We start from the raw sequence: 95,095 nt of genomic DNA on the forward strand, positions 1-95,095 counted from the left end.
CGTTTTTGCGGAGCGGAAGGACTGGAAAACGTAATGACCTTGTCTGATTTCCGGGAAAGAGATTTCGGAAAAAGCTACGGGGTGGAATTTGCAGACGGTCCCCTGGCCGGACTGCTTTCCAGGTCGGTAGTCGTCATTGACGAAGACGGTAAGGTTGTCTATACCCAGCAGGTTGCGGAAACCGCAGACGAGCCGGATTACGAAGCTGCCCTTAAGGCCCTGAAATGATCAGACTGTAATATAAAACGGCAGCAGACAGCTTTGTTATTTCTGTCTGCTACTGTTTTAGCTGTTTACCAACGCCAGGAACATGAGCTCTTTCTTCAAAAACAGGATGAAAAGTATCCGGTATGCCGCTAAAGGGGCTTTACTTCTGTTTCTTACGGAAGCCAGTATACAGGTACAATTTGCCATAGCATGTATAGTGACCGTCGCCGGTTTTTACTTTAAAATTTCCTCTACGGAATGGATACTGCAAATACTCACCATAGCTGTTATTATGAGTGTAGAAGGGATAAACACGGCCATAGAGAAAATGGCCGATTTCGTACACCCGGACCATCATCGTAAAATAGGTGCCATAAAGGACATTGCCGCGGGAGCCGTTTTTATAGCTGCGGTTACAGCCATTCTCATAGGCTGCATAATCTATATTCCAAAAATATTTTAAAAATATATTTTGATCCTGTACGTTTGTAATTTGTATTTTTGCTTTTAAACTTGCTGGGCAAGTACCATAAACCGAACGTATATAATGGCTAAAAAAAGGAACAGAAAAAAAGCTACCTCAACACAGCCCAAAACCTCAAGATTTACTTTTTCAAAACAAAATAAGATCATTCTCGGGAGTCTGGTCATGTTGTTGAGCGTTGCCCTGTGTATTGCTTTTGTCTCTTTCTTTTTCACCTGGCAGCAAGACCAGAGCCTCCTGTCCGAATTTAGCGACAGGAATGCCCTGGCAAAAAACTGGCTGAACAAGTTCGGAGCTTCCGTAAGTTACCTGTTTATCTATAAGGGCTTCGGAATCGCAGCATTTATATTCATCTACCTCTTTTTTCTTACCGGACTGCACTGGTTTATAGGCCTTGACAGGAAAAAGCTTGTCAGTCGCTGGGTCTGGGGACTACTGGCTATCATGTGGTTTTCTGTATTCTTCGGTTTTTTCGCCGCAAAAGCACCTCTCCTCGGTGGTGTTGTCGGTTATGAAATGAACGATTTCTTACAGGATTATATAGGTAAAGCCGGGGTTATCTTATTACTGATCTTCGGTTTTATCGTATTTGCCGTAAAAAAGCTGAAAGTCACCCCGGAGAAAGTAGGTGCCCAATTCGCAGGAATGCGTGAAGGCATGCGAAGAGACCTTCACAGGATGCAACGCGAAAATCCTGCCGGCAAAAACAAAGACGAACCCGTTATACGTACTACGGGTAACGAATCCCCGTCACCTTTTGAAGTTGCCCTGGAAAACAAGGAAAAAGGAATTAGCAGTTCCGGTTATTCCCGTATAGACAAGACATCGGATGTGGATATCGAAAACTCTTTTGAGATAAAAATAGCAGGACAGGACGAAAGCGAAATACGCACTACGTCTTCTACAACCTCCCACCCCCCTGCCAAAGAAGAGAAACACGACGATATCCGGATGGAAATAAAAAAAATAGAAGAAGAAAAAGAAGAAACGGATATTCTTTCGGATAAACTGGTGCAGGATTTCGGCGAATTCGACCCTAAACTCGAACTCGGGAATTACCAGTTCCCTCCCCTCGATCTCCTCGTCGAACACGGCGGACAAAGCGGTATTACCATCAACCAGGAAGAACTGGAAGAAAATAAGAACAAGATTGTAGAGACCCTGAAACAGTATAAGATAGATATATCCCAGATCAAGGCTACTATCGGGCCAACCGTAACCCTGTACGAAATTGTTCCTGCAGCCGGTGTAAGGATCTCCAAGATAAAAAACCTGGAAGACGATATCGCACTCTCCCTCGCCGCTTTAGGTATACGTATTATTGCTCCTATTCCGGGTAAAGGGACCATAGGTATTGAGGTACCCAACAAAAATCCCACTACCGTTTCCATGCGATCCGTTATTGCATCCACCCGTTTTCACAATGCAGAAATGGAGCTTCCCATTGCCCTGGGAAAAAATATCAGCAACGAGACTTTTGTGGTAGACCTGGCCAAGATGCCCCACCTGCTCATGGCAGGAGCTACAGGGCAGGGTAAATCAGTGGGGCTTAACGCCATACTCACCTCCTTGCTGTACAAAAAACACCCGGCCGAAGTGAAGTTTGTGCTGGTAGACCCCAAAAAAGTAGAACTCACGCTCTTTAATAAAATAGAAAGACACTACCTGGCCAAACTTCCCGATACGGAAGAAGCTATCATTACGGACAATAACAAGGTGATCAATACCCTGAATTCCCTTTGTATTGAGATGGACAACCGTTATGAACTGCTGAAAGACGCCATGGTACGTAATATCAAAGAATACAATACCAAGTTCAAAGCGCGTAAACTAAACCCCAGCAACGGGCACAAGTTCCTCCCTTATATCGTACTGGTCGTAGACGAGTTCGCCGACCTGATCATGACAGCGGGGAAAGAGGTAGAAACGCCTATTGCCAGATTGGCACAGCTTGCGCGGGCTATCGGTATACACCTTATCATAGCCACGCAAAGACCTTCTGTAAACGTTATTACAGGTATTATTAAAGCGAACTTCCCGGCGCGGATAGCTTTCCGGGTAACGTCCAAGATAGACTCCAGGACCATTCTTGACAGTCAGGGTGCGGACCAGCTCATCGGCCGGGGAGATATGCTCTATACCCAGGGTAATGATCTCGTTCGCCTGCAATGTGCTTTTGTCGACACCCCGGAAGTCAGTAAAATAACCGATTTTATAGGATCCCAGAAGGCCTATCCGGACGCACATCTGCTCCCGGAATATGTCGGGGAAGAATCTGGCACGAGTCTTGATGTAGATCCGGGGGAGAGAGACGCCCTTTTTAAAGAGGCGGCAGAAGTTATTGTCATTGCCCAACAGGGATCGGCATCTCTCCTGCAACGAAAACTGAAACTCGGGTACAACAGGGCGGGACGTATTATCGATCAGCTCGAAGCCGCAGGTATCGTAGGCCCGTTCGAAGGCAGCAAAGCCCGGCAGGTGCTCATACCCGACACCTATGCCCTGGAACAGTTTTTAAACAATGAGCAAGGAAACAACGGGGCCTGAACATAAAATATGTTATACGAGAAGAGGCCCGATAATAGAATTGAAATTGAATTTACAGGTATGAAGACAATATGTGAAATAAGAAAGATTGTTATCGTTATCGCTTTAATGATGTTCGGACTGGGATATGCGCAAAGTTCCGACAAAGCAAAAACCCTGCTTGACGAGGTGTACAAAAAAGTGAAAAGCTACGATAATATCTATGTGGACTTTAAATACGTCCTGGAAAACAAAGCGGAAAATATTAAGCAGGAAACCCGGGGAGATGTCACCATAAAAGGGGAAAAATATCTTTTTAACTACCTGGGAGCCACTAAAATATTTGATGGCAGCAAAGTGGTCACCATTATCCCGGAAAACGAGGAAGTAGTCATCGAAAGCCCGGATGTGGAAGACGAGAACACCATTACCCCCTCCAAAATGCTCACCTTTTACAGGCAAGGTTATAACTACAACTGGGATATTTTGCAGAATGTAAGGGGAAGGCAGATTCAGTACATAAAACTCATCCCTATCGATACCGAAGCGGAAGCTAAAGAAATACTTCTGGGTGTCGATGCACAGACGAAACATATATACAACCTGATACAGACGGGGCAAAATGATACGAAGACCACTATAACGGTAAATTCGTTTAAAACCGATCAGCCCCTGTCCGGAAACCTGTTCAAATTCAACGCTAAAAAGTACGAAGACGAAGGGTATTACATTATAGAGCAATAACTCAGAGACTAACACCGGTTCCGGAAGTCCATAAAACTTCAACACCGGACATGGAATTTCCGTACATTGAAGATTTTAGACCGATATATCTTATCCCGATTCCTGTTCAACTTCATCAGTTGTTTTACCATACTGATGATTATCTTTATTTTCCAGGCTATCTGGCTCTTTATTGATGACCTGGCCGGGAAAGGGCTCGATCTTTGGGTGATCGGAAAATTCCTGTTGTATTATTCCCCCAGCCTCGTCCCCACGGTATTACCGTTCACCGTTTTACTGGCTTCCCTGATGACATTCGGTAGTTTTGCGGAGAATTATGAGTTTGCCGCTATGAAATCTTCCGGGATCTCCCTGTACCGGGCCATGCGAAGCCTTATCGTATTTATGATTGCCCTGGGGGCATTTACCTTCTACTTTGCCAACAGCATTATTCCGAGGGCAGAGTTCAAAGCCTATAACCTCAGGCAGAACATTGCCAAGGTAAAACCCGCTATGGCCATATCCGAAGGTATGTTTAACGACATACAGGACATGAACATCAAAGTAGAGAAAAAACACGGAGAGGACGACAGGCTTCTCGACAATGTTATCTTACATCAGAAAAACTCCAAAGGAGAGAACAAAACGGTTATTAAAGCCAAGAAGGGAGAACTCATCAGCAATGAGAAATCCGATATACTGAAACTCAAACTGATAGACGGGTACTATTATGAGGACCAGACACCTTCTAACCCGAAAAACCTGGACAATTATCCGCATGCCAAGGCAGAGTTCGAAGTATATACGATAAATGTAGACCTGTCGGAGATGAACGACATGAACCTGGAAGACGAGAGTCACAATACATACAAAATGTACAACGTAACCGAGCTCGCTTATCTTATCGATTCCATGGAACAGAACAATAGTACTACCGTACGTAACTTTAGCGACAACATTTATAAGCGTACGGGAATCACTTCAATGAACCGTTCTTACGAGAACAAGACCCGACAGGACAGCACGGAAAATAAAAACAATACAGTTAAAGCCGTTGAAGAAAAAACTCCCGTTTCGAAAAACCCGAAGGATATCCTGAGCCTTTTTGAAGGGAGGAAAAAAGAACAGGTAGTAGAAACTGCGCTCAGCAATATAACCAACATTGTCAATACCATAGACAGCAGAAAGACGGAACTGCAACGAAAAGACATGGTACTGAACTATTATATCATGGCCATGCACAGTAAATACGCTCTGGCTTTTGCCTGTGTTATCCTATTCTTTGTGGGGGCTCCGCTTGGGGCCATTATCCGCAAGGGAGGGCTCGGGCTTCCTATGGTAGTAGGTATCGGACTGTTCCTTACCTATCACTTTCTGGGCATGTTTGCCAGGAATTATGCAAAGGATGCCAGCATTCCCCCTATTCTCGGATCGTGGCTGTCCACCATTATCATGCTTCCCCTGGGCATATTCCTCACCCGAAGGGCTACGGCAGACAAAGGCCTGCTGAACATAGACAGCATCATAGACCCTCTCAGAAACCTCATCGGCAGGTTTCGGAAAAAAGAAGAATAAGAAGTCATTCATATATGCCCCTACGGCTTGAAAAGCTATGCCATTACCATGATAACAACCCATAAAAATTAGGTATCTTTGTACCTTAAAATTTCGTAAAGATGAATCCCATAACAATGGAAGAACCCGAAATAAAACTGAATACTATCGAAGAGGCCATTGCAGATATACGCAACGGTAAGATCGTCATTGTAGTTGATGATGAAGACAGGGAAAATGAAGGAGATTTTGTTGCCGCCGCAGAAATGGTTTCCCCGGAAATGATCAATTTCATGGCCACTCACGGACGCGGCCTGATATGTGCCCCGCTTACGGAAAAGCGATGCAAGGAACTCGGACTCACTGCCATGGTACACAACAATACGGACCCTATGGAAACAGCCTTTACCGTATCGGTAGATCTGAGAGGTAACGGCGTTACCACGGGAATATCCGCAGGGGACAGGGCCAAAACCGTAAAGGCCCTTATAGACCCGGACACCAAACCTTTTGAACTCGCACGGCCCGGACATATATTTCCCCTTATCGCAAAAGAAGGCGGAGTACTGCGCAGAACAGGACATACGGAAGCGGCAATAGACCTGGCCCGGCTGGCCGGACTGGCGCCCGCAGGCGTTATCGTGGAAGTGATGAACGAAGACGGTTCTATGGCCCGGTTACCGCAACTGCTGGAGATCGCGAAAAAGATGGACCTCAAAATAGTGTCTATCGAAGACCTTATCGCATACAGAATGCAGCACGACAGCCTCATAGAAAAAAAGGAAGACTTCGATATTCAGACACGTTTCGGAGATTTTCGCCTGAGGGCTTATGTGCAAACGACAAACAAACAGGTCCACATAGCATTGACCAAAGGGAGCTGGAAACTCGGTGATCCCATCCTTACCCGGATCAATTCCACACTGGTGAATAACGATATACTGGGAACGCTTACCAATAACCTGGATAAAAAGCTGGATGGTATGTTCCGCGTCATCAATGAACAGGGCCGTGGTGCCATCGTTTTTATCAATCAGCAAAACCAATCCCTGAACCTGCTTCAGCGACTGGGCCGCTTAAAAGAATTACAAAAAGAAGGGATTGTAAAGGCTCCAAAGGTCGTTCTGGACCAGAAAGATTTCGGTATCGGTGCCCAGATACTCCATGACCTGGACATTTCTAAAATCCGCCTGGTGTCCAATTCGGAACAAACCAAGCGCGTAGGGATCATCGGTTATGGGCTGGAGATCGTGGAATATGTAAATTATTAGAAAAATCCATAAACAAAAAACTGTCATCCCGGACAAGATGAAAATTTTATCAGGAATGACAGTTTTATTTTTCGCGTAAAACGGGCTTTACCTCATATTGTTTTTAATCACCCGCACCATCTTTTCGGCTCTTTCCTTCGTTTGTTCTTCGGTCCAGCCAAGTTTAATAAGCACGGAAATTGTACGCCCGATTATCGCGTCGGAAGCAGAAAAATCACTTTTATCGTAATCCTGCATCCCGTCAATAATCTCCTGTGGTATTTTCCCGAGCGATTCCAATTGTTTTAAATGCTCCCATTTTTTGATATAATGCCAGTTGTTATCATACCAGTAGAAACAACCGTCTACTCCTGCTTCCCCCAGGGCTTTGTGCACTTTACGCGTTGCGGGCTCATCCGGCAGGAAGAAACTTAGAAAAGAGTAGTTCTCCTCCGCTCCTTCCGGCACTTTACGAAATGTTACTTCAGGAATGGCTTCCAGGGCCTGCCGCAAAACCGTGTAGTTCTTTTTCTGTACTTTCAGGAAATCATCCAGCCTGGAGAGCTGTGCCAGTCCCACTGCCGCGTGAAGTTCGGAGATACGGTAATTGTATCCGAGAAAAGGATGTTGTTCCGCACCGCGATCGTTGCCTGTATGATCGTGCCCGTGATCGGAATAATGATCGGCATGTTTTGCATAGTCGGGGTTATTCGTAATGACAGCGCCACCTTCGCCGCAGGTTATCGTCTTCACATAATCAAAAGAAAAACATCCCATATCTCCATAGCTTCCCAACGGTTTCCCATCGTATGTCCCTCCTATGGCCTGGCAGGCGTCTTCCAGCAAGAGTAAATCGTGCTTGTCGCATATAGCCTTCAGTTCGCGCAATTGTGCCGAAGAGCCACACATATGTACAGGCATGACCACCCTGGTACGGGGGGTGATGGCTTTTTCCACCGCAACCGGGTCCAGTGTCAAGGTTTCATCTATATCCACCAACACCGGAACAGCTCCTATGGCCATAAGCGATTCGAAGCTGGCTACAAAAGTAAAAACAGGCATAATCACTTCATCCCCCGCTCCTATGCCCGCGCTGACCAGGGCTACCGTAAGGGCTGCCGTTCCGCTGCTTACCAGTTGGGTATGTTGCACCTGCATGCGCTCACATAAGGCCGCCTCCAGTTCTTTTGCTTTCCAGTGACCTTTACGCATACCGTCAAAACCATATCGCATCAGGACACCATTGTCCAGCACATCGTTCACATGTTTTCGTTCAATATCTCCGAAGAGTTCAAATCCGGGCATAAATCGTATAATTATAAAGTTATCTTGCTTTTTGTATTCAATAGGATATATGAAAAAGCGGCTGAAACGGTGGTGTTTATTTTATTTCGATAACACTTTCGCTTATTTCTTTACGCACTTTTTCCATCGTAGAAAAAATATCGTCTTCCGCACGATAGCCCACAGGCATAATAAGGACTGATCTCAATCCTTCGTGGCCCAATCCGAGTACCTTGTCAAACTCACCCGGAAGGAAACCTTCCATCGGGCAGGCATCTATTTTTTCCATGGCACATACGGTGAGCAGGTTGCCCAGGGCGAGATAAGCCTGGTTTTTGGCCCAGGATTCGATTTCCTCGCTGGTTTTTTTATTAAAATCGGCTATGAGAAAATCCCGGTAAGGCTTTAATACCTCTTCCGAAGTATTGCGAACCGCCTTTACTTTGTCAAAATAACTGCGGATAAATTCCTCGTCAATGACGGTTTCTATACAGAATATCAACAGGTGAGAAGCATCGGTTACCTGTTTCTGATCAAATGCATGAGGGAGCAGTTCCTTTTTCTTCTCCGGATCACTTACTATAACAAGTTTTACAGGCTGCAGACCAAAAGAAAGTGCCGTAAGGTTAAAGGCTTCTTTCAGCACCTCCACCTGGTCCTCTCCTAATTGACGTGCGGCATCAAATTTTTTGGTAGCATAGCGCCATCGTAGCTGTTCTATTGTATTCATCTTATATCATTTTGGATAAAACTGAGGTCCGATAAGATTTCTTTATCCACATTCTCTGACAGGGACCTCATTCGGATAAATGCATAACAAATGTAAGAATAATGGGTAAAGAAATAGTATTTTTGAACTTCAAATTAACAATATTATACGAATGAACGACCACATACAAGAACGTATTAACAAAGCGGAAACCCATATATTTAAAGCCGTTTTTCCCAATACTACCAACCATTACGACACTCTTTTCGGAGGTACTGCCCTGCAACTCATGGATGAGGCTTCTTTTATATGTGCCACCCGGTTCAGCCGTAAAAAAGTGGTCACCGTATCTACAGATAAAATAGATTTTACCAAACCCATTCCACAGGGGACATTGGTAGAACTGATAGCTCATATTACCAAAGTAGGCCGGACAAGTTGTGTAGTACAGGTAGATATCTTTATGGAAAACATGTATGAAGACATACGCGAAAAAGCCGTTTCAGGCAAATTTACTTTTGTTGCCGTAGACGATGATAAAAACCCCACGCCGATCATAGACGAATAAAACCAACAGAAAACGTTCCTGTCTTTTTTATGATATGGGAAGAAGAATTCCTTCCATACGGTTAACTTTTTATTAATGACTACAATACGATTATTTCAAATAAAAGAAATAACTTACAGGTCAATTATTAAATTTAACACGTATGAAAAATTTGGTTTTACTATCGGTTCTCTTTTTGACCATGTCTTTTACAAGCCATGACCACACCGCAACGGAAAAAATTTCCGGGGATGATGTTGCACAGGTACAAACCCACGACATCCGTCTGGGCCTTGTAACAACATCCGGCACCCCTACACTGTCCGGAAGTTATGATCTGGGAGGGTTTTACGCTATGAATGTTGAAACCGGCGATTATTATTACTCCTATCCGAACAGGGTAAACGGTTTTCTAAAGCTGCCCGCTTTTATCTACGACCTCCCCGAAGGCACTTATGAATTCGGCGCATTTCAGGGACAGGGCGGTTGGATGGCTGTTAGCTCCAAAATAGTTACTATCGGTTCCGGTATGGATGATGAGTCCGGTTATATTACCCTATACCTGGATATTGCATGGGAAGAATAATTAGAAAAGCAAGCATCCCTTGCCCCTGATTTTCCCGGATAGGAATAAAAATTAGAAGCCTGGTATTCTATTTTTGTACCGGGCTTTTTTATGAACTCATTTAAACTTTTTTGATTGAAGCAAAAAATAGAGATTTTTGTCCCAAATACAGTCTTTTTTGCGCTGCATACCCATAGTTATGGAGCAAGAAAAGACAAAATATGGGGTAAAAAGATCATTTTGCGGCCTCCCGATAATTATCGGGATGGAAAAAGTTTAAACGAGTTCTATTAGAAGTCTTTACTCGCATGTACTCTTTAAATGAAATTTCCCCTCCTTATCCGTTTCCATAGTATATCCGTTTTCCAGCATATATTTAAAATCAGATCTGCCATGTAAGTACCATAATAAATACCCGTACTCACATCTGCTTTTCCAGTTTCCGTTTTTAAATTCCCTCTCAATTACGGGGATTAATTTATCCGCCATGGTGAATGGCGTATGTAAAAGAATTACTATCGGATTAAATAATGGGGTTCGGAATTGGCATAGTAGAAGTTTAATTGAAATTAATATAAAGTTTGGGGTAAGAAAAAACAGAAGTTTCTTGATTTCCATTATGCGATTCGGCATCGGTCATCAAAAGTTAAAAAATAAAGCCCTTACAAATATCATATCTATAAGGGCTTTTTGCGGAGAAAGAGGGATTCGAACCCCCGGAGGTGTGACCCTCAACGGTTTTCAAGACCGCCGCATTCGACCACTCTGCCATTTCTCCTTAGCGGATGCAAATATAGAAAGCTTTTTTTGTTCTGACAAAAGATTTTTTTTGCTTTTTTTCGCTCCCTGCATATTAATTTAAAACTGAGAATTTCCCGGTAAAATATACAGGAGATCCCCGCATCCGCCTTTTCCGTTAAATTTACAATTCGGATTACAGGCACCGGCAGGTTCTGTAATCTCCTTTACATTATAATAGCCGGTTCAAACAAGCAAGCCTTAGTTCATTCCGATACAGATTATCCGGAAACAAGGCTCATTTGAAGAGATTTAATACAGCTTTTTCAGGCTGGAAGCATCAAAAGTCTGTATTTCCTCAAATTGACGTTCTTTAACCTTGAGTACCCAGTTGGGGTCCTGCAATATAGAACGGCCTACGGCTACCAGGTCAAAATCTCCCCGTTCGTGCCTTCTCACCAGCTCTTCGATTCCGGTAGCAGATGCCCCTTCTCCATTCCATACGCCCATAAAATCACCGGAAAGCCCTACAGAACCCACAGTGATGGTGGGTTGCCCGGATACTTTTTTCAACCATCCGGCAAAATTAAGGTCCGAACCTTCGAATTCCGGTTCCCAGTACCTTCGTTGTGACCCGTGAAAGATATCTACCCCGGCTTCAGCAAGAGGAACAATCCAGCTTTCCAGTTCCTTGGGTGTATATGCCAGCTTTGCCGTATAATCCTGCTGTTTCCATTGCGAAATACGAAGAATAATTACCATATCCGGACCTACTGCCTTACGAACGGCTTTGACTACTTCTATGGCAAACCTGCTGCGATCTTTTATACTTTTCCCTCCGAAATCGTCCGTTCTGTGGTTCATACCTTCCCAGAAGAACTGGTCTATCAGGTAGCCATGAGCTCCGTGAAGTTCCAGGGCGTCGAAACCGAGATCTTTAGCATACCCGGCAGATTCGGCAAAAGCCTTGATCGTATTTTCTATATCTTCAACAGACATGGTGTCCGGGCTTTCCAAAGGAGCATCCGGCCGCCATTCTCCGGCAGTAGTGTTTCCAACATGCCATATCTGGGGCGCTATTTTGCCTCCTGCAGCATGTACTCCATCAACAACATTTTTCCATCCTTCCAGGGCACGATCTCCGTAAAAATCCGGAATATCTTTCAAATTCTTAGAAGCCCGACGATTGATTACGGTCCCCTCTGTTAAAATCAGCCCGACTTCTCCCAATGCCCTTCTTTTATAATAATCGGCAACATCTTCGGCTGGTACGCCATCTATGGCGAAAACCCTGGTCATAGGGGCCATAACAAACCTGTTATTTAAAGATAATCCTTTATATACAAAAGGTTTAAAAAGTGTATCTACATTCATTGCTGTTTTCTTTTTTTATTTCCAACTAAAATACTGTACAAAATTAAGGTTAACAGTTTATTTTTGTAACCTATATTAGTCTATAGTGGTCACCACAAAGTAACCAGTTATGAAATGTCCATAACCAAATTTTTCAGAAACCTCCCGATGATCCCGATGTTATCGGGAGATTTCTGAAAACAAATAAATATTAGAGTTTATGAAAAAAGAAATATTTAAATATAGCGATTGCCCGATGCACCGTTCTATGGCCATCCTGGGTTCTAAATGGAAACCTATTATTATTTATGCACTCAGAGACCGGAAAGCACGTTTCGGTCAGTTACACGCCGCCATAGGTACTATTTCCAAAAAAGTGCTTACGGATATGCTGAAAGAACTGGAAGAGGACCATATACTGCTGCGACAGGAATTCAAGGAATTACCGCCACGGGTAGAGTACAGTCTTACGGAAAAGGGAAAAGCGCTGATCCCCATAATGATGGAACTTATAAAGTGGGACAACAGCCATTATGAATACGATAAATCCGGGCACGGAGTAAAAACAATAGCGGTATGAGAAACCCGGGCATATCAGACACCCATATTTCCTTCTCCGTCCTTGTCTCCGGATACCGGACTTCAAATATGTAAAAAATACCTGAAATACGGGATATAAGAAAAATGATTTGTACCGTATCTTCGTACACATATTACAGGTAAACAGACAGATACTTTCCCTAACACGGAAAGTTTAAAAAAACAGAAATGATACAAGTATATATCACAGATGATCATCCCATTGTTCAGGAAGGCCTTAAAAACCTCCTGGCTACTAGGAATGAGATTTCCCTTAAAGGAGTTTTTCAGAATGGTAAAGACACTGTAGATGCCCTTGCAAAGGAAGAACCGGACGTGCTGTTACTGGACATTAATCTTCCTGATATCAGTGGCATTGAGCTGAGCAAACAGATACGCGATACTTATCCGGAGCTGAAAATTATCGTGCTTAGCGTACATAATGAAAAGGCCGTAATAAGCAGTGTACTGCAAAACGGGGTCAACGGATATGTCCTTAAAAATTCGATAGGAGATGAAATCATCCAGGCTATCCACAAGGTTATGGACGGCGAATTGTATATGTGCAGGCAAACGAAGGATATTTATGAAAACCAGGATAACACCGGTCCGGATTTTATACCCAAAATAACCCGTAGGGAAAAGGAGATCCTGCAACTGGTAACCGAAGGACTCACCTCCTCACAGATTGCCGAAAAACTGTTTATCAGTCCTTACACGGTAGAAACCCATCGCAAAAACCTGATGGAGAAATTCGATGTCAGCAATATGACAGCCATTATCAAATACGCTACCGAATTCAAATTGCTTTGATTGACCAACAACCCGGAATTCCCGTATTTCATATCCCCAATCCCAAGGACCTGTATCTTTTCTCCGGGGTATAACGCACGCGGATAGTATCGGTTTCAACTACAATATCGACACTGAGCCTGCTGCTTTTATCGACCCGTAAAGGAATTTATAAACCGGATCCTGGAGACAGGCCGGTAAAAAGCAAAACCGAAAGAAAGAGAAAAGACTTCAATATAAAAATTATTAAAATCCGGGGATATGATTGATGGTTTCAGCTTATTCTGCTATTTTCAAGGGTATGACAATAGTATCATCCGGCTTCCTTCCCGATCTCCACACCACCTCTTCCGGCTGATACCCCTCTTTTCCAATATGAAATTTCAGGCGTGGACGGCAGGTAAATCCGTTACTGATACGATGCCCATAGAAATACCCGGTACTATCGGTCACCGAAGCATATTTCGGATCGTTTTCATAGTACGTTACATTTCGCATAGGCCTTCCCGTTTCGGCATCAATTACCATACATTGCAGGCTTTGCATACAATCACAGGAAAAAAGGCATAATGTTGCAACAGTCCCCAAACACAGGTTTCTCCACATTTTCTTTCATTTTTGTTATTCTGTAAACCGTTAAATCCACCTACCCCTTCATTATAACCATGAAAATCAGTTAGATATAAATACAACAAAAACTCAAAGATCATCCGGATAGATTATCCCGGAATAATATTTCCTTATTTTTTGCTTTCTTTTTTTATCTTCAATATACCCGTTCAAAGCAAGGGGTATGTGTATAAGCAGCAGTATTCCTCCGGAAATTATCAGGAACGAAGGAGCCATATATTCCCAGGCCTGTGCAAATGAATCGGCCGAAGCCCCCTGTATCCACCATTTACTTTCTTGTATATTTTCTGATATCCCGGAACTGAAAACCAGGGTCAGGACGATAGTAACTGCTCCCACTATAGCTGCAGCCACATGTCGAAACCATCGGACGGACGGAAACTTTTTCTCTTCTTCACCTAAGGACAGGTGCGGACCGAAACGCATCAGCCAGCCATCTTTTGTCACTTCGGCATTTACCGGGTTTTCGCTATAAGCCAGCATAAAAGGCAACCAATCCCGGTTATACTTCAGTTCGAAGCTTCCCATACGGGCTACCATACCTTCTATCTGAGAGGAAGCATTGCTCAGTTGGGCAAGGAATGTAGGAACACCATGTAAAACCCGTACCGGGGCAGGCGAAGGCCACCTCGGGGCCCGCCAGATCCTCCAGAGACAATACAAAAGAAAGGATATGCCCGAAATAACTCCCCAATGGGCATATTGTCCTAATACCACACTAAGTCCCAGCAGAAAAAAAGCGACCGAAAGCAATAAGACCCCGCCCATCCCAGCTGCTGCTTTTTCCACAGCTTCTATTTCCATGAGCGTTTGGTTACGATTGGAAATAAGCCTTACTTCGGTACCTTCTTCATTTCCTCCCGGCAGTTTTCCGGTCTCACCCTTCTCCATCTGTTCTTTGGTGTGAATACTGTGCGACAGGGAATACCTGCCATTCAAGGTAAGTACCAACGGATTCTTCTCCGTTTTAACCACCTCCGCCATATTAATTTCCTGCACGTAATTAAGCCCTTCATCCTCAAGGGTCACTTCGAGTCCGCCTAACATATTATGCCATTCCGTATTATACCGCGTGGTAATTCCGTGGCGGTCAAACAATCCTTTTATAACATAAACATCATCCCCCGTTCGCTTATAAATTTTTTTTCCGGGGCCTTTCTGTTTTTGTAAGCGGTCGAGAAGTTCACATTCTTCCGGGGTGAGTTTACGGTGAAGCTCCATATCCTTTTCCGCTTCACGCGATATGGAACGGTCTCTCGAACGACGAGATAAATAAGTAATAGCATTGACCAGGGAATAGATCAATACCCCGAATAGCAACACGTAATATAAAACATCCATAATTTTTATTCCTTAACGTACATTACAAACTTCAAAGTTTCCATGAACTTCTGCAATCCCAGAAAACAGGGATTTTCAGAAAGCTAAATACTCCGCTGCTACGAGGCTTATTTTTATATATTTACAAACAGGTGCCGGCATATTCCCGAAAAATCCTGGTTTTCTGGGATTCTATGCCATGGAGAGACATTGTATTTTTGTATCATATGCCGGAAAAAATAATCATATGGAGTTTTGAAACATGGTATCATACGGTTATCAGCATGTTCCTGTTCTTTAATCTCCTTTACTGGGGTAGTGCTTTGGGAGGACAATTACTCCTGAAGTTTTTCCACCGGAAAGCTGTAATAAGTACGGTAGACAACGACAACATACGCCCGGGACAGGTAAAACGGGAAATATCAAAATCGATGATGTCCATTACGGTCTTTAGTCTCCAGGGTATTATTTTCCAGCAGGGAATACAGCATGGCTGGCTGCAACTTTCTTATGCATTCAACTGGATGTGCCTTATAGAAATACCTGTGCTGTTCTTTTGGAATGAGGTCCACTTTTACCTGTGTCACGCCCTGATGCACCGAAAATGGTTTATGCGCCACGTTCACGCCGAACATCACCGTTCCAAAGAACCTACGGTATTTTCTACCTACAGCTTTCACTGGTTTGAAGCTTTTCTGCTGGGCACGGTCATTATTCCCCCGCTTATAGTGTATCCGTTCCAGGTGGTATCTGCCCTTTCTCTGCCAGTGATGAGCATCCTCATCAATATGCTGGGTCACAGTAATTACGAGTTGTACCGGGGCGCCAATAATAATCACCTGCTTAAATTCTCCTATCGGCATAGCATGCATCACAAAACAGGCAGGGGAAATTTCGGATTTATGCTACCCTGGTTCGACCGGTTGTTTCACACCACATATAAACCAAAAGAAAAATGAGCAAAGTATATATTACTTCCGCCGGGGCTTTTTTGCCTAATACTGCGGTAACGAACGAGGAAATGGAAGATTTCCTAGGCACTATAAACGGAACTCCTTCCCGTAAAAAGGCGGTTTTCCTGCGTAAAAACGGTATCAAGACCCGTTTTTATGCTATAGATAAATCACAGAAAACCACGCATAAAGCCTATGAGATGGCAGCGCTGGCCATTGAAAACTGTCTTTCCGGTGCGGGGGTCCCGAAATCGGATATCGATTTTCTCAGTGCCGGCACTACACAAAGCGACCTCCCCGTCCCGGGATTTGCCAGTATGGTTCACGGGGAAAGCGGACTGGATCGTTGTGGCATTTCTTCTCACCAGAGTGTATGCGCCTCCGGGCTTATGGCCATTAAAAACGCCTATATGCACGTACAGTCCGGCGAAATGAAGAATGCCGTATGCTGTGCCGCGGAGCTGTCGAGCAGGATGTTCAAGTCCAAACGGTTCAAATACCAGTCTTCCATACTTCAACAGGAAGAAATTCCCCTGGAGACCGAGTTCCTGAGATGGATGCTGAGCGATGGCGCAGGGGCTTTATTACTGCAGGACAAACCCGCGGCAAACGGATTATCGCTGGAAGTGAATTGGGTGGATTTACAGTCGCACGCCAATGCCTATGATGTTTGTATGTATACAGGTACGCAGAAAAACAAAGATGGTTCCGTATCCGCAACCTGGCTCGACTACGATTCCGTATCCGATGCCGATCGTGATGGTATGATAAACCTTCGCCAGGATATGGGACTGGTGGAAAATATCGTAAAACTCGGGGTAAACCGCTTTTTTGAACTCATCGACCTTCAAAAGATAGACCCGAAAAACATCGACTGGTTGCTGTGCCATTATTCGTCTCATCACTTCAAACCTCAGATCGTGGACCTCCTACACAAAGGAGGACTCGATATCGCCGATGAAAAATGGTACACCACCCTGTATGACAAGGGCAATATGGGATCGGCCTCCATTTTCGTAACCATAAAAGAACTGATGGATAGCGGCAGGCTACGGAAAGGACAAAATATACTGTGCATGGTCCCGGAAAGCGGCCGTTTTATAACAGGTTTTATGTCGCTGAAAGTAGTATCCGGGGAAAAACAAATGCCTTCGGACGAACTCAAGAGGGAAATACTGGCCCCGGAGATCCATACGGACGGAAAGCCGGTGCAGGAATGGCTGGTACGGCAACTTACCAACACCTGGTTTGATTTCGAACGTTCTTTGCAGGAAGTGCCGATGGTACAAAAGATATACAACGGAACGCTTACCCTGGACGAATACAAGCGTTTGCTGGTAAACCTGCGGCAGCAGGTTATCGACGGTTCGCAATGGATTGCCCGGGCGGCATCTAACGTAAGTATGGAACATTTTCCCGTACGTTCGTCCTTTATCCGTCATTCTTCGGACGAACATCGGGATTATCAGCTCCTGGAAAAAAATTATCTCCGGTGTGGCGGTAAGGAAGAAGATATCCTCACCGGCAATAAAAATATCGGTAGCGAAGCCCTGAGTGCCTTTATGTTTCACCGGGCCAGTCAACCCGATCCTTTCGATCTGCTGGGCGGCATGTTTATCATAGAAGGACTCGGAAACCGGGTGGCCGGGAAATGGGGACGTGCCATAAAACAACAACTGGGACTGAATGATGACCAGGTATCGTTTTTGATCTATCACGAAAGCAGTGACAGTAACGAAAATCACTTTGAACGTTTTGAAAAGGCCATCCAAAGTGACTTGTTGACTAAGGAAGTTGCCGAAAAGATCGTCAAAACGGCCAAAGTAGTGGCCAGGCTATACAAAATGCAACTCGAAGAAATAGATAATTTTTAAAATACAACACCCGGTTTCCTTAAAGCTCAGGAATGACAGGATTACTCATATACTGTACCATATATTACCTCGCTGCCGGGGTGGCTATTGTTATCGGGTACCATCGTCATTTATCCCACCGTGCCTTAAAACTTAAAAAGTGGTTTGCCTATCTCATAATTACTGCCGGGTTGCCGGCCGGAACGCCAGTACAATGGGTAGGTAATCACAGGTATCACCATGCACATACCGATGTGGAAAACGACCCGCATTCTCCGGTTATACAGGGTTTTTGGTATGCCCATAATGGCTGGTATATCCAATCCGCGAACCGGCTGCTTTGCTTTTTCTATGCTATTGCGGGCCCGTTCAGGTTCCTTGTGGATGCCTGGAACCGTCCCAGGACCAACCAGCAATACAATGACCTGACACAGGATGTGGCGGATGATCCTTATTACAACTTTATCAGCAAACCGTGGCCTTACTTTGTTGCTCTCTGGCTGCATGCCGTCATCGCCTTCGGACTGGCCTTTTATTTCTGGGGGGTAACCGGTTTTTTCGCCTTGTGGATCACACTCATTATCATTTTCAATTTCGGAGATGCCATAGACAGTGTAGCCCATTTGTACGGCGAACAGCCTTACAGAAAGAAGGATCACGCCCGTAACAACCTTATAATGGCTATATTTACTCTCGGGGATGGCTGGCATGCCGATCACCATCAGTTTCCCGGCAGTGCGAAGGTAGGATTCAAAAAAGGGAGGGTCGATATATCCTGGCACTTTATCCGGTTGCTGAGATTTTTAAAGATAGCTTATGATATACGGGTAGCTTCTTCGGAAACCGTAAAAAAACAATTGAGATGAAAAATTATTCCGAATATTTCGAATCCCTGGAAAACAACCCGAGGGATCCCAGCCACTGGCATGCCTTGTACCTGGATCACAGTATACCGTTTAGCCGGGATGCCAAAGCGGCTTTTTTATACGATGCAAACAGCAAGACCCGTCAGTTCCTGAACCCGGTAGTACGTGTACTCGCACGCCTTTCCATTCACATCATGCAGGTCCTGAAAATATTTATCCCCAACCTGGTCAATGCTCCCAAAGCATTGCACTGGAGCCTGTATATGGGTATGAAGTACTTTATTACCCCGGAAGCCAATTTCCTTATTCTCCGTCATTTTTACCTGGGATCGGAAGTACTTCGTTTTATAAAAGACAATGTGGACGGGGCTGAAGAAATTCCCATGAACCCGCTGAAACCCGTTTCGGTAAATGAAGTGAAGGACAATCTTTTCCTGGAACACGACCTCAACCTCTACAATTTCATCATCAATCTGAACAAGGCCCTGGAACAAAGCGGCAAAATGGTAGTGAAAAAAGAAAATCCCGATTTCAGTGCCATTTCCACGGAGCCTATACCCTTTGAAGAGTTCCGTAACGGGTGGACCAATTTTCTCGACCTGAGTACGGCTATCGAGATTTTCACTCCCGTCTACCAGTTTTTCCTGACGGACAACGATTTCTGGCGTGCCACCAATTCCCTGCAACTGGATGAAGTCATAGGGTTATATGCCGCTACCATCATGGATTGCCCCGAGAAACTGGTAGCTTTGAACAATAAGCATCCCATGATACCGCTCCCTACGGCCGGGGCTGCTTTCCGGTTGTTGTTACACGGTTTTTCTACCGAAGTATTGCATGCCCTGCTCGTGGAAGCCAAATTAAAACAACAGGCACAAAGCCCGCATTCCTGATATGCTCACCTACCTGGAGCAATCTTCTGACGCTCATGTATGGTTGATACTGTTGCTTATCAACACGGCCATATATACCGGCACACTGGCTACGGGATGGCTGTTATTGCGTTTTTTCGGGAAAAGGCAGGCCTTCCGGATCACCAGGGAGTCTTTTAAAAAAACAGGGATATCGCTCCTTACCGTGGGGATCAATACCGTCATAACCTATGTGGGATACCTGTTATGGCAAAACGGATGGATGACCATTACCACAGACCGCACAGTCTATATTATTGCGGATTTCCTGGTACTTTTTCTGGGGATGGATCTTCTGATGTATGTCTTTCACCTGTTTATCCATCGTACTTTCCTGTACCGGGCGATACACGGATTGCACCACACATCGGAAAACCCGGTGCCACTCGATCTTTTTGTATTACATCCGCTGGAAACTATCGGTTTCGGACTTATGTGGCTGTCTTTGCTTATGCTGTATCCGCCAAATTTGTATGCCGTAATCCTGTATCTTACGGCAAATGTTATTTTCGGGCTGGTGGGACATCTGGGAATGGACCCCCTGCCGGGAAGAATCCGTAATTGGCCATTAGTAAAGTATATCGGTACTTCTTCATTCCACCACAATCATCACCTGGACATCCGTTATAATTTCGGGTTTTATACCAATATCTGGGACCGGCTGTTCGGTACCTGGAAGAAAGAACCTGTCCCTGTCAAAGACCAGGAATAAACAGATAGTATTATTTTTACACACGCCCGTCCGGGTTCATAAGGCATTCTATGGTGATCGTTGTACCCGAACCTTTTTCGGAGAGGATATCCATAGAGCCGTGAAGAAACTCCACCCGCGCACGGATATTGGTCCACCCGGCACTGTTTTTGCCCGTATCGGTTATCTTATCTTTATCAAAACCAACACCATCATCTTCCACCGTCAGGAATATCTTGTCCTCAACCTGTTGTAATTGTACATAGATAAGAGAAGCCTCCGCATGTTTTATAGCATTGTTTACCAGCTCCTGCATAATGCGGTATAATACCATTTGCCGGGAATGGTCCATTTCATTGGTATAATTAAATACCCTGCATTCTATTCGAACCCCGGAAGTCCTGAACCTTTGGCAGTATTCCTTCACCGCTTCTCCCAGTCCGTACCGGATCAGTATTTCCGGCATCATGCTGTGGGCTATACGGCGTAGTTCGTTCACGGCATCGTCCAGGTGTTCCATGGTCTTATCCATAAGCCCCTGCCCTTCCGGATTGGCAAATATGGTTTTTATTGCGGACATTTCTATTTTTATTCCCGAAAGCAGTCCGCCGAGCCCGTCATGCAGGTCCCTCGCCAGGCGGCTCCGCTCCTGTTCCTGTCCTTCGAGCATGGCCGACAGAAGGGAAATGCGGTTTTTCTGTTCTATTTTATAGACCTCCATTTGGTGCAACTGCTTCTGTTGCTTCATTGCCCTGGTCCTTTGTTTATTGGCATAGATGAGGATAATAACGGCGATGAGCCCCACAAGAGCAAGCCCTATATAAAGGCGGTTAAGCTTTTTACTATAGGTTATTTTTTCTTGTAAGACGGCCAGTTCCCTTTCCTTCCTGTTCGCTTCATATTGCGCTTCCAGTTTTTGGCCGAGCGCCATTTTTTCCATATCAAAGCGGTTGGTATACTCGCGGATATACTGCTTGTAATATCGTAAGGCTTCCCCGAGATCTCCCTGTTTTTCCCGTATGACCGAAAAATACCAGGGTATACTGGGAAGTACTCTTTGGTTCAGCACAGGTTCTTCATGTGTTGCAAGAGCCGCGTTACCGATCAGAAATTCCGCCCTGGTGTAGTTCTCTTCCATAATAGCGTATTCCGTCAGCATAATATAGCTCTGTGCCAGAACGGAATATTCATTTGTTTTTTGTGCTTCCTTCACGGCAAGGTCCAGGTAATAACGAACCTTCTCTTCATAAGAGGACGGCATATACCTGGAATACAGTTCTGCTATATTATATGCCGCTACGGGCAACCGGGTAAGGTGGACCACACGGTCCCTGTTTTTTTCCAGAAAGGAAACGGAATGCTTGTAATAATAAAGGGCCGAGTCAAGTAGTGCCCGGCGGGTGGTATCTTTTTTAAATCTGTCGGCAAAACTGTTACCTATGGATAGGTTCGCATAGGACCATATATCGGGATCACTGGTTTTCAATGCCTCTTTATGGCATAAAACAGCATATTTCTGTTGATTGTGCGTATCGCTCCACTGTCCGTATGCGTCCGACATTTCACCGTAAATCGCACTCTTTAATTCATGTGCTTCTTCCCGCTCCACCAGGTGCAACCCTTCAAGGAGCCCGGCTATGGCTTCCCTGGGTTTATTCTGCCGCAGCCGGAGCCATCCCCTGGTGTACTGTACATATCCCCGGGTTTCACTATTATGGGTCTTATCGCTGTAGTACAAAGCACTGTCCAGGCTTTCATTCGCCTGTAGGAACTGATTGTCTTCTACATACCACCTGGCCAGAACAGCATATAACCTCGCTTTATATTTTCTGTCTTCCAGTTGTCCGGAAAGTTTAATGGCTTTGTGCAATGCGGCAAAACCTTCTTTGTGCCCCCTGCGATAGAATGTTATTTCCGCAAGCTTATTCATGGTTTCCACCCTTTCCGGAACAGAGAGGTCTTTTCGGGACAATACCAGTTTCAGGGAATCTTCCGTAATATGCGCATGTACCGGGCTTACCGTTGCCAGGCAGCTCCCGGCAATGAGAAGCAGCAAAAAAAGGGTTTTCCCGTGTGATCGGAAACTGGTATATACAGAAATAAAAAGCATGCTATTTTATTAAAACTTTACAGCGGGGCACAATACAAAAGTAGCTATAACGGACAACAGCCCGCAATACCGAAAAACTGGGATTTTAGAGGCTAACAGAAAAACGCTCCGGAATACGGATCAGGGAGCGAAAAGTACTTCTCCCGGAATAGCAAAAGTTTCGAAGTCTACGGGAATTCCAACAGTAAACGTATTGGTTTTCAGCCTTAAAATATAGCCTTCTTTCTTTTGTTCTTTTTGCAATACCATACTACCCGGAACTGCAAATATATTTTCCGAAGGCATTTCACTGAATCCCCATGCCCTGCCACCGGCCCAGAGGGTCTCGGTTTTGCCTTCCGGGTGTACCCATTCCACCGCAGGCTGCCCCTTAAATTGCCTTCGGGTGAAGCTAGCCCCCGAAACATCCTGTTCCTCACCGTTTTCGGAAAGCGCCTGAAAAGGCAGGTCAAAAGCTTCCGGGATCCCCTGCTCTTCCCGGGTAAGGGTGTTTTCTTTCAGGTCGTAAACGATAGTGCGCCCCGGGATCTTAACAGTCAGATCTCCCTGATGCACGAGAACAAAACGGCATTCTCCCGGGTTTATATGATGTCCTGTCATCCGAAAACCCCAGGACTCCTGCCGTATCACCATTTTCTCGGGAGTAATGGCAAGCTGGTATCGCTTCGTTCCCAGCTTTTCCATATCCTCTTCAGATAATCCCCGGATTTCTTTGTCCGAAGATCCGCATATCTCTATGGCATTTGCGTATTGTTCTTTTATCATATTCGCTCCCTCTTCATTCAGGGTTTCCAGAACCTGGTCCACATAAATATCCGGGACTTTTTTCTGCTGTTGACAGGCAAAAAATAACAACAACACTACCGGCCAGCCCCGACGCAGTGAAAAAGGAGAACGCATAACAACTGTCCGTTGTATGACACTATTTAAAAAAAGGCTTTTGTTATCACTCGTAAACACGGCCTAAAATTATTTGTTTTTCAGGGAATATACAACCGCAATATAGCGGTAGCCGGAAATATCCTTTTTATGATTACGAAAGGTTGAACCGGATTCTATGAAGGCCTTTATACCTCTTTACTAGTTAGTTTTTTTAACATTATTTTAACATAAATTATAAAACCGCCCTCCGGATAACTACGTAAGTCTCGCCGTAACTAAAATACGGAATTATGAAAAAAATACCTGTTAAAGTAAATCATCAGGAATCTGTAAACGGGAAATCGAGTTCCCGCAGACAATTCCTGAAAATAGGAAGCCTTGCTGTTGTAGGCACCGGCTTGTTACTGTCCTGTAATAATGACGATGACAATGGCATGACAGATCCCGATGACGTTTTTGATCTCGGAAGCGGGGATCTCGGCATCCTGAATTACGCATATGCCCTGGAACAACTGGAAGCGGCTTTCTACACCAGCGTTCTGGACGGTTCTTACTGGATGAGCGCTAACGCCGAAGAAAAACTTATCCTGGAAGACCTCTATAAACACGAGGTCATTCACCGCGAATTCTTCAAAGCGGCGATTACTGCCGCCGTTAACGGGGATAGCAGCAAAGTCTTACCTGAATTGGAATTTGATTTTTCCTCCGTCAACTTCGGTGACAGAAATTCTGTTCTCGCTACGGCAAGAGTGCTGGAAGATACCGGGGTAGCAGCTTATAACGGTGCCGGAGCGTATATTCAGACACCCGATTACCTTGTTATAGCCGGGAAAATCGTTTCTGTCGAAGCCAGGCATGCAGCAGCAATAAGATCTATCTATATGGATGATCCGATAGCATTTGCAGGGAATGATATTATAGATGCGAACGGACTGGACCTGGCAAAGCCGCCTTCCGAAATTCTGGATGCCGTCGGCCAGACAGGTTTTATCAAAACCGAATTCACCGCCAACCAGTTGCCCGAAGAATAGTTCGCCTTATCATTAACTTAAAACAGAAAAATTATGGAAATCATAAAATTTTTAGAAGCTTTTACTTCCGATAACCTTCTGGCTAAAACTTCTTCCAGGAGAGCCGTTTTCGGTACTTTGGGTGCACTGGGTAAAAAAGCGGCCCTGGCAGCCATTCCTTTCGGATTAGCTACAGCACCGAAGAGGACTTTTGCTTTTCAGGACCAGAATGCAGCCATAGGGGCACTTCAACTTGCTCTTACTCTCGAATATCTCGAAGCCGAATTTTATATCAAGGCGCTGGAATCAGGAGTACTTCCCTCCGGAAGCAAAGCAGAAGCCGTTTATGAGCAAATCTCAAAACACGAAACCGCGCATGTGGATTTCCTTATGGCCGGGCTTGGTGATGATGCCGTAGACTCTCCTGTTTTCGATTTTACAGTCGGAGGGATGTTCGACCCTTTTAACGAAAACGGTACAGGTCAGGAAGTCGCCTATGCCCAGCTACTTGCTCTTGCCCAGGCATTCGAAGATACCGGTGTCCGTGCTTATAAAGGACAGGCCGGAAACCTGATGGGTACCCCTTTCCTCACCCCCGCACTTCAGATTCACTCCGTAGAAGCGCGTCACGCCTCGGAAATAAGAAGGCTTCGGGCGCATGTCATGGATATGGACCTGGACCAGAATGCACTCGGATGGATTACATTAAATGAAAGAGGAGCCGGAATGCCAGAAGCTACACAGGCAGTTTATGACGGAGAAGAAAATGTGACTCAGGGTGGTGTAAACCTCGTTGACGCAACAGGTTTTGACAATGTCGCAGTATCTCAGTCTTATGACGAACCCATGGACGGGGATACTGCTTCCGCTATTGCAGGTTTGTTCATAGTTTCGTGAAATTCACGATAGTTTCTAAGTTAGTTGTACGCGAAGGAAATAGTCTGAAGCTTAGCTTCAGGCTGTTTTCTTTTTCGCTTTTTAATGTTCTTTTACTTGGCACTTTGTCATTTAACACTTAAATTTAAATTGTAATGCCTCATTTATGCAACAAGATCTTTTGATTTCCCGCCTCCGGGACGGTAACGAGCAAGCCTTTGAACGTATCTACGAACTATACTCCAGAAGCCTCTACGGAATTATTTACAGCATTATTCGTGACGAAGCGGTCTCCGAAGAGATCCTCCAGGATGTCTTTTTGAAAATATGGAACGAAGCTCCCTCCTACGATCCGGAGAAGGGACGCTTTTTTACCTGGATACTGAACATTGCGAGAAATGCATCGATTGACCGGCTACGGTCCAAAGAGTATAAAAACAGCCGGATGAATGTCCATGAAGAATATTTTTCAGATATCATCGAATCCGGGAACCCGGCTTCCGGAAAAATAGACGCCATCGGACTGCAAAAATATATTGACATCCTCGGCCCTATGTGCAAAAAATTGATAGACCTGCTTTTCTTTAAAGGCTTTACCCAAAAAGAGAGTGCCAAAAAGTTACAGATCCCGCTGGGAACCGTAAAGACAAGAAACAGGATGTGTATTAATAAACTACGTGCTAACGTCATCAGATAATGAACACAGAAGAATTTATAGCCTCCGGAATTCTCGAATTGTATGTGTACGGTGCCCTGCCCGAAACGGAAAACAGGGTAATTACCCGCCATTTGAAACAATATCCCGAAATCCGGACCGAGGTAGAGGAAATCGAACAGGCGTTAATGGAGTTGTCGGGAGCCGTTGCACCTGAAAATCCGGAACACCTGTTACAGTCCATAAAAGAAAAGTTATCCGCACGGGCCCTGGCAGAACCACCGATACGGAAACGCAGCAACTGGTTTGCCTATACCGGCTGGGCAGCAAGTATTATCCTGCTTGTCGGACTCTTTTTCCTCTTTAATCAGAATAGAAAACTGGAGGAGTCACTGCAAGAGACCCGAAACAGGAATATGCAGTTGGAGATCCGGATTGCAGACGCCAGGAATGATGTGGAGAAAACCAGGAAGCTCCTTGATGTTTTAAGAGACAGGAACATCCTGAAAGTTCCGCTGGAAGGACAGCAGGCCGCCCCGGAAGCTTATGCAGCAGCCTACTGGGACAAGGAAAAAAACGTAACTTATATAGATGCCCTGGGCCTCCCCGATCCGCCGAAAGGCATGGTATACCAGATATGGTCCCTGAAAATGGATCCGCTAACGCCCACCAGTATGGGATTGCTTGACGATTTTGAAACGGACGAGAATAAAATATTCGAATTGAGCAATGCCAATGTATCCGAAGGTTTCGGTATTACCCTGGAACCCGAGGGAGGCAGTGAAACACCTACGCTGGAAAGGTTATATACCCTGGGAGTAGTCTCTTCCTGAGAAAAACCTTACGTCCGTGCCATGCTAACGCCCTGTACTGAAAACTACAGAGGTCCTTTATAAGCAAAGCCCATCACCAACAATAAAAAACCGTCATACCACTTTTACCGAATAAAGGAAAAGGATATGACGGTTGGTGATCTGCCGGGTACTAGGTACTATGCTTCTTGCTTTTGTTCAAAAACCATATAACTTTTTATTTCTTTTACTTTTCCGTCCTGCAATTCGTAAACATCACAGAAAAAACTCTTTTTAAGCGATCCGTCTTCTCCTTTGGAAGTAACGGTCCCGGTACCGGCCACTTTATTTCCCTCCTCAATGAAATCGCCTATGGTGCTGGACACCATTTCGGGGATATTGGCAAAAAACTCCCGTATGGCATCTTTTCCCGGGGCCAGGTCAAAAAAACCGGGCCATCCCATTTTTACATCAGCTGTCATATAAGACAAGGCTTTTTCTACGTCACTGTCCAGGAATGCCTGTATAACCTGTTGTACTACTTCTTTGTTTTTCATGATATATTGATTTTAAAAATGTTATGTTTCTCTTTAGAAGCTGTTTTGATCTTATTCCCAGGATTTGTCTATCCTGTAACCCTAATGTAAAATTGCAGATTCCTGTTCACCCGGAAAGGGTGATATAAGGACATTAAGGAGTGTATTTTGTGCCAATTACGGAGAAAAGCCGCTGAAAGTAAATAAATTCCATGAGCAGACCTGACGAATACCGGATCAGATCGCGATGAAATACCGTAAAATGAAGAATATAAAAATTGGCCTGAGTTGTTGCTATCGACTTATACGGTTATATATAAGCGATACATCTTAAGGATATAGGATATGATAATAATACTTCCGGTAAGGAAAAGAAGTGTTTTCAGAATGATGCCCTTTCCTTCCGGGACGAACTTTTTGTGCCAGAAGGCTAAGGCAAAAAGAATAAGAAGAGGAACGGTGGCGGGATATAGTTCCACACTTTTTTGTATATCTCCCTGCAGAAGAGCCATAAACGAACGCTGAAAACCGCACCCGGGACAATCTATACCCGTCAGCCATTTAAACGGGCAGGGGATCAGATGATGTTGCAGCCAATGCCAGAAACTTCCCTGCATATATACTTTATTTTACCATAAACCCGGATACCTTGCGGTCCCGGGTTTACAATATATTGCTTTTTAAGGAAATATTAAATTACCTGAGTATTGGCTTCCGCTGCCGAAGGTCCTTCGTATTTCGCATCTCCGAAACCTAACATCGGATAAAATACAAAGGGTAAGAATATAAGTCCTATTGTAAATCCTTCGCTCTTACCGAAGCTTTTGCTAAGCAGATTGGTTAGCCAAATATTAGCCACTATGTTTACACATGGTACAAACAACAATGCTATCCACCACATCGGTTTTCCCACAATTTCTACAAGTATAACAATGTTATAAATAGGTACAATTGCAGCCCAGCCCGGTTTTCCGGCTTTTTCGAATGTTTTCCACATTCCGGCAATGGTAAGGACTATTAAGGCAAGATAAAACAACGTAGCTATCAGCCCCACTCCTGCTCCGATTTGATCGTTTGTGTTCATTTAAATTTCTGTTTATTGGTTTTAAATTAACAACTACTTTTTGTAGTTTGCACGGCAAAAGTAGTAAAAAGATAGTGTCCGATACCATCCCCGAAAACCGGGATTTTAAATAAAAGCCCCTTATAAAAATCATTTGCCGGCCAGGGGTGGAAGAAAAAAAACAGTTCAAAATTTCTCCTACAGACACCCATGCCATATAATCTGTGGCGGATATAAATAAAAATCATCTATAGCCTTATAAAATCACTTCCGGAAGTGATTTTTTAAAACAAGACCCCGGTGAAGCGTAGTGCCGCCGGGGTTTGAAACAAAAATATAATAACAGGAATCAGTGTACGGAAGAAGCATCTACTTTTCCCGAACCTTTTTTAATAAACAGTACAAAAGGCACACATACCAGGAACAGTATTCCCAGGTAAAGAAAAATATCCATATACGAGAGTACCGTACTCTGCCTGGTTATTGCCCCTTCGAGCATCTGGTATGCTTTGTCCAGGGATTCATTGATACTGAACCCCTTATCTATAAACATTTGCTGATAAGCATTCAAACGTTCCTGCACCTGGAAATCGGCCCCATTGAGATTCGGGACCAGGTTAACCCGGTGTTGCTGTCCCAGGCGGGTAACAAAGGTGGTAATAATGGCAATACCGAACGATCCGCCCAACTGCCGCATCATTCCCGTAAAGGCCGCCCCTTCTCCTATATCCTTTCCCTGAAGCGTGGAAAGTGAAAGGGTGGTGATGGGAACGAAAAGCAACCCGAGACCTACTCCCCTGGTGACCAGGGGCCAGAAAAAGTGTTCGGAACCGGTGTCTGGTGTCATTACCGCATACATCCAGTAGCTGTATATAAAAAATATGGCAAACCCTCCCGCAGCCAGGTACTTTTGTGAGACCCCGCGTTCCAGTAATTTCCCGATAACGGGCATCATCAGTCCCGTGGTTATGGAACTCGGAATGAGTAATAATCCGGCATCCGTGGCTGTCCAACCGAGGATGGACTGGGTATATATGGGAATGACAAAGGTAGACCCGTATAAGCCGAAACCGAGAATAAAGGTAAGCATGGTACCTATTCGCAGGTTGTAATTCCGCAATACGCGCAGGTTGACTATGGGGTGTTCATAGACCAGTTCCCGCCATATAAAAAGAATCAACCCGAATACGGACACCACACTCAAAACCAGTATAGTACTATCCGCGAACCAGTCGTCCTGTTGTCCGTGTTCCAGTACGAATTGCAGCGATCCTATAAAGGAGGCCAGGAACACGATCCCCCACCAGTCTACCTGGCTGGCCCTGAGTTTCTCCCCATATTTGGGGCTCTTTACATACAAAAGTGTAAGGAAAGTGGCGATAATACCTATGGGTACGTTGATATAGAAAATATAGGGCCATGAGAAATTATCTACCAGGTATCCTCCCAGCGGAGGTCCCAATGTAGGGCCTACAATAACCCCCATGCCATAAATGGCCTGTGCCATTCCCCTTTTTTCGAGAGGATAACTTTCGGTAATAATAGTCTGTGCCGTTACCAGGAGGGCTCCGCCTCCCATTCCCTGGATAAACCGGAAAGCTACCAATTCCCAGATATTGGTGGCATTACCGCACAAAAAGGAAGTTACGGTAAATATAATGATCGATGCCGCAAAATAATTACGCCTGCCGAACTGTTTGGACAACCAGCTCGTCATAGGAATAATGATTACATTGGCGATGGCATAGGCCGTGATCACCCACGCGATATCATTGAGGGAGGCACCCAGGCTTCCCCGCATATCGTTGAGAGCTACGTTGACAATGGTAGTATCTATGATTTCCAGAAGGGCGCACAAGATGGCAGTTACTGTGATAATCACCCTCCGGAAACCATATTCTACCAGACTGTTTTCGTCCTGAATTTGTACTTCAGCCATAACTTATTTTAAATGTACATCTACGAATACGTTCATCCCGGAACGCAATCGACTCAGTTTTTCGGTATCGTTATTTGCTTTGAAATTGATCTTCACCGGGAGGCGTTGTACGGTTTTTACAAAGTTCCCGGTGGCATTATCAGGGGGCAGTAAGGAAAACCTCGCCCCGGTCGCAGGGGAAAATGCAGTAACTTCCCCTTCAAAATCCTCTCCCGGGTAAGCATCTACTTCTATACTCACTTTCTGGCCGATGCGCATCTTGTTGAGCTGTGTTTCCTTAAAGTTGGCCACCACCCATTTGTCATGCGTATTTACCAGGTAAAAGAGAGATTGCCCCGGACGTACAAACTGGCCGATCTGTATGTCTACCGCCGACAGTTGCCCGTCAATAGGCGCTGTTACCACGGTATATCCCACATTCAGCAATGCCGCATCCAGGTTCGCCCGGGCACTTTGTACATTGGCTTCGGCGACAGTGACCTGTTTTTCCGAAATTTCGGTTTGTGAAATCGCGGCACTGTGCTGGCTGCTGCTGGCCTTTTGCTGGTTTTGTAGTATTTTGAGTTGTTGTTCCGCTTCTTCTTTGGCTGCCTGGGCCTGCTCATATTGCTGTGCGGTGATGGAATGGTTCGCGTACAGGTTTTTATACCGTTCGTAATCGTTGGTGGCTCTCCACAATTTGGTTTTGGCCGTTTCTATATTGCCCCTGGCCGACTGCACCTGCGAACCGGAAGCTGCTGCATTGGCTTGATACGAACCTATACTTGCCTGTGCCACCGCGAGCTGGCTTTCTGCTGCTGCAAGACCGGCCCTGGCTTCTTCCAGCTTTACCCGGTAATCCTGGTCTTCGATAACGAAAAGGGTATCTCCTTTTTGCACTACCTCGTTGTCAGTTACATAAACCTTTTTAATATACCCTTCCACTCTAGGTATAACAGGGTTCATATTGGCCGCTACCTGGGCATCGTCCGTGGTTTCGTGAGAAAAGGAATGGATGATCTTATACCCGCCATATAGAAGGCCTATACCCACCAGAACCGAAATAATGATCACGAACTTTTTGTTGGTCTTTTTCTTTTGTTCCATTTTTATAAAAAATGATTAGTTTACTTATTTATATAGTTTGTAAGGGTTCCCTGTGCCGTAAGGAATTCATAATATTTTCGGGTGATATCTGCCCTGGAATAAGCGAGGTTTATCCTTGCCTGTAACTGCTCCACATCGGCTTCCAGCAGGTCGTTGGTATCTACCAGGCCGTTGTCGTATTTATCTTTGACAATCCGGTAGTTCTCAATGGCCTGTTCCCGGGATTCGGTATATACTTCATATTTCTTCAGTGCCAGGCGATAATCTTCCAGTGCGTTTTTTACCTGTATGTTCACCTGGTCGGAATACTTGTTCAGGGTGTACTGTAATTCGGTGGCCTTACTCCGGGCCAGTTTAACATCGCTTTTGGACTTGAAAATATCAGACAGGTTATACGAAAGCCCTACTCCGAAATTCATGGCGTTGGTCACAGTCAGGGCATTGGGGACATCCAGCGCTACATATCCTCCGAGAAGATTTACGGAAGGAAAAAACTTGCTCTGGGCTACTTTGATCTCATCTTCGGCAGCTTTTTCCTGGTATCGCAATGCTTCCAGGTCGCTCCTGGAAATAGCCACGGTATCTTCACCCGACACGGGTATGATCTCCAGTTCATCATCACCGGTTTCAACCAGCGTCCCTTCCGGCAATTTTAATAAGGTGGTAAGCCTGTAATTGAGGATACGCTCGTTTTTCATGGCTTCTTCCAGCGTGACACGTACGTTGGATTCCTGGAGTTTCGCTTTTAAAAGATCGTTACGGGCCAAAAGGCCATTTTCTTCCATCGCAGAAAAATCTTTAACCCTTTGCTGCGCACTTTTAAGATTTTCCTCCACCAGGGCAACTGTTTGCCTGGCTTTATACAGATTGACGTAATCCGTAACCGTTTGCAAAGCCACCTGCTCTTTGTCGCTTACAGCATTCAGCCTGGCAGCCTCAAGGCGGTTTTCTCCGGCATTGACAAGGTTTTTAAGGCGAAACCCGGAAAATACGGGAACGGAAGCACTCACCTGCCCCAAAAGAAGCTGGTTGACATCCGGAAATCCGCCCGATCCTTCTTCTCCGTCAGCCGATCCACCTCCCAAAAGTCCGGACTGAACATTGGGTTCGGTTAAGTACTGGTATTGACCGGAAAGTCCCAGTTCCGGGTACTGAGCATTTTTGGTTACATGGAGTTCGCTCTCGGCCGTATTGACTTTTTCATCGGCTATTTTGGCATCATCTCCATTGGTAAGCGCCAGTTGTATGGCTTCTTTAAGGCCCAGAGGCTTTTCTTCCTGTGCCGCCAGGTTGCCCGACAGGACTACAGACAGCATAAAAAGCAATAAAACTTTAATTTTCATCTGATGTTTTTTGTTTGTTTTTAACAGGAGAGATGGACATCGAAGATTCACGAAATCCATCATATAATTAACTTGATTGTGAGTAATCCCTTTAAGAACATTATCATCCCGATGACCCCGATGAGTATCAGGATCGGGAGGTTTCTCATTTACCAACCGGCATTTCATAGGTGAGCAATGCTTTTATTGTTTGTTGAATATGTGCAGTTAAGGTGGTGTATACGTAATCGTCTATGGTCATTTCCTCGTTGAAACCATGCAGGGCCTGGAAAAACTTCTTGTTGTAGTAGAAATGGAAGTAAGTTCCCAGGATGGTCGGCACGATAAGCGGTATATTCACATGCTTCGAAAAAACACCTTCTTTCTGACCGTTGCGGATAAGTCCTTCGATCATACTGTAGTTTTCCCGTTTCTGGCGGACGTAGTTGTCAAAACTGACCTGGCGTACCGGATTGGAATATTCGAAATTCACCACTTTATATGCCCGCCGGTTGTCATGTATGCGCCTCACCATAAGAGCGACCATATTATCTACTTTGATCATATATCCCCCTTCTCCTGCTATGACCTTTTCCATCTCTTTCCGGAAACCGGAAAAACGGTGGAACAACAAGGCGTCCAGCAGCTTTTCCTTGGAACCGAAATAATAAGAGATCATGGCAATATTAATATCGGCCTCCCTGGCTATCTGACGTACGGAAGTACCGTCAAAACCGTTTTCCGCAAACAGTTTTTCGGCTACCTCCAGGATACGCGACTGTTTTTCGTTCAACTCCATGCTTCTTCCGTGTTAAATTTGAAGGAGCAAAATTAAACAATCGTTTAAATTAAACAATTGTTTAACTTCTGTTTTTTATGTGTTTTTAACACTAAAACGTTATCGCTTTAACATGTAAGTCCATAGGGTACGGGACATCGGCATGTGTTTTTTAGTGTACAGGAGTTTGCAGGAATAATCCGGGTATGCCGCAGCACCTCTCAATCTGTCCCGATAATTCCGGTACGCTTTTTAAGACCGTCGGGCAGCCGGTAAAGCAGTATCGATACTATTCCGAGACAAATCATATTGATTATGAGACCATATTCAATACCTAAAGTATATTCCTGTGCGCTTTTCCCTTCTATAACCGAATAAAAAACACCTCCTATAATACTTATCCCCAATGCGGATGCGGTTTGCTGAAAAGTAGAAAATATCCCTGAGGCAATTCCCGCGTGTTTTTGCGGGACATTATTCAGTACAATATTCAACAGGAAAGGCAATACCATACCGTTACCCAGTCCGTATAACCCGATCAGCGCTATGGAAACGAACGGGGGAGTTTCCGCAGTAAAAAAAAGTGATTGTAAAACAAAGGAAAGAAATATGATAAAAAGCCCTGTAAGCAGGACATTCTTCCCGTATTTCACCAGTTGCTTCGACGCTACTAATGAAGAGATCATAAACAGCAGGGCATGAAGCAGAAAATACATTCCACATTCCAGGGCAGAAATTCCCAGTCCGCTTTGCAGGTATACCGCGCTCATCAGCAGGTAGGCCGTATGAAGCATAAAATGAAACAGTACCACTCCGAGGCCAATATTAAATTCCCTGTTCCGGAACAGGCCCATATCCATAAGCGGGTGCCTGTTCTCCCACTGTTTTTTTCTCTGGTCCCTGACAAAAAAGACCAACACCAGTATGCCTGAAATGATCAGGCCAATACTCCATAAGGGCCAGTGTTGCTCCCTTCCTTCGGTAATTGCATATATGAGAGCGCCCAGGCCCAGCGTCAAAATAACGGAGCCTGAATAGTCAAAACCTATGCCTTTCTCCTTTTCTGTTTCGTCCAGATACCGGTCTATGGCCCACAAGGCTGCCAGGCCAACGGGAAGGTTTATAAAAAAGATCAAACGCCAGCCTTCTATTAAAAATCGGGTTTCCACCAGGTACCCGCCTAATATCTGTCCTATGATCGCCGCAATACTCAGGGTTATCCCATACCACCCGATAGCTTTCGCCCTTTCCTCCGGTTCGGGAAACAGCACCTGTATGAAGGCTATGGATTGAGGCACCATAAAAGCCGAGCTCATCCCCTGAAAAAACCGGGCCGCATTCAATTGCAAAATCGTCTGGGCCATACCGCAAATACATGAGGTCAATGTAAACCAGAACATCCCCCAGAAAAACACCTTTTTTTTCCCGAGGTAATCCCCCGCCCTGCCACCGGTAATGAGAAAAGCGGCACTGCCCAAAAGGTAACCGGCTATAACCAGCTGTGTTTCCCCGTCCGAAGCACTTAAACCCGTTTGTATGGCAGGGATGGCCATATTAATGATAAAAATGTCTATAACGTATAACAACGGCGCTGTCAGAACAACGGCTAATGCCGATATCCCGGGTCTGTTTTTTAGTTGCATAAGATGATCGGTTTAGGATTTTACATGTTCATACCAGGATCCTGTTTCGTCCGGATCCTGAACAGAGGCAAAATTATACCCGGGGTCTGCTACGGGCAACCGAAAATTGAACGTGTATTTTTTTGTGGAGATATATTTCAGAATAATTTTGAGCGGAACCAGTTTCCACCCGGCCAAAAAAAGGGTTTCCTCGCCGGAAAATTAACCGGTAAAATGTGTAAATCAGCTTAAAAAATAAGACTGGTTATTGTTCCCTCTCCTTCTACACTGCGTATCTGTATCCTCCCCTCGTGCAAGAGCATGATCTGCTTACACAGGCTCAACCCTATCCCGCTGCCTTTCTTTTTGGTGCTGAAGAACGGAACAAATACGTTATCGATCACCTCATCAGGGATACCTTTTCCGTTATCGGTGACCTGGATCACTACGTTGCCGTTCAGGTGGCGGTCGGCAGAAATTATGATCCGGGCATCATCTTTTCCTTCACAGGCATCCACCGAATTCAAAATCAGGTTAATGAGCACCTGCTCTATCAGGTAGGTATCTATAAGTACTTCCAGGTCGTGGGGTTCCGTCCTGTAATCGACTTTTATTTTTTTTGCCTGCAGGGAAGGCGACATCAGTTTGTCTATATTGCGGAAGAGTTCGTATAATGTGACCCGGGTTTTGTTAAGACTGGTCACTTTGTTCAGGCTCCGGTAAGTTTTGGCAAACTTCATCAGCCCTTCACTTCGTTTTTTTATGCTTTCTATTCCCATCCGCATATCTTCCATTTCCAGCGGATATTCATCCGGATGGTCTATAGCCATTTGCATATTGGATTTCAGTGTTTCGGCCAGGGACGATATGGGGGCTATGGAATTCATAATTTCGTGCGTCATGACGCTGAGCAGTTTTTTCCAGGCTTCGGACTCATTCTGGTTGAGCGTATCTTCGATATTCTGAAGGACAACCAGTTTAAAGGTATTTTCACCCACATGAAAAACGGCATTGGATACCAGCATCTTGTTTTTCTGCTGGCCTGCCTCTACGGTTACGGATGTTTCCCTGGAATGGTCTTTTTCGAATATATCCCGGAACAGGGCGGGTTTCCTGCTGGATATGAAGCGGACATTTTTTACGGAGGGTATGTCCAGATGTTTTCGTAAAGATTCGTTATCCCACAATACTTTTCCGGTTTCCCGGTCATAGGCCATGATGCCCACATCTACCATTTCCAGTATTTTTTGCAGGTAGAGGTATTGCCGTTCCTTTTCGCTGTTCATTTCCTTTACGGTACGGTTTACTTCGTTAAAGCCCGTATGCAGGGTGCGGATATCCCCGGTACCGTTCTTCTCCGGGTACCAGCGGGAAAAGTCCCTGTATTTTACGGCTTCAAAAAAATCGTCTATCGCATTAAACCGCTTTACACAAAATGTGTAGAGGTAATTGCAGGACCAGGCGCTTAACAGGCAGGCCGGAATAATATAATACACATTGCCTTTGCTTATGGCAAAAGCGAGCATGACGAGAAAAGCAAGCAGGATGCTTATTCGTAACAGGAGGGCCTTTTTATAGGATCTAAAGGTCATATTTGTGCAATCTACGGTACAGGGCAGCCCTGGTGATACCGAGTTCTTTGGCAGATTTGGAAATATTGCCGTTGTTTTTCTCCACCACTTTAAGGATGGTATTTTTTTCAATGGTTTCCAGCTTCAGATCGCGGGGGCTTTCGGGTTGCTGGTACTTTTCTATGGGAGAGAACACCAGGTCATCCGCGAACAGGGTTTCGCTTTCGGCCATAATCACCGCGCGTTCCAGGGCGTACTGTAACTCCCGTACATTTCCCGGAAAAGAATAGTCTTTTAGTTTTTCTACAAAACTTTTGTCCAGTGAAAACGGTTCTTTCATATATTTCTCGGCATAAAGCTGTACGAAATAATCGGCCAGTACCCGGATATCTTTTCCGCGTTCCCGCAACGGCGGAACGGTTATTTCCACGGTATTTATCCGGTAAATAAGGTCTTTGCGAAACCTGTTCTCATCGGCCAGTTCCGAAAGTTCCGTATTGGTCGCACAGATAAGCCGGATATCTACCGGGACGGTCTCATTGGAGCCCAAAGGGGTAATATACCTGTTTTGCAATACGGTAAGCAGGCGGGCCTGTTGCTGCAGGCTGATATTTCCTATTTCATCGAGAAAAAGTGTTCCCCCGGATGCGGCTTCAAACCTGCCCTTACGGTCTTCCCGGGCATCGGTAAATGCGCCTTTTTTATAACCGAACAGTTCGCTTTCGAAAAGCGAAGGGGTAAGCGCACCGAGATCCACTTTAACGAAAGGCTTGTCTTTTCGCAGGGAATTGTCGTGCAGCGCTCTTGCAATAAGGTCTTTCCCGGTCCCGTTCTCCCCCAGTATCAGCACATTGGCATCGGTGGGCGCTACTTTTTGCAGTTTCAGGAAAACATCGCGCATCACATCGCTTTCCCCCAGTATCCTGTCACCCTGCAAATTCACAGGCTTTACCGGGTTTTTACGGGATTTCTTTTTATCGAGAAGGTCCTGGACGGACTGCAATATCTTTTCATTTTTCCAGGGTTTTACCAGGAAATCGGACGCCCCTTCCTTAAGGGAACGTATGGCCAGGTCAATATCTCCGTAAGCCGTAATAAGAATAACGTCTACCTTCTCATCTGCCTCCCGGATCTTACGAAGCCAGAACAAACCTTCATTACCGGTATTGACCAGCCCGTTGAAGTTCATATCCAGGATAATGACATCAAAACTGGATTTACTGAGAATGGACAGGATATGATCGGGCTTCTTCTCCGTCACCACTTCCTTTACCTTCGATTTGAACAATAACCGCATGGCTGTCAATACATCGGTATCGTCATCTATGATTAATATTCGGGCGTCTTTTAGCTGCATCCTTATATCATTTAAACTCTTTCTTCTTTAGTTGTTGCACAAAGGAACACAGAGCAAACACAGAGATTCACAAAATATGTTCTTTATGTATTTATAAGCCTTTTTATATTATTCTTTAAAATCTTACTATGAAAATTCATCAACAAGCCTAAAGGATAATTCCCCAATCTCAGATAAGTCAGGACCTGAGCAATATGGACATCAGTAAAACACTCCACTGTTTTTAATTCTATCACCAATTTATTTTCTATTAAAAGATCTATTCTGTAACCATGGTCCAGCTTAATATCCTTATAAACTATGGGCAATATTTTTTCTCTTTCTACAAAAAATCCTCCTTTTTTTATCTCGTAAAATAAACATTCCTGATAAGCAGATTCCAGAAGCCCCGGTCCTAATTGACGATGTACTTCCATGGCTAGACCTATCACTTTATAAGAAAGGTTGTTTATATCCATAAGACTATCAGTAAACTCCGTGTATCTCTGTGTCTACTTTGTGAAACTCTGTGTTATAGCTCAACATCTACAATATTACAATATAATCCCCTTTAATGAAAAAAGTACCAATCCTAATTTCCCGGAGTACAAAAGTGTATTGCCAGCGAACATAAAGTGTATCGAAACCGAACACCTTTTCTATTAAAAAAAGAATCAATAAACTATAAAACAGCATTTTATATTTTTGGCACGATAATGCTATAGTGGTAAATCAAATTGCACTTTATGGACATTCCGATTGAAAAGAAACGTTTTACCACTTCCCGCATTATCATGCTGGTTGGGGGTGTTTTACTCTTATCCCTTATTATCTTTACGATCATCTCCTCCACGGGAGGGTCCAAACTCAATGTAGAAACGGAACGTATTACCATAAGTGAAGTAAAAAGCGGTGTTTTCCAGGAAAACATTCCGGTTAACGGTATCGTACTACCTATTACCACTATTTACCTGGATGCCGTGGAAGGCGGACGGGTGGAAGAAAAATTTGTGGAAGACGGGACCGTAATGAAAGCGGGCGATCCTATCCTGCGATTATCCAACACCGACCTGGAACTCAGCCTGGTAAACCAGGAAACATCAGTATACAACCTGCTTACCCAGATGCAGATACAACAAAATGCCGCGAGACAGAACACCATAAACCGGCTTAACCAATTAACAGATGTGGAAAACAGCCTTATCGAAGCCAAAAGGATATATGAACTAAATAGAAGACTCTTTAACGAAAAAGCTGTTGGTAAACAGGAGTTACTGGAATCCGAAAACAATTATAACTACCAGAAGGAACGCATGAAACTGGCCGAAGAAGTCGTTAAACAGGATTCTATGGCATCCCGGCAGGAACTGGACCAGGCCGAAAGTTCGTATAACAGGACCCGTAACGCCCTCGACCTGATGCGTAAAAAAGTGGGAGACCTGGTGGTAAGAGCACCTGTGGACGGACAGTTAACCTCCCTCGACGCGGAAATAGGGCAATCCAAAATCAAGGGGGAACGACTGGGACAAATAGATGTACTCAGTGGTTTTAAGGTACGTGCCGATATTGATGAACATTATATTTCGAGAATATACAACGGGCAATTCGGTTCCTTTATCTTTAAAAACGAAACCTTTACCCTGGTCATCAAAAAAGTATATACGCAGGTTACCAATGGCCGTTTCCAGGTAGACATGCACTTCGAAGGAGAAATACCGGAAGGTATACGCCGCGGACAAACACTGCAGATCCGCCTGGCCCTCAGCCAGGAAAAAGAAGCGCTGCTCCTGGCCAAAGGCGGGTTTTTTCAGAAAACCGGCGGCAACTGGGTATTTAAGGTCAGTGAAGACGGCAAGAGCGCCTACAAACAGGAAATACGGCTCGGCAGCCAGAACACCGAATATTACGAAGTTCTGGAAGGTTTAGAGCCCGGAGATAAGGTAGTTACCTCCGGATATGATAACTTTGGGGATATACAGGAGTTGGTTTTGAATTGATGGGCTAATCTTGAGGCACGAAGCTCGAAGTTCGAAGTCAGGAGTTCTACATCCAAAGTTTAATTTAAAGCTAACACTATGAAATTTAAGTTTGAAGATTTGATTATTTGGCAAAAAGGAATGGATCTGGGAGAAGAAATGAATACACTTGCCATAAAATTTCCAAAGGAAGAGTTGTATAATTTGTCTTCTCAAATCAGAAGGGCAGCCGACTCCGTTGCTTTGAACATTTCGGAAGGCTCCATTTTACAATCAAAAGCCGAATACCAAAAGTTTTTAGGCTATTCCATACGTTCCATAGCGGAAGTCGTAACCTGTTTATACAAAGCTAAAAGGAGAAAATATATTTCAAATGACGATTTTCATACTTTTTATAAAAATTGCTTCGACCTCATGAACATGACTGTCGCTTTCAGGAAGAAAATTAGATAAGCACGAAGTGCGAAGCATGAAGTATGAAGAAAAAACCACTTCGTGCTCCGTGCTTCGAGCTTCCAACTTTAAAAAAACACATCCATGATAAAAATTACCGACTTAGAAAAGTTTTACCGCACGGAAGAGGTACAAACAGTTGCGCTTAACAGGCTTTCCTTTGACGTAAAGGAAGGGGAATTTGTAGCGGTTATGGGTCCTTCCGGTTGCGGAAAGTCAACCCTGTTGAACATCCTGGGGTTGCTCGATGACCCGGACGGGGGAAGTTTTATCTTCAACGGTATTGAAGTCTCCGGTTTTAACGAACGCAAACGGGCCAACCTTCGCAAACACAACATCGGTTTCGTATTCCAGAGCTTTAACCTCATCGATGAACTTACCGTATTTGAAAATGTGGAATTACCGCTTATTTATACAGGAGTAAAAGCTGCGGACCGTAAAGAAAGGGTACACGAAGTCCTCGAAAAAATGCAGATCATGCACCGGAAAAATCACTTCCCGCAACAGCTTTCCGGCGGACAGCAGCAAAGGGTGGCTGTAGCCAGGGCTGTGGTGAACAGTCCCAAACTCATCCTCGCCGATGAACCTACCGGAAACCTGGACAGCAGCAACGGTAACGAGGTCATGGATCTCCTTACGGAACTGAACCAGCAGGGAACTACCATTATTATGGTAACACACAGCGAACACGATGCCAAGTTCAGCCACCGGATCATCAGGATGCTGGACGGACAGAAAGTGACGGAGAATATCCTGGTGTAAAACAAAACGACCAACCGAAACATCATGCTAAAGTATAATCTCAAAATTGCCTGGCGCAACCTGAAGAAAGACAGGTTCTATTCCCTGATCAACATTGTGGGATTGGCTACAGCATCGGCTGCTTTTCTGCTGATCATCAATTTCGTAAAGTTCGAGTATAGTTATGAGGACTTTCATGAAAATGCAGATCGTATTTACCGGGTTACTACTGAAATGTATCAAGGTTCACAGCTTGTGTCCACGGACTGTGAAACCGCCCCTGCCTTAGCTCCGGAATTAAAAGAAAAAATGCCAGAAGTGACGGATTATGTCCGGGTACAGATGATGGAAGACGACAATGAAATAAGCTATAACAACCAGGTTTACCGGATCGATAAGATCTATGCGGCAGACCCTTCCGTATTTGACATTTTTCATCACGAATTTATCCAGGGCGACCCTTCTACCGCACTGGATGCTCCTATGACAGCTGTAGTCAGCGAATCCCTTGCCAAACGCTTGTTCGGCAATGCACCTGCAAAAGGAAAAACCGTAAAAAACGGGGAATACCTGTTTACCATTACCGGTGTGATCAGGGATTCACCATCCAATACCCATCTGAAAGTAGAAATACTGCTTTCTTTTTCTTCCCTCGTCAATATGGGATGGGACCTGAATTCATGGGGGAGCTGGAACAATTACACTTATCTGCGATTAGCCCCACACCCAGACCTGGAAGCATTTAACAAAAAATTGTTTGATTTTCGCAAAGAAAAATTCAAGGATTTAGATCATCTCCGGGTAGTAGCAGAACCAATCAAAGATATACACCTGTACTCCCACAAAGGCTGGGAGCCTGAGGTCAACGGGAATATAAGAACGGTGCGTTTTCTGTTTATCACAGCTTTCCTCATCCTGTTAATAGGCTCGGTCAACTATCTGAACCTGGCTACGGCACGCGCATCCGAAAGGGCAGGTGAAGTAGGTATGCGGAAAATATTGGGATCCAATAGAAGGTCATTGATAAGCCAGTTCCTCACCGAAACACTATTGATCAACCTTACAGCCATGGTATTGGCCTTACTCCTCATCTGGGGGATACTCCCCTTCTATTTCCGGTTGATCGGCAGACCTGTTGAAGTCGATTTTTTCACGACGTCCATGTTCTGGATCACCTGTGCCGGACTATTTCTCTTTAACTGCCTGCTGTCCGGGCTTTATCCTGCGTTTAATCTTTCTTCCGCCAGGCCTGCTTCTGTTGTTAAAAGATCATTCACAGGGTCCAGGGAAGGCAATCTGTTTAGAAAAGTCCTCGTGGTCGGGCAGTTCGCCATAGCACTGATCGTATTGTCGGCCGCGTTTATTGTCTTTAGGCAGCTGTCCTTTATGCAAAACCAGGACCTGGGGATAAACACGTCAGAGATGCTGGTTATCAGGGCACCGAAATTTGGAACCGATTCCCTGCGCCTGGTCCAGAGCCGGACTTTTAAAAATGAACTGTCCCAACTTAGCGATGTGGAAAAAGTATCGGTTGCAGGCTCACTCCCGGGGATCAGTCTTCACGAACTGAGTTCTACCACAAGTATAACGCAATACGGTTCTGATAAAGGCCGGGGTTACAATTATTATCTCTACGGGATTGATACCGATTTTATTCCTACAATGGAGATCGAACTGGCCACAGGAAGAAATTTCAGGCCCGGGTCAGTAAGTACGGATGAAGTGATCATTAATGAGGAAGCTGTCAGGACATTGGGGTTTGAAAATCCCGAAAAGGCCCTGAACAAAAAAATAAGTGTCTGGTTTTCGGAACAGGCTGAAATTATAGGGGTGGTTAAAGACTTTCACCAACAATCCTTAAAGGGAGCCGTACTTCCCATGATACATTGGCACAGTAACCAAGCGAGTTTTTACGCTGTAAAACTTCACACAAAGGATATACAAAAAACGGTTGCCGATATAGGGTCGGCCTGGAAAACACAATTCCCCGGCCATTCTTTCGACTATTATTTCTATGACCAGATGTTTAACGAGCAATACAAGGCCGATCAACGGTTCGGAAAAATCGTTTCGGTATTTTCGATCCTTACACTATTAATTACCTGCCTGGGATTACTCGGTTTAACGGCTTATACCGTCAGTAAACGCACCAAAGAGATCGGTATACGTAAGGTTCTCGGCGCTTCCGTTGCTCATATAGTCACTTTACTGTCCAAAGATTTTATAAAGCTGGTACTAATCGCTATTATCATCGCCTCCCCGATCGCCTGGTATGCGATGAACCGCTGGCTTGAAAATTTTGCGTACCGGATTGAACTGCAATGGTGGATCTTTGTACTGACGGGAACAGCAGCAGTCGTCATTGCTCTGATAACCGTGAGCGGCCAATCCATCAAAGCCGCCACCGCAAACCCTGTAAAAAGCCTGCGAACCGAATAAACCAAACTGTGATGATAAGGAACTATTTTAAAACAGCGTGGAAAAACCTTAAAAAGAACAAATTCTTTTCTTTTATCAATATTGTCGGGCTCACTATTGGTACATCATGTTTTTTGCTCATTGCTCTTTATATTTTTGACGAACTGACTTTTGACCGTTTTCACCAACACACATCCAATATTTACAGGGCGGTAAATCATAAAACAAACTCAAACGGCGAATTGACAAAGATTGCCGGAACGGGTTACCAGGTTTCGGAAAAAGCAAAAACTGATTTTCCGGAAATACAAGGCATAGCCAGGATGATCACCCTGGGGCGAACCAATGTTTCTGCGTTAGACCATACACAGGTTTTTCATGAAAATATCACCCTGGGCAATCCCCGTTTTTTTAATGTTTTCGATTTCGAATTCCTGCAGGGGACCTCGGCTCATGCATTAACCGAGCCCCATACCGTTGTTATGACGGAAGAAATGGCCTACAGGCTTTTCGGCACTGCCGACGTTTTGGGAAAAACCATAAGAACCGACGTAGATAACATTCCTGTTAAGATCACCGGAATACTGAAAGACTTTCCAGGTAATTCGAGTATCACGTTTAATATGCTTTTTTCCGAATCGAGCATGACAGGTGACGGATTTAAGAATTTCATTAACACAGACTGGGATTCGGATTCTTTTGCAACCTACTTCTCACTGAAAGATCAAAGTGATCCCAAAAAAGTTGAGGCTGGCATCACCAAACTTATAGCAGAAAATCAGGATGCCGGTGTTTCCGGCAAAAGCGATCTTGCTTTGCAACCACTGGCGGATATTCATTTCCATTCTGAAGACATTGAGGGTGATTCGGGAAAAAAAGGTTCTTTAACCACAATCTATGTCTTTTCCATTGTTGCATTTTTTGTGCTCTTTATCGCCTGTGTCAATTATATGAACCTGACCACTGCACGATATACCAACCGGGCCAAAGAGATCGCCGTTCGCAAAGTAGTAGGTGCATCAAGACAGAACCTGACCGGACAATTTCTCACCGAAGCATTTTTGACAACAGTGATCGCGATTGTTTTTGCGCTGATCATCACCAAAATCACATTACCCTGGTTTAATACGTTCACAGAAAAGCAACTGACACTCGGAACAGCAACCGATTATCGTATCCTGATTGGTATAGGCTTAATTACCATAGTGGTAGGATTGCTATCCGGATTATACCCGGCATTGGTCCAGGCAGCTCTGAAACCACTATCGCTGATGAAACACAAAGACCAAATGAGCAAAGGGAAGGTTTCCCTGCGCCGCAGTTTGGTTGTACTCCAATTTGTGGTATCTATCGTCATGATCGTGGCTACTATGGTAATCTACCTGCAAATGAAATATCTCAACAACAAAGACATAGGTTTCCGGAAAGATCAGTTAGTCGTGGTTGATATCAACAGCGGGAAGGTCCGGGACAGCTGGAAAACCATAAGACACGAATTTTCAAAACTGGCACAGGTCGCCCGTGTTTCGGTAAGTTCCAGGGTCCCTGGCGAGTGGAAAAATCTGCCCAAAGTATCTGTGCACAACAACGCCGGTGATCCACAGGAAAAAAATATGTTTTTTCTGGGGGTGGACGACCAGTTTTTACAAACCTATGATATAGAACTCCTGCAGGGGAGAAATTTCCTGCCCGATCATTTAGCAGATTCCACTTCAGTATTGATCAATGAAAGTGCCGCCAAGGCTTTGGGTATTGTCGAACCCTCCGGGCAATTTATCGAAATCCCATCCGTCAATTTTGGGGGCGATTTTTCTCCGCTCGATAAACCGTTCCTGGCCAGGGTGGTGGGTATCGTCCGCGATTTCAATTTTCAATCGCTACGTGAACCGCTGGCCCCAATGGTGCTCGGAACCCAAAAAAATCCGATTCACTCCATAGATTACTTTACAGTGAGGCTTTCCCAAGGGAATACGGATGTCCTCCCTGCACTAAAAAAAATGCAGGAGATATTCTATGGGGTCGACCAGGGCCATCAACTTGAGTATCATTTTCTCGACGAACAATGGGAGTTGTTTTATCGCAATGACAGAATAAGAGAAACTATTTTTATAGTAATGACCCTGTTAGCCATCCTTATCGCCTGCCTCGGCCTGCTCGGTCTTTCTACCTACGCTGCAGAACAACGGATAAAGGAAATCGGTATCCGAAAAGTATTAGGCGCTTCTACCGGAGGTATTGTACGCCTTTTATCCAAAGACTTTATAAAACTCGTGCTGATAGCCATTCTCATTGCTTCACCTATCGCCTGGTGGGGTATGAATTCATGGCTGGAAGGTTTTGCCTATAGAATACACATACAATGGTGGATGTTCGCCCTTGCAGGGTTAGTAGCGGTAGCTATTGCCCTGATCACGGTAAGCGGCCAATCCTTAAAAGCCGCGATGACTAACCCCGTAAAAAGCCTGCGAACCGAATAAGTTAAACCGTTATGATCAAAAACTATTTTAAAATAGCGTGGAGGAACCTTAGAAAAAATAAATTCTATTCCATGATCAACATTGCAGGGCTTGCCCTGGGGATGTTTTGCAGCCTTCTGATATGGTTTTGGGTAAAGGATGAGATGAGTTATGACCGTTTTTATCCCGGTTATGAAGATATTTATTTTGTCAGATGTAATTCTGACTTTAACGGAAAGGTTGTGACCAGTGGCCTTACCCCTTCTCCTCTTGCAGAAGCATTGAAAAAAGATGTTCCGGAAGTCGCTTTTGTTACCAAACTTGCGTATAACAGGGACCTCCTGGTCAACTTCGGGGAAAAGGCCGGCAAGGAAAACGGACTTTATGCTTCAGATGACTTCTTTGACGTATTCCGGCTTCCGGCAATAGCGGGTAACCCGAAAAATGCTCTCGCCTCTCCGAACCACATTGTCATAACCCGTAATGTGGCCGAAAAATATTTCCGGGACATTTCCCCCCTTGGAAAAACAATACGGCTCAATAATCACAAGGACTATACCGTGGGGGCGGTTATCGAAAATATACCCTCCAACTCTACCGTACAACTGGACTGGGTTATAAATTTTAAAGAAACAGAACAGGAATGGATGCAACTATGGGGGAGTAACCTGCTTCGCACCTATGTACGCCTACATCCGGAAGCGGCCCCGGAGAATGCCGAAACCAATATGAAAGGGATCTATCCGAAATATGCCGATATGGATGTTCTCCCTATCCTGCAACCATTTAAAGACGTGCGATTGTATTCCGATTACAAAAACGGGAAACCCAGTGGCGGAGGCATCGAATACATACGTATATTTATGATCGTAGCCCTCTTTATCCTGGCGATTGCATGCATCAATTTTATGAATATGGCCACCGCCCGTTCTTCCCTGCGGGCCAAAGAGGTGGGAATACGAAAGGTCGTCGGAGCGGGCAGAAACTCCCTCTTCAAACAATTCATAAGCGAATCGATATTGACCAGTCTGTTGGGGCTGCTCCTGGCCCTTGGTCTCGTAAAGCTTATGCTTCCAGCATTTAGCAGATTCCTACGCAGGCCGATAGAAATGGACATTACCGACCCGACCACTCTGATAAGTATTATTGCATTACTACTGATTACGGGATTCCTGTCCGGTAGTTATCCGGCCCTGTACCTCTCCGCCATATCCCCCATTCACAATTTAAAGAACAAACTGAAACCCGGATTTCTCAATGCTGCTTTCCTCAGAAAGTCATTGGTGGTGTTCCAGTTTACCCTGTCGATTTTCCTGATCATCAGCATGATCGTCATTAACGGACAAATGCAATACATGCGTTCCGAGAACCTCGGGCTGGACAGGGAACGGGTCCTTTCCATACCACTGGAAGGAGAATTATACAACAAGATGGAACCCTTTAAACAGGAAGTATTACGATCTGCGGCCATAGAAAACGCTACAACCTCGGCTATGCTTCCCATTAATATCGGCTCGTCTTCCGGTGATCTTTCCTGGCCCGGAAAAGACCCGGACCTGCAAACCAATGTATCGGTGATGCACGTGGGATATGATTTCATAAAAACCATGAATATAGAACTCGCCGCGGGAAGGGACTTTTCCAAAGATTTCCGGACCGATAGCCTGGCCTACCTGATCAATGAATCAACGGCAGAATTGATGGGAATGGAAGACCCGGTAGGCAAACAGATCAGTTTCTGGAACGGAGAAGCTCCGGTGATAGGTATGATGAAAGATTTTCACATACAGTCGTTACATATGCCCATAACTCCCCTGGTCCTTTGTCTGGATCCTCAGAACTCTTCCCAAATGCTAGTAAAGACCCGTGCCGGAAAAACTGCAGAAGCCATACAAGACCTTGAAAAACTGACCCGAAAATTCAATCCCAATTACCCTTTTGAATATCACTTTTTAGATACGGAATACGAAAAACTATACAGAACAGACACCATGATCAGTACATTAATCAGGTATTTCGGTATCCTGGCTATGGTGATCTCCGTTATGGGACTATTGGCCCTGGCGGCCTTTACTGCCGAACAGCGCACCAAAGAGATCGGTATCCGGAAAGTCCTCGGTGCTTCCGTAACCAATATTGTCACCTTATTGTCCGGAAATTTTACCAGGTTGGTACTTATTTCTATTGTAATCGCCTCACCGATCGCATGGTATACAATGCATCGATGGCTGAACAGCTTTGCCTATAGTATTGAATTGCAATGGTGGATGTTTATCCTGGCCGGATCTGTCGCAATACTCATAGCATGGATAACGGTGAGTGCACAGTCCATAAAAGCTGCAACCGCCAACCCGGTAAAAAGTTTACGGAGCGAATGAAAGATTTTAGTTTAGTTAATTAGGTTTTAAAGACCTGTCGGGTTATCCGGTTGCTCAGCACAACAACCGGTTAGCCTGACAACTAAGAAGAGATGAATTTTGGAGTTGAGAAGTTATGGAAAGAAGATGTTAAGCCACTTATACGGTGTAACCAATAGATTATAAAGTTGGGAAGTCCGGGAAGAACGAACTCCATAACTCCCAAACTAAAAAGCTAAAAAATGATCAAAAACTATTTCAAAATAGCGTGGAGAAGTATCCGTAAAAGGAAAAGCGTAGCATTGATCAATATCCTGGGACTGGCCCTTGGTTTTGGCTGTGCCATTCTTATTTTTCTGTTTATCCAGTTTCACCTGACTTTCGATGATTTTCACAAGGATACAGGCCGAATATACAGGCTCGTAACTGAACAGCATAAAGATAATATTGAGTATACAGCAACTGTTCCCCGTGCACTGCCCAATGTTTTTAAGAACGATTACAATTATGCGGAAAAGGTAGCCAAGATAGTAAATTGGAGCGGGCGGTTAATTACCGTAAATTCGGGAGAATCCCCCCTGCGTTATAAACAGGATGTTGCTTTCGTCGAACCGGATTTTTTCCGGATATTCAATTACCCCCTTCTCGATAAGGATTTTTCGGATGAGCTGGCGGCTCCAAATACGGCTATTATCACCCGGAAAATGGCAAAAAAGCTGTTTGGCGATACCGATCCCATCAATCAAACCTTTGTGTGGGAAAATAAGGAAACGATCCGGGTTACAGGAATCTTACAAGACCTTCCAAAGAACACCATGGTAACTTCCCAGATCTTTATTTCCTTCAACACCCTTAAAACTGCATGGGTTTCCCGTGAAAACTGGACAGGATTAGGCACCAGTTTACAGTGTTTTACACGGTTAAGGCCCAATCAGGATCCCTTAAAAATAGAGGAGGAAATGAAGGAATGGCCCACTAAATACCACGCTGAACCCACGGGTACAGACTATTATAAACTACAGCCTTTCCAGGACATCCATTTCGATTCGTACTACAGTGGTGGCATCAATGTAAAACTGCTTTGGATCCTCGGGGCTATCGGTTTTTTCCTTATCCTTATTGCCTGCATTAACTTTATCAACATTTCTGCGGCCCAATCTGTCTACCGCTCGAAGGAAGTTGGCATAAGAAAGGTCTTGGGAAGTTTCAGGGATCAGCTTTTCCGGCAGTTTCTGGCCGAAACATTTCTCATTACTTTTGTTGCCCTGGTCATCGGGCTCGGGTTAAGTCTTCTCTGTCTACCGCTCTTTAACAACACCTTCAACCTTTCCCTTTCGGCATCCGGCCTGTTAAATTTCCGGTTTGCCACTTTTATCGCTATACTCCTGGTAGGCGTTGCTTTTCTGGCCGGAAGCTATCCCGGGATTATCCTGGCCAGGATCGCCCCTGTCCTCGCCCTGAAAAGAAAACTGACTCAGAAAGATACCGGCGGTTCACTGACTCGAAAGATACTGGTCACCAGTCAGTTTGTTATTTCCATGGTTTTGATCATCGCCATGCTGGTCATCGGAAAACAAATTAAATATGCTACAAGTACTGATTTAGGTTACGATACTACCGCAATCGTTATGGTAAAACTTCCTGTAGATGATATAGGATCTTTTAAATTAATGTCCTTAAAAAACAAGATTGTCCGGTCTTCGAATGTCAGACAGGTTTCTGTTTGCTTTACAAGCCCGGGAGCGCCTGTTAACAGTTTAGGTAAGAGCGTTTATTTTAATAACAACCCTGAAAAAGAAGACTTTCTGATTCAGTCAAAATTTGCAGATAAGGACTACTTAAATACTTTTGGCATTAAACTTATTTCGGGCAGGAATTTTATTCAGAAAGATTCTTTAGATGAAGTAGTGGTCAATGAGACCTTCGGCAGAAAAGTAGGAATAAATTCCCCAGAAGAGTTAGTAGGCAAACCCATAAAAATCGGTGATAATTACCATGCCCGCATCGTGGGGATTGTGGAAGATTTTCACGATCAGGACTTCGAGGATGCCATAAGCCCTGTATTTATTGCATACGATCCGGATCAGTGGTACATGGAATTAGGAATCAAAATCAATCAGGCTAATACCCCAGAAACACTCCGGTATATTGAACAACAATGGAGGCCTTATTTCCCCGATTTTATCTTCGAATACGCCTTCCTGGATAATCGCGTAGCGGAAATGTACAAATCCGAACAACAGTTCCTGGCGCTGACCAAACTATTTTCCCTTCTGGCCATCTTTATCGGCGGCCTGGGTATCTATGGCCTGGTTTCCTTTTTCGTTGCCCAGAAAACCAAAGAAGTCGGTATCCGGAAGGTGTTGGGAGGCAATGTTGTCGACATCCTCGGATTGTTCTCCAAAGATTTTTTCAAACTGATAGGCATTGCGGGGCTTATCGCCTCCCCCATTGCCTGGTATTTTATGAACGATTGGTTACAGAACTATACCTACAGAACACCGATTAGCTGGTGGGTCTTTGCCCTGCCCATAGGTTGTGTTTTGATCCTGACTCTGCTTATTGTGAGTTATAAGGGGTATATGGCTGCCACGGCCAACCCGGTGAAATCTTTAAGGACGGAGTAATGGAGTTTGAAAGGTTATTACACAGAGATGCACAAAGAAACACGGAGTTTCACAGAGGAGTGCAGGTTGAAAAAAAGTTACAAGTTGCAAATTCCAGGTCCCTGAGCGCAACCGAAGGGCTGGTTTACAAGCCAAAACAAAGGCGGCTGAGTGTCCCGAACTCCGTTCGGGATGTACCGAAGCCCCGGTTAAATTATAAATAAGCGTTCGGAAATTTGGAAAACAACACTCCAAAACTCTGAACTAACAACTAAAAAAACATGATCAAAAACTATTTCAAAATAGCGTGGAGGAATTTACTAAAAAACAAAATGTACTCCGGGATCAACATTGGCGGATTGGCCATGGGGATTACAGCCTGCCTGCTTATTTTGCAGTATGTTTCCTATGAACTGAGCTATGATGATTTCCACACTGAAAAGGATCGTATTTTCCGGGTGAAGCAGGACCGTTTCGACGATGGTAAGCTAGCCTCTGAATGGGCGGCGGGAGCATTTGCCGTGGGTAATTCATTCCACCAGGCTATCCCGGAAATAGAAGACTACGTAAAAGTGGTGGAAACCCGTGATGCGGTATTGAATATTGACAATGCCCCCCTGAAAACGGACAAGGTGTTTTATGCCGGTAGCTCATTCTTTAAGATATTTTCATATCCCCTGCTCACCGGGAATCCTGAAAAAGCTTTGACCGCGCCTTTTACCGCCGTGATCTCCGAATCTACAGCCTTAAAAATATTTGGCCACACTGCTGTTACCGGCCAATCCATACGGATCAATAACGATCGGAATTATAAGATCACCGGTGTTTTTAAGGATATGCCACAAAACACCCAGCTAAAACCCAATATCCTGCTGTCTTACTCCAGCTTTATCGAAATCGTCAAAGCGGACAGCAAAGGTGAAGATAACCCGGAAACCTGGTGGGTAAGTGACGGATGCCTTACATATTTATTGTTACAAAAAGGTGCCGACCCGAAAAAAGTGGAAGCAAAATTCCCTCCTGTTGTAGCGCAGGGCGTCGGTGAAATAATGAAACAAATGAATGCCTCCGTTAATTATGTACTGCAACCACTCACCGATATACATCTCGATCCGCATTATCGTATGGAACCGGGAACCAACGGCAATCGCAAAACGGTTTACCTTCTTATGGGGGTGGCGTTCTTTATCGTCATCATAGCATGGATCAATTATATAAACCTCGCCACTGCCCGTGCCATAGGCCGTGCCAAGGAAGTCGGGGTGCGTAAGGTTATTGGTTCGAAACGCAAACAACTGATCGCCCAGTTTTTTACGGAATCCTCCATGTTTAACGGCCTGGCTGTGGTCCTGTCCATATTGCTCATGATAGTGATTATCCCCTTATTCCACCGGATCTCAGGGCTGAACATATCGTATTCTTTATTCGTCAATCCCGTTTTTTGGTCAGGTTTGTGCATACTTTATATGGCCGGCACATTCTTTTCAGGCTTCTATCCTGCTCTTGTACTGTCCCGGTTCAAACCCGTAGAGGTCTTAAAAGGGAGAATGACGGCGACAAGACAGGGTGGTGTACTGAGAAAATCACTGGTTGTCTTTCAATTTGCGGCTTCCCTGCTCCTGCTTATTAATTCATTGATCGTTTACCGGCAAATACAGTTTATGCAAAACCAGTCCCTGGGGATAAATATCGATCAAACCCTGGTCATCAGACCTCCTGTCGTATCTGATTCCACCTTTATACATAAGAAAAAGGCATTCAAAGAATTCCTGTTACAAAATCCTTCCATAAAGCATATCGCTGTATCTTCTACGGTCCCGGGAAAAGGTGGAGGCGGCAATGCGGGAGGCATCAGGTTAGTGACCCAGGACGAATCCCGGCAAAAACAGTACAGGGTCTTATGGGTCGATCACGACTACACCTCCCTCCTGGATATTAAAATGGTCGCAGGACGGCCATTTTCCGAAGAACATACAACGGATAAGGAAAGTGTGATATTTAACCGGCTCGGGATACAACAACTGGGATTTAATAACCCGGAAGAAGCGATTGGCAGGAAGATCAACTTTTGGGGAGATCAATTCACCATAGTTGGTGTGTCCGAAAATTTTCACCAGGAATCCCTCCGCCAGGCCTATGAACCGCTTATTCTCCGGCTTACTCCTGAGGTAGCCGGATATTTCGCATTAAAACTGGGTACGGACCAAATAGCTCAGACCATTCAACAGGTACATGAAGCGTGGAACAGGTTCTTTCCGGGCAATACTTACGAATACTTTTTCCTGGACGATGGTTTTGCCGAACAATACAGGGCCGACCGTCAATTCGGATCGGTATTTTTCACGTTCACCGTCTTTGCTATCCTGATCGCCTGTCTGGGACTGTTTGGCCTTGCATCATACAATATCATGCTGCGGACAAAAGAAATCGGGATCCGTAAAGTGCTCGGTGCATCTGTAGGCAAGATCCTAAAACTTTTATACAAGGAATTTGCCATCTTGCTGTCCCTCGCCTTTTTAATATCCCTTCCGCTGACATGGCTTATGGCCAGTAACTGGTTACAGGGATATGCTTTCCGTATCGATATACACTGGGCCTATTTCGTATTGCCCTTTGTAGTCATGATACTGATCACTTCGGTCACGGTAAGTTTTCAGACTATCAAGGCATCCCTGGCAAACCCGGTAAAAAATTTGCGGACCGAATGATGATTTAAAGTTAATAAGGTATCTGGTTATGGAGTTATTAAGTATTACTTCTCAATAACCAAATAACTGAATAACTCAATAACCAAAAACCATGATCAAAAATTATTTTAAAATAGCGTGGAGGAACCTCCGGAAGAACAAAACCTATAGCTTCCTCAATATTTTCGGACTGGCCATCGGTATTGCCTGTGCCGGGCTTATTTTTCTGTGGGTTGAGGACGAAGTGAGTTTTGATTCGGTATTTCCGAATAAAGACCGGATATATGCTGTACCTAACAGCCAAAAATATGAGGGAGAATGGCGTACTTTTTTTGATGCAACACCCGGACCACTGGCGCCCGCTTTTAAGGAAGAGGTTCCCGGGGTAAAACGTATTTCCAGAGTTGAGGGAAGAGAAAAATTATTCAGTCTCGGAGATAAGGACATTTATGAACAAGGACTCTATGTCGATCCAGATTTCATGTATATTTTTAGTTTGGATTTTGTACAAGGAAGTGCGGTTTCCTCCCTAAAAAATGGCCATAGTATAGTGATCACCCAAAAGATGGCCAAACAGTTTTTCGGAGATGACAACCACATAGTCGGAAAAACACTAAAACTCGATAACACTCAAGACTACATAATTACAGGTGTGGTAAAAGACCTACCACATAATGTCACATTGAAATTCGATTGGCTTGCTGCTTATGAACCCTTTGCCAAAGACAAACAATGGATGCATTATTGGGGTAATTTTGTTACGGACACTTATATGGAGTTGACCGAAGAAGCTAATATTTCTGCTATTGACAAAAAACTCAACAACTTTATACCGGAGAAAACAGGGGGTGTCGACGATGCGAAAGCGTTTTTATTTGCTATGAAAGACTGGCGTCTGCGCAGTCAGTTCGAAAATGGTAGGCAAGTGGGGGGGCGTATCACCTATGTTCGTCTTTTTACGATCATAGCATGTATCATCCTAATCATTGCCTGTATCAATTTTATGAACCTATCTACTGCTCGGAGTGAAAAACGGGCCAATGAAGTAGGGGTCCGTAAAGTACTGGGCGCCGAAAAACGGAAACTGGTCATGCAATTCATTACTGAAGCCCTAATCATGGCCGCTATTGCTGTTGCTATCAGCATTATCCTGATGCAACTTATATTACCCCTATTCAACCTGATGGTAGAAAAAGAACTCGTTTTGGCGCTCAGCAAGCCTTTACATCTTCTGGCACTGCTCCTTATCACATTATTCTGCGGTCTTTTTTCCGGTTATTATCCCGCCCTGCACCTATCTTCCTTTAAACCGGTGGTAGTCCTCAAGGGAAAAAGGTCTGCGCGCGGAAGCGCTGTATTTATCCGTAAGGGATTGGTGGTCACTCAATTTACGGTATCCATAGTATTAATTATCAGTACCATTATAATCTACCAACAGGTTCAGCATGTAAAGAACCGGGAACTGGGGTATAACAAGGAGCATCTGATTACCATGAAGGTCCGCGGTGACATGGAAAAGAACTTTAGTAGCATTAAACAAGACATGCTCCATACCGGTATGGTAGAAAATGTAGCCTTGAACAGCTTTGAAACCCTTTCTACCGGTAATAACAGTACTCAAGCGACATGGAAGGGTAAGAATGAAAACAGCGAAGACATCCTGATCTCCCACAGGTATATCAGTCCGGAATTTATTTCCATTGCCGGAATGGAAATCATCGAAGGCAGGGACTTTCGCCTGGGTGATCCGGGAGATAGCACCCGGATAGTTATCACCAAATCATTAGCCAGGCTTATGAAAACCGAAAGTGCAGTCGGACAAACCATACATCTTAGAGGGATCAACTATGACGTTATCGGGGTGATCAAAGATTTTGTTTACGGAAACCTATATGGCAATAGCGACCCGGTTATATTCTTTCTCAATAGACCGGGAGATGCCGAATATATGTATGTCCGGACAGATGTCAATGCAAATATCAAAGAGACCCTCAGCAGTTTACAGGCTATCATGAAAAAACACAATCCCGCTTATCCTTTTGAATACAGCTTTGTAGACGACGATTTCAATGCCAGGTTTACAAGTGAAATGCTCATCGAAAAATTATCGCGTGTATTCGCCTTCCTGGCCATTGTTATTTCATGCCTCGGGCTCTTTGGCCTGGCGGCATACACCGCAGAACAGCGGCAAAAGGAGATCGGGATCAGGAAAGTGCTGGGAGCCAGCGTTAAAAGAATTGTTCAGTTATTATCCACGGATTTTTTAAAACTGGTCTTTATAGCCATTGGTATAGCCATCCCCATTGCCTGGTGGATCACACAACATTGGCTGACGGGATACGCATACCGGATTGAAATTTCCTGGTGGGTATTTGCCATAGCGGGACTGGCAGCTATCGGTATTGCCCTGTGTACGGTGAGTTTCCAGGCGGTAAAAGCTGCGATGGCAAATCCGGTGAAATCCTTAAAAACAGAATAAACCTAAAAGATGATTCGAAACTATTTCAAAATAGCATTCAGGAATTTATGGAATAACCGGTTATTTTCCCTGATTAATGTAATCGGGCTTTCTATCGGGCTATCCGCTTCCTTTGTCATAGGCTTAGCGGTATATTACGATCTTACTTTTGATACTTTTCACCCGGATGGCGATCGTATCTACCGTATTACTACCGACTTTATCTCTCCCGAAGGGAGGTTTTACAACCGCGGGGTCCCCCGCCCCTTGGCAGCTACTTTAAAAGAAGGGATTCCGGGAGTGGCTGATGTAAGCGCTTTTTTCACAACAGATCCTCTCAAAGTCGAGAACCGGCAGACCAAACGGATTTATAAAGATCCCGGGGAAGTCGTTTACACTGACGGAAATTATTTTGATGTATTCCAATACGACTGGTTGGCCGGAAATCCAAAAAACATACTCGCCAATCCCAATGAATTAATCCTTACCGAAAAAAGGGCCAAAAAGTATTTCCCTTCCCTGACACCTCCACAAGTTATAGGACATACATTAGTCTATAATGATTCCATTCCTGTCAAAATCACCGGCGTAGTCGCAAATTTTAAGGAACGAAGCGACCTTGTTTTTGAGGAATTCCTTTCCATACAAACAGCCTCTCAATCGGATGCTAAAGAAATGGTAGCCGATACCAACTGGAACAGCACCAATTCGGCTTCACTATTATTTATTAAAACAGCGGAAAACGCAGATATATCAACTATTCAAAAACAGTTAGACTTCCTGGCCAGGCAACACGAAGACAAGCAATTACTGGAGTTCGGGCAGAAAAGGAGATTCCATTTACAACCCTTAAAAGACATCCACTTTAATTCCGATTATGGTGTTTTTGATTATAGTACGGCACAGGCAAGCAAACCGGTTCTCATCGGATTATCCTGTGTCGCTTTCTTCTTGCTTATTTTAGCGTGTATTAATTTTATCAATCTCAATACGGCCCAGGCTACCTTCCGGGCAAGGGAGATAGGAGTGCGTAAAACGCTCGGAGGTTCCAGAAAACAATTGATCTTTCAGTTTTTGGTAGAAACTTTCCTATTAACCTGTTTTGCGGCCTTCCTCTCGGTACTCCTCTCTTATGGGTTACTTGATACCTTTTCCGGTTTTCTGGCCGAAGGAATTCGGTTTCACCTGTTTGCCGACCCTGTTATTATGGTTTTTGCCTTCCTCCTGATCGTAATCGTGTCTTTATTATCCGGATCTTACCCGGCTTTGGTGCTCTCCAATTTCAAACCCGTAACCGTATTAAAAAACCAGGTTCTGTTTGCCGGGAATACAGCTTCTTTTCGGAAATATTTGACCGTATTCCAATTTGTAATTGCCCAGGTATTTATTATTGCTACCCTCCTTGTGGGCAAACAAATACAATTCCTGATGTCCAGAGACATGGGCATTAAAACAGATGCCATCGCCTCTGTACGAACTCCCTGGCACGATGCCTCCATGGATAAACGGTCCCGGTTAATGGAAGAAATAAAGACTATTCCGCAAATACAGGAAGTGAGTCTCGGTGGCAATCCGCCTGCATCGTTCAGTACGCATTCCATGGCCACAAACTATATAGACGGAAAAAATGAAGTACATACCAACCTGGAATTGCTATATGGAGATGCCAAGTATATGGATATCTTCGGTATAAAACTTCTGGCCGGGAGAAAGCTACGGAACGATACGGTCCGGGAATATATTATTAACGAAACCTATATGAAAATGCTGGGATTCAACACCCCGGAAGAGGCCCTGGGAAAAGAATTAATCGTCGATGAAAACAGGAGCCCGATAGTAGGTGTTATGAATGATTTTAATCAACGTTCGCTAAAGTCAGAAATAGAACCCATGGCACTGGTGGGCGATTGGAACCGAAACCGGTATTCCAGGTTCAGTACCATCCATTTTTCCCTGCCGGCCACACATCCCGAAAACTGGACGGATGTTATGACCCGGATTGAAAATACCTGGAAAGAAATTTATCCCGGTTTTGATTTTGAACCACAATTCATGGATGATATTGTCAAGCGGTTCTACAGGCAGGAAAGCAAAATGTCCACCTTGTTGAACTGGGCCACTGCCCTGTCGGTTTTAATAAGCTGCCTGGGGTTACTGGGACTGGTTATTTATACCACCGAAAGACGCACCAAGGAAATAGGGGTGCGAAAAGTACTCGGGGCCTCTTTAATGCAGATCAACATCCTGCTCTGCATGGAATTTTTGTTACTGATAGGCCTGGCATATATAATTGCAGTTCCCATTGCCTGGCTGAGCCTTCATTCCTGGTTACAGGATTTTGCCTATAAGACCCGAATGAGCTGGTGGATATTCCTGGCCGGGGGTGGATGCATGCTGGTCATTGCCCTGATGATAATGAGTGTACGGACGTTAAGTAAAGCCCGGGCCAACCCGGTGAAATCTTTAAGGACGGAGTGATGGAGTTGGGAAGTTATGACGCAGAGATGCTCAAAGAAACACAGAGTTTCACAGAAGAAGTGGTTGCAGGTTACAAAAAGTTACAGGTTGCAAGTTGCAGTCCCTGAGCGCAGCCAAAGGGCGGTTTACAAGCCGTAAAAGTAGTAATGACCAACCCGGTAAAATCGCTGAAAACAGAGTGATAAAGTTTGAGAGCTGAAAAATTATGACACTGAGAGGGACAGATTGAAAAAAGGTTGCAGGTTGCAAGTTCCAGGTCCCTGAGCACAGCCAAAGAGCAGGTTTACAAGCCAGAACAAAGGCGGCTGAGTGTCCCGAGCGTAGCTCGGGATGTACCGAAGCCCCGGTGAAATTATAAACAAACGTTCGAAAATTTGGAAAACAACACTCCAAAACTCCGGACTAACAACTGAGTGACTATGATTAGTAACTATTTCAAAATAGCGTTCAGAAACCTTTGGAGACATCGCAATTTCTCCCTCCTCAACATCGGTGGGCTCACTATCGGCATGACCGCCGGGTTCCTGATCTTTCTCTACATATCCTATGAACTCGGCTTTGACGGTTTTCATTCTAAGGGCGATAGGATATACCGGGTAGTAACGGATTTGAAAACCCCTTCCGATGAAAACAAATGGAGTCTCTCATCCTGGGCTTTTGCTCCACACCTGTATAAAGAATTTCCGGAAATAGAATCTGCAGCACGAATTACCCCTTTCGGAAGTGCTTTTCAAAAAGGAACTACCTCATTTATGGAGGATGAGACTATTGCAGCCGACTCCACATTCTTCCGGATCTTTGACTTCAAATTACTACAAGGAGATCAAAAAACGTGCCTTCAAAAACCTTTCAGTATCGTTCTCTCACAAAGCACGGCAAAAAAATACTTCGGGGATCAAAATCCCGTCGGACAAACCTTAGAGGGTACTTTCTTCGAAAAAGAATACCCGGTAACCGTTACGGGAGTTATGGAAGATTTTCCGGTAAACTCGCATATACAGGCAAACATCATTCTATCGGTTTCAACAATTATCGAAAATTTAGATCAAAAATCCGATCTGGATAACCAGTGGATCAACTTCAACCCTTTTACCTATGTCCTATTGGGTAATGATGCCGATTTCCGTACTCTCGAACAAAAATTCCCGGATTTTACGGAAAGGAAGATAGGTGAAAAGATGAAGGCCAATAAACTCTTTCTCACCTTAAAACTGGAGCCTTTCGAAAAAATCCACCTTTGGACGGACAGAGGGGCTCACGACCACGACCGTGGGAACATTAAAAACATTTATATTTTTGGTATCATAGCCGTCTTTACATTGTTAATTGCCTGTATAAATTTTGTAAACCTTACCACTGCCCGATCGGTGGAACGTGCCAGGGAAGTAGGGGTACGAAAAGTTATCGGAGCGGGAAAAAAGCAACTCCGGTTACAATTCATCGGAGAATCGGTAATCATCAGTCTTCTGGCATTACTTATTACCATCGGAACTACCTATCTGCTGTTACCCTATTTCAATCGGTTGGCTGACAAGATCATTACTCCTGATTTTGCTTTCTCTCCTTCCCATATTATCATTTTGTTGTGTACGGCCTTATGTATTGGTATTCTCGCCGGTATTTACCCGGCAATGGTTTTGTCTTCTTATAAACCGGTTAAGGTTCTGAAAGGAAATTTCTCCACCGGGTTCAAAGGGGTCTTGTTAAGAAAAACTCTTGTAGTCTTCCAGTTCAGTATTTCCATAGCCCTTATTATAGGTACTATAGTCATATACCATCAAATGCATTTTATGCACAACATGGATCTGGGTTTTAAAAAAGACCAGATACTGGTACTGACTCCTGGTTTTTCCTCAAAGAACGAAACACTAAAACAATCCATGCAAAATCTCCCCGGAGTATTATCCGCAAGCCTTTCTTCATCCGTTCCGGGAGAATCAAATGCCATAGCCTATTCCAGTATCGAAAATAGAACTGGGGATATGCAACAGACAAGCCTGGCTACCTATTTTATAGATTTTAATTTTATAAAACAGTTTGATCTTAAAATCATAGCCGGCCGGTCTTTATCCCCCGAATTTGCTACAGATACCACCGAAGCCATGCTGGTCAATGAAAAAGCGGTAAAAGCATTCGGGTATGATTCTCCCGAAGATATTATAGGCAAACGGTTTGACCAATGGGAACAACAGGGACGTATTGTCGGCGTGGTCAATGATTTTAATTTTAATTCATTAAGAAGCGATATCAATCCCCTTGCCTTTCGTATAGAGCCGAAACAGTACTATGATCTGGCGCTGCAAGTAAGCACGGAAAACCTGCCACAAACCATAGCGACCATAGAAGCAAAATGGAAACAGCATTTTCCGAAAAAACCGTTCGATTTTTTCTTTATGGACGAATTTTTAGACAAACAGTACCGTAGCGAAGAACGCTTCGGACAACTGTTTTTAAATTTTGCCGTACTGGCCATTATCATATCCTGTCTCGGACTGTTAGGACTGGCTTCCTACAGTGTCTTACAACGAAAACGGGAAATAGGGATTCGGAAGGTAGTTGGGGCCTCGGTACCACGAATTGTAAATCTCCTGTCCAAAGAATTTATATGGCTGGTGGTCATCGCCTTTCTGATCGCATCACCCCTGGTATGGCTGGGCATGCACTACTGGTTACAGAATTTTGCCTACCGCATAGACATCCAATGGTGGATATTTGCCACAGGAGGTGGACTGGCATTGTTTATTGCTCTTGCAACTGTAAGTTTCCATGCCGTAAAAGCAGCAATGGCTAACCCGGTAAAATCACTGAAAACAGAGTGATGGAGCTGGAAAGTTATTACACAGATATCCACAAAGAAACACAGAGTTTTACAGAGGGGCGCAGGTTGAAAAAAGTTACAGGTTGCAAGTTGCAAGTTCCGGGTCCCTGAGCGCAGCCAAAGGGCGGTTTACAAGCAAGAACAAAGGCGGCTGAGTGTCCCGAGCGTAGCTCGGGATGTACCGAAGCCCCGGCGAAATTATAAATAAACATTCGGAGATTTGGAAAACAACACTCCAAAACTCCGGACTAAACAACTAAGAAGCCATGATCAAAAACTATTTCAAAATAGCATTCCGGAACCTGTGGAAACACAGAATGTTTACCGTATTAAACACTGTGGGGCTATCCATTGCTTTTGCCATTGCCATACTTTTGAGCATGACAGCCATTTTTCATCTGAATTTCGACAGTTTTCATAACAACCTGGACCGCACCTATTTTCTCTATCGCACGGAACAGACACCGAAAGGGCCGGAAAGCAGTATATCCAATCCGGAACCCCTCACTTCGGCGCTAAAGGAGGAAATTCCGGGGATAGCCTACATTACAAGGCGTTTGCAGTCCGGTGTAATAGGAACGTACAGGGAAAAGGAGATCGACCTCGATATTCTTTATACTGATCCCGATTTCTTTTCTGTTTTCTCCTTTCCTTCCATTGCAGGAGATGCCCGTCAGGCGCTTCAATCGGGTCAGAACATAATCATTACGCAAAAAATGGCAAAAATCATGTTCGGGGATGATACGGCCATGGGAAAAAATATAATGTTAATGCTCAACGGAGTAGAAACTCCCTTTACCGTAGCTACGGTGCTTGAAGATATTCCGAGACAAAGCAGTTTCCATTTCGATATTATTGTCAATTTTGTTAATAATCCCGCATACAGTCGTCAAAAAGGACAATGGGACTATCGCAATCACGAGGTCTTTCTTACGCTACAGGAAGGGGTCTCGGTAGAAACATTCGAAAAGAACACCCGGGCATTTAGTAATCGGTATTTTGAGGACGACATTAAAAAAGATAAACGCGACGGAGCACAGGCAGATGTCAACGGACAATATATTCAAATGAACCTGTTCCCTTTTAAAGACTGGCACTTTATACGTCAAATAAACGGGCGGATTACGGCCGGCAAGACCTTTCCTTACCTGATTATTGGCATTTCATTACTTATTCTTTTCATCGCTTGTGTGAATTTTATCAACATGAGTGTCGGTACCAATATAAAAAGGCTTCGGGAGATCGGGGTAAGAAAAACATTGGGAGCCGCAAAGAAGCAGTTGTTTTTCCAGTTCTGGTGTGAAAGCATCATCGTATTCGCAATTTCGATCGGAACAGGAATACTTCTGAGTAAAGCCCTGCTCCCCGGTTTTAAAACACTTTTCCGCACGGGAGCTGTTTTTTCCGATATGAATACCCCGGTATTCCTGTTGGGGACTTTCATTGTACTCTTAGCGGTTACCCTGCTTGCGGGAGGGTATCCTGCCTTCCGCCTCAGCAAACTCAATACCGTACAGACCCTGAAAGGGACATTGAAAGTCCAGGGTAAAAACCGCTTGAGAAACCTGCTGGTTATTGTACAGTTCAGTATTGCCATTTTATTAATAAGCTGTACCATAACCTTATACAGTCAACTGCAATACATGCAGGGAAAAGACCTCGGGTTTAATAAAGAACAGGTCATTTCTCTCCCCCTAAATGGAAAAAAGGATTCTCAACTTGTACTCGGTCTTCTCAGAAATGAACTACAACCGATCCCAGGAATACAAAGCATCACTGCTGCCGATAACAATCTGGGACTTGGAAGAGATGGCAGCAGGGGTACAAGCGCATTTGATTTTGATTACAAAGGAAAAGAAGTCAATACCAATATGCTGGTCGTTGATTACGATTACCTGAAAACATTGGGAATTTCTCTGGTTGCCGGCAGATCTTTTGATAGAAATTTTTCCCGCGACAGCCTGTCCGTCATCATTAACGAATCCCTGGCAAAAGAACTGGGAGGACAAAATGTGCTGAACACCCCGCTTAACCTATTGGATTCCGTACAGCACACGGTAATAGGAATTATAAAGGATTTCCATTTCAGGGATCTCGACCAGGCCATTGAACCCATTACTTTGTTTCTCAATCGCAACAAGCGATTGGACTATGCCTATATAAAAGTTAATTCGGATAACCTGGCACAATCACTGTCTGTAGTAAAAGAAGCCTGGAAAAAAACAGAACCCAATGCCGAATTTCTCGGTTCCTATCTCGACGAAAACATAAACAGGACCCTGGATAGAGAGAAAAGCATGACTACGCTTATTACCAGTGGATCTATTATTGCCATTCTCTTAAGCTGCATGGGTATTTTTGCCATTTCCCTGCTTACCATAGCCCAGCGGACCAAAGAAGTTGGAATCCGAAAAGTAGTAGGAGCAAGCATATCCTCCATAACTATCCTTCTGAGCAAAGATTTTATCAGGCTGGTGATCGTAGCCTTCCTGATCGCTGCACCGATAGCCTGGTGGTTAATGCATCAATGGTTACAAAATTACTCCTACCGCATAAATCTCAGCATCTGGTTTTTTGTGGTTGCCGGAGTAATTACCGTATTGATTGCGTTTGCCACCCTGAGTATCCGTACGATAAAAGCTGCGGTAGAAAACCCGGTGAAGGCATTGAAAAATGAATAACGGGCCGCGTTGGAAGTTACAGGTTTAATTGATTGGATCCTTTTAAAAACATGGTCTTAACCATCCGCTATAACTGGTAACCGTTTCTTTCTTTAAAAGAAAGAAGCCAGTTCTGTAACTGTTTGGTTCCTTATTGCTACGATACCCTTTCCGGTCAGACCGAACACATGGCCGGTCAAAACTATATAGTAGCTAATCAAAACCATACCGTGGTTAGCCGAAATGGATATCTGCCCGGTCAAAACCATATCGTGGTTAACAGGAAGGATACCACAGTTAGCCGAAACAAATACACGGCCATTAGAAACGAACACGTGACCATTCAAAACTATATCGTGGCTAACGGAAACGATACCATGGCCAGCCGAAACGAATACACGGCCATTAGAAACGAACACATGGCCAATCAAAATGATATTGTGGTTAACCGGAACCATACCATGATTAGTTGAAACGGATGCGCGGCCAATAGAAACCAGTAGGTTTTCAGTAATTGCGATATCCTTCAGGCCAAAAACGATATGGTGCCGGTCTGAAACTTTATCGGGTTTATGTCATATTACTTGAACCCGATATAAGTAACTTAAAAATGTAACTGCCAGCAGTTAAATATTATATTTAGTTCACCGAAGTGCCCAGAACGGGCAGCAAAACCGCCCGTTTTTGGACAATAAGTGTTCAGTATCGGACAATTATTATATTTGTGATTTACTCAAAAAACTGATTATGAATATGTTATTTTTTTGGCTCGGTTACTGTGTATTATATGGCAATGACTAAAGACCCCGGTTTAGCATAGCAACCTGCCTATGACTTAAAAAAGGGGAAAGCATAACGGGACAGAAGCAGGAACAAAAATTAAAAAATATGATTCGCAATCATCTCAAAATAGCCTGGAGGAGCTTGTTAGCAGACCGCAAGTTCTCATTGATCAATATTGTAGGGCTGGCCATCGGACTCTCCATTTCCCTGTTACTTTTCCTCTTTGTGATCCACGAACGTAGTTTTAATCAGATGTATGCAAATAAAGATCACATTTACCGGATGTTATTACATACCGAAGGAGATCACGGCGAAGAAATCTGGTGTAATGCCCCGGCAGCTTTAGCTCCTGCACTATCGCGGGATATTCCCGGAATAACTTCCAGTGTACGTATGTTAAAACACGATTTTGGCGACAGGGCCTTTGTAAACGTTAACCTAAACAACAAACAGCTTATCGAGCCCCTCCTTTATTGGTGTGATGACACTTTTTTTACCATTTTTGATTCGGAATTTATCCAGGGAGAACCCGAAAAGGCTCTTACCCGTCCCAATACCGTTGTCCTCTCGGAAACTACGGCCAGGCGTTATTTCGGAGACCGGGATCCTATGGGACAGATGATCACTGTTGATTACAATATTGAACTGGAAGTAACCGGGGTCATTAAAGACCTTCCGGATAACAGTACCATAGATGCCAATGTCATAGCCTCATTTAAAACACTGAACTATTATCGCAACCCTTCCTGGGGCAATGCCAGTTTTGAAACCTATTGCCTTGTTTCTGATACTTTTATACCGGAAACTGCCGAAAAGGAAATACAGCAAATGCTCGATCGTTATGTAAAAAAAGAGGAGCAGTGGTATCATTTTTCCCTGCAGCCCCTGGAAAAAGTACATTTGTATTCCGTGGGGTATACCAATCTATATTCCTCTCGTAAAGGCAGTATCCGGGAGGTGCGGATTTTTTCGTTCCTGGCACTGTTGATCCTGCTTATTGCCTGTATAAATTACATGAACCTGGCCACAGCGCGTTCGCAAAAACGCACAAAAGATGTAGGTATCAGTAAAACCCTCGGGGCTTCTACCCGTAACCTTATCTCCCGGTTTTATACCGAAACCGCGCTGATCACCGGAATTGCAATAATATTGGGCGTTTTGCTGGCTTTTGCTGCTGTACCCCTGTTTAACAGTATTACGGAAAAACAACTGGATATAAATCTCGTATTCTCCTTAAAATTTATAACCGCCATACTGGTCGTTTGGATACTTACCTCATTTATTGCAGGTTCCTATCCGGCATTATACCTTTCCGGGGTTTCACCCAAAGAAGTTATGAGCACCTCCGCCCGACAGGGAAATATGGCCGGAATGGTCCGCAAAGGGTTGGTGATCCTGCAATTTTCTGCTTCCGTGGTCCTGATCATTGGTGTTACTGTTATTTATCAGCAAATTCAGTTTATCCTGCAGAAAGATCTGGGCTATGACCCGGAAAATGTCGTGGCCATATCTGCCGCAGTAGCGGTAAAAAACAATTCTACCGAAGCATTGCTCGATGAATTCAGGAAAGCCCCCCCGGTCTTACAGGTAAGTATGGCACAGGGATTTCCCGGGATGGAAGTTAGCGGTCGTTCCCTTTATGTGAGTGAAAACGACCCACATGGTATTTCCCTGCAATCCAATCGTGCAGACCACACCGTAACAGAGGTCCTGGGGCTCCGTTTGCTGGCCGGGAGGCCCCTTCCCCGTTTTAAACAGGAACAGGACACCACTGTTGATGTCATCCTGAATAAAAAAGCTGTAGACTACCTGGGATATACACCCGAAGAAGCTATAGGAAAAAGGGTTCATGCCGGATTGGGAAACAATTCTTATATCACGGGCGTGGTCAATGATTTTAATTTTTCGTCACTGCATTCTCCCATCGGAGCTTATTCATTTCACAACGGCTCCATGGAGCCCAAAAGACGTCTTTTAGTTCGTTTTAATAGCGATAACCTGCCGGCAACCCTCAGGGATTTTAAAACCCGGTTCAAAAAGATCGTACCGGATTCGGCTTTTGACTATACCTTCCTCGATAAAAACACAGAACAACTTTATGCCGCAGAAAAACGCACGGCTCGGGTCGGGCTGGTTTTTTCCGCCCTTGCCATTTTTGTTGCTTGCCTGGGGCTATTTGGCCTCGCCGCCTTTACTGCGGAACAGCGAAACAAGGAGATCGGTATACGTAAAGTTCTGGGAGCTTCGGTATTCAGGATTACCAGGTTGCTTTCCAAAGACTTTTTAAAACTGGTGTGCCTTGCACTTATCATTGCATTTCCCCTGGCTTACTGGCTTATGGACAAATGGCTCCGGGAATTCGCTTATCGTATTGAGATCAGCTGGGTAACATTCCTCGTCACCGGAATAAGTGCATTGCTCATTACCCTGATCACCATAAGTTTCCAATCGATAAAGGCCGCCATGCTCAACCCTGTAAAAACCTTAAAGGCAGAGTAATGGCAGGTATTATTATCAGGATAATAATGTACCTCATCGCGATATTGGAGGACGAATGGATATCAATTCTCCTGGTATACGGGTATTGAGGTGGTTGCAAGGCTTTAGAATTCCGGTAACAATGAGTATGGGTATACCGCTAAGACGATCTTTTAGATTTAATACCGTACAGGCATGTTCCTTCGGGCCCAGGACAGGGCCGAAAAGTAACCAGGGCCTGTCAACACCCCATACGATCAAAACTGCCCATATCTGAACACCAAATGTTCGATATCGGACAGTATTCAAATTCTATAAAAACACAATACACTGATAACAAACACCTTATTCTTTTGGCCTGGTTACTGTATATTTCAGCTCACAACTAAAAAGGTTTGTTTTACTAAATTGTCGGAAACGAAATGAAACCTGAAATACATGATCAAAAATAATTTCAAAATAGCCTGGAGGAATATCCTGAAAAACAAAGGGGTGTTTTTGCTGAACATCCTGGGGCTCGCCATAGGAATAACTTCCTGCCTGCTCCTGGCCCTTTTTATCACGGACGAACTGAGTTACGACAAATTCAATGAAAAATCAGATCGCATAGCACGGGTAGTTTTCAGGGGAAAGGTCGGCGGAGAAATAATGAAGGAAGCGGTGGTCATGGCCCCCGTAGCACAAACCCTGAAAGAAGAATTTCCCGAAGTGACCGATGCCACGCGTATACGAAGGATAGGCACCCCGAAAATAAGCTATGAAAACACCGTTTACCGGAACAGTCGCTTTGCCTATGTAGACCCTAATTTTTTTGCGATTTTCACGCTCCCGATTGTCCGGGGCAATGCCAAAAACCCACTGGGGGAACCGAACAGTATTGTGCTTACACGTGATGAAGCACATAAATATTTCGGAGACACAGACCCCATAGGAAAAGAATTGTTCATGGGTGAAGATCGCGAACCTTTGCGTGTAACGGCCATTATTGACCGGGTTCCCGAAAATTCACATTTTCACTTCGATATGTTCGCCTCCATGCTCGGGTATATCCCGGCCAAAGGGACCTCCTGGACCAAATCGGATTTTTTCACTTACCTCCTTTTGAATAAGAGTGCTGACATCCGATCGGTGGAAAATAAATTACCTTCCGTCGTGGAAAACCATATGGGCCCACAGCTCAAAGACGAGATCGGGATGTCGTTTGCCGATTTTACTAAAGACAATCAAATCGGCCTATTCCTGCAACCCCTCACCGAAATACACCTGAATTCGGATTTTGCCAGTGCCAGCGAACTGGAACAGGGAGGCGATATCAAATACATTTATATCTTTGGCGCCGTCGGCATTTTTATGCTGTGCATTGCCTGTATCAATTTTATGAATCTGTCCACAGCCACCGCTGCCAAAAGGGCCAAAGAAGTAGGGATACGGAAAGTCCTGGGTTCCGAAAAAAGACAACTGGTATACCAGTTTCTGACGGAATCTTTCATTGCTACCTGTATTGCCGCAAGTATTGGTATCCTCGTGGTAATCCTTATCCTGCCCCTGTTCAACAATTTATCGGGAAAAGAGATCGGCCTGTCTTTCCTGCTACAATACCGGGTATGGTTTCTCCTGCTTCTTATGATTGTAGGTATAAGCCTTGCGGCAGGGGCCTATCCTGCCTTTGTACTTTCTTCCTTTGCCCCCGTAAATGCGCTGAAGAACAAATTTTTCACGGACAAAGGCACCAAAAACCTTCGTAACGGACTCGTAGTTTTCCAGTTTGTCATCTCGGCCGGACTTATTTTTGCCACGCTGGTCGTAGGAAGACAGATGTCGTATATTCAGCATAAAAACATAGGCTATGACAGGGAACAAATCCTGGTTTTAAAAGATGCTTACTTGTTGGGGAATAACGAAACCGCCTTTAAAAATGAGATCCTGAAAGATCCGAGAGTACAGCATATAACCACATCTGCCTATCTTCCGGCAGGACCGTCCAATAATAGTATGTCCGGTGTTTTTCTGGATGGAAATTATCAAAGGCGTATGTTTTATTACGATGTAGATGAAAATTACCTTCCCGTCATGGGAATGGAACTGGTTGCCGGAAGGAACTTTTCCGAAGATTTCGGAAGAGACTCTCTCAAAGTCATCATCAACGAAACAGCAGTGGAAATACTGGGGTTCAAAGATGATCCTATCGGAAAAACCTTCGTAAAGGATACGGATAAAGGAGGTGAAGAACTAACGGTTATCGGCGTCGTCAAGGATTTTCATTTCAAATCGCTTCACCAACGGATAGACCCGCTTATTTTAAGAAACAATCCATATGGTGGACTCATACTGAGAACCACGGTTGCAGACATGTCCGGGCTCATTGAAAGTATCCGGGGCACCTGGAACACATTTGATTCCGGGGAACCTTTTACCTATGCTATCCTTGACGATTCTTTCAGGGAGACCTATCGCGCAGAGCAAAAAATGGGAGATATTCTCCGGATATTTGCCATACTGACCATATTTGTGGCCTGCCTGGGATTGTTCGGTCTGGTTACCTTTACCACGGAACAGCGGCTCAAAGAAATAGGGATACGAAAAGTCCTGGGATCGACCGTACCGCAAATCGTTGCCTTGCTTTCCAAAGATTTTTTAAAACTCATACTGCTGTCTTTTGTCATTGCATTTCCAATCGGGTACTATTTCATGGACAGGTGGCTCCGGGATTTTTCCTATCGTACGAACATTGCATGGTGGATATTTGTCCTCGCAGCATTCATTACTATGCTCATCGCCGTGATAACCGTCAGTTTCAGAAGTATAAAAGCAGCACTGGAAAATCCGGTAAAATCACTAAAAACCGAATAAGTTAATTTGAAAATGAGAAAATTTGAAAATGGAGACTACAAGACGGGGAGACCGGGAGACAAAGAGACTCCAAGACTCCGAACTCCTAAACTTCGTGCTTCATGCTCCGAGCTTCGGGCTTCGTACTTCATACTTTTCAACAAACCTGTAACCACTAACAATTAAAACTAAAAAATGCTACTACAACTTAACAACATTTTTAAATGGGTAAACTCCGGGGGGCAAAGGACCTTCCTGTTAAAAGACATAAACCTTACTGTGGCAGAAGGAGAATTTATCTCTATCATGGGACCTTCCGGATCGGGTAAGACCACCTTGCTCAACGTTATAGGAATGCTCGATGGTTTTAATGAAGGAGAATACCATTTTATGGATGAATCCGTTCATCAGCTGAAAGAAAAACACCGGGCCAACCTTTATAAAGAATATATCGGCTTTGTATTCCAGGCTTATCATCTTATCGATGAACTCACCGTGTATGAAAACATAGAAACACCGTTGCTGTATAAAAAATTTAAATCGGGCGAGCGCAAAGCGTTGGTTGCCGATATGCTGGACAGGTTTAATATTGTAGGTAAAAAAGACCTGTTTCCGGAGCAACTGAGCGGCGGGCAACAGCAGTTGGTAGGTATTGCCCGTGCACTTATTTCCAAACCCAAACTCATCCTGGCCGACGAGCCCACCGGGAACCTCAATTCCAGACAGGGCGAAGAGATCATGGAACTCTTCAAACAGCTTAATGACGAAGGAGTTACCATTATCCAGGTTACCCACTCCGAGAAAAATGCCGCGTACGGATCGAGGATTATCGAATTGCTGGACGGCAGAAAGATCAGCTCGTAAAACAGCCTGCAAATCATTTTCCCGGAGAATATAAAGAAAAAAGAATTATGTCAGCCAAATATATTACTGTACTATGTCTTATGGCATGCTTATCCGGCTACGGACAGGAAAACACCGGGCCCGTAACCCTGGAATACTGTATAGAAACCGCGCTACGGAACAACCTGGACCTGAAGAGCTCACACCTGAAAGCGAATACCGCCAAGGTAAATTACCGGCAATCCAGGTTCAATATCCTGCCCGATGCCAATGCCAGTTACAACCTGGGAGTTACCAATGGCCGGAGCATCGACCCGTATACCAATAGTTACCTGGACCAGCAGCTCACCTTTTCCAACGCGGGACTTCAGTTGAATCTCACGGTATTCAACGGCTTCCGGCTGCTCAATACAATCCGGCAGAACCGTTATAATCTACAAGCTTCCGAAATGGAAGTCCGGGAAGCACGCCAGAACCTGGTACTTGACGTTACCCTCGCTTACCTTCAAATATTGAACAACAGGGAACTTCTTAAGCAAGCCAAAGCGCGAATGGAAACTACCGAAAAACAATTGCAAAGACTTGGTTCTCTTTACAATGAAGGTTCCGGAAACCCCGCGGATTACACCGATATGCAGGGACAACTCGCCCTGGACAAAACCACGTCGATACAGGCCGAAAACAGTCTTAAAGCCTCCGTTCTCAACCTTTATCAGCTATTGAATATGGAAGATACGCCGAATATCGCTTTTGCCGGAATAGAGCCTACCGATACTATGCAACAATATCCGTTGTCCGCCAAAGAAGTACTGACGGATGCCCTGGCCAACCTGGCTACTTTCAAAGCAAAGGAACTCCGCCTGGATGCTGCCAAAAACGGGGTAAAAGTGGCCCGGGCAGGCTACATACCCACGATCTCGGTATTCGGCGAACTGAACACCAACTATTCCAGTGCCGCCGAATTCCTCAATGAAACCGGCACATCCATTGAGGAAACCGGGGATTTTGTTTCCGTTGACGGACAGGATTACCCGGTTTTACGGGAAGAGACACATCACGTGGGAGAATCTATAAGTTACGAAGATCAGTTTAACAACAACCTCAGCACTGCCATAGGACTGTCCGTAAATGTTCCGCTGTTCAACGGATTCCGGGCCCGGAACAATGTAGCCCTCGAAAAAATAAAAATGGAGGAGTCTCGTATAGACCTTGAAAATACCGGGTTACAACTCAGACAAGCGATTGAACAGGCACACCTGGATATGCAGTCCGCTTTTGACCGCTATCACGTCCTTACCGGACAGGTAAAAGCTTATGAAGAGTCCTTCCGCGTTAATGAAGTGCGGTTTAACAACGGCGTGTCCAATATTGTAGAGTACATTACCAGCAAAAACAATATGGATAATGCCAGGATAGGACTGGCCAACGCAAAATACGAATACCTGCTCAGGGTGCGGGTATTGGAATACTACCGGGGGATATAAAAGAATTACTTACGCGATACGGTTTATCTTCTATCTGTTCTTTAATAACCTGTTTGAATTCAAGATTTCAGTATATGGCAAAATTTAATTTCCATGAATTTTCCTCGTCCCGATAAACATCGGGACAGTCGAAATGGCTGGGGTAAAACTGATTTTCCGGGAAACAACATTAAAAACAATTTTTGCCATACACTAAATTCCGGGCGTAAAAAACACTCCTAGAAATTCCCCTTATCGTCCCGTTGTATCGACATTTTATTGTCCAGAGGCGAGTAGATCTTTTTCGGGAATTTGTCCTCCCCGATGACATCTTCTATTTGTTTGTAGAGAAATTGCAGGTGTATCCTGGTCATGGCATCGCGGGTAAAGGGTATACTTGCCCGTAATTTGCCTTCCAGAGCTATGAGGTTATCCAGGGCTATAGCCCTTACATCCGTGTGCAAGGTCCTCCCCTCTGATAATTTGGCAAGGAGGGCATCAATAAAGCCACCTTGCGGTTCCTTAGGATTGTACAGGGTAAGCATATTGGCTACATAAGCTTTCTGAAGGCTTCTCCGGTAGGCATTTACCGGCATATTAAAATCGAGTTCTTTCCACACGAGTTTGTTTACTTCTTCTACCAATTCTTCCGGGGTGTAGGGTTCTTCATACTGGTAACGATCGGCAATAAATTCCATGCGGCTGAGCCTGCTGCCTCCCAGCAAGGTGGTCATTACCCCTTCCATGGTCTGGGAGAGGTCTTTTTTAAACAGGGGCGCTTCTATTTTATTGAGAATATCCCCGTATAACAACCAGGACGGTTCATGAAACACATACGTGTCCACAAAGGCGAGAGCCTCCTTTTGCATTTCTTTCGGGACTGGCCTGTACACATCTCCTTCATCACCTACGGTCTTGGGGGTAATATAAAGGCCCCCGATATTCTTCAGCGCATGAGAAATATATTTGTTATACTGTCTTAAGACCGCATCATAAACTTCTTCGAGGTTATCATAGTTATCACTTTCGTTTTCACTGGTCCACCGAATCAACTGCGGAACTATACGCTGCAGGTTCTTTATACCGTAAAACCCGGCTATGATGGCATTGTCTCCCAGGTCCTCCGACTGCGCTCTCGGGTCGAAATTCCGGCCTTCTCCTCCGAACCACAGCCGGGGATTGGCCGCTATACTGTCCGTCGCCCACTTGCTCAATATTTCTTTTTCCTCATTTATCGGTTTTTGTCCCGGGAAAAGGGAATATCCCCATTGTATGGCCCACTTGTCATAATCCCCTATCCGCGGCATCAATCCGTTTACGGATATACTGTCTTCCGGTTGGGCCACATAATTAAAACGGGCATAATCCATGATAGAGCTTGTGTGTCCGTGTTTTTCCAGCCAGACGCTGTCTCTCAGTTTTTCTACCGGGGTAGCATAGCTGGCCCCCATATTATGCCGTAACCCCAGGGTATGACCTACTTCATGTGAAGCGACAAAGCGGATAAGCTGTCCCATGAGTTCATCTTCAAATTCCATCTTTCGTGCACGCGGGTCGATAGCCCCGGCCTGCACCATATACCAGTTGTGTAAAAGGTTCATAACATTGTGGTACCAGCCAATATGGCTTTCCATGATCTCTCCGCTGCGGGGATCTACGATATTGGGTCCGTAAGCATTTTTAGCCGGTGAAGCAAAATACCGAAGTACGGAAAATCTCGCATCTTCCAGGCTCATACTGTCATTATCCACAGGCCATTCCTTCCCTACAATAGCATTTTTAAATCCTGCCTGCTCGAAAGCTTTTTGCCAGTCGTCAATCCCCTGAATGAGATAAGGGCGCCATTTTACGGGTGTTGCAGGATCTATATAAAACACAATCGGCTTTTCGGGCTCCACCAGTTCTCCCCGCTCCCATTTAGCCATATCTTCTTCTTTGGGCTCCAGTCTCCAGCGGTGAATATATATGTTGCGGTCCGCCCGTTGCTGATCATCCCCGTATTCCCAGTAAGAACTGGCAAAATATCCCACCCTGGGATCGTAATAGCGTTTTTTCATAGGGATTTTCGGCAGCAACACTATGGAATTGTTTATCTCTACGGTAACCACCCCAGAGAGGATCGCGGCCGGAAGGTTTTTATCCTTATTTTCCGATATTCTCGCTTTATAGGTCTTTACCGTTTTTATCTCTGTATTTATCGGGTAGGTATCAATATCCCTTATATAGGATTTATCCCTTTCCAGCGAAGTAAGATTAAAGTCCTTTTTTTGTTTTTCCGTAAGGCTGAGTAATGGGTTTTCGCTATTTATAAAATCCGTAACATCAACAACATACGCATTGTTTTTTTCATTTACGGCTTTAATATCAAATGCTTCGAGGATAGGAGTAGCATTTGAGCTCGTAACCGCTTTGGAAATGGCATCCTCTTCGTTAGCCTGGCTTACCAGGGTTTGTATACGCAGAAATATCTTATTGGAAGGCCCTTTTTCAAACCAGATGGTCTTTTCTCCTATTTCCTCCCCCCCGTAATTGGTCGCCCCCGCCGGGGTTTTTATAAACCTGCTCACTACGAGCATCTCCCTTTGAAGTAAACTGTCCGGAATCTCAAAATAATACTTGTCTTCCACCCGGTGAACATTTACCAGTCCTTCACTGCTGATAGCATCTTTCGGTATGATCCTATCGTAAGGTTTCGCCTCCGTATGGGTGTACGTATTTCCGGAAGAGCTCCTTACATTACCTTTTTTTTCTAAAATGCCACAAGAACTGGCAAGACATACTAATCCTAAAAATCCGATCAAATGCTTTCTCATAGTCTTCTTTTTTTGTTTCTCGATTAGGATTTACGGTCAGGAGGTACTGTAAAAATACCTTGATTTCTGGTTCGGGACAAAGCTGTCCCTATATGTGCCGGGCAAAGGATAAAATCCTATCCCGGTATCACTTTACAACGGCGATCTATAAGTCTTTTACTCCAAAAAGATGAAAATAAAATCCATGTATGGTTATCTGAATATCACACACCGGAAACCGTTAGAGGATTGCTTTTTCCCAAACAATCACATTCGGAATTACGGTAACAGATCGGTTCAGAACCCATGCCCCTGTAAAATATACACAAATAAAGCGGTAAATACAATTTTCCAATAAAACTAAGAAAAAAATAACGGACAAACAATCGGCACCCCGGATATCCCCTGTCTTTAAAATAAAATTAACGCTCGTTTCCTTTGCCCCTGGAAAACCCGACCTCACTTCACAAACCCTGATAAGCAACAGGTATCCAACTATTTACACACTTTTATAGTTGTAAAAATCCGAAAATAACAAAAACAGCCCTTTTTTGTTATTTAACAATAAACATCGAACTCCTTTCTCCTCTTTATAAAAAAATATTTACTTTTATGCGAATTTCATTTATTCGAATGCTACTCCAATGCAATCGATTCCGTAAAACATATTAAGCTTTGAACCGACGAAATTTTTTAAAAAACAGTACCCTGGGCACAGGAGCTCTTTTATTTTCCGGAGCTGTCCTGCCAGGCATGGCCTACACTGACAACGACCGCGTATACCGCATAGGAATTATTGGCTTCGGCGATCGGGGCAGCGGCCTTTTTAACGTTCTCCGGGACTTCCCCGGTAAATTTGAAGTTACTGCTTTGTGCGATCCGCTCGATATGCGTATGGCACGTGCCCGGAAAATGGCAGACACAAATAAAGTCAAACTATACAGAGACCACCGGGAGTTGCTGGACAATAAACATATAGACGCTGTAATCATAGCCACACCGTTGAATACCCATTACGACATTGCCAGGCACTCACTCGAAGCAGGGAAACATGTATTGCTCGAAAAGGCTATGGCTTTCACTACCGATCAGGCCATAAGCCTGGCGCGTATAGCCAAAGATCATCCGCGGCAAACATTGCAGATAGGCCACCAGTACCGGTATTCCCCCCTTTATTACAAAGTTCGTAACATGATCCGGGAAGGCTATCTTGGTAAAGTCACCCAGATCGATGCCCGGTGGGACCGTAACTGGAACTGGCGCAGGCCCGTTCCCGATCCCAAACTGGAAAGAAAGATCAACTGGCGGATGTACAAGGAGTATTCCGGCGGATTACCGGCCGAACTTCTCTCCCACCAGATGGATTTCACACATTGGGCGTTTGACTGTCTGCCCACCACCATTTACGGTACGGGAGGTATAGACCGTTTTAAAGACGGTCGCGAAACTTACGACAACGTACAGGTGAACATCCGTTACGAAAAGGAAGGGATGATAGGCAATTTTGGCGCTACCTGTTCTAACCAGCACGACGGCTACTCTTTCCGCATCAAGGGCTCCAGGGGAATGGTATCGCTCCTGGTCAACGACGGCATCTTTTATCCCGAACCGGAAACCAGGAAGGAACTGGAAGAGGTAGACGGGGTAAGCGGCGCTACCAAACTCACCTGGAACGATGATAAAAAAGGCATACGCCTGGCAGATTCTAAACTGAAAGACGGAAGCTATTACGCCTTTGAAGATTTTTACAAAGCTATTTCCAAAAATACCCTTCCCGATTCCAATGTATACACCGGGGGTACTACGGCCATTTGTGTAGCTTTGGCCAATGCTTCCATATACAGTGGTGACACCAGGCCATGGAAACCGGAATACAACCTTTCTCCGGACAGCACAAATAAAAGAACCGCCGGAAGCCATCGGGATAAAAAACCCAACGAAGGTTAACAAAAAAGTATAAACAACCATAAACTTCAATTCATATTCATTAACCAAACCTATTTAGAAACATGCAAAAACCAGGTATCCTCATCTTAGCGGTCATTACTACGCTCTGCTTTATACAATGCGCACCCGAAAAAAAGACGCCTCCGGACGGATGGACCTATCTTTTTGACGGAAAAACCCTGGATGGCTGGCAACAGGTGGCAGGGCAGGCCGAATATACCGTAGAAGACAGTGCCATCGTAGGGAGAGCCAAAGCAGGCAGCCCCAATACCTTCCTGATCAGTGAAAAAGAATACGGTGACTTTATCCTTGAACTGGAGATCAAGGTAGAACATAAATCCAGTAATTCCGGGGTCCAGATCCGCAGTAATTACGATCCGGACGGACGGGACGGCAAAGGACTCGTATACGGGTACCAGGCCGAATTAGACCCATCGGACAGGGCATGGTCCGGCGGGATCTACGACGAAGCCCGCAGAGGATGGCTCTATCCCCTTTCTCTTAATCCGGAAGCCAGCAAAGCATTCCGTCTTGGCGAATACAACACCTACCGGATAGAGGCCATCGGAAATGAAATAAAAACATGGATAAACGGTGTGGAAACTGCTTATCTCATTGACAGTACAGACACCAAAGGTATCATAGGCCTCCAGGTACACAGTATAAACAAAGCGGAAGACGAAGGAAATAAGACCTACTTTAAAAACATCCGCATTAAAACGGAAAATCCGGAACCTACACCCTTCAAAAAGGACGTTTATGTAGTCAACGACCTTAAAAACCAGCTTTCCGGTTACGAAAAAGAACACGGATGGAAACTTCTCTTCAATGGCAGGGACAGCGACGGATGGGTAGGTGCCTATAAAGATAGTTTCCCCGATTTCGGATGGACTATAAATGACGGAATACTCACTATAGAAGCCTCCGATGGCGGTGAATCTACCAATGCCGGGGATATCGTAACCACAAAAGAATACAGTGCATTCGACCTTTCTTTCGATTTTAAGATTACGGAAGGAGCCAATAGCGGTGTCAAATATTTTGTGACCCTCGCCGAAGGTAATGAAGGTTCCGCCATAGGACTGGAATATCAGATACTGGACGACGAAAAACACCCGGACGCAAAAATGGGAAGAGACGGTAACCGTACCCTCGCTTCTCTGTACGACCTCATCACGGCCGACAAACAACCGAGATTCGTAAAACCCGTAGGAGAATGGAACAAAGGCCGTGTGGTGGTATATCCCGATAACAAGGTAGAGCATTATCTCAACGGTGTTAAAGTGATCGAATACCAGCGTGGTTCCGAAGCCTATCGCGAACTGGTGGCACAAAGTAAATACGAAAAGTGGAAAGACTTCGGAGAAGCTGAAAAAGGACATATTCTTCTACAGGACCACGGCAATAAAGTGAGCTTTAAAAGCATCCGGATCAGGGAATTGAACTAAAAGGTTTAGAAAGGCAATGAGATTGCCATGGTTATTGAGGTTACTGAGTTATTTAGGCAACACATAAAAACTCAGTAAACAGATAAACTGTATACAGAAGCTTCTTTTTCCAAGTCAACTACCTCGAGGCATGAAGCAAAACCATAGATTACTTTTCGACACAAGCCTGCCTGACGGTAGGCAGGCGTCGAAGCATCTAAATCTCACTTAGTGAGTAAGATTTCCGGGCAAAACCCGGAACGGACCTCCAACTCAAAACACTAAATAATGGAACGAAGAAAATTCATAAAAAATTCTGCCCTGGCAACCGCAGGACTTACCACAATGGGCACTATGGGCTTTACCGCCAAAAGCTACAACCGGATCATCGGCTCCAATGACCGCCTTAATATTGCCGTCATTGGACTCGGCAGAAGGCTCGGCGCTTTTTTTGAGCCTATCGCCCGGAAAGAGAGCAATGTGGAATTACTATACCTGTGCGATGTTATGAAATCACAACGCGAAAAGGCGGCGGAACGTTTTAAGGAACATATCGATTACAGCCCGAAACTGGAAAACAGTATTTTTAAAGTACTGGAAGATAAAAATGTAGATGCCATCATCAATGCTACGCCCGACCATTGGCACGCACCGGGAACCTGGCGTGCCCTGGAAGCCGGAAAACACGTTTACGTGGAAAAACCGTGCAGCCATAATCCGCGGGAAGGCGAATTGCTGGTAGCTTACCAGAAAAAATACAACCGGGTGGTCCAGATGGGAAATCAACAGCGCTCCGCGGAGCCCAGTATAGAGATCATCGGGGAGATCCACAATGGTATTATCGGCAATCCGTACCTGGCCGTTGCCTTTTATACGGCCAACCGCGGGGAAGTAGTCGTTCCCAAAAAAGCAGCAGCCCCGGAAGGACTGGACTGGGACCTTTTCCAGGGACCATCGCCCAGGAAAGACTACATGCACGACACCTGGAATTACAACTGGCACTGGTATGGCTGGGATTTCGGCACGGCAGAAACGGGAAATAACGCGACACATGAACTGGATGTTGCCCGTTGGGCCCTTCAGACCGAATTCCCGAACAAAGTAATCGTTAATGCCGAAAAACGCCATTGGCCGGAAGACGGATGGAGCATGTACGATACTATGGACGCCACTTTCGAGTTCGACAACCAAAAGACGATAAAGTGGGACGGAAAAAGCCGGAACGGTTACAATACTTACGGCAAAGGCCGCGGAACCGTTATTTACGGTAGCGAGGGAACTGTTTTTGTAGACCGGGAAGGATATACGCTTTATGACCGGGATGGCAAACCCGTTAAAGAACGCACATCAGAAGGCGGGGAAGCCGGAACACAACTCGGAGGAGGTGGTGATATTTCGACGACACATGTGATGAATTTCTTCCAGGCTATCCGCGGAAAAGAACAACAAAAATCGCCCATAGACGAAGGCGCAAAAAGTACCCTGCTATGTCACCTCGCCAATATGGCATACCGGACCGGGGAAGTCCTGGAATGCGATCCTGAAAACGGGCATATCACCAATAGCAGGAAAGCAAAAAAACTCTGGAGCAGGACATACGAACCGGGATGGGAGCCGCAGGACCTGTAACGAAATCTCCCTGAAAAACTAGCATACGCCGTATTTGCAGAAAATTTGCAGGTACGGCTTTTCAATTTCCGCACACAGGGCAAACGCATCATGTGCAGAGAGTGCGGGAACATGACATGAGGCAAAGGAGCTCGGGAAATGAGAGGATAGAGATTGTTGGGGTGATCGGGAAACGAGGTGCCCGGTGGCTTCGATACATTCCGGCGGAGCCGGAACACTCAGCCACCTACGCTCAATGCCCAAATCTGTAGCCTGCAACCTGGAACTATTTATAATTTTATAATACGTTTGCCCTGTCCCCGCACCCTCCGTTTTCGTCCCGTTCTTAAATCTCTGTGTATCTTTGCGACATACACTAACAGCAAAGCGCATGAAAATATATACCAAAACCGGGGATAAAGGCACTACGGCCCTCTTTGGAGGTACCCGGGTACCCAAACACCATATCCGCATCGAAACCTACGGCACGATAGACGAGCTCAATTCCTGGATAGGTTTGGTACGCGATCAGGAAGTCGGTTCGCAACGGGAAGTATTGCTTTACATCCAGGACCGGTTGTTCACCCTGGGCGCCATCCTGGCCACCGACCCGGAAAAAGCCGTACTGAAAAGCGGAAAACAACGCCTGGACATTCCCCGGATTTCCGAAAAAGATATTGTGGCCCTTGAACGGGAAATGGATCTTATGAATGAAGAACTTCCCCCTATGACGCACTTTGTCCTCCCTGGGGGCCATACCTCCGTGTCATATTGTCATATAGCCCGGTGTGTCTGCCGCAGGGCCGAAAGACTGGCCGCTCAACTATATGATATCGAACCGTTTGAAGACACGGTTCTCCCCTATATTAATCGTCTTTCGGACTATCTCTTTGTGTTGGCACGAAAGTTGTCCCTTTCGCTGAAAGCCGAGGAAATTAAATGGGTCCCAACAAAAGGAAACTCCGAATAGGGAACATATATTCCGGACGAACATAGAAACACAATGCACTGAAAATGCGGATGCCAAGGCCCCTCCGGGAATTAGAAAACAGGAACTGTGCGAAAAATTTATCGATATTGTAAACAGTGACGTATTTTATTATTCATAAGGCAATAAAACATGTGTTTCGTTACGTTCTTAAAATTAATGTGTAAATAAAATAGTTTTAACTTGACTTTTTAGTTTAAAAATTTATTTTTGCAAAAAATAAAAACCGAATAGCTCATGTATTGGACATTAGAACTTGCATCCTATCTGAGTGATGCACCTTGGCCGGCTACAAAAGACGAATTGATCGACTATGCTATCAGGACCGGAGCTCCGTTGGAGGTAGTGGAAAACCTGCAAGCCATGGAGGACGAGGGTGAGATCTATGAGTCTATAGAAGAAATATGGCCGGACTATCCTACAGAGGAAGATTACCTCTGGAATGAAGATGAATATTAATATGATAACAACAAACTAAAAGTCTCTCAAGAGGCTTTTTTTTTTCTCTTTTTTAAGCACTGTAAAAACAGGTGAAGAAGAAGGTGAAAGGTTCGATAGCCCGACACCTCTAAATCCCTGCGTACCAATTTACGGCGCACTGTTTTTTTTCATTAGCTTTGTAAAAAGTTAATTGAAGGAACCGGCAAAGCCGCGACAACAATGTACCTCAACGGGAGAAAACATCGTTATGAATCTCCCTGTTTTAAAATTAAAAACAAAACCATTATGAGTTTACTGAATTCTGTTCTCAAAGTTTTTGTAGGAGATAAAGCGAAGAAGGATGTCAGAGAGATACAGCCATTGGTGGATAGGATCAAATCACTGGAACAGCAGTTTTCATCGCTATCTCACGACGAACTGCGGGACAAAACGATGGACTTCAGGTCCCGCATACAGGAAGCCAGAGCTTCTTTTGACGAAAAAATAGCACAATTACAAAGCGAAGCCGATTCCTCGGATGACATAGACCGCAAAGAAGATATCTACGTTGAGATCGACAAACTCAACGATGAAGCCTACAAGGCTACCGAAGTAAGGCTTGACGAAATACTTCCCGAAGCTTTCGCCGTAGTCAAAGAAACCGCAAAACGGTTTGCCCACAACGAAACCATTACCGTAACCGCAAGTCCCTTCGACCGGGAATTATCTGCCATTAAAGATCACGTTACCATACAAGGCGATAACGCCGTATGGAAAAATTCGTGGGATGCAGCCGGTAAAGAAGTAACCTGGGATATGGTTCATTATGACGTGCAGTTGGTAGGGGGTGTTGCATTGCACCAGGGTAAAATAGCGGAAATGCATACCGGTGAAGGTAAAACCCTCGTGGCTACGCTGCCCGTATACCTCAACGCCCTTACCGGCAACGGTGTACACCTGGTGACGGTTAACGACTACCTGGCAAAAAGGGATAGTGCCTGGATGGGACCTTTATTCGAATTTCACGGGCTTTCCGTAGACTGTATAGACAATCACCAACCCAATTCAGACGGACGAAGAAAAGCATACAATTCCGACATTACTTACGGGACCAACAACGAATTCGGTTTTGATTACTTACGGGATAATATGGCCCATACACCGAACGACCTGGTACAACGCCCGCACAATTTCGCCATTGTCGATGAGGTCGATTCCGTTCTCGTGGATGATGCCCGGACACCGCTTATCATTTCCGGGCCGGTACCGCAGGGCGACAGGCATGAGTTCAATGAACTGAAACCCGTAGTTTCCGATCTCGTACAAAGACAACGTCAGTACCTGACCGGTGTACTGGCAGAAGCAAAAAAACTCATTTCCGAAGGCAACACCAAAGAAGGAGGCTTCCTCCTGCTCCGCGTACACAGGGGACTCCCTAAAAACAAAGCTCTTATTAAATTCCTGAGTGAAGAAGGTGTAAAACAGCTCCTGCAAAAAACCGAGAACCACTACATGCAGGACAATAACCGGGAAATGCCTAAAATAGACGAAGCATTGCTCTTTGTTATCGATGAAAAGAACAACCAGATAGAACTCACCGACAAAGGGGTGGAATACCTTTCAGGGGATACCGATCCGGAATTCTTTGTCATGCCGGATATAGGAACGGAAATAGCTAAAATAGAAAAACAGAACCTTCCGGTAGAGGAAGAAGCCGAACTGAAAGAAAAACTCTTCAGGGAATTCGGCGTAAAAAGCGAACGCATTCACACCATGAACCAGTTGCTGAAAGCATATACCCTGTTTGAAAAAGACACGGAATATGTCGTAATGGAAAACAAGGTCATGATCGTGGATGAGCAAACCGGACGTATCATGGACGGACGGCGTTATTCCGACGGACTTCACCAGGCAATCGAAGCCAAGGAGAACGTGAAGATCGAAGACGCTACCCAGACATTTGCATCGGTAACACTACAGAACTACTTCCGTATGTATCGCAAACTTGCCGGTATGACCGGTACTGCCGTTACGGAAGCCGGGGAATTCTGGGAGATCTATAAACTGGACGTGGTAGAAATACCTACCAACAGACCTATTGCCCGTGATGATAAACAAGATCTCATATACAAGACCAAAAGAGAAAAATACAACGCGGTTATCGAAGAAGTGACCGAACTCTCCCGGGCAGGAAGACCGGTTCTGATAGGTACTACATCCGTAGAAATATCGGAATTGCTCAGCAAGATGCTGACACTTCGCAAAGTACCGCATAACGTACTTAACGCCAAACTCCACAAGAAAGAGGCGGATATCGTAGCCGAGGCCGGAAACCCCGGTGTGGTGACCATAGCCACCAATATGGCCGGTCGTGGTACGGATATCAAACTTACCGAAGAAGTAAAAAAAGCCGGGGGGCTTGCCATCATCGGTACGGAGCGCCATGACTCCAGGAGGGTGGACAGACAGCTCAGAGGTCGTTCCGGACGTCAGGGAGACCCGGGAAGCTCCCAGTTTTACGTTTCGCTGGAGGATAACCTGATGCGTCTCTTCGGATCGGATCGTGTTGCTAAAATGATGGACAGAATGGGGCTCAAGGAAGGTGAAGTGATACAACACTCCATGATGACCAAATCTATTGAGAGAGCCCAGAAAAAAGTTGAAGAGAACAACTTTGGCATACGTAAGCGTCTCCTGGAATACGACGACGTAATGAACGCGCAAAGAGAGGTCGTGTACAAAAGACGTAGACACGCCCTGCAGGGCCGGCGCCTCAAGGTTGATATCGCCAACATGATATTCGATACTTCCGAAGTGCTTACGGAAACGAACAAAGCAGCCGGTGACTTTAAGAATTTCGAATTCGAACTCATTAAGTATTTTTCACTGGTTTCCCCGATCTCCGAAGAGGATTTCAACAAAATGTCCGTTCAGGAAATTACGGCCAATATATACAAAACTGCATACCAGCACTATAATGATAAAATAGAACGCAATGCAGCAACCGCTTTCCTGGTCATTAAGAACGTTTACGAAAACCAGGGAGACAGGTTCGAACGCATCGTAGTACCTTTTACGGACGGCACCAAGACACTCAATGTAGTCACCAACCTGAAAGAAGCCTACGAAAGTAATGGTAAAAAGCTCATCGCCGATTTTGAAAAGAATATTTCGCTGGCCATCATAGATGATTCCTGGAAGACGCATCTTCGCAAAATGGACGAGCTGAAACAGTCGGTACAACTTGCCGTACACGAACAAAAAGATCCGCTGCTTATATACAAATTCGAAGCTTTTGAACTTTTCAAAGGCATGATCGAAAATGTAAATAAAGAAGTGATAACCTTCCTGTTCAAAGGAGAACTCCCGACACAGGACAGTTCTAACATCCATGAAGCACGGGAAACAAAAACAAAAGAAGATTATCAGACATCCAAAGAGGAAGTACTGAATAGCGATGAAATTGCGGAAAGACACCGTCGCGCAGGGCATCAGGCCCAGCCGCGTCAACAACAGGTCGTCGAAACCGTAGTCCGGGACAAGCCGAAAATTGGCCGTAATGACAAGGTTACCATCAAAAACGTGATGAGCGGCGAAAGTCAGACCATGAAATTCAAACAGGCCGAACCTCTCCTCAAAAAAGGAGAATGGGTAATTGCCGAAGAGGAATAGGATTCCTTCAGCATAAAATCATTTAAGAAACAGCCCGGTATGCAGATCATACCGGGCTGTTTTGTACTTTACAATAACACCGTTTAAACTTTACATCAGAACCAAGTGCTGGCCAAATGCCTACATATGATCTATTCTTCTGCTGTGATATATTTTCAGCAAGGGTATCTGTACAAGCACCAGGAGTGCTATTGCCCCGATGCTGTACCAAAGGAACGGGGAAATCGACGTTTTGAGAAAAGAGAAAACAGAAAAGTCTATCGTCCAGGATTTTTCCTGTTCATAAAGTGACAGGAAGACAATGCCCGCCACCATAGCCGCAATAATACCCCAGGCTGTACGGGATATCACGGGTTTATATACATTTTTCAGTCCCCCTTCCCGCTCTACCTGGTACATCACATGACGTACAAAATCAGGAGACGGGATCTCCGGCTTATTCTCCTTTACCGCCTTCCTTATCCGGTCTTCCTTATGTGGATCATCATATAGCATTATTCACGGATTACACTGTTATTTTCCAGTAACCGGTACAGGAACTTCCTGCTCCGGAAAAGTTTCACTTTGACATTAGCTTCGCTCAAATTTACCACTTTTGCAATTTCTTTGACAGTCAATTCATCAAAATAATACATCCAGACCAATATTTGTTCTTCTTCCGGGAGCTGCCTGACGGCCTGTCTTATGGCCTCGTTGCGGTCATTTTCCGCGATCTGTTGCAAGACATTCAGCGTTTCTTCCTGCTGATCTTTTACCTTTTCGGTATCACTCCAAACCCAAACCCTTCCCTTAGCCTTTAACACATCAAGACATTTGTTGTATGTGATCCTGTACAACCAGGTAGATAATTTCGATGTTCCGCGGAACCCCGACAGGGAACGATAGCACGTCACAAAAACATCCTGCGCCACCTCCTCCGCCTCTTCCCTGTTTTTCAGCATTTTAATAGCCAAACCAAAGACCATGTCTTTATGTCTTTCCACCAGGGAAGCAAAAGCGTTTGTATTTCCCCCGGTAACCTGCCGGATATAATAATCATCTTTATGGTTGGCCATATCATTTCATAGGACGACAAAATCCCGTTCCGGTTACAAAAAATAAATCTTTATGGATTAAAACCCCATAGATCCCGCAGGGTTTTGAACTTTAACTCGATAAAAAAACCACTTTTTGTAACCTGGAGCTCCCCGGTATCGTCATACCAGCAAAATCGATTGTTGAATATATCAAAAAAACGAACATTATGCATCAGTTACAACCCGTATTAATTTTCCTGATTATCTTTGCTACGATCTTCGGAATAACCTATCTGTATTACACTACACGGAACAAAGAACGCATGGCTCTCATTGAAAAGGGCGCCGATGCCGACATTTTTTTCAGCAAAAAGCAGAAGACCGCCCCCGTTTGGAAGATCCTGATCCTCAACCTCTCTCTCCTGCTCATCGGCATAGGCCTCGGCCTTTTTACAGGGCATTTGCTGGAATACATGGGTATGCAGGACAGGATCGTTTACCCGGCATGTATCCTCATCATGGGAGGACTGGGACTCTTCCTCGGGTTCCAGATGGCGAAAAAACTGGACTGAGCCGGGTGCAGGCAAACACTTACGAACCCCGGCCGGTAAAATTGAACAGACCGGCTGGGCTTCATATACAAGGTAAACGTATTAAAAAAAACTATAATTGAAACGTTTAATGGTTACAGGTTTAGAATTCCGGGTTGCAGGTTGCAAGATTGGGCATAGAGGGTAGGCGGCTGAGTGTTCCGGCTCCGCCGGAATGTATCGAAGCCACCGGGCACCTCGTCTCCCGATCACCCCAAAAATCTCTATCCTCTCATTTCTCAAACTCCTTTACCTCATGGTCACATTACCGAATTCTCCCATTCCCACATTCTTCCTGCATTATCAGATGCGCTGCGCATAATGCATTTGCCCTGTGTGTTTGCCCCGGGGTTCGTATATCGTTAATTTTTTTTGCGTAAGTTTGGGCTACAAAACCCAGACCATGCATTTTAAATATCCTGAGATACTTTGGGCGTTATTCTTCCTGCTTATTCCGGTAATTGTTCACCTGTTCCAGCTCCGAAAATTTCAAAAGACCCCGTTTACGAACGTCAGGTTCCTCAGAGCCATACAGCAAAAAACACGGAAGAGTTCACAGGTAAAAAAATGGCTGGTACTGATGAGCAGAGTGCTATTACTCACCTGCCTTGTCCTGGCCTTTGCGCAACCCTATCTGCCCAACAGCGAAGATTCCGGAAAACCACTGGAAACCGTGATCTACCTAGACAATTCATTCAGCATGCAGGCAAATGGCCCGCGAGGAGAATTGTTGAGACAGGCAGTACAAGATGTCCTGACCGAAGAGAACAAAAGCGGCACCATTTCCCTTTTTACTAATGATGCCACCTACGCTGATGTAAGCATATCTTCTATAAAACAGGAATTACTGCAACTGGATTATGCTCCCGACAGCCCGGCACCACAATCCGTTTTACTCCAGGGCAGAAATTTGTTCGGAAAGGACAGCACAACCCTGAAAAACTTTATCCTTATTTCCGATTTCGGGGACTGGCCCGAAAATAGCATACCTCAAAATGATTCCCTCATACACTACAACCTGGTACGACTATCTCCGCAAAATACCCGGAACACCAGCATAGACAGTATCTACATTTCCGGAAATACTGCGGGGAACCTCGTCCTTTCCGTAAACCTCTCCAAAAACGACAGTACTGACCTGACACTACCTGTTTCCCTGTACAACAACAATACCCTTATCGCCAAAACCACCGCAGGATTCCATAACTCGGGGAAAGCAAAAACAGAATTCCGCATATCCGGAAACGAGACCTTAAACGGAAAAGTGGTCATTGAGGATAACGGGTTGCTATATGACAACACCATGTATTTTAATATCAATAGGGAAGAAAAAGCCGGGGTGCTTGCTATCAATCAAACAGATGCCGGCTTCCTTGAAAGGATATTTACGGATGACGAATTTCGCTTTATTTCCACGGATCTCCACCAATTGGATTACAGTCTTATTTCCGGGCAGGATCTGGTTATACTCAATGGCTTAAATACCATTCCGGCACCTCTGATAACCACTTTGGAAGCTTTTCACCACGACGGAAAACATATTTTAATTATACCTTCAGTTGATCCGGATGAAAAGTCTCATAATCAATTATTTAATATATTAGAAACAGGCAGTATAAAGAAAATCTATACAGATGGTTTTTCTTACAAAAATGATGTTTCTACGGAAAAATCGGCTACCCCGACAAGCAAAGAAGATATCACTGCCAAAGATCGGAAAAAAATTACGGATATCCGCATTTCACATCCCCTGTTTGAAAATGTTTTTGACCAGGAAAAAAAGCAGCTGACCAACTTTCAATATCCCGAAGCCAAAATGATTTTTGACCTTCGGACAGAAGCAAATACCATACTGGCCTTTGAAGATGGTAATCCGTTTATGGCAGAAAAAGACCGGGTGTATTTTTTCACCGGCCCCCTGGACACCTCCGATTCCAATTTCCAGAATTCACCACTCATAGTCCCCGTCCTCTACAACATAGGCAGATTGTCCCTGCAAACTCCCGAACTGTATTACCAGACAGGAAGAGGTCACACTATCGACATTCGCAAACAAACCGGTCTTTCACGCGATGCCGTTGTTTCACTTGAAAAAGACGGAAAGAGTTTTATTCCCATGCAACGGGCTTTTCCCGGAAAAATACAGATCACCACGGGAGAAGTCCCGGCCCGGGATGGTATTTATCACGTGAAGACTTCCGACAGCCTGTTGCAGAACATAAGTTTCAATTACAGCAGAAAAGAAAGCAAACTGCACTACCCTTCCTTTAACGCTTCCGATAATGTTTCCGTTGACAATTCGTTTCGAAACACCCTGGAAGAAATAAAAAATACCGGAAGCATCCGTGAGCTTTGGAAATGGTTTGTTATTTTTGCGATCGTATTCCTCGTGACAGAAATACTCCTTTTAAAATTTTTTAAATGAACATTCTTTTAAAATCTGCCAGGATCATCCACCCGCAGAGCGAATACCACAGCAAATCGCTCGACATCCTAATCAAAGACGGTATTATTTCCGAAATTGCAGATACCGTTTCCCCTCCCGGGGACACGGAAATTGTTCAACTGAAAAACCTGCACGTATCCCGTGGCTGGCTGGACACCAGCGTGAGTTTCGGCGAGCCGGGCTATGAAGACCGGGAAACGATCGACAACGGCCTTAAAACGGCTGCAAAAAGCGGTTTCACAACAGTATTGGTCAACCCCAATACATTCCCCGTTGCAGACACCAATGCCGACATTGCTTTTCTGAAATCAAAAGCACAGAATCACACCACCTCCCTGTACCCCATAGGCTCCCTTACCGCAAAAAGTGAAAGCATCGACCTGGCCGAACTCTTTGATATGAAAAATGCCGGAGCGGTGGCTTTCGGTGACTATCAAAAGCCCGTGAGCAATCCGAACCTCTTGAAGATCGCCCTGCAGTACACCGGGAATTTCGGCGGATTGGTACTCTCTTTCCCCCAGGAAAACAAAATAGCGGGAAAAGGAGTCATGAACGAAGGAATCATATCCACAAGGCTCGGTCTCAAAGGCATTCCCGCCCTGGCCGAAGAGTTACATATTGCAAGAGACCTGTTTATCCTGGAATACACCGGTGGAAAACTCCACATACCGACAATTTCTACAGCAAAATCCGTGCACCTTATCCGTGAAGCCAAAGAAAAAGGCCTGGATGTAAGCTGTAGCGTAGCTATTCATAACCTGTTCTTCACCGATGAAATACTGGAAGAATTCAACACGAATTATAAACTTTTACCCCCGTTACGGGGAAAAAAAGACATTTCCGCCCTGCTGGAAGGCTTAAAAGAAGGGGTGATCGATTTTGTGACCACCGATCACAATCCTATTGATACAGAACACAAAAATGTAGAGTTCGACCATGCCATGTACGGAAGTATCGGCCTGGAAAGTGCTTTCGGCGCACTCCGTACCCTGCTCGATACCGACACCGTAGTTACCCTCTTAAGTAAAGGGCGTTCACGCTTCGGACTGGAAGAAAACGATATCCTGCCTGGGCAAAAAGCCGATCTTACCCTGTTTGATCCGGATACCGAATACGACTTTAGTGAAGCCGATATTCTCTCCATGTCTAAAAACAGCGCTTTTACCGGCCAGAAACTTAAGGGAAGGGTATACGGAAGTATCGCTAACGGCAAGCCGGAGATAACTAGGGAGTAAATACTAATGGTACAATGAAGTTCCCGGAACTTCGCTATACGATTATACAGACAACAGAACAACTATGAGCGATACTGTAAAACAAGGAAAAAACACCGCTATTGTAAGCTACATTACCATTATCGGGACGTTAATTGCCTTTTCCATGAATATGGAAGCCAAAAACGAATTTGCCGCATTTCATATCCGCCAGGCTTTCGGACTCTGGATATCCTTTTTTGCCCTGGGATTTCTCATAGGTTATGCCAACAGCATATATGCCACTATGGGCCTTTACATCTTTTTTATTATATTGCTGCTCTACGGTTTTACCGGGGCCCTTTCCGGAAAGAAACAAATGGTCCCGCTGCTGGGGAAATTCTTTCAGAAATGGTTCGGGTTTATATAGTGGATCTTAGAGATTAGATTTTAGATGTCAGATTTTAGATGTGTGGCAGGAGGACTGACCTGAAGTCAACTACCTCGGGGCAATCCCGATAATCATCGCGACGCGAGGCATGAGGCGGAAACCATAGATTACTTTTCGACGCAAGTCACTTAATGAGTAAATCAGCTGCCTCCTAACGGAATAAAAAACTATATATGCAAACACAGGAACTTTCGTTACAACATATTATACGCCCGTCAAAAACAACCGGAGAAAAAGCGCCCGCGCTTTTTATGTTTCACGGTTACGGCAGCAATGAAAAAGATCTTTTTTCTTTTGCCCCGGAACTTCCGGATGAACTCTGTATCATTTCCGTTCAGGCGCCTTATGAGCTACCTCCGTATGGTTATGCCTGGTATGCCATTCATTTTGATTCCGAAGACGGTAAATGGTCGGACGACAAACAGGCTGTGGCATCCCGTGATAAGATGGCCGGGTTTATTGATGAAGCTGTTGCCGCATATGATCTGGACGACAAGAACATTACATTACTCGGATTCAGCCAGGGGACCATACTGAGTTACGCCCTTGCCCTTTCCTACCCGGAAAAAGTAAAGAATGTTATAGCCTTAAGCGGATATATCAATGAAAGTATATTAGCGGAAAATTATGAGAAAAAAGACCATTCTCATCTCCGTTTTTACTGTTCTCATGGTACGGCAGACCAGGTAATCCCGGTTGCCTGGGCCAGAAAAGCCCCGCTGCTGCTGGAGAAACTGGGTATTAGCCATACCTTTGAAGAATTTCCCGTTGGGCACGGTGTTGCCCCTCAGAATTTTCATTCCTTCCACCTTTGGCTCACCGGGCAGTTAACCCGGTAATTTTTGTTCCCGTATAATTACGGCGTGATAGAAGGTATATTTCGTATCTTTTTTAGTACATGATAAAAATTTAAATTCGATGGATTTTCCTCTCCCGAAAGCTTTCGGGATTTTCCGAAAAACATGGTTAAAACAATTTTTGTCATGTACTAATCGTACCTTTATAATTACACATCATATGCGATCTGTCAATCCGAAAAGAAAGTTATGAAAATGCACGCCTATCCTCCCGGAGAGCACCTACGTCCGTTTGTAAAATCTTATCTCATTATTGAGAGCGGGGACGGTATGGAGAATAACCTGCTGCCGGACACTTCCGTAATTATGACCTTCCGTATCCGCGGAAAGGTGACCCACAGAACGGAAGAAGAAATAAACCTCCTCCCTTTCTCCGTGATCACGGGACTTCGGAGATCTCCGCGACAGGTGCGTTATGCGCCGGGATCGGCAACACTTATCGTGAAATTCAGCGAAACGGGCGCATCTGCATTTTTGCCTTTACCCGTCCACAAACTTTTCGGGAAGACCGTGCCGCTGGACAACTTTATTACGAAGGAAAAGATAGACCAGGTAGAAAACCGACTGGGAGAAGCCGAAAACCACCTGCAGCAAATCGCGGTAACAGAACGCTTTTTGCTTTCCCTGTTCCATCCACCAGATCACGATGTTGTTATTGCCAGAGCCATAGAAAAAATAGAGTTTAGCAAAGGGCTGCTCCCTATCGGGGATGTATTAGAAGGCCTGCCTTTAAGCCGTGACCCATTTGAAAAACGGTTCCGTCGGGTAACCGGGTCCTCTCCCAAACAATTTTCTTCCATTGTCAGAATGCGGAACATCCTCTCAGGCCCTCAAAAGGGCAATCTTACTTCCATTGCCTATACTTCCGGTTATTTTGACCAGGCTCATTTTATAAAGGACTTTCGTCGCTTTACCGGTACCACACCTACAATCTTCTTTCGTTCCGGGCCTTATTGGTAAATCAATGATTTTTTACAATTATCACCTTGCCGGACAGGCTATTTTTGTCTGAAAATCAACAAAATGAAATTTTCAAATAACATGATGAATTGCTGTTTACTGCTGTTATTGCTGACCACTGGTCTTAAGGCACAGCAAAGAGATTCTTTTTCATCACATGACCCTAAAAATCCCGGAAACATGCCCGCAATGTACACCCCTGACAAGAACAAAGAAATAATTCAAAGGTTTTACAAAGAATGCCTGAACACCGGAAATACAGATATCCTTCCCGAGTTTGTTTCCGGAGATTACACCGGTCTGTACAAAGGCAAAAACCTGTATGGCCCTGCCGGTTATGCCGAAACCGTTAAAGAAATATTTACCGGGTTCCCGGATATACATTTCACCATAGAAACCCTCATTGCAGAAGGGGATAGGATTGTTATACAATGGACATCAGAAGGCACACACCGGCATACGGCTTTCGGTATTCCCGCTACGGGAAAAAAGGTCACCAACAAGGCTGTGACTGTATATAAACTCCGCGACGGCAAAATTATAGAAAACCAGGTATATCCGGACCGTTTGGGAGTCCTGCAACAAATTGGTGCCATACCAAAACTATAATATACCTCTAAAGTATATCCGTTACAATAAAGTACGGGAGTTTGACAAACAAGCTTCCGTTTTTTATATTGAACTCGTTTAAACTCTCCATGCCTATCCGGTAAAAATCCTTTTCAGATAAGAAATAATCCCTCCGGGATAAGCTTCTGAAATTAAAAGGCGTTACATTCGTCCGTTGCCTGCTTCAAACAGAAAATACACAAAGCAATTATACACAACCACTCACCAACCTCATCACAGAAACTTCCTTTTTAGCGGTCGCGGGCAATCCTATCCGTTTTTGCATGTTATCAATTTTTGCCTGCGGCCGTGTTTATGTCCGATGAAGAGTCCCGATATATCGGGATGGAGTTGGAGGTATTATTTATTTGTTTGTTACAGGTTACAGGTTACAGGTTGCAAGATTGGGCATGCCTGAATATGGTTGCCTTTTTTCAGGTTAATAATTAATCTTAAATCTCGGTTTTTGTTCAGGGGTTAACCCCTGAACAAAGGTTTTAAATTCTACAGGTTTCATATTTTTTAGTGAACCATGTGGACGTTGATAATTGTACTTTTCTACGATTTTTTTTATCAATATTCTCCCTTGTTTTAAACTGATATGGGAGTGGTCAAAATCGATATATTCATTTTTTAATATGCCGTTTAAAGATTCTGCATGAGCATTCTCCCAGGCTTTACCGCCCATGCTGGGCTGTACCTGATTTTCTGTATGTAACTCAGCTAATCGCTTATAAACGTATTGGCTGCCTTTATCCGAATGAAAGATGAGTTGTTTCCGTTCGGCTTTAGCAGTCGTGGCCAGAGCTTGCCTATAAGCTACAACTATAGTATCCTCCGCGGTCAGGGTGGCTGACAAACTCCAGCCTTTGATTTTCCTACTGTACACATCCAGGATCAAGGTCAGGTAATAAGGCTTCTTAGCTGATACAGCGATATAGGTAATATCACTCACCCAAAGCTGGTTGATCCCGGTTAGTTGTAAATCAGTGATCCGATTAGGATACCAATGCTTCCCCCCATAAGTGGTACGGTAACGGTTGCGCTTGCGCTTTAACCTAAAGCCATGACTCAGCAATAAGGCCTCGGTCTTGTCCCGACCCATCCCGGTAGGCTTGAGCTCCGCATAGAGCTTCCTACAACCCAGCCGAGGATGGCCCTTACGAAGCTCCCTTGCGGCTTCCAGAACACTATTCCTAACCCGGAGTTGTTCCTGGTGGTCACGCACTTGCTTATAATGCCCCTGTTTGCTTATACCTACCATCTCATATAAAGATTGCATCTTATACCGATGAGCCGACCGATGACAACGAAACCATTCTAAGACAGCCCTTTGTTCTTTTTTTCAATATCCTCCCCCATCCGATCTGAGGCCAACGCCATCAACTTCTCTAAATAATCAATGCGCATTTGCTTTTGACCCAAAGCCCGTTCCAGCTCCTTAATGCGCTCTGCCTGCTCTTTGTGCTTCTTTGATAAACTTTTACTTTCCACTATCATTCG

71 protein-coding genes, 1 tRNA gene and 1 pseudogene (1 of these 73 only partly in view) are annotated in these 95,095 nt (G+C 44.7%); 49 read left to right on the top strand and 24 right to left on the bottom strand.

The genetic code is table 11. From position 1 onward, the window contains the following. The 6 genes from tpx to ribB form a co-directional block, all read left to right on the top strand. Positions 1 to 228: the 3' portion of a thiol peroxidase gene (gene tpx, locus ACVBDY_RS04655; RefSeq protein ID WP_447174298.1), read on the top strand. It extends 273 nt beyond the left edge of the window; only the last 228 of its 501 coding nucleotides appear in the window; the start codon falls outside the window, past its left edge; it ends in the stop codon at positions 226 to 228. Positions 229 to 334: 106 nt separating this feature from the next. Then, positions 335 to 670, top strand: coding sequence for a diacylglycerol kinase (locus tag ACVBDY_RS04660; RefSeq protein ID WP_447174299.1), 336 nt, complete (start codon positions 335 to 337; stop codon positions 668 to 670). 84 nt (positions 671 to 754) lie between these two features. Further along, positions 755 to 3,238 (top strand): DNA translocase FtsK, encoded by a 2,484-nt coding sequence (locus tag ACVBDY_RS04665; RefSeq protein ID WP_447174300.1) that lies wholly within the window; start codon positions 755 to 757, stop codon positions 3,236 to 3,238. A 60-nt stretch (positions 3,239 to 3,298) separates the two neighbouring features. Beyond that, on the top strand, positions 3,299 to 3,961 hold the full coding sequence (gene lolA1 / locus ACVBDY_RS04670; protein WP_447174301.1) for an outer membrane lipoprotein periplasmic chaperone LolA1: 663 nt from the start codon (positions 3,299 to 3,301) through the stop codon (positions 3,959 to 3,961). Between the two features lie 66 nt (positions 3,962 to 4,027). Then, positions 4,028 to 5,515, top strand: coding sequence for an LptF/LptG family permease (locus tag ACVBDY_RS04675; protein WP_447174302.1), 1,488 nt, complete (start codon positions 4,028 to 4,030; stop codon positions 5,513 to 5,515). A 101-nt stretch (positions 5,516 to 5,616) separates the two neighbouring features. After that, a complete protein-coding gene (ribB, locus tag ACVBDY_RS04680) occupies positions 5,617 to 6,765 on the top strand; it encodes a 3,4-dihydroxy-2-butanone-4-phosphate synthase (protein ID WP_447174303.1) in 1,149 nt (382 codons plus the stop codon). An 87-nt stretch (positions 6,766 to 6,852) separates the two neighbouring features. Here the strand turns inward: ribB and ACVBDY_RS04685 are convergent, their stop codons facing one another. Further along, positions 6,853 to 8,049 (bottom strand): DegT/DnrJ/EryC1/StrS family aminotransferase, encoded by a 1,197-nt coding sequence (locus ACVBDY_RS04685; RefSeq protein WP_447174304.1) that lies wholly within the window; start codon positions 8,047 to 8,049, stop codon positions 6,853 to 6,855. 76 nt (positions 8,050 to 8,125) lie between these two features. Further along, positions 8,126 to 8,758: an NAD(P)H-dependent oxidoreductase gene (locus ACVBDY_RS04690; RefSeq protein WP_447174305.1), complete on the bottom strand. Its 633-nt coding sequence runs from the start codon at positions 8,756 to 8,758 to the stop codon at positions 8,126 to 8,128. A 151-nt stretch (positions 8,759 to 8,909) separates the two neighbouring features. Between ACVBDY_RS04690 and ACVBDY_RS04695 the strand changes: the two genes are divergently transcribed. Both ACVBDY_RS04695 and ACVBDY_RS04700 read left to right on the top strand, forming a co-directional pair. Then, a complete protein-coding gene (locus ACVBDY_RS04695) occupies positions 8,910 to 9,305 on the top strand; it encodes an acyl-CoA thioesterase (protein ID WP_447174306.1) in 396 nt (131 codons plus the stop codon). Between the two features lie 142 nt (positions 9,306 to 9,447). Then, on the top strand, positions 9,448 to 9,870 hold the full coding sequence (locus ACVBDY_RS04700; RefSeq protein ID WP_447174307.1) for a hypothetical protein: 423 nt from the start codon (positions 9,448 to 9,450) through the stop codon (positions 9,868 to 9,870). A 672-nt stretch (positions 9,871 to 10,542) separates the two neighbouring features. Here the strand turns inward: ACVBDY_RS04700 and ACVBDY_RS04705 are convergent. Then, positions 10,543 to 10,627 (bottom strand) — tRNA-Ser (locus ACVBDY_RS04705). Positions 10,628 to 10,899: 272 nt separating this feature from the next. Then, a complete protein-coding gene (locus ACVBDY_RS04710; RefSeq protein ID WP_447174308.1) occupies positions 10,900 to 11,961 on the bottom strand; it encodes an NADH:flavin oxidoreductase in 1,062 nt (353 codons plus the stop codon). Positions 11,962 to 12,160: 199 nt separating this feature from the next. Here ACVBDY_RS04710 and ACVBDY_RS04715 point away from each other — a divergent pair, with 199 nt between their 5' ends. Together ACVBDY_RS04715 and ACVBDY_RS04720 are read left to right on the top strand one after the other, a co-directional pair. Next, positions 12,161 to 12,520, top strand: a complete 360-nt coding sequence (locus ACVBDY_RS04715) for a winged helix-turn-helix transcriptional regulator (protein WP_447174309.1) — start codon at positions 12,161 to 12,163, stop codon at positions 12,518 to 12,520. A 188-nt stretch (positions 12,521 to 12,708) separates the two neighbouring features. Further along, positions 12,709 to 13,332 carry a response regulator gene (locus ACVBDY_RS04720; protein ID WP_447174310.1) on the top strand — a complete coding sequence of 208 codons (624 nt, stop codon included), beginning with the start codon at positions 12,709 to 12,711 and terminating at the stop codon, positions 13,330 to 13,332. Positions 13,333 to 13,590: 258 nt separating this feature from the next. On the opposite strand, the gene ACVBDY_RS04725 is transcribed toward ACVBDY_RS04720, so the two are convergent. After that, a complete protein-coding gene (locus ACVBDY_RS04725) occupies positions 13,591 to 13,917 on the bottom strand; it encodes a hypothetical protein (protein ID WP_447174311.1) in 327 nt (108 codons plus the stop codon). A gap of 93 nt (positions 13,918 to 14,010) precedes the next feature. Next, on the bottom strand, positions 14,011 to 15,282 hold the full coding sequence (locus ACVBDY_RS04730) for an IgaA/UmoB family intracellular growth attenuator (RefSeq protein WP_447174312.1): 1,272 nt from the start codon (positions 15,280 to 15,282) through the stop codon (positions 14,011 to 14,013). A gap of 131 nt (positions 15,283 to 15,413) precedes the next feature. On the opposite strand from ACVBDY_RS04730, the gene ACVBDY_RS04735 reads away from it, so the two are divergent. The 5 genes from ACVBDY_RS04735 to ACVBDY_RS04755 are packed head-to-tail and all read left to right on the top strand — an operon-like array spanning position 15,414 to position 20,556. Then, the gene (locus tag ACVBDY_RS04735) at positions 15,414 to 16,220 is read left to right on the top strand and encodes a sterol desaturase family protein (RefSeq protein ID WP_447174313.1); all 807 of its coding nucleotides are present in this window, start codon (positions 15,414 to 15,416) and stop codon (positions 16,218 to 16,220) included. Continuing rightward, entirely contained in the window at positions 16,217 to 18,088 is a 1,872-nt protein-coding gene (locus ACVBDY_RS04740; protein WP_447174314.1) for a beta-ketoacyl-ACP synthase III, read from the top strand. The genes ACVBDY_RS04735 and ACVBDY_RS04740 overlap by 4 nt, the downstream gene beginning before the upstream one ends. Positions 18,089 to 18,120: 32 nt before the next feature. Then, entirely contained in the window at positions 18,121 to 18,933 is an 813-nt protein-coding gene (locus tag ACVBDY_RS04745) for a fatty acid desaturase (protein WP_447174315.1), read from the top strand. Then, positions 18,930 to 19,826, top strand: coding sequence for a DUF6999 family protein (locus ACVBDY_RS04750; protein ID WP_447174316.1), 897 nt, complete (start codon positions 18,930 to 18,932; stop codon positions 19,824 to 19,826). The genes ACVBDY_RS04745 and ACVBDY_RS04750 overlap by 4 nt, the downstream gene beginning before the upstream one ends. A 1-nt stretch (position 19,827) precedes the next feature. Then, positions 19,828 to 20,556, top strand: coding sequence for a sterol desaturase family protein (locus ACVBDY_RS04755; protein WP_447174317.1), 729 nt, complete (start codon positions 19,828 to 19,830; stop codon positions 20,554 to 20,556). Positions 20,557 to 20,572: 16 nt separating this feature from the next. Here ACVBDY_RS04755 and ACVBDY_RS04760 read toward each other — a convergent pair whose 3' ends face one another. Both ACVBDY_RS04760 and ACVBDY_RS04765 read right to left on the bottom strand, forming a co-directional pair. Next, entirely contained in the window at positions 20,573 to 22,645 is a 2,073-nt protein-coding gene (locus ACVBDY_RS04760; RefSeq protein ID WP_447174318.1) for a sensor histidine kinase, read from the bottom strand. Between the two features lie 120 nt (positions 22,646 to 22,765). Further along, entirely contained in the window at positions 22,766 to 23,545 is a 780-nt protein-coding gene (locus ACVBDY_RS04765) for a hypothetical protein (RefSeq protein WP_447174319.1), read from the bottom strand. A gap of 272 nt (positions 23,546 to 23,817) precedes the next feature. Here ACVBDY_RS04765 and ACVBDY_RS04770 point away from each other — a divergent pair, with 272 nt between their 5' ends. The 4 genes from ACVBDY_RS04770 to ACVBDY_RS04785 all read left to right on the top strand — a co-directional run bounded on the left by ACVBDY_RS04770 (position 23,818) and on the right by ACVBDY_RS04785 (position 26,901). Continuing rightward, the gene (locus ACVBDY_RS04770) at positions 23,818 to 24,558 is read left to right on the top strand and encodes a ferritin-like domain-containing protein (protein WP_447174320.1); all 741 of its coding nucleotides are present in this window, start codon (positions 23,818 to 23,820) and stop codon (positions 24,556 to 24,558) included. Positions 24,559 to 24,591: 33 nt separating this feature from the next. After that, entirely contained in the window at positions 24,592 to 25,434 is an 843-nt protein-coding gene (locus ACVBDY_RS04775; RefSeq protein ID WP_447174321.1) for a ferritin-like domain-containing protein, read from the top strand. Positions 25,435 to 25,579: 145 nt separating this feature from the next. Beyond that, positions 25,580 to 26,110 carry an RNA polymerase sigma factor gene (locus tag ACVBDY_RS04780; protein ID WP_447174322.1) on the top strand — a complete coding sequence of 177 codons (531 nt, stop codon included), beginning with the start codon at positions 25,580 to 25,582 and terminating at the stop codon, positions 26,108 to 26,110. Further along, positions 26,110 to 26,901 carry an anti-sigma factor gene (locus ACVBDY_RS04785; protein WP_447174323.1) on the top strand — a complete coding sequence of 264 codons (792 nt, stop codon included), beginning with the start codon at positions 26,110 to 26,112 and terminating at the stop codon, positions 26,899 to 26,901. Before ACVBDY_RS04780 ends, ACVBDY_RS04785 begins: the two co-directional genes overlap by 1 nt. Before the next feature lie 158 nt (positions 26,902 to 27,059). Here ACVBDY_RS04785 and ACVBDY_RS04790 read toward each other — a convergent pair whose 3' ends face one another. From ACVBDY_RS04790 to ACVBDY_RS04840, 11 genes are all read right to left on the bottom strand, one after another. Beyond that, positions 27,060 to 27,416 carry a nuclear transport factor 2 family protein gene (locus tag ACVBDY_RS04790; RefSeq protein WP_447174324.1) on the bottom strand — a complete coding sequence of 119 codons (357 nt, stop codon included), beginning with the start codon at positions 27,414 to 27,416 and terminating at the stop codon, positions 27,060 to 27,062. A 281-nt stretch (positions 27,417 to 27,697) separates the two neighbouring features. Continuing rightward, a complete protein-coding gene (locus ACVBDY_RS04795; protein ID WP_447174325.1) occupies positions 27,698 to 28,012 on the bottom strand; it encodes a DUF2752 domain-containing protein in 315 nt (104 codons plus the stop codon). 74 nt (positions 28,013 to 28,086) lie between these two features. Beyond that, positions 28,087 to 28,479 carry a DUF5684 domain-containing protein gene (locus ACVBDY_RS04800; protein WP_447174326.1) on the bottom strand — a complete coding sequence of 131 codons (393 nt, stop codon included), beginning with the start codon at positions 28,477 to 28,479 and terminating at the stop codon, positions 28,087 to 28,089. Positions 28,480 to 28,807: 328 nt separating this feature from the next. Beyond that, the gene (locus ACVBDY_RS04805) at positions 28,808 to 30,397 is read right to left on the bottom strand and encodes an MDR family MFS transporter (protein WP_447174327.1); all 1,590 of its coding nucleotides are present in this window, start codon (positions 30,395 to 30,397) and stop codon (positions 28,808 to 28,810) included. Between the two features lie 3 nt (positions 30,398 to 30,400). Continuing rightward, entirely contained in the window at positions 30,401 to 31,483 is a 1,083-nt protein-coding gene (locus ACVBDY_RS04810) for an HlyD family secretion protein (RefSeq protein ID WP_447174328.1), read from the bottom strand. Positions 31,484 to 31,503: 20 nt separating this feature from the next. Next, positions 31,504 to 32,826, bottom strand: coding sequence for a TolC family protein (locus tag ACVBDY_RS04815; protein ID WP_447174329.1), 1,323 nt, complete (start codon positions 32,824 to 32,826; stop codon positions 31,504 to 31,506). Positions 32,827 to 32,971: 145 nt separating this feature from the next. Then, positions 32,972 to 33,604 carry a TetR family transcriptional regulator gene (locus tag ACVBDY_RS04820; protein WP_447174330.1) on the bottom strand — a complete coding sequence of 211 codons (633 nt, stop codon included), beginning with the start codon at positions 33,602 to 33,604 and terminating at the stop codon, positions 32,972 to 32,974. A 200-nt stretch (positions 33,605 to 33,804) separates the two neighbouring features. Next, positions 33,805 to 35,226 (bottom strand): MFS transporter, encoded by a 1,422-nt coding sequence (locus tag ACVBDY_RS04825; RefSeq protein WP_447174331.1) that lies wholly within the window; start codon positions 35,224 to 35,226, stop codon positions 33,805 to 33,807. A 227-nt stretch (positions 35,227 to 35,453) separates the two neighbouring features. Next, positions 35,454 to 36,797, bottom strand: a complete 1,344-nt coding sequence (locus ACVBDY_RS04830) for a sensor histidine kinase (protein WP_447174332.1) — start codon at positions 36,795 to 36,797, stop codon at positions 35,454 to 35,456. Continuing rightward, the gene (locus ACVBDY_RS04835) at positions 36,787 to 38,133 is read right to left on the bottom strand and encodes a sigma-54-dependent transcriptional regulator (RefSeq protein ID WP_447174333.1); all 1,347 of its coding nucleotides are present in this window, start codon (positions 38,131 to 38,133) and stop codon (positions 36,787 to 36,789) included. Before ACVBDY_RS04835 ends, ACVBDY_RS04830 begins: the two co-directional genes overlap by 11 nt. A gap of 83 nt (positions 38,134 to 38,216) precedes the next feature. Beyond that, on the bottom strand, positions 38,217 to 38,591 hold the full coding sequence (locus tag ACVBDY_RS04840; RefSeq protein ID WP_072315411.1) for a GxxExxY protein: 375 nt from the start codon (positions 38,589 to 38,591) through the stop codon (positions 38,217 to 38,219). Between the two features lie 267 nt (positions 38,592 to 38,858). On the opposite strand from ACVBDY_RS04840, the gene ACVBDY_RS04845 reads away from it, so the two are divergent. The 17 genes from ACVBDY_RS04845 to ACVBDY_RS04925 all read left to right on the top strand — a co-directional run bounded on the left by ACVBDY_RS04845 (position 38,859) and on the right by ACVBDY_RS04925 (position 72,637). Then, positions 38,859 to 40,109, top strand: a complete 1,251-nt coding sequence (locus ACVBDY_RS04845) for an efflux RND transporter periplasmic adaptor subunit (protein WP_447174334.1) — start codon at positions 38,859 to 38,861, stop codon at positions 40,107 to 40,109. A gap of 78 nt (positions 40,110 to 40,187) precedes the next feature. Further along, entirely contained in the window at positions 40,188 to 40,541 is a 354-nt protein-coding gene (locus ACVBDY_RS04850) for a four helix bundle protein (RefSeq protein ID WP_447174335.1), read from the top strand. Between the two features lie 84 nt (positions 40,542 to 40,625). Beyond that, a complete protein-coding gene (locus ACVBDY_RS04855) occupies positions 40,626 to 41,303 on the top strand; it encodes an ABC transporter ATP-binding protein (protein WP_447174336.1) in 678 nt (225 codons plus the stop codon). A gap of 24 nt (positions 41,304 to 41,327) precedes the next feature. After that, entirely contained in the window at positions 41,328 to 43,721 is a 2,394-nt protein-coding gene (locus ACVBDY_RS04860) for an ABC transporter permease (RefSeq protein WP_447174337.1), read from the top strand. Positions 43,722 to 43,732: 11 nt separating this feature from the next. Beyond that, positions 43,733 to 46,177 carry an ABC transporter permease gene (locus ACVBDY_RS04865; protein WP_447174338.1) on the top strand — a complete coding sequence of 815 codons (2,445 nt, stop codon included), beginning with the start codon at positions 43,733 to 43,735 and terminating at the stop codon, positions 46,175 to 46,177. Positions 46,178 to 46,188: 11 nt separating this feature from the next. Next, positions 46,189 to 48,534: an ABC transporter permease gene (locus ACVBDY_RS04870; protein WP_447174339.1), complete on the top strand. Its 2,346-nt coding sequence runs from the start codon at positions 46,189 to 46,191 to the stop codon at positions 48,532 to 48,534. 221 nt (positions 48,535 to 48,755) lie between these two features. Beyond that, on the top strand, positions 48,756 to 51,140 hold the full coding sequence (locus ACVBDY_RS04875; protein WP_447174340.1) for an ABC transporter permease: 2,385 nt from the start codon (positions 48,756 to 48,758) through the stop codon (positions 51,138 to 51,140). 260 nt (positions 51,141 to 51,400) lie between these two features. After that, entirely contained in the window at positions 51,401 to 53,827 is a 2,427-nt protein-coding gene (locus tag ACVBDY_RS04880) for an ABC transporter permease (protein WP_447174341.1), read from the top strand. A gap of 91 nt (positions 53,828 to 53,918) precedes the next feature. After that, entirely contained in the window at positions 53,919 to 56,285 is a 2,367-nt protein-coding gene (locus ACVBDY_RS04885) for an ABC transporter permease (protein ID WP_447174342.1), read from the top strand. Between the two features lie 9 nt (positions 56,286 to 56,294). Then, positions 56,295 to 58,742, top strand: coding sequence for an ABC transporter permease (locus ACVBDY_RS04890; RefSeq protein WP_447174343.1), 2,448 nt, complete (start codon positions 56,295 to 56,297; stop codon positions 58,740 to 58,742). A 419-nt stretch (positions 58,743 to 59,161) separates the two neighbouring features. Continuing rightward, positions 59,162 to 61,561 carry an ABC transporter permease gene (locus ACVBDY_RS04895; RefSeq protein ID WP_447174344.1) on the top strand — a complete coding sequence of 800 codons (2,400 nt, stop codon included), beginning with the start codon at positions 59,162 to 59,164 and terminating at the stop codon, positions 61,559 to 61,561. Between the two features lie 265 nt (positions 61,562 to 61,826). Next, positions 61,827 to 64,241, top strand: coding sequence for an ABC transporter permease (locus ACVBDY_RS04900; RefSeq protein ID WP_447174345.1), 2,415 nt, complete (start codon positions 61,827 to 61,829; stop codon positions 64,239 to 64,241). Between the two features lie 209 nt (positions 64,242 to 64,450). Continuing rightward, on the top strand, positions 64,451 to 64,693 hold the full coding sequence (locus ACVBDY_RS04905; protein ID WP_447174346.1) for a hypothetical protein: 243 nt from the start codon (positions 64,451 to 64,453) through the stop codon (positions 64,691 to 64,693). A gap of 415 nt (positions 64,694 to 65,108) precedes the next feature. Further along, positions 65,109 to 67,502 carry an ABC transporter permease gene (locus ACVBDY_RS04910; protein WP_447174347.1) on the top strand — a complete coding sequence of 798 codons (2,394 nt, stop codon included), beginning with the start codon at positions 65,109 to 65,111 and terminating at the stop codon, positions 67,500 to 67,502. Between the two features lie 417 nt (positions 67,503 to 67,919). Further along, positions 67,920 to 70,331: an ABC transporter permease gene (locus ACVBDY_RS04915; protein WP_447174348.1), complete on the top strand. Its 2,412-nt coding sequence runs from the start codon at positions 67,920 to 67,922 to the stop codon at positions 70,329 to 70,331. A gap of 174 nt (positions 70,332 to 70,505) precedes the next feature. Beyond that, positions 70,506 to 71,174, top strand: a complete 669-nt coding sequence (locus ACVBDY_RS04920) for an ABC transporter ATP-binding protein (protein ID WP_447174349.1) — start codon at positions 70,506 to 70,508, stop codon at positions 71,172 to 71,174. Between the two features lie 47 nt (positions 71,175 to 71,221). Beyond that, entirely contained in the window at positions 71,222 to 72,637 is a 1,416-nt protein-coding gene (locus ACVBDY_RS04925; RefSeq protein ID WP_447174350.1) for a TolC family protein, read from the top strand. A 218-nt stretch (positions 72,638 to 72,855) separates the two neighbouring features. Here the strand turns inward: ACVBDY_RS04925 and ACVBDY_RS04930 are convergent, their stop codons facing one another. Next, positions 72,856 to 75,429, bottom strand: a complete 2,574-nt coding sequence (locus ACVBDY_RS04930) for a zinc-dependent metalloprotease (RefSeq protein WP_447174351.1) — start codon at positions 75,427 to 75,429, stop codon at positions 72,856 to 72,858. A gap of 654 nt (positions 75,430 to 76,083) precedes the next feature. Here ACVBDY_RS04930 and ACVBDY_RS04935 point away from each other — a divergent pair. From ACVBDY_RS04935 to secA, 6 genes are all read left to right on the top strand, one after another. Continuing rightward, the gene (locus tag ACVBDY_RS04935) at positions 76,084 to 77,355 is read left to right on the top strand and encodes a Gfo/Idh/MocA family protein (protein ID WP_447174352.1); all 1,272 of its coding nucleotides are present in this window, start codon (positions 76,084 to 76,086) and stop codon (positions 77,353 to 77,355) included. Between the two features lie 62 nt (positions 77,356 to 77,417). Then, the gene (locus tag ACVBDY_RS04940) at positions 77,418 to 78,803 is read left to right on the top strand and encodes a 3-keto-disaccharide hydrolase (protein ID WP_447174353.1); all 1,386 of its coding nucleotides are present in this window, start codon (positions 77,418 to 77,420) and stop codon (positions 78,801 to 78,803) included. Positions 78,804 to 79,070: 267 nt separating this feature from the next. Then, on the top strand, positions 79,071 to 80,411 hold the full coding sequence (locus tag ACVBDY_RS04945) for a Gfo/Idh/MocA family protein (protein WP_447174354.1): 1,341 nt from the start codon (positions 79,071 to 79,073) through the stop codon (positions 80,409 to 80,411). A 370-nt stretch (positions 80,412 to 80,781) separates the two neighbouring features. After that, a complete protein-coding gene (locus ACVBDY_RS04950; protein ID WP_447174355.1) occupies positions 80,782 to 81,360 on the top strand; it encodes a cob(I)yrinic acid a,c-diamide adenosyltransferase in 579 nt (192 codons plus the stop codon). Positions 81,361 to 81,615: 255 nt separating this feature from the next. Continuing rightward, the gene (locus tag ACVBDY_RS04955) at positions 81,616 to 81,837 is read left to right on the top strand and encodes a DUF2795 domain-containing protein (protein ID WP_112373142.1); all 222 of its coding nucleotides are present in this window, start codon (positions 81,616 to 81,618) and stop codon (positions 81,835 to 81,837) included. 267 nt (positions 81,838 to 82,104) lie between these two features. After that, entirely contained in the window at positions 82,105 to 85,470 is a 3,366-nt protein-coding gene (gene secA / locus ACVBDY_RS04960) for a preprotein translocase subunit SecA (protein ID WP_447174356.1), read from the top strand. Positions 85,471 to 85,590: 120 nt separating this feature from the next. Here the strand turns inward: secA and ACVBDY_RS04965 are convergent, their stop codons facing one another. Next, entirely contained in the window at positions 85,591 to 85,965 is a 375-nt protein-coding gene (locus tag ACVBDY_RS04965) for a hypothetical protein (protein ID WP_447174357.1), read from the bottom strand. Next, positions 85,965 to 86,525, bottom strand: a complete 561-nt coding sequence (locus tag ACVBDY_RS04970; protein WP_447174358.1) for an RNA polymerase sigma factor — start codon at positions 86,523 to 86,525, stop codon at positions 85,965 to 85,967. The genes ACVBDY_RS04965 and ACVBDY_RS04970 overlap by 1 nt, the downstream gene beginning before the upstream one ends. Before the next feature lie 188 nt (positions 86,526 to 86,713). On the opposite strand from ACVBDY_RS04970, the gene ACVBDY_RS04975 reads away from it, so the two are divergent. The 7 genes from ACVBDY_RS04975 (at position 86,714) to ACVBDY_RS05005 (ending at position 93,592) form a co-directional block, all read left to right on the top strand. Then, on the top strand, positions 86,714 to 87,058 hold the full coding sequence (locus ACVBDY_RS04975; protein ID WP_447174359.1) for a DUF6249 domain-containing protein: 345 nt from the start codon (positions 86,714 to 86,716) through the stop codon (positions 87,056 to 87,058). A 421-nt stretch (positions 87,059 to 87,479) separates the two neighbouring features. After that, positions 87,480 to 89,501 carry a BatA domain-containing protein gene (locus ACVBDY_RS04980; RefSeq protein ID WP_447174360.1) on the top strand — a complete coding sequence of 674 codons (2,022 nt, stop codon included), beginning with the start codon at positions 87,480 to 87,482 and terminating at the stop codon, positions 89,499 to 89,501. Continuing rightward, positions 89,498 to 90,757, top strand: coding sequence for a dihydroorotase (locus tag ACVBDY_RS04985; RefSeq protein ID WP_447174361.1), 1,260 nt, complete (start codon positions 89,498 to 89,500; stop codon positions 90,755 to 90,757). The genes ACVBDY_RS04980 and ACVBDY_RS04985 overlap by 4 nt, the downstream gene beginning before the upstream one ends. Positions 90,758 to 90,821: 64 nt before the next feature. Beyond that, positions 90,822 to 91,145 (top strand): hypothetical protein, encoded by a 324-nt coding sequence (locus ACVBDY_RS04990; RefSeq protein ID WP_447174362.1) that lies wholly within the window; start codon positions 90,822 to 90,824, stop codon positions 91,143 to 91,145. Positions 91,146 to 91,339: 194 nt separating this feature from the next. Continuing rightward, positions 91,340 to 92,005, top strand: coding sequence for an alpha/beta hydrolase (locus tag ACVBDY_RS04995; RefSeq protein ID WP_447174363.1), 666 nt, complete (start codon positions 91,340 to 91,342; stop codon positions 92,003 to 92,005). Between the two features lie 207 nt (positions 92,006 to 92,212). Next, on the top strand, positions 92,213 to 92,983 hold the full coding sequence (locus ACVBDY_RS05000; protein ID WP_447174364.1) for a helix-turn-helix domain-containing protein: 771 nt from the start codon (positions 92,213 to 92,215) through the stop codon (positions 92,981 to 92,983). 63 nt (positions 92,984 to 93,046) lie between these two features. Then, positions 93,047 to 93,592, top strand: coding sequence for an ester cyclase (locus ACVBDY_RS05005; RefSeq protein ID WP_447174365.1), 546 nt, complete (start codon positions 93,047 to 93,049; stop codon positions 93,590 to 93,592). A 439-nt stretch (positions 93,593 to 94,031) separates the two neighbouring features. Here ACVBDY_RS05005 and ACVBDY_RS05010 read toward each other — a convergent pair. Both ACVBDY_RS05010 and ACVBDY_RS05015 read right to left on the bottom strand, forming a co-directional pair. Next, positions 94,032 to 94,883 (bottom strand): annotated as a pseudogene (locus ACVBDY_RS05010) (IS3 family transposase); the annotation flags it as partial. Between the two features lie 29 nt (positions 94,884 to 94,912). After that, positions 94,913 to 95,095: transposase (locus ACVBDY_RS05015; RefSeq protein WP_447174366.1), on the bottom strand; the 183-nt coding region annotated here is incomplete at its 5' end.

The organism is Sinomicrobium halophytocola (assembly GCF_052983395.1).

Coding starts and splice junctions, on each gene's coding strand:
- ACVBDY_RS04660 (WP_447174299.1), top strand. CDS start 335: ATGAAAAGTATCCGGTATGCCGCTAAAGGGGCTTTACTTCTGTTTCTT.
- ACVBDY_RS04665 (WP_447174300.1), top strand. CDS start 755: ATGGCTAAAAAAAGGAACAGAAAAAAAGCTACCTCAACACAGCCCAAA.
- lolA1 (WP_447174301.1), top strand. CDS start 3,299: ATGAAGACAATATGTGAAATAAGAAAGATTGTTATCGTTATCGCTTTA.
- ribB (WP_447174303.1), top strand. CDS start 5,617: ATGAATCCCATAACAATGGAAGAACCCGAAATAAAACTGAATACTATC.
- ACVBDY_RS04685 (WP_447174304.1), bottom strand. CDS start 8,049: ATGCCCGGATTTGAACTCTTCGGAGATATTGAACGAAAACATGTGAAC.
- ACVBDY_RS04690 (WP_447174305.1), bottom strand. CDS start 8,758: ATGAATACAATAGAACAGCTACGATGGCGCTATGCTACCAAAAAATTT.
- ACVBDY_RS04695 (WP_447174306.1), top strand. CDS start 8,910: ATGAACGACCACATACAAGAACGTATTAACAAAGCGGAAACCCATATA.
- ACVBDY_RS04700 (WP_447174307.1), top strand. CDS start 9,448: ATGAAAAATTTGGTTTTACTATCGGTTCTCTTTTTGACCATGTCTTTT.
- ACVBDY_RS04710 (WP_447174308.1), bottom strand. CDS start 11,961: ATGAATGTAGATACACTTTTTAAACCTTTTGTATATAAAGGATTATCT.
- ACVBDY_RS04715 (WP_447174309.1), top strand. CDS start 12,161: ATGAAAAAAGAAATATTTAAATATAGCGATTGCCCGATGCACCGTTCT.
- ACVBDY_RS04720 (WP_447174310.1), top strand. CDS start 12,709: ATGATACAAGTATATATCACAGATGATCATCCCATTGTTCAGGAAGGC.
- ACVBDY_RS04725 (WP_447174311.1), bottom strand. CDS start 13,917: ATGTGGAGAAACCTGTGTTTGGGGACTGTTGCAACATTATGCCTTTTT.
- ACVBDY_RS04730 (WP_447174312.1), bottom strand. CDS start 15,282: ATGGATGTTTTATATTACGTGTTGCTATTCGGGGTATTGATCTATTCC.
- ACVBDY_RS04740 (WP_447174314.1), top strand. CDS start 16,217: ATGAGCAAAGTATATATTACTTCCGCCGGGGCTTTTTTGCCTAATACT.
- ACVBDY_RS04745 (WP_447174315.1), top strand. CDS start 18,121: ATGACAGGATTACTCATATACTGTACCATATATTACCTCGCTGCCGGG.
- ACVBDY_RS04750 (WP_447174316.1), top strand. CDS start 18,930: ATGAAAAATTATTCCGAATATTTCGAATCCCTGGAAAACAACCCGAGG.
- ACVBDY_RS04755 (WP_447174317.1), top strand. CDS start 19,828: ATGCTCACCTACCTGGAGCAATCTTCTGACGCTCATGTATGGTTGATA.
- ACVBDY_RS04760 (WP_447174318.1), bottom strand. CDS start 22,645: ATGCTTTTTATTTCTGTATATACCAGTTTCCGATCACACGGGAAAACC.
- ACVBDY_RS04765 (WP_447174319.1), bottom strand. CDS start 23,545: ATGCGTTCTCCTTTTTCACTGCGTCGGGGCTGGCCGGTAGTGTTGTTG.
- ACVBDY_RS04770 (WP_447174320.1), top strand. CDS start 23,818: ATGAAAAAAATACCTGTTAAAGTAAATCATCAGGAATCTGTAAACGGG.
- ACVBDY_RS04775 (WP_447174321.1), top strand. CDS start 24,592: ATGGAAATCATAAAATTTTTAGAAGCTTTTACTTCCGATAACCTTCTG.
- ACVBDY_RS04780 (WP_447174322.1), top strand. CDS start 25,580: ATGCAACAAGATCTTTTGATTTCCCGCCTCCGGGACGGTAACGAGCAA.
- ACVBDY_RS04785 (WP_447174323.1), top strand. CDS start 26,110: ATGAACACAGAAGAATTTATAGCCTCCGGAATTCTCGAATTGTATGTG.
- ACVBDY_RS04790 (WP_447174324.1), bottom strand. CDS start 27,416: ATGAAAAACAAAGAAGTAGTACAACAGGTTATACAGGCATTCCTGGAC.
- ACVBDY_RS04795 (WP_447174325.1), bottom strand. CDS start 28,012: ATGCAGGGAAGTTTCTGGCATTGGCTGCAACATCATCTGATCCCCTGC.
- ACVBDY_RS04800 (WP_447174326.1), bottom strand. CDS start 28,479: ATGAACACAAACGATCAAATCGGAGCAGGAGTGGGGCTGATAGCTACG.
- ACVBDY_RS04805 (WP_447174327.1), bottom strand. CDS start 30,397: ATGGCTGAAGTACAAATTCAGGACGAAAACAGTCTGGTAGAATATGGT.
- ACVBDY_RS04810 (WP_447174328.1), bottom strand. CDS start 31,483: ATGGAACAAAAGAAAAAGACCAACAAAAAGTTCGTGATCATTATTTCG.
- ACVBDY_RS04815 (WP_447174329.1), bottom strand. CDS start 32,826: ATGAAAATTAAAGTTTTATTGCTTTTTATGCTGTCTGTAGTCCTGTCG.
- ACVBDY_RS04820 (WP_447174330.1), bottom strand. CDS start 33,604: ATGGAGTTGAACGAAAAACAGTCGCGTATCCTGGAGGTAGCCGAAAAA.
- ACVBDY_RS04825 (WP_447174331.1), bottom strand. CDS start 35,226: ATGCAACTAAAAAACAGACCCGGGATATCGGCATTAGCCGTTGTTCTG.
- ACVBDY_RS04830 (WP_447174332.1), bottom strand. CDS start 36,797: ATGACCTTTAGATCCTATAAAAAGGCCCTCCTGTTACGAATAAGCATC.
- ACVBDY_RS04835 (WP_447174333.1), bottom strand. CDS start 38,133: ATGCAGCTAAAAGACGCCCGAATATTAATCATAGATGACGATACCGAT.
- ACVBDY_RS04840 (WP_072315411.1), bottom strand. CDS start 38,591: ATGGATATAAACAACCTTTCTTATAAAGTGATAGGTCTAGCCATGGAA.
- ACVBDY_RS04845 (WP_447174334.1), top strand. CDS start 38,859: ATGGACATTCCGATTGAAAAGAAACGTTTTACCACTTCCCGCATTATC.
- ACVBDY_RS04850 (WP_447174335.1), top strand. CDS start 40,188: ATGAAATTTAAGTTTGAAGATTTGATTATTTGGCAAAAAGGAATGGAT.
- ACVBDY_RS04855 (WP_447174336.1), top strand. CDS start 40,626: ATGATAAAAATTACCGACTTAGAAAAGTTTTACCGCACGGAAGAGGTA.
- ACVBDY_RS04860 (WP_447174337.1), top strand. CDS start 41,328: ATGCTAAAGTATAATCTCAAAATTGCCTGGCGCAACCTGAAGAAAGAC.
- ACVBDY_RS04865 (WP_447174338.1), top strand. CDS start 43,733: ATGATAAGGAACTATTTTAAAACAGCGTGGAAAAACCTTAAAAAGAAC.
- ACVBDY_RS04870 (WP_447174339.1), top strand. CDS start 46,189: ATGATCAAAAACTATTTTAAAATAGCGTGGAGGAACCTTAGAAAAAAT.
- ACVBDY_RS04875 (WP_447174340.1), top strand. CDS start 48,756: ATGATCAAAAACTATTTCAAAATAGCGTGGAGAAGTATCCGTAAAAGG.
- ACVBDY_RS04880 (WP_447174341.1), top strand. CDS start 51,401: ATGATCAAAAACTATTTCAAAATAGCGTGGAGGAATTTACTAAAAAAC.
- ACVBDY_RS04885 (WP_447174342.1), top strand. CDS start 53,919: ATGATCAAAAATTATTTTAAAATAGCGTGGAGGAACCTCCGGAAGAAC.
- ACVBDY_RS04890 (WP_447174343.1), top strand. CDS start 56,295: ATGATTCGAAACTATTTCAAAATAGCATTCAGGAATTTATGGAATAAC.
- ACVBDY_RS04895 (WP_447174344.1), top strand. CDS start 59,162: ATGATTAGTAACTATTTCAAAATAGCGTTCAGAAACCTTTGGAGACAT.
- ACVBDY_RS04900 (WP_447174345.1), top strand. CDS start 61,827: ATGATCAAAAACTATTTCAAAATAGCATTCCGGAACCTGTGGAAACAC.
- ACVBDY_RS04910 (WP_447174347.1), top strand. CDS start 65,109: ATGATTCGCAATCATCTCAAAATAGCCTGGAGGAGCTTGTTAGCAGAC.
- ACVBDY_RS04915 (WP_447174348.1), top strand. CDS start 67,920: ATGATCAAAAATAATTTCAAAATAGCCTGGAGGAATATCCTGAAAAAC.
- ACVBDY_RS04920 (WP_447174349.1), top strand. CDS start 70,506: ATGCTACTACAACTTAACAACATTTTTAAATGGGTAAACTCCGGGGGG.
- ACVBDY_RS04925 (WP_447174350.1), top strand. CDS start 71,222: ATGTCAGCCAAATATATTACTGTACTATGTCTTATGGCATGCTTATCC.
- ACVBDY_RS04930 (WP_447174351.1), bottom strand. CDS start 75,429: ATGAGAAAGCATTTGATCGGATTTTTAGGATTAGTATGTCTTGCCAGT.
- ACVBDY_RS04940 (WP_447174353.1), top strand. CDS start 77,418: ATGCAAAAACCAGGTATCCTCATCTTAGCGGTCATTACTACGCTCTGC.
- ACVBDY_RS04945 (WP_447174354.1), top strand. CDS start 79,071: ATGGAACGAAGAAAATTCATAAAAAATTCTGCCCTGGCAACCGCAGGA.
- ACVBDY_RS04950 (WP_447174355.1), top strand. CDS start 80,782: ATGAAAATATATACCAAAACCGGGGATAAAGGCACTACGGCCCTCTTT.
- ACVBDY_RS04955 (WP_112373142.1), top strand. CDS start 81,616: ATGTATTGGACATTAGAACTTGCATCCTATCTGAGTGATGCACCTTGG.
- secA (WP_447174356.1), top strand. CDS start 82,105: ATGAGTTTACTGAATTCTGTTCTCAAAGTTTTTGTAGGAGATAAAGCG.
- ACVBDY_RS04965 (WP_447174357.1), bottom strand. CDS start 85,965: ATGCTATATGATGATCCACATAAGGAAGACCGGATAAGGAAGGCGGTA.
- ACVBDY_RS04970 (WP_447174358.1), bottom strand. CDS start 86,525: ATGGCCAACCATAAAGATGATTATTATATCCGGCAGGTTACCGGGGGA.
- ACVBDY_RS04975 (WP_447174359.1), top strand. CDS start 86,714: ATGCATCAGTTACAACCCGTATTAATTTTCCTGATTATCTTTGCTACG.
- ACVBDY_RS04980 (WP_447174360.1), top strand. CDS start 87,480: ATGCATTTTAAATATCCTGAGATACTTTGGGCGTTATTCTTCCTGCTT.
- ACVBDY_RS04985 (WP_447174361.1), top strand. CDS start 89,498: ATGAACATTCTTTTAAAATCTGCCAGGATCATCCACCCGCAGAGCGAA.
- ACVBDY_RS04990 (WP_447174362.1), top strand. CDS start 90,822: ATGAGCGATACTGTAAAACAAGGAAAAAACACCGCTATTGTAAGCTAC.
- ACVBDY_RS04995 (WP_447174363.1), top strand. CDS start 91,340: ATGCAAACACAGGAACTTTCGTTACAACATATTATACGCCCGTCAAAA.
- ACVBDY_RS05000 (WP_447174364.1), top strand. CDS start 92,213: ATGAAAATGCACGCCTATCCTCCCGGAGAGCACCTACGTCCGTTTGTA.
- ACVBDY_RS05005 (WP_447174365.1), top strand. CDS start 93,047: ATGAAATTTTCAAATAACATGATGAATTGCTGTTTACTGCTGTTATTG.